This window comes from Pseudomonas imperatae, assembly GCF_057128625.1.
Map to the genome: position 1 here is coordinate 1 of NZ_JBSKHP010000010.1, position 109,614 is coordinate 109,614.

The 109,614-nt window shown below is 62.4% G+C and carries 117 protein-coding genes and 2 pseudogenes; 71 read left to right on the forward strand and 48 right to left on the reverse strand.

All coding sequences use genetic code 11. The annotated features are described in order from the left end of the window. Positions 1-243 precede the first annotated feature (243 nt). The 11 genes from fdxA to ACWKWX_RS14170 all read right to left on the reverse strand — a co-directional run bounded on the left by fdxA (position 244) and on the right by ACWKWX_RS14170 (position 7,958). Positions 244-567: a ferredoxin FdxA gene (fdxA, locus tag ACWKWX_RS14120; protein WP_012270863.1), complete on the reverse strand. Its 324-nt coding sequence runs from the start codon at positions 565-567 to the stop codon at positions 244-246. A gap of 139 nt (positions 568-706) precedes the next feature. Beyond that, the gene (gene mutS / locus ACWKWX_RS14125) at positions 707-3,274 is read right to left on the reverse strand and encodes a DNA mismatch repair protein MutS (RefSeq protein ID WP_483828096.1); all 2,568 of its coding nucleotides are present in this window, start codon (positions 3,272-3,274) and stop codon (positions 707-709) included. A gap of 50 nt (positions 3,275-3,324) precedes the next feature. Further along, entirely contained in the window at positions 3,325-4,302 is a 978-nt protein-coding gene (locus tag ACWKWX_RS14130; protein WP_483828097.1) for a tyrosine-type recombinase/integrase, read from the reverse strand. A gap of 3 nt (positions 4,303-4,305) precedes the next feature. Further along, a complete protein-coding gene (locus tag ACWKWX_RS14135; protein ID WP_483828098.1) occupies positions 4,306-4,509 on the reverse strand; it encodes a DUF4224 domain-containing protein in 204 nt (67 codons plus the stop codon). Positions 4,510-4,576: 67 nt separating this feature from the next. Continuing rightward, positions 4,577-4,867, reverse strand: coding sequence for a hypothetical protein (locus ACWKWX_RS14140; protein WP_483828099.1), 291 nt, complete (start codon positions 4,865-4,867; stop codon positions 4,577-4,579). 38 nt (positions 4,868-4,905) lie between these two features. Then, positions 4,906-5,052, reverse strand: coding sequence for a hypothetical protein (locus ACWKWX_RS14145; RefSeq protein ID WP_483828100.1), 147 nt, complete (start codon positions 5,050-5,052; stop codon positions 4,906-4,908). 328 nt (positions 5,053-5,380) lie between these two features. Next, positions 5,381-6,109 (reverse strand): hypothetical protein, encoded by a 729-nt coding sequence (locus tag ACWKWX_RS14150; protein ID WP_483828101.1) that lies wholly within the window; start codon positions 6,107-6,109, stop codon positions 5,381-5,383. Next, positions 6,106-6,522, reverse strand: coding sequence for a hypothetical protein (locus ACWKWX_RS14155; RefSeq protein ID WP_483828102.1), 417 nt, complete (start codon positions 6,520-6,522; stop codon positions 6,106-6,108). Before ACWKWX_RS14155 ends, ACWKWX_RS14150 begins: the two co-directional genes overlap by 4 nt. A gap of 14 nt (positions 6,523-6,536) precedes the next feature. Beyond that, on the reverse strand, positions 6,537-6,695 hold the full coding sequence (locus tag ACWKWX_RS14160; RefSeq protein ID WP_483828103.1) for a hypothetical protein: 159 nt from the start codon (positions 6,693-6,695) through the stop codon (positions 6,537-6,539). A 114-nt stretch (positions 6,696-6,809) separates the two neighbouring features. Further along, positions 6,810-7,121: a response regulator transcription factor gene (locus tag ACWKWX_RS14165; protein WP_483828104.1), complete on the reverse strand. Its 312-nt coding sequence runs from the start codon at positions 7,119-7,121 to the stop codon at positions 6,810-6,812. Positions 7,122-7,202: 81 nt separating this feature from the next. Beyond that, positions 7,203-7,958, reverse strand: a complete 756-nt coding sequence (locus tag ACWKWX_RS14170) for a LexA family transcriptional regulator (RefSeq protein ID WP_483828105.1) — start codon at positions 7,956-7,958, stop codon at positions 7,203-7,205. Positions 7,959-8,065: 107 nt separating this feature from the next. Here ACWKWX_RS14170 and ACWKWX_RS14175 point away from each other — a divergent pair, with 107 nt between their 5' ends. The 43 genes from ACWKWX_RS14175 (at position 8,066) to recX (ending at position 41,709) form a co-directional block, all read left to right on the forward strand. Then, on the forward strand, positions 8,066-8,287 hold the full coding sequence (locus tag ACWKWX_RS14175) for a Cro/CI family transcriptional regulator (protein ID WP_483828106.1): 222 nt from the start codon (positions 8,066-8,068) through the stop codon (positions 8,285-8,287). Between the two features lie 246 nt (positions 8,288-8,533). Continuing rightward, positions 8,534-8,857: a hypothetical protein gene (locus ACWKWX_RS14180; RefSeq protein ID WP_483828107.1), complete on the forward strand. Its 324-nt coding sequence runs from the start codon at positions 8,534-8,536 to the stop codon at positions 8,855-8,857. Continuing rightward, positions 8,854-9,153 carry a hypothetical protein gene (locus ACWKWX_RS14185; protein WP_483828108.1) on the forward strand — a complete coding sequence of 100 codons (300 nt, stop codon included), beginning with the start codon at positions 8,854-8,856 and terminating at the stop codon, positions 9,151-9,153. Before ACWKWX_RS14180 ends, ACWKWX_RS14185 begins: the two co-directional genes overlap by 4 nt. Next, positions 9,150-9,905 (forward strand): Rha family transcriptional regulator, encoded by a 756-nt coding sequence (locus ACWKWX_RS14190; protein ID WP_483828109.1) that lies wholly within the window; start codon positions 9,150-9,152, stop codon positions 9,903-9,905. The genes ACWKWX_RS14185 and ACWKWX_RS14190 overlap by 4 nt, the downstream gene beginning before the upstream one ends. Further along, positions 9,902-10,498, forward strand: a complete 597-nt coding sequence (locus ACWKWX_RS14195; RefSeq protein ID WP_483828110.1) for a hypothetical protein — start codon at positions 9,902-9,904, stop codon at positions 10,496-10,498. The genes ACWKWX_RS14190 and ACWKWX_RS14195 overlap by 4 nt, the downstream gene beginning before the upstream one ends. Further along, the gene (locus ACWKWX_RS14200; protein ID WP_483828111.1) at positions 10,495-11,226 is read left to right on the forward strand and encodes a helix-turn-helix domain-containing protein; all 732 of its coding nucleotides are present in this window, start codon (positions 10,495-10,497) and stop codon (positions 11,224-11,226) included. The genes ACWKWX_RS14195 and ACWKWX_RS14200 overlap by 4 nt, the downstream gene beginning before the upstream one ends. Further along, positions 11,207-12,025, forward strand: a complete 819-nt coding sequence (locus ACWKWX_RS14205; RefSeq protein WP_483828112.1) for an ATP-binding protein — start codon at positions 11,207-11,209, stop codon at positions 12,023-12,025. Before ACWKWX_RS14200 ends, ACWKWX_RS14205 begins: the two co-directional genes overlap by 20 nt. Then, entirely contained in the window at positions 12,022-13,419 is a 1,398-nt protein-coding gene (locus ACWKWX_RS14210; RefSeq protein ID WP_483828113.1) for a replicative DNA helicase, read from the forward strand. The genes ACWKWX_RS14205 and ACWKWX_RS14210 overlap by 4 nt, the downstream gene beginning before the upstream one ends. Continuing rightward, the gene (locus ACWKWX_RS14215; RefSeq protein ID WP_483828114.1) at positions 13,412-13,702 is read left to right on the forward strand and encodes a hypothetical protein; all 291 of its coding nucleotides are present in this window, start codon (positions 13,412-13,414) and stop codon (positions 13,700-13,702) included. Before ACWKWX_RS14210 ends, ACWKWX_RS14215 begins: the two co-directional genes overlap by 8 nt. A gap of 85 nt (positions 13,703-13,787) precedes the next feature. Then, positions 13,788-14,048 (forward strand): hypothetical protein, encoded by a 261-nt coding sequence (locus ACWKWX_RS14220; RefSeq protein ID WP_483828115.1) that lies wholly within the window; start codon positions 13,788-13,790, stop codon positions 14,046-14,048. Positions 14,049-14,406: 358 nt separating this feature from the next. Beyond that, positions 14,407-14,814, forward strand: a complete 408-nt coding sequence (locus ACWKWX_RS14225; protein WP_483828116.1) for a hypothetical protein — start codon at positions 14,407-14,409, stop codon at positions 14,812-14,814. Between the two features lie 3 nt (positions 14,815-14,817). Next, complete coding sequence (locus tag ACWKWX_RS14230) at positions 14,818-15,048, forward strand: hypothetical protein (protein ID WP_483828117.1); 231 nt, start codon at positions 14,818-14,820, stop codon at positions 15,046-15,048. Next, a complete protein-coding gene (locus ACWKWX_RS14235) occupies positions 15,045-16,652 on the forward strand; it encodes a portal protein (protein ID WP_483828118.1) in 1,608 nt (535 codons plus the stop codon). Before ACWKWX_RS14230 ends, ACWKWX_RS14235 begins: the two co-directional genes overlap by 4 nt. Continuing rightward, a complete protein-coding gene (locus ACWKWX_RS14240; RefSeq protein ID WP_483828119.1) occupies positions 16,649-16,888 on the forward strand; it encodes a Bbp19 family protein in 240 nt (79 codons plus the stop codon). The genes ACWKWX_RS14235 and ACWKWX_RS14240 overlap by 4 nt, the downstream gene beginning before the upstream one ends. A gap of 2 nt (positions 16,889-16,890) precedes the next feature. Further along, positions 16,891-17,337 carry a crAss001_48 related protein gene (locus tag ACWKWX_RS14245; protein ID WP_483828120.1) on the forward strand — a complete coding sequence of 149 codons (447 nt, stop codon included), beginning with the start codon at positions 16,891-16,893 and terminating at the stop codon, positions 17,335-17,337. Further along, complete coding sequence (locus tag ACWKWX_RS14250) at positions 17,334-18,191, forward strand: hypothetical protein (protein WP_483828121.1); 858 nt, start codon at positions 17,334-17,336, stop codon at positions 18,189-18,191. The genes ACWKWX_RS14245 and ACWKWX_RS14250 overlap by 4 nt, the downstream gene beginning before the upstream one ends. Before the next feature lie 193 nt (positions 18,192-18,384). Then, complete coding sequence (locus tag ACWKWX_RS14255) at positions 18,385-19,248, forward strand: phage capsid protein (protein ID WP_483828122.1); 864 nt, start codon at positions 18,385-18,387, stop codon at positions 19,246-19,248. 41 nt (positions 19,249-19,289) lie between these two features. After that, positions 19,290-19,751 carry a hypothetical protein gene (locus ACWKWX_RS14260; RefSeq protein WP_483828123.1) on the forward strand — a complete coding sequence of 154 codons (462 nt, stop codon included), beginning with the start codon at positions 19,290-19,292 and terminating at the stop codon, positions 19,749-19,751. A 69-nt stretch (positions 19,752-19,820) separates the two neighbouring features. Continuing rightward, positions 19,821-20,402: a phage connector family protein gene (locus ACWKWX_RS14265; RefSeq protein WP_483828124.1), complete on the forward strand. Its 582-nt coding sequence runs from the start codon at positions 19,821-19,823 to the stop codon at positions 20,400-20,402. Beyond that, entirely contained in the window at positions 20,402-22,582 is a 2,181-nt protein-coding gene (locus ACWKWX_RS14270) for a phage tail protein (RefSeq protein ID WP_483828125.1), read from the forward strand. The genes ACWKWX_RS14265 and ACWKWX_RS14270 overlap by 1 nt, the downstream gene beginning before the upstream one ends. Further along, the gene (locus tag ACWKWX_RS14275; RefSeq protein ID WP_483828126.1) at positions 22,579-23,022 is read left to right on the forward strand and encodes an N-acetyltransferase family protein; all 444 of its coding nucleotides are present in this window, start codon (positions 22,579-22,581) and stop codon (positions 23,020-23,022) included. The genes ACWKWX_RS14270 and ACWKWX_RS14275 overlap by 4 nt, the downstream gene beginning before the upstream one ends. 2 nt (positions 23,023-23,024) lie before the next feature. Then, positions 23,025-23,480 carry a GNAT family N-acetyltransferase gene (locus tag ACWKWX_RS14280; RefSeq protein WP_483828127.1) on the forward strand — a complete coding sequence of 152 codons (456 nt, stop codon included), beginning with the start codon at positions 23,025-23,027 and terminating at the stop codon, positions 23,478-23,480. Next, the gene (locus ACWKWX_RS14285; RefSeq protein WP_483828128.1) at positions 23,477-23,935 is read left to right on the forward strand and encodes a hypothetical protein; all 459 of its coding nucleotides are present in this window, start codon (positions 23,477-23,479) and stop codon (positions 23,933-23,935) included. Before ACWKWX_RS14280 ends, ACWKWX_RS14285 begins: the two co-directional genes overlap by 4 nt. Before the next feature lie 2 nt (positions 23,936-23,937). After that, on the forward strand, positions 23,938-24,420 hold the full coding sequence (locus ACWKWX_RS14290) for a hypothetical protein (RefSeq protein ID WP_483828129.1): 483 nt from the start codon (positions 23,938-23,940) through the stop codon (positions 24,418-24,420). A gap of 3 nt (positions 24,421-24,423) precedes the next feature. Continuing rightward, positions 24,424-26,502, forward strand: a complete 2,079-nt coding sequence (locus ACWKWX_RS14295; protein WP_483828130.1) for a hypothetical protein — start codon at positions 24,424-24,426, stop codon at positions 26,500-26,502. Beyond that, positions 26,502-28,331 (forward strand): hypothetical protein, encoded by a 1,830-nt coding sequence (locus ACWKWX_RS14300; protein ID WP_483828131.1) that lies wholly within the window; start codon positions 26,502-26,504, stop codon positions 28,329-28,331. The genes ACWKWX_RS14295 and ACWKWX_RS14300 overlap by 1 nt, the downstream gene beginning before the upstream one ends. Before the next feature lie 46 nt (positions 28,332-28,377). Continuing rightward, positions 28,378-28,749, forward strand: a complete 372-nt coding sequence (locus ACWKWX_RS14305) for a hypothetical protein (protein WP_483828132.1) — start codon at positions 28,378-28,380, stop codon at positions 28,747-28,749. Positions 28,750-28,808: 59 nt separating this feature from the next. Further along, entirely contained in the window at positions 28,809-31,352 is a 2,544-nt protein-coding gene (locus tag ACWKWX_RS14310) for a hypothetical protein (protein WP_483828133.1), read from the forward strand. Between the two features lies 1 nt (position 31,353). Then, positions 31,354-31,686, forward strand: coding sequence for a hypothetical protein (locus ACWKWX_RS14315; RefSeq protein WP_483828134.1), 333 nt, complete (start codon positions 31,354-31,356; stop codon positions 31,684-31,686). Continuing rightward, complete coding sequence (gene terL, locus ACWKWX_RS14320; RefSeq protein WP_483828135.1) at positions 31,676-33,298, forward strand: phage terminase large subunit; 1,623 nt, start codon at positions 31,676-31,678, stop codon at positions 33,296-33,298. The genes ACWKWX_RS14315 and terL overlap by 11 nt, the downstream gene beginning before the upstream one ends. A 22-nt stretch (positions 33,299-33,320) precedes the next feature. After that, positions 33,321-35,471, forward strand: a complete 2,151-nt coding sequence (locus ACWKWX_RS14325) for a glycosyl hydrolase family 28-related protein (protein ID WP_483828136.1) — start codon at positions 33,321-33,323, stop codon at positions 35,469-35,471. Continuing rightward, a complete protein-coding gene (locus tag ACWKWX_RS14330) occupies positions 35,468-35,677 on the forward strand; it encodes a hypothetical protein (protein WP_483828137.1) in 210 nt (69 codons plus the stop codon). The genes ACWKWX_RS14325 and ACWKWX_RS14330 overlap by 4 nt, the downstream gene beginning before the upstream one ends. A 26-nt stretch (positions 35,678-35,703) precedes the next feature. Then, a complete protein-coding gene (locus tag ACWKWX_RS14335) occupies positions 35,704-36,024 on the forward strand; it encodes a hypothetical protein (protein ID WP_483828138.1) in 321 nt (106 codons plus the stop codon). Then, entirely contained in the window at positions 36,021-36,251 is a 231-nt protein-coding gene (locus ACWKWX_RS14340) for a DUF7940 domain-containing protein (RefSeq protein WP_483828139.1), read from the forward strand. The genes ACWKWX_RS14335 and ACWKWX_RS14340 overlap by 4 nt, the downstream gene beginning before the upstream one ends. After that, a complete protein-coding gene (locus ACWKWX_RS14345; RefSeq protein WP_483828140.1) occupies positions 36,232-36,747 on the forward strand; it encodes a lysozyme in 516 nt (171 codons plus the stop codon). The genes ACWKWX_RS14340 and ACWKWX_RS14345 overlap by 20 nt, the downstream gene beginning before the upstream one ends. Beyond that, entirely contained in the window at positions 36,744-37,193 is a 450-nt protein-coding gene (locus ACWKWX_RS14350; protein ID WP_483828141.1) for a lysis system i-spanin subunit Rz, read from the forward strand. Before ACWKWX_RS14345 ends, ACWKWX_RS14350 begins: the two co-directional genes overlap by 4 nt. 10 nt (positions 37,194-37,203) lie before the next feature. Beyond that, positions 37,204-37,464 carry a hypothetical protein gene (locus ACWKWX_RS14355; RefSeq protein WP_483828142.1) on the forward strand — a complete coding sequence of 87 codons (261 nt, stop codon included), beginning with the start codon at positions 37,204-37,206 and terminating at the stop codon, positions 37,462-37,464. A 2-nt stretch (positions 37,465-37,466) separates the two neighbouring features. Next, positions 37,467-37,964 carry a hypothetical protein gene (locus ACWKWX_RS14360; protein ID WP_483828143.1) on the forward strand — a complete coding sequence of 166 codons (498 nt, stop codon included), beginning with the start codon at positions 37,467-37,469 and terminating at the stop codon, positions 37,962-37,964. A gap of 384 nt (positions 37,965-38,348) precedes the next feature. Further along, a complete protein-coding gene (locus tag ACWKWX_RS14365; RefSeq protein ID WP_483828144.1) occupies positions 38,349-39,068 on the forward strand; it encodes a LexA family transcriptional regulator in 720 nt (239 codons plus the stop codon). A gap of 110 nt (positions 39,069-39,178) precedes the next feature. Then, on the forward strand, positions 39,179-39,517 hold the full coding sequence (locus ACWKWX_RS14370; RefSeq protein WP_416422871.1) for a phage holin family protein: 339 nt from the start codon (positions 39,179-39,181) through the stop codon (positions 39,515-39,517). Between the two features lie 65 nt (positions 39,518-39,582). Further along, the gene (locus ACWKWX_RS14375; RefSeq protein WP_483828145.1) at positions 39,583-40,083 is read left to right on the forward strand and encodes a CinA family protein; all 501 of its coding nucleotides are present in this window, start codon (positions 39,583-39,585) and stop codon (positions 40,081-40,083) included. 86 nt (positions 40,084-40,169) lie between these two features. After that, positions 40,170-41,234 carry a recombinase RecA gene (gene recA / locus ACWKWX_RS14380; RefSeq protein ID WP_416422873.1) on the forward strand — a complete coding sequence of 355 codons (1,065 nt, stop codon included), beginning with the start codon at positions 40,170-40,172 and terminating at the stop codon, positions 41,232-41,234. A 7-nt stretch (positions 41,235-41,241) separates the two neighbouring features. After that, positions 41,242-41,709, forward strand: coding sequence for a recombination regulator RecX (recX, locus tag ACWKWX_RS14385; protein ID WP_416422874.1), 468 nt, complete (start codon positions 41,242-41,244; stop codon positions 41,707-41,709). Here the strand turns inward: recX and ACWKWX_RS14390 are convergent, their stop codons facing one another. Continuing rightward, positions 41,710-42,840 (reverse strand): LOG family protein, encoded by a 1,131-nt coding sequence (locus ACWKWX_RS14390; RefSeq protein WP_483828146.1) that lies wholly within the window; start codon positions 42,838-42,840, stop codon positions 41,710-41,712. It abuts the gene before it with no gap. A gap of 281 nt (positions 42,841-43,121) precedes the next feature. Here ACWKWX_RS14390 and ACWKWX_RS14395 point away from each other — a divergent pair, with 281 nt between their 5' ends. Continuing rightward, the gene (locus ACWKWX_RS14395; RefSeq protein WP_416422876.1) at positions 43,122-43,316 is read left to right on the forward strand and encodes a hypothetical protein; all 195 of its coding nucleotides are present in this window, start codon (positions 43,122-43,124) and stop codon (positions 43,314-43,316) included. On the opposite strand, the gene ACWKWX_RS14400 is transcribed toward ACWKWX_RS14395, so the two are convergent. Beyond that, on the reverse strand, positions 43,317-43,745 hold the full coding sequence (locus ACWKWX_RS14400) for a PA3611 family quorum-sensing-regulated virulence factor (RefSeq protein ID WP_416422877.1): 429 nt from the start codon (positions 43,743-43,745) through the stop codon (positions 43,317-43,319). Positions 43,746-43,917: 172 nt separating this feature from the next. On the opposite strand from ACWKWX_RS14400, the gene ACWKWX_RS14405 reads away from it, so the two are divergent. Then, on the forward strand, positions 43,918-44,631 hold the full coding sequence (locus ACWKWX_RS14405; RefSeq protein WP_416422878.1) for a tRNA-uridine aminocarboxypropyltransferase: 714 nt from the start codon (positions 43,918-43,920) through the stop codon (positions 44,629-44,631). A 64-nt stretch (positions 44,632-44,695) separates the two neighbouring features. Here ACWKWX_RS14405 and ACWKWX_RS14410 read toward each other — a convergent pair whose 3' ends face one another. Continuing rightward, the gene (locus tag ACWKWX_RS14410; protein ID WP_483828147.1) at positions 44,696-45,625 is read right to left on the reverse strand and encodes a DMT family transporter; all 930 of its coding nucleotides are present in this window, start codon (positions 45,623-45,625) and stop codon (positions 44,696-44,698) included. Positions 45,626-45,851: 226 nt separating this feature from the next. On the opposite strand from ACWKWX_RS14410, the gene erdR reads away from it, so the two are divergent. Next, positions 45,852-46,502: a response regulator transcription factor ErdR gene (gene erdR, locus ACWKWX_RS14415; RefSeq protein ID WP_416422880.1), complete on the forward strand. Its 651-nt coding sequence runs from the start codon at positions 45,852-45,854 to the stop codon at positions 46,500-46,502. Between the two features lie 73 nt (positions 46,503-46,575). After that, positions 46,576-46,938, forward strand: a complete 363-nt coding sequence (locus tag ACWKWX_RS14420; RefSeq protein WP_416422881.1) for a diacylglycerol kinase — start codon at positions 46,576-46,578, stop codon at positions 46,936-46,938. Between the two features lie 11 nt (positions 46,939-46,949). Here ACWKWX_RS14420 and ACWKWX_RS14425 read toward each other — a convergent pair whose 3' ends face one another. Beyond that, positions 46,950-47,876: a LysR family transcriptional regulator gene (locus ACWKWX_RS14425; protein ID WP_416422882.1), complete on the reverse strand. Its 927-nt coding sequence runs from the start codon at positions 47,874-47,876 to the stop codon at positions 46,950-46,952. 120 nt (positions 47,877-47,996) lie between these two features. Between ACWKWX_RS14425 and fpr the strand changes: the two genes are divergently transcribed. Then, complete coding sequence (fpr, locus tag ACWKWX_RS14430; RefSeq protein ID WP_416422883.1) at positions 47,997-48,776, forward strand: ferredoxin-NADP reductase; 780 nt, start codon at positions 47,997-47,999, stop codon at positions 48,774-48,776. Between the two features lie 160 nt (positions 48,777-48,936). Here fpr and tsaA read toward each other — a convergent pair whose 3' ends face one another. From tsaA to rimO, 6 genes are all read right to left on the reverse strand, one after another. Next, positions 48,937-49,629 (reverse strand): tRNA (N6-threonylcarbamoyladenosine(37)-N6)-methyltransferase TrmO, encoded by a 693-nt coding sequence (gene tsaA / locus ACWKWX_RS14435; RefSeq protein WP_483828148.1) that lies wholly within the window; start codon positions 49,627-49,629, stop codon positions 48,937-48,939. 9 nt (positions 49,630-49,638) lie between these two features. Next, positions 49,639-49,821: a hypothetical protein gene (locus ACWKWX_RS14440; protein ID WP_416422885.1), complete on the reverse strand. Its 183-nt coding sequence runs from the start codon at positions 49,819-49,821 to the stop codon at positions 49,639-49,641. A gap of 108 nt (positions 49,822-49,929) precedes the next feature. Next, positions 49,930-50,391 (reverse strand): YehS family protein, encoded by a 462-nt coding sequence (locus tag ACWKWX_RS14445; RefSeq protein ID WP_416422886.1) that lies wholly within the window; start codon positions 50,389-50,391, stop codon positions 49,930-49,932. Positions 50,392-50,425: 34 nt separating this feature from the next. Beyond that, entirely contained in the window at positions 50,426-51,136 is a 711-nt protein-coding gene (locus tag ACWKWX_RS14450; protein WP_416422887.1) for an rRNA pseudouridine synthase, read from the reverse strand. A gap of 50 nt (positions 51,137-51,186) precedes the next feature. After that, positions 51,187-51,654 (reverse strand): GNAT family N-acetyltransferase, encoded by a 468-nt coding sequence (locus ACWKWX_RS14455; RefSeq protein WP_416422888.1) that lies wholly within the window; start codon positions 51,652-51,654, stop codon positions 51,187-51,189. A 188-nt stretch (positions 51,655-51,842) separates the two neighbouring features. After that, positions 51,843-53,180: a 30S ribosomal protein S12 methylthiotransferase RimO gene (gene rimO, locus ACWKWX_RS14460; RefSeq protein WP_416422889.1), complete on the reverse strand. Its 1,338-nt coding sequence runs from the start codon at positions 53,178-53,180 to the stop codon at positions 51,843-51,845. Between the two features lie 266 nt (positions 53,181-53,446). Here rimO and ACWKWX_RS14465 point away from each other — a divergent pair, with 266 nt between their 5' ends. Beyond that, a complete protein-coding gene (locus tag ACWKWX_RS14465; protein ID WP_416427549.1) occupies positions 53,447-55,288 on the forward strand; it encodes a potassium transporter Kup in 1,842 nt (613 codons plus the stop codon). 115 nt (positions 55,289-55,403) lie between these two features. Here ACWKWX_RS14465 and ACWKWX_RS14470 read toward each other — a convergent pair whose 3' ends face one another. The 5 genes from ACWKWX_RS14470 to ACWKWX_RS14490 all read right to left on the reverse strand — a co-directional run bounded on the left by ACWKWX_RS14470 (position 55,404) and on the right by ACWKWX_RS14490 (position 60,388). Then, positions 55,404-56,105 (reverse strand): ABC transporter ATP-binding protein, encoded by a 702-nt coding sequence (locus tag ACWKWX_RS14470; RefSeq protein WP_416422890.1) that lies wholly within the window; start codon positions 56,103-56,105, stop codon positions 55,404-55,406. Beyond that, positions 56,106-56,873, reverse strand: a complete 768-nt coding sequence (gene livG, locus ACWKWX_RS14475; protein ID WP_416422891.1) for a high-affinity branched-chain amino acid ABC transporter ATP-binding protein LivG — start codon at positions 56,871-56,873, stop codon at positions 56,106-56,108. Beyond that, a complete protein-coding gene (locus tag ACWKWX_RS14480) occupies positions 56,870-58,126 on the reverse strand; it encodes a high-affinity branched-chain amino acid ABC transporter permease LivM (protein WP_416422892.1) in 1,257 nt (418 codons plus the stop codon). Before ACWKWX_RS14480 ends, livG begins: the two co-directional genes overlap by 4 nt. Further along, positions 58,123-59,046, reverse strand: coding sequence for a high-affinity branched-chain amino acid ABC transporter permease LivH (gene livH, locus ACWKWX_RS14485; protein ID WP_416422893.1), 924 nt, complete (start codon positions 59,044-59,046; stop codon positions 58,123-58,125). Before livH ends, ACWKWX_RS14480 begins: the two co-directional genes overlap by 4 nt. 223 nt (positions 59,047-59,269) lie before the next feature. Further along, positions 59,270-60,388, reverse strand: coding sequence for a branched-chain amino acid ABC transporter substrate-binding protein (locus ACWKWX_RS14490; RefSeq protein ID WP_416422894.1), 1,119 nt, complete (start codon positions 60,386-60,388; stop codon positions 59,270-59,272). Between the two features lie 373 nt (positions 60,389-60,761). Here ACWKWX_RS14490 and ACWKWX_RS14495 point away from each other — a divergent pair, with 373 nt between their 5' ends. After that, positions 60,762-61,067 (forward strand): DUF2288 domain-containing protein, encoded by a 306-nt coding sequence (locus ACWKWX_RS14495; protein WP_416422895.1) that lies wholly within the window; start codon positions 60,762-60,764, stop codon positions 61,065-61,067. 109 nt (positions 61,068-61,176) lie between these two features. Here the strand turns inward: ACWKWX_RS14495 and ACWKWX_RS14500 are convergent, their stop codons facing one another. Beyond that, positions 61,177-63,447, reverse strand: coding sequence for a putative bifunctional diguanylate cyclase/phosphodiesterase (locus ACWKWX_RS14500; RefSeq protein WP_483828149.1), 2,271 nt, complete (start codon positions 63,445-63,447; stop codon positions 61,177-61,179). Between the two features lie 244 nt (positions 63,448-63,691). On the opposite strand from ACWKWX_RS14500, the gene ACWKWX_RS14505 reads away from it, so the two are divergent. After that, positions 63,692-65,041, forward strand: coding sequence for a spinster family MFS transporter (locus ACWKWX_RS14505; protein ID WP_483828150.1), 1,350 nt, complete (start codon positions 63,692-63,694; stop codon positions 65,039-65,041). Positions 65,042-65,053: 12 nt separating this feature from the next. Here the strand turns inward: ACWKWX_RS14505 and ACWKWX_RS14510 are convergent, their stop codons facing one another. Continuing rightward, a complete protein-coding gene (locus ACWKWX_RS14510) occupies positions 65,054-66,256 on the reverse strand; it encodes an MFS transporter (RefSeq protein ID WP_483828151.1) in 1,203 nt (400 codons plus the stop codon). Between the two features lie 668 nt (positions 66,257-66,924). Here ACWKWX_RS14510 and ACWKWX_RS14515 point away from each other — a divergent pair. Genes ACWKWX_RS14515 through ACWKWX_RS14525 form a run of 3 tightly spaced genes read left to right on the forward strand, consistent with a single transcriptional unit; the run spans position 66,925 to position 69,451 of the window. After that, positions 66,925-67,866 carry an ABC transporter ATP-binding protein gene (locus ACWKWX_RS14515; RefSeq protein ID WP_483828152.1) on the forward strand — a complete coding sequence of 314 codons (942 nt, stop codon included), beginning with the start codon at positions 66,925-66,927 and terminating at the stop codon, positions 67,864-67,866. Continuing rightward, positions 67,866-68,666, forward strand: a complete 801-nt coding sequence (locus tag ACWKWX_RS14520) for an ABC transporter permease (protein WP_416422900.1) — start codon at positions 67,866-67,868, stop codon at positions 68,664-68,666. The genes ACWKWX_RS14515 and ACWKWX_RS14520 overlap by 1 nt, the downstream gene beginning before the upstream one ends. After that, positions 68,663-69,451, forward strand: a complete 789-nt coding sequence (locus ACWKWX_RS14525) for an ABC transporter permease (RefSeq protein ID WP_416422901.1) — start codon at positions 68,663-68,665, stop codon at positions 69,449-69,451. Before ACWKWX_RS14520 ends, ACWKWX_RS14525 begins: the two co-directional genes overlap by 4 nt. Before the next feature lie 91 nt (positions 69,452-69,542). Here ACWKWX_RS14525 and rapA read toward each other — a convergent pair whose 3' ends face one another. Continuing rightward, entirely contained in the window at positions 69,543-72,389 is a 2,847-nt protein-coding gene (gene rapA, locus ACWKWX_RS14530; RefSeq protein WP_416422902.1) for an RNA polymerase-associated protein RapA, read from the reverse strand. Between the two features lie 190 nt (positions 72,390-72,579). On the opposite strand from rapA, the gene ACWKWX_RS14535 reads away from it, so the two are divergent. Both ACWKWX_RS14535 and ACWKWX_RS14540 read left to right on the forward strand, forming a co-directional pair. Then, positions 72,580-72,924 carry an aspartate-semialdehyde dehydrogenase gene (locus ACWKWX_RS14535; protein WP_416422903.1) on the forward strand — a complete coding sequence of 115 codons (345 nt, stop codon included), beginning with the start codon at positions 72,580-72,582 and terminating at the stop codon, positions 72,922-72,924. Positions 72,925-72,983: 59 nt separating this feature from the next. Beyond that, a complete protein-coding gene (locus ACWKWX_RS14540; protein ID WP_416422904.1) occupies positions 72,984-73,145 on the forward strand; it encodes a hypothetical protein in 162 nt (53 codons plus the stop codon). A gap of 401 nt (positions 73,146-73,546) precedes the next feature. Here the strand turns inward: ACWKWX_RS14540 and ACWKWX_RS14545 are convergent, their stop codons facing one another. The 4 genes from ACWKWX_RS14545 to ACWKWX_RS14560 all read right to left on the reverse strand — a co-directional run bounded on the left by ACWKWX_RS14545 (position 73,547) and on the right by ACWKWX_RS14560 (position 77,219). Further along, the gene (locus tag ACWKWX_RS14545) at positions 73,547-74,182 is read right to left on the reverse strand and encodes a hypothetical protein (protein WP_483828153.1); all 636 of its coding nucleotides are present in this window, start codon (positions 74,180-74,182) and stop codon (positions 73,547-73,549) included. Further along, positions 74,179-75,627: a PAAR domain-containing protein gene (locus tag ACWKWX_RS14550; RefSeq protein ID WP_483828154.1), complete on the reverse strand. Its 1,449-nt coding sequence runs from the start codon at positions 75,625-75,627 to the stop codon at positions 74,179-74,181. The genes ACWKWX_RS14545 and ACWKWX_RS14550 overlap by 4 nt, the downstream gene beginning before the upstream one ends. A gap of 145 nt (positions 75,628-75,772) precedes the next feature. Further along, a complete protein-coding gene (locus ACWKWX_RS14555) occupies positions 75,773-76,243 on the reverse strand; it encodes a MaoC family dehydratase (protein ID WP_416422909.1) in 471 nt (156 codons plus the stop codon). 31 nt (positions 76,244-76,274) lie between these two features. Continuing rightward, the gene (locus tag ACWKWX_RS14560) at positions 76,275-77,219 is read right to left on the reverse strand and encodes a lysophospholipase (RefSeq protein WP_483828155.1); all 945 of its coding nucleotides are present in this window, start codon (positions 77,217-77,219) and stop codon (positions 76,275-76,277) included. Between the two features lie 207 nt (positions 77,220-77,426). Between ACWKWX_RS14560 and fadD2 the strand changes: the two genes are divergently transcribed. Both fadD2 and fadD1 read left to right on the forward strand, forming a co-directional pair. After that, a complete protein-coding gene (gene fadD2 / locus ACWKWX_RS14565) occupies positions 77,427-79,115 on the forward strand; it encodes a long-chain-fatty-acid--CoA ligase FadD2 (protein ID WP_416422911.1) in 1,689 nt (562 codons plus the stop codon). Between the two features lie 279 nt (positions 79,116-79,394). After that, on the forward strand, positions 79,395-81,092 hold the full coding sequence (gene fadD1 / locus ACWKWX_RS14570) for a long-chain-fatty-acid--CoA ligase FadD1 (RefSeq protein ID WP_476298911.1): 1,698 nt from the start codon (positions 79,395-79,397) through the stop codon (positions 81,090-81,092). Between the two features lie 104 nt (positions 81,093-81,196). Here the strand turns inward: fadD1 and ACWKWX_RS14575 are convergent, their stop codons facing one another. The 3 genes from ACWKWX_RS14575 to ACWKWX_RS14585 form a co-directional block, all read right to left on the reverse strand. After that, the gene (locus ACWKWX_RS14575; protein WP_483828156.1) at positions 81,197-82,480 is read right to left on the reverse strand and encodes an NAD(P)/FAD-dependent oxidoreductase; all 1,284 of its coding nucleotides are present in this window, start codon (positions 82,478-82,480) and stop codon (positions 81,197-81,199) included. Positions 82,481-82,580: 100 nt separating this feature from the next. Then, the gene (locus tag ACWKWX_RS14580; RefSeq protein WP_483828157.1) at positions 82,581-83,945 is read right to left on the reverse strand and encodes a glutamine synthetase family protein; all 1,365 of its coding nucleotides are present in this window, start codon (positions 83,943-83,945) and stop codon (positions 82,581-82,583) included. 62 nt (positions 83,946-84,007) lie between these two features. Continuing rightward, on the reverse strand, positions 84,008-84,172 hold the full coding sequence (locus ACWKWX_RS14585; RefSeq protein WP_416422915.1) for a hypothetical protein: 165 nt from the start codon (positions 84,170-84,172) through the stop codon (positions 84,008-84,010). Between the two features lie 171 nt (positions 84,173-84,343). Here ACWKWX_RS14585 and hrpA point away from each other — a divergent pair, with 171 nt between their 5' ends. From hrpA to ACWKWX_RS14605, 4 genes are all read left to right on the forward strand, one after another. Next, a complete protein-coding gene (hrpA, locus tag ACWKWX_RS14590; RefSeq protein WP_483828158.1) occupies positions 84,344-88,255 on the forward strand; it encodes an ATP-dependent RNA helicase HrpA in 3,912 nt (1,303 codons plus the stop codon). A 205-nt stretch (positions 88,256-88,460) separates the two neighbouring features. Continuing rightward, positions 88,461-89,582 (forward strand): beta-ketoacyl-ACP synthase III, encoded by a 1,122-nt coding sequence (locus ACWKWX_RS14595; RefSeq protein ID WP_416422917.1) that lies wholly within the window; start codon positions 88,461-88,463, stop codon positions 89,580-89,582. A 362-nt stretch (positions 89,583-89,944) separates the two neighbouring features. Continuing rightward, positions 89,945-91,303 carry an OprD family porin gene (locus tag ACWKWX_RS14600; protein ID WP_416422918.1) on the forward strand — a complete coding sequence of 453 codons (1,359 nt, stop codon included), beginning with the start codon at positions 89,945-89,947 and terminating at the stop codon, positions 91,301-91,303. A 196-nt stretch (positions 91,304-91,499) separates the two neighbouring features. Further along, a complete protein-coding gene (locus tag ACWKWX_RS14605) occupies positions 91,500-92,621 on the forward strand; it encodes a GNAT family N-acetyltransferase (RefSeq protein ID WP_483828159.1) in 1,122 nt (373 codons plus the stop codon). 25 nt (positions 92,622-92,646) lie between these two features. Here the strand turns inward: ACWKWX_RS14605 and ACWKWX_RS14610 are convergent, their stop codons facing one another. The 4 genes from ACWKWX_RS14610 to ACWKWX_RS14625 are packed head-to-tail and all read right to left on the reverse strand — an operon-like array spanning position 92,647 to position 96,832. Continuing rightward, on the reverse strand, positions 92,647-94,479 hold the full coding sequence (locus tag ACWKWX_RS14610) for an ABC transporter ATP-binding protein (RefSeq protein ID WP_473005629.1): 1,833 nt from the start codon (positions 94,477-94,479) through the stop codon (positions 92,647-92,649). Positions 94,480-94,523: 44 nt separating this feature from the next. Next, positions 94,524-95,087, reverse strand: coding sequence for a peptidylprolyl isomerase (locus tag ACWKWX_RS14615; protein WP_416422921.1), 564 nt, complete (start codon positions 95,085-95,087; stop codon positions 94,524-94,526). Beyond that, complete coding sequence (locus tag ACWKWX_RS14620; RefSeq protein ID WP_483828160.1) at positions 95,081-95,896, reverse strand: alpha/beta fold hydrolase; 816 nt, start codon at positions 95,894-95,896, stop codon at positions 95,081-95,083. Before ACWKWX_RS14620 ends, ACWKWX_RS14615 begins: the two co-directional genes overlap by 7 nt. A gap of 12 nt (positions 95,897-95,908) precedes the next feature. Further along, entirely contained in the window at positions 95,909-96,832 is a 924-nt protein-coding gene (locus ACWKWX_RS14625) for a LysR family transcriptional regulator (RefSeq protein WP_416422923.1), read from the reverse strand. A 50-nt stretch (positions 96,833-96,882) separates the two neighbouring features. On the opposite strand from ACWKWX_RS14625, the gene ACWKWX_RS14630 reads away from it, so the two are divergent. The 4 genes from ACWKWX_RS14630 to ACWKWX_RS14645 all read left to right on the forward strand — a co-directional run bounded on the left by ACWKWX_RS14630 (position 96,883) and on the right by ACWKWX_RS14645 (position 99,501). After that, positions 96,883-97,197 (forward strand): 3-phosphoglycerate kinase, encoded by a 315-nt coding sequence (locus ACWKWX_RS14630; RefSeq protein ID WP_416422924.1) that lies wholly within the window; start codon positions 96,883-96,885, stop codon positions 97,195-97,197. 143 nt (positions 97,198-97,340) lie between these two features. Next, positions 97,341-97,940, forward strand: coding sequence for an FMN-dependent NADH-azoreductase (locus tag ACWKWX_RS14635; RefSeq protein WP_416422925.1), 600 nt, complete (start codon positions 97,341-97,343; stop codon positions 97,938-97,940). Positions 97,941-98,218: 278 nt separating this feature from the next. Further along, positions 98,219-99,082 (forward strand): carboxylate/amino acid/amine transporter, encoded by an 864-nt coding sequence (locus ACWKWX_RS14640; protein WP_483828161.1) that lies wholly within the window; start codon positions 98,219-98,221, stop codon positions 99,080-99,082. Between the two features lie 2 nt (positions 99,083-99,084). Further along, entirely contained in the window at positions 99,085-99,501 is a 417-nt protein-coding gene (locus ACWKWX_RS14645; RefSeq protein ID WP_416422927.1) for an Lrp/AsnC family transcriptional regulator, read from the forward strand. A gap of 4 nt (positions 99,502-99,505) precedes the next feature. On the opposite strand, the gene ACWKWX_RS14650 is transcribed toward ACWKWX_RS14645, so the two are convergent. The 4 genes and pseudogenes from ACWKWX_RS14650 to ACWKWX_RS14665 all read right to left on the reverse strand — a co-directional run bounded on the left by ACWKWX_RS14650 (position 99,506) and on the right by ACWKWX_RS14665 (position 103,523). Further along, positions 99,506-100,723 carry an ATP-grasp domain-containing protein gene (locus ACWKWX_RS14650; protein WP_483828162.1) on the reverse strand — a complete coding sequence of 406 codons (1,218 nt, stop codon included), beginning with the start codon at positions 100,721-100,723 and terminating at the stop codon, positions 99,506-99,508. 12 nt (positions 100,724-100,735) lie between these two features. Further along, positions 100,736-101,920, reverse strand: coding sequence for an MFS transporter (locus tag ACWKWX_RS14655; RefSeq protein WP_483828163.1), 1,185 nt, complete (start codon positions 101,918-101,920; stop codon positions 100,736-100,738). A 256-nt stretch (positions 101,921-102,176) separates the two neighbouring features. Further along, positions 102,177-102,767 (reverse strand): annotated as a pseudogene (locus ACWKWX_RS14660) (mechanosensitive ion channel family protein); the annotation flags it as partial. Positions 102,768-103,061: 294 nt separating this feature from the next. Further along, positions 103,062-103,523: a helix-turn-helix domain-containing protein gene (locus ACWKWX_RS14665; RefSeq protein WP_483828164.1), complete on the reverse strand. Its 462-nt coding sequence runs from the start codon at positions 103,521-103,523 to the stop codon at positions 103,062-103,064. 129 nt (positions 103,524-103,652) lie between these two features. On the opposite strand from ACWKWX_RS14665, the gene ACWKWX_RS14670 reads away from it, so the two are divergent. From ACWKWX_RS14670 to ACWKWX_RS14685, 4 genes are all read left to right on the forward strand, one after another. Then, a complete protein-coding gene (locus ACWKWX_RS14670) occupies positions 103,653-104,048 on the forward strand; it encodes a DUF6957 family protein (protein ID WP_483828165.1) in 396 nt (131 codons plus the stop codon). A 108-nt stretch (positions 104,049-104,156) separates the two neighbouring features. Then, positions 104,157-104,636 (forward strand): hypothetical protein, encoded by a 480-nt coding sequence (locus ACWKWX_RS14675; RefSeq protein ID WP_483828166.1) that lies wholly within the window; start codon positions 104,157-104,159, stop codon positions 104,634-104,636. After that, a complete protein-coding gene (locus tag ACWKWX_RS14680; RefSeq protein ID WP_483828167.1) occupies positions 104,629-105,018 on the forward strand; it encodes a hypothetical protein in 390 nt (129 codons plus the stop codon). The genes ACWKWX_RS14675 and ACWKWX_RS14680 overlap by 8 nt, the downstream gene beginning before the upstream one ends. A 701-nt stretch (positions 105,019-105,719) precedes the next feature. Beyond that, positions 105,720-105,968: a CsbD family protein gene (locus tag ACWKWX_RS14685; RefSeq protein WP_483828168.1), complete on the forward strand. Its 249-nt coding sequence runs from the start codon at positions 105,720-105,722 to the stop codon at positions 105,966-105,968. A gap of 162 nt (positions 105,969-106,130) precedes the next feature. Here ACWKWX_RS14685 and ACWKWX_RS14690 read toward each other — a convergent pair whose 3' ends face one another. The 3 genes and pseudogenes from ACWKWX_RS14690 to ACWKWX_RS14700 all read right to left on the reverse strand — a co-directional run bounded on the left by ACWKWX_RS14690 (position 106,131) and on the right by ACWKWX_RS14700 (position 108,082). Further along, positions 106,131-106,760, reverse strand: coding sequence for a hypothetical protein (locus ACWKWX_RS14690; RefSeq protein WP_483828169.1), 630 nt, complete (start codon positions 106,758-106,760; stop codon positions 106,131-106,133). Between the two features lie 68 nt (positions 106,761-106,828). Next, a pseudogene (locus ACWKWX_RS14695) lies at positions 106,829-106,963 on the reverse strand (site-specific integrase); the annotation flags it as partial. Positions 106,964-107,095: 132 nt separating this feature from the next. Continuing rightward, a complete protein-coding gene (locus ACWKWX_RS14700; RefSeq protein ID WP_483828170.1) occupies positions 107,096-108,082 on the reverse strand; it encodes a hypothetical protein in 987 nt (328 codons plus the stop codon). A 195-nt stretch (positions 108,083-108,277) separates the two neighbouring features. Between ACWKWX_RS14700 and ACWKWX_RS14705 the strand changes: the two genes are divergently transcribed. Next, on the forward strand, positions 108,278-108,802 hold the full coding sequence (locus ACWKWX_RS14705) for an oxidoreductase (protein ID WP_483828222.1): 525 nt from the start codon (positions 108,278-108,280) through the stop codon (positions 108,800-108,802). Between the two features lie 41 nt (positions 108,803-108,843). Here the strand turns inward: ACWKWX_RS14705 and ACWKWX_RS14710 are convergent, their stop codons facing one another. Next, positions 108,844-109,605: a hypothetical protein gene (locus ACWKWX_RS14710; RefSeq protein ID WP_483828171.1), complete on the reverse strand. Its 762-nt coding sequence runs from the start codon at positions 109,603-109,605 to the stop codon at positions 108,844-108,846. Between the last annotated feature and the right edge of the window lie 9 nt (positions 109,606-109,614).

Below are 109,614 nucleotides of genomic sequence, written 5' to 3' on the forward strand. Positions count from 1 at the left end.
CCCGTTGATCGACGCCTCCAGTCGGCCCGGGCGCTTTACGGGGCATACAATCAAGATCAAGAGCCAGATCAAAAGCAGATCAAGATCAACAGCCAGATCAAAATCAGAAGCCAGATCAAAATCAGAAGCCAGATCATGCGTTCGATCAGCCGTGGGCTACAACTTGGATGGCTGGTGCCGGGCGTGCGCAGCACGCAAAAAAAAAGCCCCTTCACGGGGCCTTTTTCTGCAACCTCGAACGCCTTAGCGCTCCAGGTCAGCGATCTTGCCGGTCTTGCCGTCCCACTCTTCAGCGTCAGGCAGGGCATCCTTGCGCTCGGTGATGTTGGGCCAGACCTCTGCCAGCTCGGCGTTCAACTCGATGAAGTTCTCCATCCCGGCCGGGATTTCGTCTTCAGAGAAAATGGCTTGGGCAGGGCACTCAGGCTCGCACAGTGCGCAATCGATGCACTCATCCGGGTGAATTACCAGGAAGTTCGGGCCTTCGTAGAAGCAGTCCACCGGACAGACTTCGACGCAGTCGGTGTATTTGCACTTGATGCAGTTGTCGGTGACGACGAAGGTCATTTCAAAATATCTCCTCAAGGCGGCAGCGAAGCCCCTGATCCAGGGCCGCTTGGTTTGGGCTGGTCAGCCGGCGGACCAGGCTAAGAGCCCGTGGCATTCCCAAACCGCGCGGGATTCTATCAGCTTGTGCGCTGCTGCGTTAGATCCGAGTCTTCAGTGTATAGAGCAATTCGATTGCTTGACGTGGCGTCAGGCCATCAATGTCGGTCTTGCTGAGTTGCTCCAGCACCGGGTGCGGCAAGCTGGCGAACAGGTCACTCTGGTGCGGTACCTGGGGTTGGCCCGGGGCGCTGGCGACTGGTTCGTGTGGCAGGCTCGCTGTTTCCAGGCGGCCCAGGTGTTCCTTGGCGCGGGCGATCACTGGGTTCGGCACGCCGGCCAACTGCGCCACGGCCAGGCCGTAGCTCTGGCTGGCAGGGCCGGGCAGCACGTGGTGCAGGAACACGATGCGCTCCTTGTGCTCGGTGGCGCTCAGGTGCACGTTGGCGACCAGCGGTTCGTTTTCCGGCAGTACCGTCAATTCGAAATAGTGCGTGGCAAACAGCGTGTAGGCGCGCAGTTGCGCCAGGCGCTCGGCGGCGGCCCAGGCCAGCGACAGGCCGTCGAAGGTGCTGGTGCCGCGGCCCACTTCGTCCATCAGCACCAGGCTCTTGTCTGTGGCGTTGTGGAGGATGTTGGCAGTTTCGCTCATTTCCACCATGAAGGTCGAGCGCCCGCCGGCCAGGTCGTCGCTGGAGCCGATACGGGTGAAGATACGGTCCACCAGCGACAGCTCGCAGCCGGCGGCCGGCACGAAGCTGCCGATGTGGGCCATCAGCACGATCAGCGCGGTCTGGCGCATGTAGGTGGATTTACCGCCCATGTTCGGGCCGGTGATCACCAGCATGCGGGTGTCGTTGTCCAGGCTCAGGTCGTTGGCCACGAACGGCGTGGTCAGCACCTGTTCCACCACCGGGTGGCGGCCCTGGTTGATGCGCAGGCAGGGCTCGTCGACGAATACCGGGCAGTTGAGGTCCAGGTTCAGCGCGCGCTCGGCCAGGTTGCTCAACACGTCCAGCTCGGCCAGGGCCGCGGCGGTGTCCTGCAGCGGTGGCAGGTGGCCGATGAGGTTTTCAAGCAGCGCGTCGTAGAGCATCTTCTCGCGGGCCAGGGCGCGGCTTTTCGCCGACAGCGCCTTGTCCTCGAACTCTTTCAGCTCCGGGGTGATGAAGCGCTCGGCGCCTTTCAGGGTCTGGCGGCGGATGTAGTCCGCTGGCGCCTGCTCGGCCTGCTTGCTGGGCAGCTCGATGAAGTAGCCGTGCACGCGGTTGTAGCCGACCTTCAGGTTGGCCAGGCCAGTGCGGGCTTTCTCGCGTGCCTCCAGGTCGATCAGGAACTGGCCGGCGTTCTCGCTCAGGGCCAGCAGCTCGTCCAGCTCGCTGTCGTAGCCGGTCTTGAGCACGCCGCCGTCACGGATGACCGCCGGCGGGTTGTCGATGATGGCCTTGGCCAGCAGGTCGGCCAGCTCCGGGTAGGTGCCAGCGATGGTCGCCAGCAGCGCCAGGTGCGGCGCTTCCAGGTCGGACATCGCCACTTGCAGGTCCGGCAGCGCCGCCAGCGCGTCGCGCAGGCGCGCCAGGTCGCGCGGGCGGGCGTTGCGCAGGCCGATGCGGGCGAGAATGCGCTCGATGTCGCCGATTTCTTTCAGCTGTGGCTGCAGGCTTTCGAAACGGTAGCCCTCCAGCAGGCAGCGGATCGAGCTCTGGCGCGCCTGCAGCACCTTCAGGTCGCGCAGCGGGCGGTTCAGCCAGCGGGTCAGCAGGCGGCTGCCCATGGCAGTCTGGCAACGGTCGATCACCGATTGCAGGGTGTTGTCGCGCCCGCCCGCCAGGTTGGTGTCCAGCTCCAGGTTGCGACGGCTGGCTCCATCCAGCACCACGGTGTCATCCAGGCGCTCGTGGCGCAGGCTGCGCAGGTGGGGCAGGGCGGTGCGCTGGGTTTCCTTGGCGTAGCCCAGCAGGCAGCCGGCGGCGCCGATGGCCAGGGTCAGGTTCTCGCAGCCAAAACCCTTGAGGTCCTGGGTGGAGAACTGCTGGCACAGGCTCTTGTGCGCGGTGTCACGCTCGAAGTCCCACGGCGCGCGGCGGCGCGAACCACGGCGCTTTTCCGCCGGCAGGCCCTGGGGCCAGTCATCGGGGATCAGCAGCTCAACCGGATTGATGCGCTCAAGCTCGGCCAACAGGCTTTCCCAGCCCTTGATCTCCAGCACCGAGAAATTGCCGCTGGTGATGTCCAGCACCGCCAGGCCGAACAGACGCTCATCGCCCAGCACCGCGGCAATCAGATTATCGCGGCGCTCGTCCAGCAAGGCCTCGTCGCTGACCGTGCCGGGGGTGATGATGCGCACCACCTGGCGTTCCACCGGGCCCTTGCTGGTGGCCGGGTCGCCCACCTGTTCGCAGATGACCACCGACTCGCCCAGCTTCACCAGCTTGGCCAGGTAGCCCTCGGCAGCGTGGTACGGAATGCCACACATGGGAATCGACTGCCCCGCCGACTGGCCGCGGGCCGTGAGGGTGATATCCAGCAACTTGGCCGCTTTCTTCGCGTCTTCGTAGAAGATCTCGTAGAAATCGCCCATGCGGTAGAACATCAACTGATCCGGATGCTGGTTCTTCAGCTTCCAGTACTGCTGCATCATTGGTGTGTGTTCGGAAAGACTGGACATTCAAGGCCTTGGAGCTGTGTGTCTATTAGACAATTGCGAATTGTCTAATACTACAGGCTTTCTTTCGGCATTGCTGGAGGCTGTGCCACGTCGATTTCGCGTAGGCGCAGATAACGCTTGGTCATCTTCGCATCGGTATGGCCACCAAGCTTCTGGGCGTCGTTGCCTTGCTTGTCGGTGTCGGTAAGTGACTTCGCCCTCAGGTCGTGAATCGTGACGTTCTCCACGCCAGCCTTCCTGCGGTGAGTGGCGAAGGCGTCTTTAACCGTCTCATAGCTGATGGGCTTTCCATGGCTCCGCGCGGTGAACAGCGTCAGTCCTCGAACCCTGCGCGGCAGGGCCTTGATGCGCTTTATAAGGGCCTCAAGATCAGGGGTCATGCGCACGACCAGTCTGGCGCCGGTCTTCTGCTGAGAAAAGGCGATGCCCTCATCGCTGATATCCGCCAGTCGAATGGCCAGTACGTCGCCGATCCGCTGCCCGGTCAGGTAGCACATTTCGTAAATCACCCGCATGTTCTCCGACGCGGCCGCACAGATGGCTTGGAACTCGCCGTGGGTCACGTACCTGTCGCGCTTCCTTTCTTCATGTCGGCGGATTCCGGTACATGGGTTTGAATCGACCAACTGCTGCTCAAGGGCGTAAGCAAACACCATGCGCAAGAAGGAAATCACGCGATTTGCCATGTTCGGCGTGTCTTCCATGTGCATCTTCAGGGCCGCCACGTGACGCGGAAGCACTTCGCGCGGCTCAAACTCAGCAAGGTACTCCTTCAACCTAGCGGCGGCAGCTTCGTACTGTTTGATGGTGTTAGGCTTCAGCTTCTTGGTCATGTGCTTCAGGGCCGTGTCTATCAACTCGGCCATTCCGCCACCTGCTGGCGCGCCAACCCGCTTCGCATACGCGATAAGCGCGAGCTGATAATCAGAGTCCAGTCTTTCCCACTTTCCCTTGCGCACCAGGTAATAAGCGCCATGCTTTTGATACATGCACGCGGGTAGGTGACGATTAGTTTTACGCGGCCGCATTTTTTACTTCCCTCGTCCAAGCCGAAGTTCCGGCCCTTTGCGCTGTTGAACTCCGCCGAGGCGCCCCAGGACAACCTCCCTAAGAACTTTCGGCCGACCATCGCCGCCAATTGCAAACCCGTACTTTTCCGCTTCCAGCCATTTGATCTGGGCTGACACCTTCACGTAGCCGGTCAACTCGGCAACTTCTTCTGCTGTTAAAAACATAGCTATCTCCATCCCGCGCCGTAACTTTTCACCTGGGCACGGCAGGCGGCTGCATTGGGGCGGCGCATCAGGCACCGGATCGCCTTACGGGGAATGCTTCACCCTCCCATGGCCCAGGCGCGCCACGGATTTTCCCGTGCTGCGCATAGGGGCGCGGCTTCTTGCTCTCGAAAGCAGCGACACAGGCATCGAACTGCTCGGCCTCGGATGCGATGGCGATCAGGGCCTGCCCGGCAATTGAGCCGACCTGCACCCATCCGGCTTTGTTGCGACCAAAGTCAGTCGTCTTGAACAGCCGGTATCGGTTCCTGTGGCCCGTTGCGGGCGAGGATGACTCGGTGTTTAGGTAATACGACACGCCGTCTCGTCGTGCGCGAAGAACTGTTCTGCCCACGGCTATGCCTCCAGGCTGCTGACGGTTACCGCAGGCGCTGCAAAGTGGTCGGCCAGCACCTGGCGGCCGTCGATGCCGCAGGCGGCTGACAGGGTCAGCACTTCGCCAAACGTGGTGGTGGGCTGCTGGAGCAATTGCCACAACAGCATGAGGCGGTGTCCGAGTGCTCCGTTTGGTTGGCGGTTCATAGCTGGATCCTCTCGTTCTGTGGGAGCGGGGCGGCCTGCTGTGGCAGGTTTTCAGCCTCGTCGCTGGCCTGGGAGGCCCGGCCAGCCTTGCTTGAGGTGGCGGCCTGCTGCGAGAGCGAACTATCTGGCAGGCAGCTGATACCAACCCCGTTCAGCACCCAGCAAGTGACCTGGCGCTGCTTGTCGTGCTGGACGCTGATAACGTTCAGCTCCTCCGTGACTGGGGCGTCTCGGCTGGCACTGGCCCCCGTTGCCACAAGCAATAGGAGGGTGATGGCCCAAGTTTTCATCATGGCCGTGCCCCTCCCGCAATCTTGGCCAGCTCGGTCACCAGGTCATCGGCGCGGCCGTAGAACCGCCCAGCATCCTCGTTCACAAAGCGGCCCAGCACCTCAGCAACCAATGGCGAATCAGCCAATCCAGTCAGATCTGGCGCCACGATTTCAGGGTCGTTCAAATGTGGCGCGTGAACGAAGGGCGTATCCTTGATCTTCAACACCTTCGCGGGCCGCACCCCATTGCATCCTGACACCCAGTTAGTGTCAGGGATGGCCCACGGGTACATGCCCATCAGCCAGGCGGTCGCGGCATTCTCCTTTTGGGTGCTGGACCAGTACTGATGACTGCTGAAGGCCTGCGGCGCGTGGTTGCACATGCGATGATCCCAGTCGGGTAGCTGGAGCAGGTTTGAGCGAATTACCTGCAACTCCTCGATCGACGGGATGTGCCAGCCCCAGGTGCCGCGCACGTTCAAGGCAAGGACTTTCGTGGCGATTGCACTGCCTTCCTCGGCCATGGCCTTGGTATTGGCCAGCCCGTCGAATCGGGATGTGGCGCCACGAATGCGCGGCCGCGGGCCGGATCGGTCCCACCAATGGGCCTCGCATTCGTATTCCCGTCCAGCGTCGATCAGGGCGTATTCGGCACCATCGAAGAAGATCCGCCCGGCATAAAATCCGCCGGCGAGGGGCTGGCCAATGGCTGGCAGGGTCGCTTGGTTGATCTCGCGGCGCTTCATGATTGCACCTCCTGGTGCTGGGCTAGGAATAAGTCCATGAGTTCATCCAAGGCATCGCCCCTGAACGGGGCGCCGATGCCGCTGCGCACCATGGGCACGTTGGCATTGCCGGTCTGCAAGGCGTGGTCGCGCAGGAACTCGTAGCGGCGGGCATTGGCTACGGTGGCGATCCAGTCGTCGATGCGCAGGCCGCGACCCTGGCGAACCCCGCGCTTGATTGCGGCCTCTGCGAGAACCAGCTGATTTTCCAGCAGGTGCGCCTGCTCGATCTGGTCGCTGTCGGAGGCCGCGCAGATAACGGCCCCCTTTCTTCCGACAACGACTGTCGACCCCAGGCGCAGGAATGGAAGCAGGTCAGCGAGATCCTCGCCTTGGCGGGCCTTGAGAACGATGGTGACTCGATTGGTAATCATGGGACGCTCCATTTTTAATAGCCCAGCCACGCCAAAACATCAGCCGACTTGTACTCGTCGCGAATGCCGAGATCTTCGAAAAACTCGTCTACATCAACGTCATGCTTAGCCAGCTCTCGCAGCACTTCGGCGCGGCTCGCAGTCTCTGGCCAGCTCTCCTCATAGGTTTCCATGGTTTTCTCCAGGCAAGCCGATCCCCGGCCGCGTTGTTGGCATTCGCAAAAAATGTTGGGAGGTGTGTTGGCTACATCACCGGACTGCGCCCGCGACCAGGCGCACGCCGCTACTTACGCCAGCAGCACGCCTTCGTTGTTTGGCTTTTCTTGGTGCTGATGGTCTGGATTTGGCACCAATGCCGAGCTCGATATGATGAGCCCGCGGCGGAACGCTTCGGCGACGAGAGCCGAACGCTTGAACACGCCGAGTTTGTGCATCACAGATTCGATGCGGCCCTTGATAGAGCGCGGGGATAGGCCGTTACGCTGAGCTATTTGCTTGTCAGTTTGACCGCCAGCTACGGCAAGGAGGCATTCGAGTTCGCGCGGCGCAAGACCTTTTCCGACAGGTGCGCACAGGTGTCCGAAGGTGATGATCTGCATGATTGAAGGCCCATAATCCGTGGAAGATGGGCGAATAGTGCTCGCGGCACTAGGTTAAGTCAATCCCTGCGGCACTATTTTCTACAGACCGGGGATTTTTGCGTCGACGACTCGGCCGATAATTGCCCAGTTTTCGTCCATCTCGATGGCCTTGAACGATGAATTCAGTGGCACCAGGTACTGAGCGCCCACATCGTACAGATACTGCTTGAACGTCATTTCCCCATCCCGGTGACGGGCGACGTAGTATTTGCCACTGACCAGATCGAAACCCTCTGGCCTGATCAAAATGCGGGTACCTTCAGGAAAGCTGGGCGATCCAGACCCGGTCATGGATGGCCCGCGCACGACCAGCCAGTAGCCGTGCTCGCCTGCGTTTTCAGTCGTCTCCAAATACTCGACGCTGTTCAGAGAACCCAGGCTATCTGGGGATTCAGCCCTTTCCCCTGCGGCTATCCAGCTAATCAGTGGGTATCTCCTTGGGGCTTTCCATGGCTGTCTGACCGGGGCTACGTTCTCGATCTCCTCCCGCTCACCTCGATGCATGTCTGCCAGACTTTCGCCAGAAACGGCCTTGGTCATTTGCTCAATGAGCCTGGCGAGGCGCGGGCTGAAGCTCTCCACAGGAACTTGCAGCATCTGCGCAACCTGCACGGCAAAAGGTGTGTTCAGGGCGTTCCGGCCATTTAGGTAATGACTGAACGAGCCCTGATTCATCCCGAGGATCGCGGCGGCTTTTTCCTGGGTCAGGCCGAGCTCTTTGCGTCGGCTCATGAAAATTTCCTTGAGCGCCGCGCATTCCTGTAATGCAACTGGAGAGAGGTCTTTTTTCTTCATTCGCGCACCATATGTCTGGCGGGATTTAAATACAAATCCCGCGAGCATTGACATTAAAAAATCCCGCGAGCACTATTTGCATAGATTAAAAATCTGGAGATAGCCAGGTGCAACGTATTCCACTTGCCGAGTATGCGGCCAAGCGTCATGCGCAAACCGCCAGCCGACTCAACATGAGTCAAGGCTCGCTGAGCAAAGCCATTCGAGAGGGGCGCTTGATCTTTGTGATTGAGCAGCCTGATGGCGGAATTTCCGCCATTGAGGAAAAACCCTTCCCTGGGCAGCGCCGCACGATCAGTCGTGCAACTGGGAAGAATGATAATCCCTGAGGGGCTAAAAGCATCAGCGCTCAAAGTACCTGTTTTTTTATACAGGAAAGGCTGTTGGGAGGGGATTTTGGACTGCGAATCGAAAGCACATCGTGGTTGCGCAATGCGGTTTTAAGTCATTGCCAGCACAAACAAATCTGACTTTCTGAATCCCAGAAAGCAGAAAACCCGCTTGCCGGCGGGTTTCTTTAAACCGGTCCCTTGCCGGGGACCTTTGGTACTTCTTCGTCCTTAGGAGACGACTTCATGCACCTCGAAAATACCATTGACGAACCAGCAGCGCAACTCCCCAAGCTCTCTGCCTTCGCGTTTGGCGGGCAGAACAGTGATTTGCTGGGTATCCGGGAAGGCCAGGATCTGATTGAGGGCCTCAAGCTGGCGCATGACCTGGCGGAAGGCATCAGTCAGCTCTGTGGCCGGTTGGACGATTGCATCAACAACGGCGAGATCGCCTACTGCGCGGAGGTCCGCGCCTTGGGTTTTCTCGCTGACGTGGTGTCCACACTGAACAGGTCCGCTCGGCAGAGCCTTGAAGATCAGCGCGATGGCGCGCAAGGCGGTGCCCAATGACTAGCCCCAATAATTCCCTGGTAGACCTTGCGGCAGAGGCTGAATTTCAGTTGCTGGCGGCCAAGGATCAACTGGTTTGGCTTGCGGCCCTGGCTGGAGCAATTCAATTGAGCTACGCACATGACGGCGGGCGTCACGCTGCCGCTCTCGCGGGGCTTGCAAAGTTCCTGGATGACACGGGGTTTGCAGGCGTGGATAGCGCAATCGATCACTTCAAGGTAATCGCTGAAGGCCCGTGCGCGCCACAAAACGGCACCTCATCAAATCGTGGCGCGCGCGGGGTGGCCGGCAAATGAATGTGGTCGCCAGTAACGCCCCCACCATGTCCTCCCAAGAGATCGCCGATCTGGTCGGTTCTCGTCACGACAGCGTCAAACGCACCATCGAGCGGCTGGTGGAAAAGCGAGTGATTGTCCAACCACCAATGGTGGACGAACCATCAACCGACTCAATTGGCCGTCCACGCACCGAGTCTGTCTACCACGTGAACAAGCGTGACAGCTTCGTCGTAGTCGCCCAGCTCAGCCCCGAGTTCACTGCCAGGCTGGTTGATCGCTGGCAGGAGCTTGAGGAAAAGGCCGCCCGCCCGATGACCCAGGCCGAGATCACCGCGGCTAATGCCAACCACCTGGTGGAGATGGAGCGCCAGCAGCGCGAGCAGCAGGCCGCCCTGGAGCGGGTGGAGGTTCGCCTAGATGAGCATGAGCGAAAGGTGGACAACCTTGGTCGCTTCCACGTCTGGGACTACTGCCCACAGAACTGCCTTTCTCTGACCGGCGTGAAGGCTGTGATGAACGAGCGGTATGGGCTATCGGGGCCGCTGGTCGATTACGTGCTGAAGTCCTGGCCGCACCAGCCAAACCCCGCTGGCATGGTCCGCAACGGCCATGAGGATGCCAAGGGCAGCCAGTACATGGTCTGGACTAAAACCCTCGTCACTGCTGCGTTCAAGCGCTTTGTCAGCGAGTGCCAGATGGAATCTGCCACCCAGGCAACCCACCCATATTTTGAAGGCCGGTTCCGCCTGGTCCAGAAGGTCAAGCCATGAGCAAAGTGATCGATTTTCCAAAGACGCCCGTTGCTGAAGTCATCAACGAGACTTTCTTCGAAAAGTTCGAAGACGCCGCGCTCATGCTGACGGCCTTCGAGAATTTGGCGAACGCGGTGGAAGTGCTCGAAGAGGGTGGCGAGATCCATCTACGCGACGAAACCCACGTTGGCCTGGTGGAAGCGTGCATGGCTTTGGCGGTGATGTTCAGGCGCAGGACGGGGCATGACGTGCAGACCGTTTCCGCCGACCACCTCGCGCATCAGCGGCAGTGCCTGATGGGTGGGGTTGAGCTCAAAACCCTGCCTATTCCAGTGAGGCCTCCTGCGATCAGACCACTCCCACCCGAGGCGTTTAAGGGGGTTCCGACTGCGGATTTGGCCCAGGTCGGGTTCAACTACGTCAGTCGGTCGCACGAGCACATCAAGGGGAACTGTCCGCAGCTGATTGAGCTGGATCTTGCCCGCGCTCACTCGCTTGATGCCTTGGGCGCGCTCACGGTCCTGATCGAAAGGCTGTCTGGCGGTGTTGCGTTGACTCACGCCCGCGAAACCCCGATAGCCAACGCCCCTGGCTCGGAGACCCTGCAATGAGCATGGATCTGATGGTCAAGGCCATGAAGACAAAAGTCGGAAACCCTCTGCGCAAGCTGGTGTTGGTCAAGCTGGCCGACAACGCCAGCGACCAGGGCGAGTGCTGGCCGTCCTACCAGCATATCGCTGACCAATGTGAGATTGATCGCAGCACTGTCCGTAAGCATATCAAGCAGTTGGAGGCTCAAGGGCTTCTCCGAATCGAGAACCGTGACGGCCCCAAAGGCAACTCGACAAACCTGTATCACCTGAACCTTCGGGGTATAGGCCAAAACAGCCCCCCTGTAGGCCCAGAAAGCACAGGTGTAGGCCCAGAAAGCACAGGGGGTGTAGGCCCAGAAAGCACCAGAACCAGTCACTCTTTTGAACCAGTCAATGAACCTAAACCTATGGCGAAAGGTGAACAGGCATTGGTGGAGTTCGAAGTGTTCTGGAAGCTGTACCCCCGCAAAGCGAATAAGGCCGCCGCCGAGAAGGCTTGGAACAAACTCAAGGTCACCACAGACCTGTTCGCTGTGATCGCCAAGGCCCTGGCCAAACAGTGCACCAGCATCGATTGGCTCAAGAGCGGCGGCCTGTACATCCCGCACCCGGCCACCTGGCTGAACGGCAAGCGCTGGGAGGATGAGTTGACGCCAGGCTCTGCCAAAACCAGCGCCTACAACAACCTGCCCCAGCACACCGCCGACATGTATCAGGAGACGCCAGATGGCCAAGCAAACTTCTAACTTCAGCCCGGCGCCTCGCACTGATGATCGCGAGACCTTGCGGGAAAACTGCCCCCACGCTGGGCACGCGCCATTCATCAACGTGCACGTAGAGCAGTTCGATGGCACCTGGCTGGCCACTGGTTGCCCGAGCTGCAACTGGGAGGCACTGAACGCTGCGCCAGTCGACAGCCTGGCCCACAAGGCCGAGAAATCGCGCAGGGGCGCCGAACGCCTGAACGCCCTGCTGGTGGCCTCTGGTATCACGCCGCGCTTCCGTGACTGCACGCTGGAGACGTTCGTGACCGGTGGCGAACCGCAGAAGGTGAAGGCCCTGGAGACGTGCCGGGCCTACGTTGACCGCTTCGAAGAGAACTTCCTGGCCGGTCGCTCGCTGATCCTCGCGGGTGGTGTGGGCACCGGCAAGACGCACCTCGCATCGGGTATGGCCCAAGCCGTGATCCGGCAGCACGGCGTCAAGGCCCGGGTGGTGCCCGTCGCTGAGATCGTCCGGGTGGCAAAGGGCACGATGGCCAAGGGCGCGACCTACAACGAGCGCGACGTGATCAACGAGCTGGCGGACGCTGATCTGCTAGTCATTGATGAGGTCGGCGCCCAGCGCGGTAGCGAATACGAACTGGGCCTGGTCCATGAGGTGATCGACCGTCGCTATCAACTGATCCTGCCCACGGTGGTGGTGTCGAACCTGCTGGTGGAGGACTTGAAGGCCTACATTGGCGAGCGCGCCATTGACCGGCTGCGCCAGGGAGGCGGCAAGGCCGTTGGCTTCACCTGGGCATCTGCGAGGGCGAGCGTATGAGCCAAGTGCGGGAGCTGTACCTGCCCGAGGCCGAACACGGCGTGCTGGGGGCCATCATGCTTGCATCGCTGGATGGTAACCGGGGGCTGATGGACGACATCGTTGGCCAACTGACCTCGGCGGACTTCTACCACCTGGACAACGCCGCGCTCTTCGACACGATCAGCGATTGCCTGGCGCAAGGAATGCCCGTCGACCCGGTCACCGTGTCCGCCGTCCAGCGCTCGCTGCCCAGCGGGGAGCAAACCCTAGTCTATGCGGCCACCATCAGTAACAACGTGCCCTCTACGGCCAACGCCTTGGTCTACGCGCGGCATGTGCGGGAGTGGGCGGTGCTGCGCCGGATCATCGAGATCGGTCAGATGGCTGCGCACCAGGTCAAGGAGGGCACGCCGGCCCCGCAGATCATTACCGAGGCCCAGCAGGCCATGGCTGACCTGCGCGACCTGCAGTCGGCTGGCAAGGCCGGTTATAAGCGCATGGCCGATGTGATCCCCAAGGTCCTCGACAACATGGATGACGTACTGAACGACAAGGCCCCGCCGAAGCTTTCCACGGGGCTGGTCGACCTGGACAAGCTGATCGGCTTCCTGCGCCCCAAGAGCATGGTCGTGATCGCCGGCCGGCCTGCCAGCGGCAAGACGATGCTCGGGCTGCAGATCGTCAACCATGTGGCGATCCGCGGGCGCGGGGTCGGCCTGGTCATCTCCTTGGAGATGGGCGAGGAGGAGCTGACCGTCCGCACCATCGCCTCTCAGGGCGGCATCGACCTGCGCCGCATGGAGGAGGTGAAGTGCCTGGACGGCGAGGAGTGGGGGCGTATCACCGTCGCCGCCGGCAAGATCAACGAGGCGGAGCTCTATCTGAACGACACCCCGGGCCTGACCATGGGCGCCATCCGCATGGAGGCGCGCCGCCTAAAGCGGGAGAAGGGGCTCGATATCTTGATGGTCGACTACCTGGGGCTGGTGGGCACTGATGCGAAGGCGCAGAACCGCGCCGACGCGGTGGCCAAGGTGTCGATCGCCATGAAGAACCTTGCCAAAGAACTGGATGTTCCGCTGCTGGTGCTGGCGCAGCTAAACCGCAACCCGGCCGGTCGGCCCGACAAGAAGCCGAAGTCCAGCGACTTGCGCGACTCTGGCCAGATCGAGCAGGACGCCGACGCGGTGATCCTTGTGCACCATGATCCTGAGTCGGAGGCCGGGCAGCAGGGCGTCACCGAGCTGATTCTCGACAAGGGCCGCCAGGCGCCGACAGGGTCGTGTCTTGTGCAGCGCCAGGGCCAGTACGCCCGATTCGTCAATTTCGCCGGCCGAGAGCCGAACTGGGAGGAGGTGGAGCAGGGCCGCTCCTTCGCCGACCGCGCCAAGGGGAGAAAGAACCATGGGTAACGTAACTGCGGCGCTGCCGCGAAAGAACCTCACCGCCATCGAGTGCAAGTTTCTCAAGGCTGGCAATCGGATGCTGCTGGAGGAGACCCACGGGCGACTTGCCGCTGCCGCCCTGATGGACATCGTCGTGGAATGGCATGAGTCAAGGGCCAACGTTGGTTTCGAGGCGTATGCCAAGGCATGGATTGTTGAGGGCAACGCCAAGAGCAAGCAGGCCGATAAGCTCCTGCGCGAGCTGTTCGGTCTTGACCGCGACCCAACCCCGCCACGGAGGGCTGCATGAAGATAGCGATCATCTGCACGGCATGCGCCGCAGCCTTCTGGGCCGTCCTGGCGGCCAGCGCTTACCTCGGACAGGGAGAGCTCGCATGCCAATTCTGAAATGGTACGTGTACCCGCTGGTCGATGGCTGGGTCCTGATTTGCGCCGATGCGAGCCTTGAGCAGCCGGGAGAGCCAGAGTCGCTACTGGGTTGCCGACGCGCCGTCTATCCGCCGCAGTTCGATGAATCGAAAAAGCCGATGATTTCGTTTGCCGATGTCATTGCCGAGATGAGCAACACGATCAGGATGGGGATTGATGGACGAAAATCGCTGCCTGCCTCGCGTGCGCGCGCGTTTGGGGGCTGAGCATGGGGTCCGCCGCCGAGCTTCGAGTGGACTGGTTCCAGATCATCACCAGCCTGTCCCGTGCTGGTTACTCGCCTCAATCGGTAGCTGATTCAATCCGGGTGGCAAGAACCACCCTTCTGGGATGGAAGCAAGGGGCCGAGCCCAGGTATACGGAGGGCGAGCGTCTTGTCGCTTTCTGGTGCCGGGTGCTTGGCCGAGAACGCACAGCACTGCCCATGGTCGCGGTAAGCGACTGGTGGGCATATCACTCAAAAGCATAAGGAATTGCCAGCCCAGACCGCGCAATAGTCGGGAAACCGACACCTTCAACCCTTGATGCTTGGCCTCGTTCATCCCCCATGACGAGGCCCGAGCCATGCCCCCAGCACCAGACCTGAACATTCAAACCCCCGGCGATCCCAACGCCAACACTTCCACCGCCAACACCACCGCCAACACCACCGCCAGCCAGGCGGTCACCGCGTATGCCATTGAGCACCGTGGTGGCGGCCGTTATGTCGTCATCGACAACAACGCCGACCTGGTGGACAGCAAGACCGTGAAGATCGGTGACTTCATCGGCACCAAGGATGAAGCACTGGCCGAGGTGGAGCGCCTGAACGCCGGTGGCGAGCCGTTCGTAAGTGCCGATGGTAATGGCGACGGCGATGCGGACCTGGCACAGGAGCAGGCCGCCAACACCACCGCCAGCCAGGAAATCGACCCCACCACTCTCAAAGCCCCGAAGCTCACCGAGCACGGCTGGCTGTGCCCGGAGAAGTGAAACATGGGAAGCAAGTCCACCCCGAAGGTCGTAACGACCGACCCCGTTGCCGAGGCAGATGCAGCCGCCAACGAGGCGGCCGCAAAGGCAAACGCCGAGACCGCGACCAGAAAGCGCCGAAAGGCTGATAGCTCGCTGCTGTCGTCCGCCGGCGCCCAGGGCGTGGCCACCACCGCCACCACTGGTGGCAGCCTGCTGTCCACCGCCGCCACCAAGGACACACTGGGATCATGAACGAAACCCCCGCTGCCCAGATCTGCAAGCGCCTCACCTCGCTCAAAGGGCTGCGCCAGCCACATGAGCCTGTGTGGCGGGATTGCTTCGACCACACGTACCCCATTCGCGGTGACGGCCTGGACACCACCCTCAATGACGCCACGGACGTGCAGGCACGAATTGCCCGCCTGGCCGACTCGACGCTCACTGACGCCACGCGCCTGCAGGCCTCGGCAATCATGGCTGGCATGACGCCGGCCAACTCCCGATGGTTCAACCTGGACGTCGGGCAGGAAAGCGACGACGAGCGCCGGTGGTTGGACGACAGCGCCCAACTGCTATGGGAAAACATCCACTCCGCGAACTTCGACGCCGCCGGGTACGAAGGGATGATCGACCTGGTGTGCGCCGGCTGGTTCGCCATGTACATCGACGAGGACCGCGAGCGCGGGGGCTTCACCTTCGCGCTCTGGCCCATCTCCAGCGTGTACTGCGCCACCTCCAAGCCTGACGGCAAGATCGACATCGTGTACCGCTGCTACAAGCTGACCGCCGAGCAGGCGTCCAACGAGTTCGGCCTGGAGAACCTGAGCCAGGCCGCGCAGAAGCTGGCCAAGGATAAGCCCGACGAGCAGCTGGAGTTCGTGCACGCCATCCAGCCGCGCAGCACCTACATGGTCGGCGCCCGCCTGGCGAAGAACATGCCGGTGGCGTCGTACCACATCGAGGTCGGGCAGAAGAAGCTGGTGCGCGAGAGCGGCTACCACGAAATGCCCGTGGTGGTGCCGCGTTGGATGCAGATCCCGAACAGCGTCTACGCCATCGGCCCGGTCAGCGAGGCGCTGCCGGACGCCCGCACGCTGAACAGTCTGGTGCGCATGGAGCTCGCCAACTGTGACCTGGCCATCGCCGGCATGTGGATCGCTGAGGACGACGGTGTCTTGAACCCGCGCACCGTGAAGGTGGGCCCGCGCAAGATCATCGTGGCCAACAGCGTCGACAGCATGAAGCCGTTGCAGACCGGCGCCGACTTCAACGTGGCGTTCACCAAGGCCGACCAGCTCCGCGCCTCGATCCGCAAGGTGATGATGGCCGACCAGCTGCAGCCTCAGGACGGCCCGGCCATGACGGCCACCGAAGTGAACGTGCGTGTGGCGCTGATCCGCCAGCTGCTGGGCCCGGTGTACGGTCGCCTGCAGGCTGAGTACCTGCAATCCCTGATTGAACGCTGCTTCGGCCTGGCCTTCCGTGCCGGCGTGTTCGCCGCCGCCCCGCAGTCGCTGGGCAACCGCGAGTTCACCGTCAAGTACATCAGCCCGCTGGCCCGAGCCCAGAAACTGGAGGAGGTCGGCGCCATCGACCAGTTCGTTGCCGGTGCCATCCAGGTGGCTGGCGGCACTCAGGACACCAGCGTGCTGGACAACATCGACTTCGACGAGGCTGCCAGATTCCGTGGTGAAGCCTTGGGCGTGCCGTCCTCGATCATCCGCAGCAAGGCCGCAGTTCAGGCCAAGCGTGATCAACGGCAGCAAGCTCAGGAGCAGCAGCAACAGCAGGCGGTGCAGCAACAACTGCAGATGTCCGCAGGCCAGGAAGCCATCAAGCAGGTAGCCAACCAATGACCCCTGAGCAGATCGACGCGATGTTCAAGCGGGTGTTCGAGGATCACCACGAAGGGCGCCTGTGCCTGGACCTGCTGATCCAGCGCTTCGCCCGCAACGCCGTCACCAGCGGCGGCATCGACGCCATCCTGAAAACCTACATGCAGGCCGGGCACCGCGAGGTGCTCGACCACATCATGCTCCGCATCAACCGTGCAAACGGCGTGCTCGAGCACCAAGACCACAACGAGGAATGACCATGAAGACCTTCATCGGCAGCAAGCTCATCATGGCGCTGGCAATGTCCCGCGCCGAATTCGTCGCGTACCGCTACCCAAACCAGTCACCGAATCCTGACGCCGGGGATCCTACCGATCCTGGCTACCTGGTCGAATACACCGATGTCGGTGCGCCGAACCACCCAGATCATGCTGGATACATCAGCTGGTCGCCCAAGGAACAGTTCGACAACGCCTACTTGGAAGTTGGCGACGTAGCAGGCTTGGCTCCGCATCAGTTGCGCGTGGTTGCTGAGAAGGCCCAGCTGGACGACCGTATCAACAAGCTGACCGCTTTTCAGTCCACCGATCTGCACGCCAGGCTGCCAAGCGACGAGCAGCACCGGCTTTCGATTCAGTGGAACGCGATGAAAACCTATTCGCGCATCCTCGGCGAGCGTGTTGCGGCGTTTGGGGGTGAAGCATGAACTGGTTTGTCCACCGCATGCTGGGCCACTACCTGCAAGACGAAGCCAACGAAGGCGGCGGCGAAGGTGGCGGCGCGGCACTGACTACCGCTGCGCCTGCGGCCACTGGCAGCCTGATGGACCAGGGTGCTGGCAACGACTACATCCCGGAGAAGTTCCGCGTCACCGGCGCCGACGGCAATGTGGACGTGGCCCAGTCCAGCCGCAAGATGGCTGAGGCCTACGGTAGCCTGGAGAAGCGCCTGGGTACCGGCGACGTGGCGCCCAAGACCGTCGACGAGTACGCCCCCAAGGTCGAGGGCGTCGAGGGTTTCAACTGGGACGAGTTCAAGGCCGACCCTGACACCCAGACGTTCATCAAGGGCGCGCACGCCAAGGGCATCACCAACGACCAGCTGTCGTTCGTCCTGGGCGAATACTTGAACCGTGCCCCAGCGCTGGTGCAGGGCGCTGCCGCTCTTGACCAGAACTCAGCCACCGAAGCCCTGAAGGGCGAGTGGAAGACCGACGCCGAGTTCAAGCAGAACCTCCAGGCCTCCTACCGCGCGGCCCAAGCGTTCGGCGCCGAGGGTGACGGCCTGGGCAGCATGAGCAAGCTGATGGCCAAGTACGGCAACGACCCTGACTTCATCGCGTTCACCGCGCGCATCGGCCGGGAGATCCAGGAAGACAGCCCAGCCAGCCCCAACGCCATGACCGGCCAGGACTTCGACGCCCAGGTGGCCGAGCTGCGCGCCCAGCTCGAGCAGATCCCAACCCACGATGCACGCCGTGCACCGATCCGCGCCAAGCTCGACGCAATGTACGAGCAGCGCTACACCCCCAAGAAGTCCGCGCTTTCCCCTCGCAGCTGATCCCCAAATGTCGGGAAACCGACAGTCCCCCTGTCCGACCATCGCTGGCAATCCCGTAAGGGGCGGCCCGCGATGGCTCGCGGATACCCGCCAAACGCCCGTAGGTGCGGCACGACGCCGACGCACCCCGTACATCAGGCCCGGCCACCGGACACCCTGCACAAGGCGGCAATAATTTTTTGGAGCGAGCGCCATGTCGCAGCAGATCACCGAAGCCTTCGTCCAGCAGTTTGCGGACAACTTCATGCACGTCGCACAGCAGCAGATCAGCCGCTTTGAGCCGTGCGTCACCATTGAGCCCAACATCGTGGGCATGTCGAAGTCCATCAACCGCCTGGGCCAGCGTACTGCCCAGCGCCGCACCTCCCGCCACGGCGACACCCCGATCAACGATCAGCCGCACTCCACCCGCTTTGTCGACCTGTTCGACTGGGAAGACGGCGACATGATCGATGACCAGGACAAGATCCGCATGCTGGTTGACCCGCAGTCGGACTACGTCAAGGCCATGGTGTCCAGCCTGAACCGCGCCAAGGATGACGTGGTGATTGCGAGCCTGGGCGGCAACTCCCGCAGCTCGACCGGCAACATCATCCTGCCGAGCACCCAGAAGATCGCCGTGGGCGGTGTCGGCCTGACCAAGGCCAAGATCATCCAGGCCAAGAAGATCTTCCGCGCCAACGAGGCGGACGAGGAGAACGGCGAAGAGCTGTACATCGCCTACAGCTCGCAAGCGCTGGCCGACATCCTGGCCGACACCACGTTGACTTCGGCTGACTTCCTGGCCGGCCGGATGCTTCAAGAGGGCACGCTCAAGGGCAAGTGGATGGGCTTCAACTGGATTCCTTCGGAGCGTCTGCCGAAGACCAGCACCACCCGCTTCCTGTACGCCTGGTCGAAGTCTGGCGTCACCCTGGGCAAGGGCAAGGACATCACCACCAAGGTTGGCGAGGATCCGGGCAAAGGCTTCAACGTCCGCATCTACGCCAAAATGTCCATCGGCTCCGTCCGCGTGGAAGAAGAAAAGGTCGTGGAGATCGCAGCGAACGAGGCGTAAGCCTCGTTTTCTCCGTCTTCCTCAGCAATCAGGAGCCCATCATGGCAACCGTACTCGGATCCCTGGCAGCGGCCCGCGCCGCACTGCCGCAGCAAAACGTCAAGATGAACCTGCAGAACGGCGACCTGCAGTGTTTCGTTTCCACCTACACCGTCCCGGCCGGCGGCCAGGCCATCGGCGACATCATCTCGTGGGGCTACCTGCCCTTCGGCGCCCGGGTAATGCCGGGCTCCAAGGTGTTCTTCGCCGTGGGCGCTGCCAGCTCCACCATCACCCTGGGTGACCCAGTGGTCCCAGCTCGCTACCTGGCAGCCACTTCGGTGGCCACCGCTGGCAGCGCACTGGCTGAGGCCCAGTACACCAACGGCGCGCTGTTCGAAGTCACCGTGGTGAAGCCTGGCGATGCCACCGACCTCAGCGAGCTGCGCTCCGTGGTTGCTGGTGCTGCCCTCCAGGCTGGCCAGGTCATCACCGTGGTTGTGCTCTTCGCCGGGCCCAACTGATCGCAGGTCGTCCGCAATGGGCGGTTAAACACCGGGGCCGCGTGCCCCGGTTTTTGTTTGAGGTGAACCATGGCAACTGCCGTTTCGATCTGCTCCAACGCGCTGCTCATGCTTGGCGCACAGACCATCAACGACCTGGACGAGGACCTGCCGCGGGCGCAGCTGGCCGCCAACCTCTACGAGTCGGCCCGGGACGATATGCTCCGTGCCCACCCATGGAACTGCGCCATCAAGCGCGTGTTGTTGGCGCCCAACGTGGTGGCCCCGGCCTTCGGGTACCAGTTCCAGTTCAACCTCCCGGGCGATTACCTGCGCGTCCTGAGCGTGACATCCGGCCGTGCAGTCGTTGACTACCTGGTGGAGGGGCAGATGATCCTGTCCGATTGCGCCTCGCTCGAGCTGCGCTACGTGTTCCGCAACGATGTGGAAGCCACGTGGGACAGCGCCCTAGTGGACATCATGACGCTGGCCATGGTGGCGCGCATGGCCTACGCCATCACCTCGTCCACCAGCGAGGCGCAGGCACGGCAGCAGGCGCTGGAGTACGCCCTGCGCAAGGCTCGGGCCGTCGATGGGCAGGAAGACCCACCGCAGACCCTGGGCGACTTCCCGCTGCTGAACGCTCGTTACAGCGCGGGGGTAGGGCGGTAATGGCTAAGGTCTCGCTGATTCAAACCAACTTCACCGCCGGCGAGCTGTCGGCGCGGATGATGGGCCGGGTGGACATTGCCCGCTATGGCAACGGCGCCAAGGTGATCGAGAACGGCCTGGTCATGATCCATGGCGGCGTGATCCGTACCTGGGGCACCAGGATGGTGGCCGCCACCAAGTACGCCGACCGCAAGACCATCCTCATTCCGTACGTGTTCAACCGCGACCAGTCGTACATGGTGGAGTTCGGCGACCTGTACCTGCGGGTTTACAGCCGCGATGGCGCGTTGCTGACAGAGCTGGTTTCGCCCTACGACCAGACTATGCTGGACGACCTGTCGTACGTGCAGGGGGCGGACACCATGTTCCTGGCGCACCCGGACCTGCCGATCCATCGCCTGCGCCGCTCGAGCAACACCGTGTGGGTTATCGCGCCTGCGCCGTTCGTTACTGAGCCCTTCGACGAGATAGGCATTGTTCCCGCGGCCACGCTGACGCTCAGCAGCGGCGCCGTGGGTACCGGCATCACCGCGACGGCCAGCACCGCTGTGTTCATGGCTGCAGATGTTGGGCGCGAGATCTGGGCCGGTACCGGCGTTGCGGTCATCACCGCCTACACCAGCACCACCACAGTGACCGTCCAGAACAAGATCGCCTTCGACCAAACCGCCTGGGCATCGGGCGAGTGGTCGCTCAAGGGCAGCCCGCAGGCCACGTTGACGCCATCGGCCAAGGAGAACGTAGGCGACACCATCAACCTGACCCTTTCGCTTGCTGGGTGGCGTACTGAGGACGTTGGCAAATGGGTGCGCATCAACAGCGGCCTGGTGCTGATCACCAGCCTGGGTGGATCTGATGGTTCGGGCGGAACGTTCGACCCAACCCTGGTGGCCAAGGGCAAGATCCAGGTGGCTCTGTCCGCTACGGTTGGCGCCCAGGCGAACGCCTGGACCCTGGAGTCCACCGTGTGGAACGCCGACAACGGCTACCCCTCGTCCATCACCCTGCATGAGCAGCGCCTGGTCTGCGCGGGTTCGCCTGGCTTCCCCCAAACAGTCTGGATGTCCCGCACCAGTGAATACCTGAACTTCGAGATCGGTACCGACGATGACGACGCTATGTCGTTCACGGTCTCGTCCAACCAGATCAACCCCATCGTGCACATGGGGCAGATCCAGACTCTGATCGCGCTGACCTACGGCGGCGAGTTCACGCTCACTGGTGGCGTCGAGAAGCCCATCACCCCCACCAACATCCAGGTCAAGAACCAGTCGGTCTATGGCTGCAATGGTGTGCGCCCGCTGCGGATTGGCAACGAGCTGTACTTCATGCAGCGCGCCAACCGCAAGCTGCGGGCCATGGCCTACAAGTACGAGACCGATGCCTACGGCTCGCCGGATATGTCCGTGCTGTCGGAGCAGGCCACCGCGTCTGGCATCGTGGATATGGCCTACCAGCAAGAGCCTGAGTCGATCCTGTGGCAGGTCCGGGCCGACGGTGTCATGGCCACGATGACCGTTGACCGCGACCAGGACGTCATCGGCTGGGCCCGACAGCTCACCGACGGCCAGTACCGTGCCGTGGGCAGCATCCCCGTGGATGACGGCGAAACGGTGTGGGTGATTGTCGACCGGGTCATCAACGGCGCCGCGGTGAAGTACCTGGAGCGCTTCGACGTTGATGCCTACACCCACGCATCCATCACCGGTACCAGCGTGGGCGGCAGCGACACCTGGGGAGGGCTGGCACACCTGGAGGGCAAGACCGTCGATTGCGTTGCTGATGGGGTGGTCATGCCGCAGCAGGTGGTATCCGGCGGCCAGATCACTCTGCCGCGCGCCGCCAATGCCGTGGAGATCGGGCTGCCGTTTACCACCAAGATCCAGACCCTGACGCCCGAGCTGGCCAGCCAGACGGGTACAGCCCAAGGCAACAACATGCGAATCAGCGAAGTCACCCTGCGCTTCCTGGACACGATCGGCTGCAAGGTGAACGGCAAAGTTGTGTCGTTCCGCCAGTTCGGCCCGGCCATCCTCGACAGCCCGCTGCAGCCGTTCACCGGTGACCATCGGATCGAGAACCTGGGGTGGGAACGTGGGGAGGCAACCCTGGAGATCACCCAGGACCAGCCGCTCCCGTTTCACCTTCTTGCCGTTATCAAGGGGTTCCAGCAGTCATGATCCGGCCAGCCACCCATAGCGACATCCCGCGCATCCTCGAGCTCGGGACAATCATGCATGCCACTACCAACTACTCCGGCCTGCGCTACGACCAGGAGCGCGCCGGCCAGTTCATCGCAGGGCTGATCAGCGGCGGTGGTGTGGTCTTCCTCGCCGAAATTGATGGTGTGGTGGTTGGCGGGATCGCTGGCGCGCTGGGCCAGCAGTGGTTCAACGACGACCTCTACGCCTTCGAGATCGCCCTATTCGTGGAGCCATCCCGCCGCCATGGGCTCACCGCCATCAAGTTGCTGCGGGCCTTCATCAAGTGGGGGCAGCTTCGAGGCGCCAAACACATCGAGGCCGGCGTCACCACCGGCCAGGGCGTCGAGGGCATCACCCGCCTGTATCAGTCGCTCGGGTTCAAGTCCGAGCACCCCATGTTCAAGATGGAGATCTAACCGTGCCTATCGAGATCCGAAGCACCACCGTTGCCGAGGTCGAGCAGTCCGGCGCCATGGCCAAGCTGCTGGAGCAATACGCCAGCGAGTCCAGCAGCCCCGAGTTCGGCAAGGTGCAGGCCTGCTTCCCCATGTACAACGCCATGGAAGCCAGCGGCGCCCTGCACATCATCGGTGCCTTCGCACCCGATCTGGTGGGGCTGGCGGTACTGATCGTCTATGGCTTGCCCCACTACGGCGGGTACCGGGTCTGCGCCATGGAATCGTTCTTCGTACTGCCTGAGGCCCGCGAGACCGGCGCCGGGCTCAAGCTGTTGCGTGCCGCCGAGGCCAAGGCATGCGACCTGGACGCCCGCGCCCTGATGGTCAGCGCCCCGGCCGGCGGCCGCTTGCAGGAGGTGCTGCCGCGCCAGGGCTATCGCGAGAGCAGCAGCGTGTTTGTGAGGGCGCTCCCGTGAACGATCTATTGCTAGCCCAGCCAGGCCTGCCGTCGATGTCCAGCGATGACGTGGAGCGCGTGCAGCGCCTGGAAAGGACCTTGATGCAGGCCGAGCAAGTGCCCATCAAGACCACGCACCACTTCCATGCAGGCCTGTACGTCCGAACCATCCGTATCCCAGCTGGCGTGATGATCACCGGCGCCCTGATCAAGATCCCCACCTTGCTGGTGGTCTCGGGCCACGTGACGGTTTTCATCGGTGGCGAGTGCCTGGAGCTGGTCGGTTACCACGTGCTGCCGGCGCAGGCCGGGCGCAAGCAGGCGTTTCTGGCTCATGCCGATACGGACCTGACCATGACCTTCGCGACCGCGGCCACCACCGTCGAGGATGCCGAAGCCGAGTTCACCAATGAAGTCGACCTGCTGGCCTCGCGCAATCAGGCCGGAAACACCACCATCAGCACAGGGGAATAACCATGTCGGGATACACCACCGCTGCGGTAGCCGCAGCCGCTGTACTTTCTGCCGGCGTGGCCTACCAGTCTGGCCAGCAACAGAAGGCCATGGGCGAGTACCAAGCCGACCAGGCCCAGGCCGACGCCGACGCACAGGTCAGCGCCGCGCAGGTACAGGCCCAGAAAATCCGCAAGCTGGCGGCCTCGCAGGCAGGCCAGGCGAATGCCTCGCTGGCCGCATCGGGCGTAGAGGTGGGCGAGGGGACAGCCATGCGCATCGATGAAGGCATCTACCGCGACGCAGAAGAAGACGCCTCGATGACGATCATGAACGCCAACACCAGCGCGGCGAAGACCGTACAGCAGGGTGTTGCCGCGAAGATCCAAGGCAACCAGGCCGCCACTGCTGGCACCTTGAACGCCGCGTCATCGCTCATTGGCGGTGGTGCTGCCGCATACACCGGCTGGAAAAAGAGCCAAACCACCACAACCACGAAGGCCTGACGCATGCGCATCCCTACCGGCAACTTCGGCCAGGTCGTACCAGAGGTGCGCCCGGGCTCAGCAGCATTCGATAACACCCAGGTCAGCCACGCCGCAGATCGCCTGGCCCGCACAGTCCAGGGTGCTGCCCTGACGGTCATGGACCAGCAGAACCAGGAAGACAAGGCCCTGGCCCGCGTGCGCGCCAGCAACCAGATACTGGATCGCGAGGCCCAGCTCAAGACCATCACTGCAGACCTGGGCGAGAAGGCTCGCACCGGGCAGCTGACCCATGACCAGCTGGGAGATGCCTACGAGAAGGCGGTCAGCAGCCTTGACCCCGTCATGCCCAAGGGCTTGGACCAGGCAGAAATGGAGGGCTTCAACCTGTCCCTCAAGCGACTGCAAACCAATGGAAGCCTGGGCATCCAGCAGCTGGCCAGCACCACCAGGATTGCTGAGGCGCGAAGCGACCTGGCATCGCGTATGGATATGCTGGGCAAGGACGCAGGTATGCCCGGTAGCGATCCTGACGCCCTGGTACGCCGCATGGATGCTGAGGACATCGACACCGCAGGCCGCATGGCCTACGGCCAAGACTGGGATCGCCAGAAACAGAACTTCAAGGACAACGTCTACGCCACGAACGCTAGCCAGCGCATCAATGCTGCGCGGGACAGCATGGGGGAGCTGAGCAAGCTCGAGCATGAACTCACCGCCGAGGACGGCTACTACTCGTCCAAGCTTGACGCCAACAAGCGCACCTCGGCCCTCAACAGCATCATGGGCTTCAAGACGCGGCTGGAGAACCGTGCCATGGCACAGGAAGCAAAGCGTGAGGCTTCGGCCCAGCGCACCATGTTCCAGGCCCAGCAGCAAATCGCCAGCGGCATCCCGGCGCCGGCGGGCTACTGGGACAAGGTCGGGCAGGCTGTCAGCGGTACCAGCTTCGAGGGCGACTACAAGGACATCGTCAAGTCCGAGGGCGAAATCCAGAACGTGCTGAGGCTGCCTGTCACCCAGCAGATGGACTACGTCCAGAAGAAACAGGCCTCCCTGATGGAGGGCGGTGGCACCGTGAAGGACGGCGCCACCCTGGCCAGGCTCTCAACCGCGGTCAACAACAACATCAAGCAATTGCAGGACCAGCCGCTGCTGTACGCCCAGGCACGCACTGGCGTGGAGGTTCAGCCCTTGGACGTCACCCAGCTGGTGACCGGCGCTGACCCATCGAAGCTGGGCATGCAGCTGGCAGACCGCGCGTCGACCATCACCGGCCTGCAAAACATGTTCGGCAGTGGGGTGAAGATGCGGCCGTTCCTGCCTCAAGAGGCCACCGCGCTTGCCGGCGCGCTCCAGCAAGCCACGCCGCGCCAGCAGGCCCAGCTGTTCGGGATGCTGAAGGATGCCTTCCAGGATGACAAAACCTTCCAGGGGGCCATGCAGCAGATCGCCCCAGACGCGCCGGTGAAGGCGCTGGCAGGGATGATCTATTCGAAACAGAAGGACATCACCCTGCAGCACAACTGGGTGCGCGACGACGTGAAGGCCAGCAGCGGTGATGTCGCTGAGACAATGCTCACCGGCGAGAACATCCTCAACAAGACCAAGGGCGACAAGGCTACCGACGGCAAGGCTGTCAGCTTCCCCCTGCCCAAGGAAAGCGACTTCCGCACGGAGTTCGCTAGCCTGGCGGGCAACGTGTTCGCCGGCCGGCCTGAAGCATTCAACGTTGCCATGCAGGCGGTGCGCTCCTACTACACCGGCAAGTCGGCGCAGGATGGCGATGTGTCCGGTGAGATCAACCCTCAGCGCATGAAGCAGGCGGTGTCCTCGGTGATTGGCACGCCCACCAAGGTCAACGGTGGCCCTGCCGTGCTGACCCCGTGGGGGATGGACGAAGACAGCTTCTACGACCAGGCCAAGAGCTCGTTCCAATCCGAAATGACCAAGCACGGCATGCCTGAGGCCCTGACCAACAACTTCGGCATCTTCGGCCTGGAGAACGCCAGCGGCGACACCTATCGCGTTGTGCAGGGTGGCGACTACCTGCGGGACAAGAAGGGCCAGCCGATCATCATTAAAGTGGGCGGGGGTAACTGATGAGCTCTGTATTCGATCTCGACCTTGATGGCCAACGTGTCCAGGCAGAGCGCGCAGCGCTGAACCCGCTGGACGCAGATGCTGTGGCCATGCCCACCTTCTACCGCGCAGGCCAGGCGGTGGGTAGTTCCGCCATGGCCGGCTTCGCCCGGTCAGCCCGCGCAGGCATGCTGGCGCTGTCCACGGTCCCCATCGCCTATGACGCGGTAGCCGGCGGTACCGAGGCTCAGGATTCGTGGTTTGAGTCGATGGACGACCTGACCACGGACGCCATCAAGTATTGGACGCCCAGCGCGCAGGAGACAGGCTCAGCGGGCCGGCTGCTGGGCGGGGTGTCCCAGATGCTCACCGAGTTAACCGCCGGCGGTATCGCTGGGCTGTCGATCACCGAGGGCCTGAACACCGGCGCCGACCTGGTCAATCAGGGGGTGGGCGCCGGTACCGCCATTGGTGCTTCCGTGATTCAGGGTGCCACCATCGGCCTGGGCGGCATGATCCCTGGTAGCGGCGTGGTGGCGGGGAAATTGGCGGACCTGGCTGTCACCGCTGGCGGCAACGTTGCTCTTGGGGTAGCCAACCGTGGAGGCCTCAGCGCGCTGCTCAGCGCCAACGGCTACGAGGCCCAGGCTCAGCAGTACAAGGCCTTTGATGCAGCGTCTATCGCCGCTGACCTGGTAATGGGCAGCGCGTTCTGGGGATTGTCCCGAGGCATGAGCCGAACGACCGTTGATTCAGCGCTCACCCAGCGCAATGCCCAGAACGCCCAGGTGGACACCGCGCCTGGCGTGCCGGTCGATGCGGTTTCGTCGGTCAGCCACCAGGAGGCGCTGCGCACTGCAATTGACCAGATCACCCGCGGCGAACCCGTCAACCTGCCATCGCGCATCATGGACGCCACTTTCCTGCGCACAGGTGACGAGGGTGCTCCCGTGGCGCCAGGGCGTGAAGTGGCGGTCACTGCTGCGCGCCAGGACGTTGAGCCGGCCTACAGGGAGGAGCTGCAGCAGGCCGCACAGCGGCAGGGGAACGTGGCCGACCTGCGCCGCGAGCTGGCCGGTGTGCAGCGTTCGCTGGCTGGCCTGGATGATTCATTCCGTGACCGGGCGAAAGAGTTCCAGCAGCAGGGCCAGGGCCGCAAGGCGGCGGAGTCCTCAGCCCGCGCCGCCATCGAACAGGACCGCCAGGCACTCAACGCGCGTCAGGACGAGATCAACAGTTCGCTGGACCTCAACCGTTCCGCTGAGCAGGCCAAGGCAGAGCTGGGTCGCCTGGATCGTAACGAGCCATCGCAGGTGCTCGAGCAGCGTGTCAACCAGCGGGCCGACGAGATCGAGCGTGGGTTTCAAAAGACCCCGCTGGCGAGCAGCATCCAATCAGGCAATCGCATGTCCTTCCGGCAAATCGCCCAGCAGGAGATTGGCCGGGCACTGGACGAGATCGACCGGGAGCAGATCCAGCCCACGGCACCAGCCGATACCCTGGCTGGCATGCCTGCGGCAGCCAGGGAAGTGCTGAATGAGCCAGCGCCTTCTGTGCATGAAAAGGGGCAGGAAGCGCAACAAAAAGGCCAGGAAGTGCAACAGGAATCGCAAAATGTGCATCAAAATCCGGCCGATGCGGATCCTGAGGTGCAACTGGCGCAGGGCATTGTTGACCACATGGAAGACCTGCGGCTGCCAACTGGCGCCCTCGATGCTGAGGGAAACCCCGTCACCGTGTCTGCCCGGGAAATGCTGGCCGAAGCGGACACGCAGTTGCAGCAGGCCCACAATGACACCAAGGGCTTTCTGGCGGCTGCAGCTTGCTTTTTGCAACGGGGAATTGATTGAATGCCCGAAATAATGGCCAGTGGCCGCAAAGGAGACCTAGGAAATCATGAAGGGATTATTTCTTCTACTGGCCGCAATAGCTCTGGCCGGATGCGCGACTGAGGCAAAATACAAGGCTGCCCTGGATACTTGGATTGGCTCGGACGCCCTCGACCTTGTTAGGGCATGGGGGCCTCCACAGCAGAGCTATGACGTTGGTGACCACAAGTTTCTTGTCTACTCCAGCAATCGCGAAGTCTTCATACCAGGGCAATCCCCGACTTATCAGACAACGGTGATCGGCAATACCGCTTACACCAACAGCTATGGTGGATCGCCGAACATGAATTTAAGCATGACTTGCATGACCACCTTTGAGCTTGCCGGCGGAAAAATCACTCGTTGGTCCTATCGCGGCAATGACTGTACCTCCAAATAGTCGGGAAACCGTCTGTCTGCGCCAAATAGGCTTGCCTCCATCCCAACAGGAGGCAAGCCATGCGCCCCGAATGCATCAAGGCCGTCACCCAGGCGATAGGCCGAACCCTCACCCAGCCCGAAGTCCAGGGCATCGAAAACCGCATCCGCATGAACATGCGCCAGCTGGCGCAGCGCGATCCGACTTGGCAGTCGAAATCCGCCGCCGACCGCCTGACCGAAGCCGCGACCGCTGCGGCCCGTGAGCTGGTTGCTGAGCAGGCGCTCAAGAAACGCCGTGTTGCGCTGACCATCCTGGCCCATGATCGTGTTGCCAACTACGTCGCTCGTTTCCCCACCGCGCCGCTGGAAGGGCTGGACCGCATGATGGCGTTCAGCTCCGATGGGAAGAGCGGCATCCAGTCCATCGAGTCTGCTGGCCGGGCGATCCGCGACGAGGCGGTGTCCCGGATGCTCGATGTGATTGATCTCACCAAGGGCAAATTCCTGGGGTTGATGCAGGACCAGGTGGGCAATCTCGCCCTGGTGCGTGAGCTCCACGGTACCGATTCTGGGGTGCCGGAAGCCAAAGTTGCGGCCAAGCAGTTCCGGGATGTGGCCGAGTCCCTACGGCAGCGCTTCAACCGCGCGGGTGGTGACGTCGGGTATCTCGATGACTGGGCCATGCCGCGTGACCACTCCCAGATCCGCGTTGCCAAGAGCAAGGATGCTTGGGTGAACGACCATGTACGGTGGGCCAACCGCGCCAAGTACATCAAGGAAGATGGCGCAGCCATGAACGACACCGAGCTGCGGGAGTTTCTCGGGAAGGCCTGGTTGACGCTGGCCACCGGCGGCACCAGTAAGCTCGAGCCAGGCCGGGCTGGCGGTGACGGCATGCGTGCCAATCGCGGCAGCGAGTCGCGGCAGATCCACTACAAGGATGCAGAATCATTCATCGCCGCCCAGGAGAGCTATGGCGAGAAGAACCTGCTGGAACTGCTGCTGGGCCACCTGCACAAGGCCGCCACCGATATTGCGCTGGTGGAGGGCTTCGGCCCGAACCCAGACCACCAGCTGCGCTACTGGCTTGATACCCAGCAGAAGGCAGCGGACGTCATGGCGCCAACCGGCGCGCCAAAGAACCAGCGCCAGCGCCGCAAGATCGAGCGGCTTTACGAGGAGATAGCCGGGGCTGGTGATCCGCCGGCCAGCCCCAGCATTGCCAATGGCTTCGACACCTACCGCGCCTTGAACGTGGCTTCCCGCCTGGGCTCGGCGGTGCTCACCTCGGTCACCGACCAAGGCACGCTTGGCCTCACCGCCCACATGAACAACATGCCGGTGATGCAGGTTTATGCCAATGAGTTGCGGATGCTCAATCCAGCAAACGCTGCCGATCGTCGCCTTGCCATGCGCGCTGGCTTGGGCCTGAACCAACTGATCGGCAGCTTAAACCGTTGGGGGGCCGATGGGCTGGGCAGTACTGCTGAGATCTCGGGGAGGGTCGCGAAGTTCTCCCAGACGGCCGCGAGCAAGGTGCTGCAGGCGTCAGGCATTAACGCCCTCACTGCAGGCACCCAACGTGCATTCGGCGCCACCATGCTGGATACGCTAGGGGAAATGAGCCGCAAGCACCGCTCGCTGTCCATGATGGACGAGGCGGACCGGGTTCGTCTGAAAGGGCAGGGCGTTACCGAAACCGATTGGCAGGTGTGGCGCCTGGCCCAGCCTGAGGACTGGCGCGGCACTGGGGACACCGTGCTTACGCCCGCGAGCATCTACCGCATCAGCGATGCAAACCTGCAGAGCCTTGCTGAATCGGTGGGCACCAGCGCTACGCGCTTGCGGGACCAGGCCGCTACCAAGCTGCTGGGCACGGTGCTGGACGAGACCAACCTCGCAATAATCGAGCCTGGTACCCGCGAGAAGGTCATGATGCATGGCGGGTTTGAGCGCGGTACCGTCAAGGGTGAAATTGCCCGCTCGTTCTGGCAGTTCAAGAGCTTTTCCGTGGCCATGATCATGCGCCACTTCCGGCGCGCCATGGCGCAGCAGACCGGCTGGGGCAAGGCCGGGTACCTGGCTGCGCTTACCGCCAGCACCACGGTACTTGGCGCCATGGCAATCCAGCTGGGCGAGGTGGTGGCCGGCCGCGATCCCAAGAACATGACAGATGACAAGGCACTGGGTGTGCCGGGCCTGCGCTTTGGCCTTGCCTCATTCCTCAAGGGCGGCGCTCTGGGCCTGTACGGCGACTTCCTGTTCAGTGACCAGACCCAGGGTGGGAACTCCGCTCTGGCTTCGCTGGGCGGCCCCATCGCCGGCGACATCGAATCACTGTTCAAGATCAAGGGCGATGCAGCCCAGGGCCAGGGTGATCAGCTGGGCGGCAACTTGGTGCGCTTCGCCAAGGGGCACATCCCAGGCGCGAATCTCTGGTACACCAAGGCGGCGACCGATCACTTGATTTTCCACCAACTGCAGGAATTCTTCTCGCCTGGGTACCTGAGCAGAATGACGCGGCGGGCACAGAAGGACTTCGGACAGCGCTACTGGTGGGAGCCAGGCCAACCCATTCCGGATCGCGGCCCAGACCTTGGCGCTGCAGTGGGGGGGAACTGACATGCGCGAAGATCAAATCACACGGTTACAGCAACTCAGCGAAAGCCTGGCGGACGTCGTCATTTCGGAAGCCGACCCACAAGGCTGGCCCGGCGCCGGCAAGCCGCCCGACGAAATGACCAAGGAGGAACGTGGCGACAGGTATTGGAGCAAGAAGAACGCAGCAGCATCAATGACGCTGCTGCTCAAGGTCGTGAACATTGCCGGCATCATGGGCCGTGGGAAGACCGGCGAAACCAATCCAGACGACGAACTGGATAGCGAACTGGCCGCTGCAGAGCGCCAGGCCCAGGCCATGCTGGAGCGTGTACAGCAGGGTGGCAATGTCCACTGACAAACCGAAAGTATCGCTGCTGGTCTTCTTCACCCTGTGGGCCAGGCGCATGCGTTGGCAGGTGCCCGACATCCACGTCAGGGCCTGCTATTGGTTGGAACACCGCGGCAACCTCGCGGTGCTTCGCTGTTTCCGTGGGTTCGGCAAGTCGACGCTGCTGGCTGTCTACAACGCCTGGCGTTTCTACAAGGACCCGACCTACCGAATCTTGCACCAGTCGGAATCTGACCCCACGGCCTACAAGACCAGCCGCGACACGCAAAACGTGATCCGCAACCACCCGCTGACCCGCCACCTGCTGCCGGCCAATCAGGGCACGGTTGAGCAATGGTGGGTGGAAGGGGCCACGGACTTCCGTAACGCCAGCATGTTCTCCAAGGGCATTCTGTCCAACGTCACGTCGGCGCGGGCTGATGAGTGCCAGAACGATGACGTGGAGGTGCCGCGCAACATTCAGACCCCTGAGGCGCGGGAGAAGATGCGGTACCGCCTGGGCGAGCAGATCCACATCATGGTGCCCGGGGCGCGCCAGCTGTACATCGGCACCCCGCATACCCACGACAGCCTCTATGATGAGGTCGAGGGCCTGGGCGCCGACTGCCTGACTATCCGCATGTTCGCCCAGGAACACCGCATAGAAGAGGCGAAGCTCAATGCCTACGATGTGCCCTTCGTGCCGGATGTGGTGTTCTCGGGGATCGGCAAGCACGCCAAGCTGCTGGTGCGGGGCCAGGACTACCAGCTAACCAAGACGGGTATTGCCTTCTTTACGCCGCCCGGCACCTTGGTGGACTGCTACGCCGGCAGCGCCTGGCCTGAACGATTCAATGCCGAGGAACTTGCAGACCGTCGCAAGAAGACCCGGACCATCAACGAATGGGACTCGCAGTACCAGCTCCACTCCAAACCCGTTGCGGAGGTGCGCTTGGACCCGGCACGCATCATTCCATACGACGTTCACCCGACGATCCGAACCGCCAACGGCGGGGTGGGCATGTTCCTTGGCACCACCCAGATCGTGGGCGCGGTAGCCTATTGGGACGTGTCCCTGGGCAAGATCAAGTCGGATGCATCGGCCTTCTCGCTGCTGCTCACCGACGCCAGGGGACAGCTGTACTGGCACGTTTGTGAGGGGCTCACCGGCGAACTGGCCGAGTTCGACGATAAAGACCGGATCATAGGCGGCCAGGTCTGGCAGGTCCGCGCCTTCGTGCTCAAGTACCAGATTCCCTGCGTGGTGGTGGAGACCAACGGCCCGGGCGGCTTCGTGCCGAACATCCTGAAGCAGGCGCTCAAGGGCACGGGGTGTGGTGTGCGCGAGGAACACTCCAGCACCAACAAGCAAAAACGCATCCTGGATGCCTTCGAATCGCCGCTGTCGGCGCGCTTCCTGTGGGCCCATGTGGATGTTCTGCGCGGCCCGCTGTGGGACCAGATGCGCGACTTCAACCCGGCCATCAGCGACCAGCCAGACGATTACCTGGACTCCGGCGCCGGCGCTGTCAGCCAAACCCCCGTGCGAATTGGGCGAATAGTCGGGAAACCGACAGAGGCCCAGCGGGACGATTGGCGCCCAGATGCGGGCGTGCACGAGGTGCAAGTCGATTATTGAGCCCGCCAAAGCGAGGGCTCCCATGGCTGTATCCAACCAACAACCCTATGTCGAATACGCCGCCAACGGCGTGGCCACGGTCTTCGCCATCCCATTCCGGCTGATCCAGGCTACCGATCTGGGGGTGTACCTCAACGGGGTAGAGCTGGTCGCCGGCTACGCCATCACCGGGGTAGGGGCCAATACCGGGCAGATTACCTTCGCCGTGGCACCTGCGGCCGGCACTCTGTCGCTGATCCGTGAGGTACCGCTGGAGCGGCTTACCGACTACCAGACCAATGGCGATCTGCTCGCCAAGACAATCAACTTGGACTTCGACCGGATCTGGTGCGTGCTGCAGGATGTGGGCCGCACCCTTGGGCGTGCGCTTGTCCGGCCGTTCTTCAAGAACTACTTCGACGCCCAGGGCTACAAGATCTCGAATCTGGGCGATGCCGTAGCGGACCAGGACGCAACCAACATCCGAACCATGCGCAGCTACATCGAAGCTGCAGTGGCCGGTGTGGTCGGGGGGTACGGCTGGTTTTTGCAGGCCGGTACCGGCGCGATTCAGCGAACCTTCCAAGCCAAGATGCGCGACACCGTATCGGTAAAGGACTTCGGCGCGGTGGGTGACGGGGTAACGGACGACTCGGACGCCATTCAGGCCGCCTTCCTGTCCACCAGCAAGCCGGTGTTCTTTCCTGCTGGCACATACAAAATCACGCGCACCCTCTATCGAGTGGAGGGCCTAATTCTAGGGGAGGGACACCAAAGCAAGTTGGTATTCACAGGCCTGGCAGGCGCCAACGGCATCGTCTTCGCTCCGGTGACCTATCAGACCACTAGCGGCGCTGAATCGCTTGCCATGCTGGCCAACGGCAGCAATGGCGGCAAGGCGTTCTCCACCCCCTATGACGCCACCCAATACAGCACGCTGTATTCCAATTGGCGCTGGAAGAACCTGCTGATTGCTGGGGCCAACAGCCCAGTGGCCGGGACCAACAACGCCTTCGAAACCGTAGAGACCTGGTTGTGCGGCATCGAACAGGGCGACGGTTTCAGTTGCCATATCTCCAACATTTATTTCCGTGGCAACTACCGGTCTGACACCGATCCTGCTGCCCAGGCTCAGTCCTGCTTCTTGCGCCTCACCGCCGCCAGCGCGCTGCTTACGGCGTACGCGGGCGAGTTCACAGCCACGAACGTTTACCGCGGCGTGGAGATCGGGGACCGGGTGTTCTTCCAGATTCTCCGCTTCGACATTGCGCACTCCTACGACGGGATTTTCCAGATCAGTGCGGCGGGCAATGCCTACGGCGAAAGTAAGGTGTTGCACGGCAACATCAACGCGCAACACGTCGGCGTGTATTTCAACGCAATTGCTACCAGGGAGCTATCCGGGGTGGTTGTGCGTCGGCATCGTTTCGGCTGGAAGGGGGCAACATACGACTGGAAAGGTATTGTTTGTGATAGTTGCAACTATGTATGGATGCGCGATTGCCAGATTGCCCCCGATGAATCGGGCGGTGCATTTACTGGCAGCATGTACGGCGTGCAACTAAATACCTGCGGCGGCGTGGATGTTGATGGTTTGACTGTGAACCCTGGTATCGACTTCGGCCTGTATATGAGCAACTGCACAATGGTCTATGTCGATGGAACCAGGACGTTCCAGAACGTTGCTACCGATGTTTTGTTCCGCGCTGTCTCCAACACCCGTTCAAGTCGGATTGGCGCGTATACGCAGGTCTCAACATTCACAGGTACGCCTTACACCGATGACGGCACTATCACGGCCGGCGCAATTCAGCAGAACCAGCGCAACGTGATCCCTGAGGGCGGCACGCCCCAGTACCTCTGGCGGCGCATCAGTAGCGCGGTCGATGAAAAGATCTGGAAAGCCTCGACCAGTGCGACAACGTGGGCGCTGCAAATGACCAACGACGCAGAGACCACCAATGCCAACGCGCTGATTCTAACTCGATCAGCCACAACGCTAACCCAGGCAGACCTGCGCACCGCGAAGCTGATCCTTGCAAACGGCCCAAGCATCAACGTAGGCGGAAGTAGCCCGGAGGGCTCCGTAACTGCCTCCGTTGGCTCCATCTACATGCGCACTAGCGGGGGTGCTGCAACTTCGTTTTACGTTAAAGAATCAGGAACCGGCAATACCGGTTGGGTGGCGAAATGAAAGTTATCCGAAATAAGGATGGTGTCGTTATCAATATTGGCGATTGGGATTATCTGACTTCAATCGAAGTTGATATTGCTGGTGATGAAGTAACCATTATCGGCAACCCAATGCCAGATGGTGCGGTTGAATCTGATGAGGAAGTTGTAACCGGTTGGGACGGCGGGCTGTATGTCGTCGGTGACCCCAGAGCAGAGAGCCATTAATGGTCAGGCGACAAAGGGAAGAGCATATGCACTCCGCAGAACGGGAAAGTAATCGAAATATTGGCGAGCGCGTAGGCGCCCTGGAACAGGACATGAAGGTGGTAGCGCACCGGCTCAATGAGTGGGACCGAAGGCACCAGCACTCGCCCGAGCGCCTGGCAAAGCTCGAACAGCAGTTCGCTCACCAGTCCGAGAAGCTGGACGATATGGAAGCTGGCATCAGCAAGATCAACGCCGCAGTCGAAAAAATGGGGATGAAGATCACCTGGGGCCTGGGTGCAGCCGCGGCCTTCATGGTGATGTTCGACAAGGTCTGGCCGCTGCTGGCCAAGGGGATGGGGTCTTGAAGTTGATTCCCGAATGGAAGAAGGCCTGGAGGATGTACAGCGTCTGGTCCATCGCCCTGCTGGGCCTGCTCGGCTCGCTGGGCGATCTGCTGTCCCTGGCCTGGGACTACCTGGACTGGCCGCTCTGGACCAAGGCCATCGTGTACGTGCTGGCCGCTATCGCCGGCATCGTGTTCCGCCTACTGACTCAGACGAAGGTGCGCATCAATGGCGAAGATCGGACGTAAATCTGGTGTCGCCCTGGGCGGCGCCGCGCTGGTTACCGCCATGGGGTTGGTGGTGCCCTGGGAGGGGCGCGACTCCACCGCCATCATGACCTCGGAAGGAAAGCGCTACGTTGCCTACCAGGACATCGTTGGGGTGTGGACTGCCTGCGACGGCATTACCCGTGGTGTAAAGCCTGGGGCGAAGTACTCGGGAGCCGAGTGCGATGCCAGCCTGGCGGTGGAGCTGCAGCGTGCCAACGGGTACATCGAGGATTGCATCACCACCAAGATCAGCGCCAAGGAGCGGGGCGCCTACGTTTCGGCGGGTTACAACCTGGGCCCCATCCTGATGTGCGGGAACACCCAGTTGCAGCGCAAGCTCAACGCCGGAGACCGGCGCGGCGCCTGCCTGGAGCTGACCAAGTGGGTGAATGCCGGCGGCAAGTTCGTCCAGGGCCTGTTCAATCGCCGCAAGGCTGAGCAGAAGGTTTGCCTAGCGGGGGTGGACGGCGCATGAAGATCCTCGCCTGCGTTGCCGCCGTCCTGGTCATGGTGGTGCTGGGCCTGCTCTGGCACAGCGACACCCTCTCGACGCGCGCTAGCGCAGCCGAGGACAAGGTCACCGAGCTTTCCAACGCCATCGAATCCCGCAAAAAGACCCAGGCCCTGCTGGCCGATCTCGACACCCAACACACCAAGGAGCTGGCAGATGCCCAGAAAAACAATGCTGATCTGCGCCGCGATGTGCGCGATGGCAAGCGCCGGCTGTCAATCGCGGCCAGCTGCCCCGTCGTGCGAACCGCCCCCGGCGCCGCCGGCGTGGCTAATGCAGAAACGCGAGCCGACATTGACCCCGCGGCTGGTGAACGAATTATCGCCATCGTCAACGACGGTGACGACGCCATCAGGCAACTGAGCGCCTTGCAGGATTGGGTGCAGACGGGCTGCCTGAAACCACAGTAGGAGACCCACCATGCTCGACGTAAACAATGCTTCAACGCTTTGGCTGGACGTCTATGCCCTGTCCGGGATCACCCCGGGGAAGGGCATGATCATCCAGAACAAGAAGAACAACGAGCTGCTGGTGCTGGAAGGCGCCACCAACCCGGGGGAGAACGTTTACGACGGGCGGGTCATCACCTACCTGAAAGAGATCGAAATCACCGAGGGCTCACCTGGTGTCTGGGTCAGGGCCACCATCAACGGTCCCAAGTTCTTCGTGCAGGAGACCTGACCATGACGATGCGCGATCCCAACACCGGCCTGCGGCTGATCAAGCAGCTGCTGGGGCTGACCCAGAATATCCAAACCCAGGTCCAGCAAATCCAGACCGATATGGGTAACGTCTTCGCCGCGCCATCGGCAATGACGCCGGTGATGGGCACGGCCTACCAGGCAGCTGACCCGACGCGGGCCACGCTGCTCACCGTAAACGTGCTGATCAGCCAGACCATCACCGTGGCCGGTACCCAGACCGACACTCTTGAACTGCGGATTGGCCCTGACAAGGCCGGGGTGGAGGCGGGCACCTCGGGCGTGGCGCTGGATGAGGCGGGCCAGTCGTTGACCGGCATCGCCCTGACCATCGGCATGGCAAACACCCTGCGCCTGCCTATGAAGGCTTTCTTGCCGGTGGGCTGGTGGTACGCAGTTCGCCGCCAGGTCGCCACGCCAGCGGCCGGCGCGGCGGCCAGGTCCTCGATCATCTCCGCATTCCAGCAGGCCGTCACCTGACGCGATGTGCGCGGGGGTGTGCTGTCTATGCATCCCCGCGTCCATGCATAAGCACCAAAAAATCTCGTCTAAAACAACCACATCAAATAGCGTATTTGTTGGCCCTAGATACTCCTAAATACCCTATGCATTTTAGACAGCGTGAATGCATAGGCCACGGGTGACGTGGCCTGTAGCCGAGTTTCAATGATACTGCTGCATCATGGGGGTGTGGCTGGAAAGATCACTCATGCAGAAACTTGGCTCGCAGTGGCGGGTGTGTCAAAAGGCAAGCGGCGAATACTACAGGGATTTTTCGCGGCTTGCCGCCTGTGCGTTGCTTCTATATGTGGGAAATGCCCGCCAGCATTGCAAAATGCACAAGGGGGTAGCACTATGCATTGCATGCACACACGTACCGTAGCCACCGTCCTCAAGGAACTGCTCACCCGCGAAGGTCTCTCCGCCACGGAGCTGCACCGGCGTACCGGCGTGCCACAGTCCACCCTGTCGCGCATCCTGGGCGGCAAGATCGTCGACCCCGCCGACAAGCACATCGCCAAGCTGGCGGACTATTTCCGCGTCAGCACCGACCAGCTGCGGGGGCGCGCCAGCCTGCCGGCGGCAGGGGGCGGCCATGCCGAGCTGCGCGACATCAGCCTGTGGGACGACGACACGCCCGTGGAGGACGACGAGGTGTCCATTCCCTTCCTGCGCGAGGTGGAACTGGCCGCCGGCTCGGGCCGCTTTGTCATCGAGGAAAGCGAACGCGCCAGCCTGCGCTTCGGCAAGCGCAGCCTGCGCCACAATGGCGTGCAGTTCGACCAGGCCAAGTGCGTGACCGTGCGTGGCAACAGCATGCTGCCGGTGTTGCGCGACGGCGCCACGGTGGGGGTGAACTCGGGCAAGCGTGGCATCGGCGATATCGTCGATGGCGACCTCTACGCCATCAACCACAACGGCCAGTTGCGGGTGAAGCAGCTGTACCGCTTGCCTACCGGCATCCGTCTGCGCAGCTTCAACCGTGAAGAGCATCCCGACGAAGACTATAGCTTCGCGCAGATGCAGGACGAACAGATCACCATCCTCGGCCACGTGTTCTGGTGGGGCATGTACGCCCGCTGACCCTCGATGCCCGTGCTTTTCACGTCGGTCATAAAAATGCATTTATGCATTGATTTAATATGCATCAGTGCATAGTCTTCTGTTGAAGGTCTTCACCAGGAGGGGCGGATATGCAAATGGATCAAGCGTTGTTGCACCAGGTGCCACTCTGGCTGGTGATGCTGCTGGCCCTGCTCGGCGGCGTCACTGGCGAGCTGTGGCGCGCCGACAAGGAAGGCACTCATGGTTGGCGCCTGCTGCGCCGGGTACTGATGCGTTCCGGCGCCTGCATGGTCTGCGGGCTTACGGGCACCATGCTGCTGTACGGGGCAGGGTTGTCGCTGTGGTCGGCCACCGCGGTTGGCTGCATGACGGCAATGGCGGGTGCCGATGTGGCGGTCAGCTTCTATGAGCGCTGGCTGGTGAAGCGCCTGGGGTTGGGCGCGGTTTCGCGGCGCAAGCGGTTGTGAGGCTGTCGAGCCTTGCGCCGCTTGGTGTACGGTAGCGGGCAATTTCCCTTGCCATGGAGCACCCGATGGACCTGATCACTCAACTGTCGCAGTCGCTGGGCGAAGGGCTGAAGGCCCTGGGGGCCCAGGCCACCACCGCCGAATCCTGCACCGGCGGCGGCATCGGCGAGGCCATCACTCGCGTCCCCGGCAGCTCGGCGTGGTTCGAGGCTGGCTACATCACCTATTCCAACGCCCAGAAGACCGCTCAGCTGGGCGTGCCCGAGCCCTTGTTCGCCACTGTCGGCGCGGTCAGCCGCGAGGTGGTCGAGGCCATGGCCCTGGGCGCCCAGGCCCGCAGCGGGGCGCGGTTCGCCGTGGCGGTCAGTGGCATTGCGGGGCCGGACGGCGGCACGCCGGGCAAGCCGGTGGGCACCGTGTGGCTGGCCTGGGCGGTGGATGGGCGGGTGCTTGCCGAGCGCCAGTTGTTCGCCGGCGACCGCGATGAGGTCCGCCGACAAACGGTAAAGGCCGCGCTAGAGGGGCTGATACGTCTTGTAGCAGGAGAAATCTCAACACGGGGGTAGGCGTGCCCGGCTCCCTGTGGAATAATACTGGCTACTTATACAGTTATCCGGCCTTCCGGCCTTATTGATTTTTAGAGAGGACTTTAATGGACGACAACAAGAAGAAAGCCTTGGCTGCGGCCCTGGGTCAGATCGAACGTCAATTCGGCAAGGGGGCCGTAATGCGTATGGGCGACCACGACCGCCAGGCCATCCCGGCTATCTCCACCGGCTCCCTGGGCCTGGACATCGCCCTGGGCATTGGCGGCCTGCCAAAAGGCCGTATCGTCGAGATCTACGGTCCTGAGTCGTCGGGTAAGACCACCCTGACCCTGTCCGTGATCGCCCAGGCACAAAAGATGGGCGCCACCTGCGCCTTCGTCGACGCCGAGCACGCGCTGGACCCTGAGTACGCCGGCAAGCTGGGCGTGAACGTCGACGACCTGCTGGTCTCGCAGCCGGACACCGGCGAGCAGGCCCTGGAAATTACCGACATGCTGGTGCGTTCCAACGCCGTTGACGTGATCATCGTCGACTCCGTGGCCGCCCTGGTACCCAAGGCCGAGATCGAAGGCGAGATGGGCGACATGCACGTGGGCCTGCAGGCTCGCCTGATGTCCCAGGCGCTGCGCAAGATCACCGGTAACATCAAGAACGCCAACTGCCTGGTCATCTTCATCAACCAGATCCGCATGAAGATCGGCGTTATGTTCGGCAGCCCGGAGACCACCACCGGTGGTAACGCGCTGAAGTTCTACGCCTCGGTGCGCCTGGACATCCGCCGTACCGGCGCGGTGAAGGAAGGCGACGAAGTGGTCGGCAGCGAAACCCGCGTCAAGATCGTCAAGAACAAGGTGGCTCCGCCGTTCCGTCAGGCCGAGTTCCAGATTCTCTACGGCAAGGGTATCTACCTCAACGGCGAGATCATCGACCTGGGCGTGGCCAATGGCCTGCTGGAAAAAGCCGGCGCCTGGTACAGCTACCAGGGCAGCAAGATCGGTCAGGGCAAGGCCAACTCGGCCAAGTTCCTGGCGGATAACCCGGAAATCGGTGCGGCCCTCGAGAAGCAGATCCGCGACAAGCTGCTGACCGGCGGTGTCGATGCCAAGAAAGCACCCGTGGTAGAAGCGGATGCCGAAGACGAAATGGTAGACGCCGACGTCGATTTCTAATCACGTCATGGCTGTCATCCTGGATACCCCCGTCGCGGTGCGACGGGCTGCAATGGACCTGCTCGCGCGACGCGAGCACGGTCGGGTCGAGCTGACGCGCAAGCTGCGTCAGCGTGGCGCTCCTCCCGAATTGATCGAACAGGAACTCGACCGTCTGACGGAAGAGGGCCTGCTGTCCGAGTCCCGTTACCTCGAAGCCTTCATCAACTACCGGGCCCGCTCCGGCTACGGGCCTGCGCGCATTCGCGAAGAGCTGGGCCAGCGTGGCCTGCAACGCGCGGACGTCGAGCAGGCGCTGCGTGAAAGCGGGTTCGATTGGGCAGCGCAGTTGACCGAGGTCTGGCAGCGCAAGTTCGCCGGGCAACTGCCTGTCGACCCGCGCAGCCGCGCCCAGCAAACGCGCTTCCTGGCCTACCGGGGCTACCCCATGGACCTCATCGGCCGCCTGCTCAGCGGCCGTGGCCTGGACGACTGATCAGGTTACCTTGGCGTTTTTCCGCGGGCGGGCGCCGGCGCTCGCTGGCGGGCTGGCGGCTTCCGCGGCCCAGTTCTCCGGCAGGTTGAGATAGTCCACCAGCTCTCGCAGGCGGCCGTTGTCGCGGCCGTTGAAGGTGAACGCCAGGCGCGTCAGGTGGCTGAACTGCGGCTCTTCGAAGGTCTCGCCGTCATAGCCATGCTGGTGGAAGGTGTCGCTCAGGCACAGGTCGGCGAACCGCTGCCGCACCTGGGCCAGCGCGTCGTCGCTCAAGGCATGGCGCAGGCGAATCACGAACAGGTGCTTCAGCCAGCGGCTGGAGTGGAAGTTGGCGTAGAACTGGTTGATCTCCGCCACGGCTTCTTCGGTGTTGTACACCAGGCGCATCAGCTTGAGGTCGGTGGGCAGGATGTAGTGGTTGTCGCGCAGCTGCTTGGCGATGAAGTCCAGGCAGTCCTGCCAGAAGCTGCCGCCCGGGGCGTCGATCAGCACCACCGGCACCAGTGGGCTCTTGCCGGTCTGGATCAGGGTCAGCACCTCCAAGGCCTCGTCCAGCGTGCCGAAGCCGCCTGGGCAGAGCACCAGTGCGTCAGCCTCCTTGACGAAGAACAGCTTGCGGATGAAGAAGAAGTGGAAGGGCAGCAGTTGCTCGCTGCCTTCCATGGTGGCGTTGGCATGTTGCTCGAAGGGCAGGGTGATATTGAAACCCAGGCTGTGGGCCAGGCCCGCGCCCTCGTGGGCAGCGGCCATGATGCCGCCGCCGGCGCCGGTGATCACCATCAGGTCGTTTTGCGCCAGCGCTGCACCCAGCTCACGGGCCAGGCCGTACAGGGGGTGTTCCTGCGGCGTGCGCGCCGAGCCGAAGACGGTGACCTTGCGGCGGCCCTTGAATTGTTCCAGCACCCGGAAGGCATGTTCCAGCTCGCGCAGGGCCTGCAGGGTGATCTTGGCGTTCCAGCGGTTGCGGTCGTCCTGGGCCATGCGCAGCACGGTCAGCATCATGTCGCGGTACAGGGCCAGGTTCGGGCTGTTGGGGGCTATCAGGCTGAGCTGGGCTTCCACCTGGCGGGTGAGGTCCAGGCCATTGCTGTTGAAGTGGCTGGACAGGAAATCATTCGGTTCGTAAGGCATTCAACCATCTCCTTCTGCATATGAACCTTTGGCCCGCGCCGAGCAGTTCGGCCGGGCCGCGACACGGCTTGTGTCGCTGGCCGTCCAGGCTACGCCATGGACATTGCAGTCAGCCCACGAGGGGCATTGATGTAAATCTAGCTGCTGGCGGGCAGATGCGCCTTATGCGCCGGCGATGACCGCTCGTCTGGACGGATCCAATAGGCCGAAAGCTCTGATTTACTGGTTAAACAGAGATGGCAAAATAATGTCGTCGAAGGACAATGGCGCACGGAGGCAGGATGAAGCGAATCAGCCTGGAAGTGGACAACGAGTTATTGGTGCTGCTGAACCGGGCGGCCCAGGCCAATAACGTCACGCTTGAGGAGGAATGCCTGCGGCGGCTGGACGGCGCCCAGCGGCGCTCGCGCTACATGCAGGCACTGGTGGCGGAGCTGCGCGCCGATGACGCGCAACGCCGCGAACGCATCGGCTGATTACTTCTTCTTGCCGCCCTTGTTATCCAGCATCGCGCAGTGCTCCGCGGTGTAGCGCTGGGTGGTAACGGCCAGGTTGGTGTGGTTCTCGGTGAACTCGTAGCGCAGGGCGGCGCCCTTGTTCATCAGGTTGCGAAAGCCTTTGTTGCTGCACACGCTACGGCCCAGTTGCACGCGCACCGCTTCAGGGTTGGCGCGCATGTTGGCGGCCTCGCCCTGCTGGACGCTCAGGTGGTCGACCAGCTCGCTGCCTTCAACCGTGTAACCCTGGTCCAGGATGTTCTCGTTGATTTCGCGCGGGGTGCCGGCGTTGCTCTGCTCGGCGACCTGCTGAAGCAGCTTGCCCAGCTCGAACTCCTGCAACGATGCGGCCTGGGACGCCAGGGGCAGGGCCAGCAAGAGGGTAAGGGGGGCGATAAAGCGCAGCATGAAACTCTCCTGATTCGGTGACTGGCCGTTGGACCAGCAACCGGACTGTGCGTTCATAAAGCCGCCGATTATAGGGGCAAACCCGACGGTCCGGCAGTCAAAGCTCTGATAAACTCACGCTCGTTCAGGCTGGCGGCCGTTGCCAGTCGTTGCCCGCGAGTGCTGTAGCCCCATGTCCCACGCCGTTTCCCGCCTGCGTTCCGAACGCCTGGCCCGTTGCCTCCAGCCGTTCACCGCCCGTGGTTCGCGCGCGCCGCGTTGCCCAGGCTGCCGGGTAATCTTCGATTACTGCTTGTGCAAATTCCGCCCGACGGTCGAGGCCCATGGCGCGGTGTGCCTGCTGATGCACGACGTCGAGCCGCTGAAGCCGTCGAACACCGGCTGGCTGATCGCCGATATCCTGCCTGATACCCAGGCCTTCACCTGGTCGCGTACCGACGTGGACGAACAGCTGCTGGCGCTGCTGGACGATCCGCAGTGGCAGCCCTATATCGTCTTCCCGGGCGAGTTCGTGGCCCCGGAGCGGGTGGTGACACAGGTGGCCGCCACCCCAGGCAAGCGCCCGCTGTTTATCCTGCTGGACGCAACCTGGACCGAAGCCCGCAAGATGTTCCGCAAGAGCCCGTACCTGGAACGTTTCCCGGTGCTGAGCCTGGCCAGCGACCAGCTGTCACGCTACAAGCTGCGGCGCTCCAAGCGCGACGATCATTTCTGCACTGCGGAAGTGGCGGCGCTGTGCCTGGAACTGGCCGGCGACCAGCAGGCGGCCAGTGTGCTCGACGCCTGGCTGGACGTGTTCACCGGTCACTACCTGGCGGCCAAGTTCCAGTTGCCGCTGGACGAACAGGACGAGGTCCATGTTCGCCTGCAGGCCCTGGTTTCCTGAAACGATGCATTCTGCGTAGCCGCTGCCGCCAGGCTGCGCTGGCCTGACGGTACGCTGTAAATCTTCAGCGTGGCTCGGGGCCAGCGCAGCCTGCGGCAGCGGCTACGGGGGTAGAGTGCTTTTGCGGCCACAGCTGCGCAATCAACATCCCCGCCAGCATCAGCCCGCAGCCCAGGTAGCCGCGCATCTGCAGCGACTCACCCAGCAGCCACGCCCCGGCGATGGCGGCGAACACCGCTTCCAGCGACAGGATGATCGCCGCGTGGGAAGCGATGGCGTCCTTCTGCGCCACCACCTGCAGGGTGTAGCCGATGCCCACGGCGACGATGCCGCCGTACAGCAAGGCCGGGCCGGCGGCGATGATCGCGTCCAGGGCGATCGGCTCCATCACCAACGCCAGCACCAGGCTCACCACCGAGCAGGTGGCAAATTGCAGGAACGCCAGGCGAATCGGGTCATGCCGGCTGGCGAACACGCCCACCAGCACCACGTGGCCACCCCACACGAAGGCGCCGGCCAGCTGCAGCCAGTCGCCGGACGACACGTGGAAGTTGTCGCCCACGCTCAGCAGGAACATCCCCAGCACTGCCAGGCCCGCGCCCAGCCAGGTGCCCATGCCGGTCTTGTGGCCCATCAGCATGCCCAGCACAGGCACTACAATGACGTAGAGGCCGGTGATGAAGCCGGAGTTGGTGACGCTGGTGAACAGCAGGCCCACCTGCTGCAGGTTGATGCCCAGCGCCAGCGCCAGGCCCATCAGCACGCCACCCAGCCACAGGCCGCGGGTCATGAACGGTTCACGCGGCGGCTGGCTGGAGTTGCCGCGGCCCAGCACCAGGGGCAGCAGGCACAGCGAACCCAGGGCGAAGCGCAGCCCGGAATAAAGGAAGGGCCCGATGTGCTGCATGCCGGCGGTCTGGGCGACGAAGCCGCTGCCCCAGATCATGGCGGTCAATAACATCAGCAGGTCAGCACGCAAGGCTTGGCGACGCATGGGTATTCTCTTGTTGTGAAGGGTGGCGAAAAACGGGCTGCGACTTTAGCCGCAAACCACCGAACTTGACCACCCTGTCAGGCGTCGGCATCCTTGGCGCCGACCCGGGCGCCTGAACTGCCGCAATCGCCAACCCTGACCGTGAGTTGGCGTTAAAATAAAGCTCGAGTCGCCTCGGCAGGCACCGACTCCTTGCGTGCCTGCACAGAACAGGATCATTAGATCGATGGCCACATACGACATCCTGATAGCCGATGACCACCCCCTTTTTCGTGGCGCCTTGCGCCAGGCCGTGACCCTGGGGCTGGGGCCTGACACCCGCCTGGTGGAAGTGGCAAGCATTGCCGAGCTGGAAGCGCAGCTCACCGCCAAGGCCGACTGGGACCTGGTGCTGCTGGATTTGAACATGCCGGGGGCCTATGGCTTCTCGGGCCTGGTGCTGCTGCGCGGGCAATACCCGCAGGTGCCGGTGGTGATGGTGTCCGCCCAGGAAGAGGCGGCGGTGGTGGTGCGCGCGCGCGAATTCGGCGCCAGCGGCTTCATCCCCAAGTCCAGCCCCCTGGAAGTGATCCAGGAAGCGGTGCGCAACGTGCTGGATGGCGACGTCTGGTGGCCGCCCCAGGCGTTCGAGGCGGTCAGCGTCTCGGCCGAGGCCAAGGCCGCCAGCGAAGGCCTTGCCAGCCTGACGCCGCAGCAGTTCCGCGTGCTGACCATGGTCTGCGAGGGCTTGCTGAACAAGCAGATCGCTTATGAACTGAGCGTGTCGGAGGCCACCATCAAGGCCCACGTCACGGCAATCTTCCGTAAACTGGGGGTACGCACCCGCACCCAGGCCGCGCTGCTGCTGCAACAACTTGAGTCAATTTCGTCGTCGTAAGGCACTTTGCCTTCACACTTTTTTGACAAATGCTGCATTAGCTTCCCTTTTTCTTTGTAACAGTTGACCCTTCATGTCTCCATATAAAGGCCAGACCGGCCTGAAACGCATCTTCAACGCCACCGGCTATTCCCTGGACGGCCTGCGCGCCGCTTTCGTCGGCGAAGCCGCCTTCCGCCAGCTGGTGCTGCTCAACGTGGTGCTGATTCCGCTGGCCTTCCTGCTGCACGTGAGCCGCGTGGAGCGGGCCGTGCTGATCGCCGTGTGCCTGCTGGCGCTGATCGTGGAGCTGTTCAACTCGGCCGTCGAGGCCGCTATCGACCGCATTTCCCTGGACCGCCACCCGCTGTCCAAGAACGCCAAGGACATGGGCAGCGCCGCGCAATTCGTGGTGTTGTGCATGATCGCCCTGGTGTGGGGCGTGATCCTGCTCTGACCCGGCGCTGCTCAGGGGATGGCCGGCAGCACGATCTCGTCGCTGCGCGCCACCCCGGCGGTGAAGGCCCGGCACAGTTCGAGGAACTCGCGCATGGCCTGGGTCTGGTACTTCTGTTTGTGCCAGATGAAGAAGAATTCCCGGGTCAGGTCCAGGTCCGGGGTTTCCACCGGCACCAGGCTGCCCCGGCGAAACGCGTCGCGCAGGGCCAGGCGCGAGATGCAGCCGATGCCCAGCCCCGACTCCACCGCGCGCTTGATGGCCTCGGTGTGTTCCAGCTCCAGGCGCACGTTGAGCATGGAGCGGTGATGGCGCATGGCCTGGTCGAAGGTCAGGCGCGTGCCTGAGCCTTGTTCGCGCAGAATCCACGCCTCGCGGGTCAGCTCGTCCAGGGTTGCCTTGCCCACCGCCGCCAGCGGGTGGCGCGGGGCGCAGAACACCACCAGTTCGTCGGCCACCCAGGGCTGCACTTCGATATCCGGGTGGTTGCAGTCGCCTTCGATCAGCCCCAGGTCAATTTCATAGTGCGCCACCTGGTGCACGATGTTGGCGGTGTTCTGCACGTGCAGCTTCACCTGGCTTTCCGGATGCACCTGCATGAAGCTGCCGATCAACAGGGTGGCCAGGTAGTTGCCGATGGTCAGGGTGGCGCCCACGGCCAGGGAGCCGAAGCCGGACTTGCCGTTGAGCAGGTCTTCGATTTCCTTGGCCTGGTCGAGCAGGGCCACCGCCTGGGGCAGCAGCTGATGGCCCAGGGCATTGAGGCTCAGGCGCTTGCCGGCGCGGTCGAACAGCTGGCAGCTGGACTGGCGCTCCAGTTCGGTGATGGAGGTGCTGGCGGCCGATTGCGACAACGCCAGCAGGCTGGCGGCGCGGGAAACACTTTCCTGCTGGGCCACAGCGACGAAAACCTGGAGCTGGCGTAGAGTAAATCGCATATCTATATAACCGATAACCCATATCTTGATAATTCAATTAACAGATATTGTCGCTGCCGTTAGAATATCGCGCAATCGCGCTCTCGTTCGGCGCACGCGTTTTCTGAGGAGCCCCCGTACATGAGCAACATGAACCACGAACGTGTACTCAGTGTCCATCACTGGAATGACACCCTGTTCAGCTTCAAGTGCACCCGCGACCCGGGCCTGCGCTTTGAGAACGGTCAGTTCGTGATGATCGGCCTGCAGCAGCCCAACGGCCGCCCGCTGATGCGCGCGTACTCCATCGCCAGCCCGAACTGGGAAGAGCACCTGGAATTCTTCAGCATCAAGGTGCCGGACGGCCCGCTGACTTCCCAGCTGCAGCACCTGAAGGAAGGCGACGAGATCATCATCAGCAAGAAGCCCACCGGCACGCTGGTACTCGATGACCTCAAGCCCGGCAAGCACCTGTACCTGCTGAGCACCGGCACTGGCCTGGCGCCGTTCATGAGCGTGATCCAGGACCCGGAAACCTACGAGCGTTTCGACAAGGTCATCCTGTGCCACGGCGTGCGCTACGTGAACGAAGTCGCCTACCGCGAGTTCATCACCGAGCACCTGCCACAGAACGAGTTCTTCGGCGAAGCCCTGCGCGAGAAGCTGATCTACTACCCAACCGTGACGCGCGAGCCGTTCGAGAACGAAGGCCGCCTGACCGACCTGATGCGCAGCGGCAAGCTGTTCCGCGACATCGGCCTGCCGCCGATCAACCCGCAGGACGACCGCGCCATGCTGTGCGGCAGCCCGAGCATGCTCGACGAGACCAGCGAAGTGTTGAACAGCTTCGGCCTGACCGTATCGCCGCGCATGCGCGAGCCGGGTGACTACCTGATCGAGCGCGCCTTCGTCGAGAAGTAAGCCCTCGCTCAATAAAAAAACCGCCCCGAGGGGCGGTTTTTTTATGCCCGTCATTTCAACGCGCCATGCACCCGTAGCCGCTGCCGCAGGCTGCGCTGGCCCTGTGCCTCACCGAAGATCTCCAGCGGCCATCAAGGCCAGCGCAGCCTGGCGGCAGCGGCTACGCGGTTACCACTTCCAGAACTCGGATGGTATCCAGCGCCGGATAGTGCCAGCGCACCTCCACGTCCCAGAACCGCACCCCGTATTCACGTTCGGGCGCCGGCACCTGGTACGCCGGGCGCGGGTCCTGGGCCAGGCATTGCTCGATCAGCGCCACCAGGGGCTCTGCAAGGCGCGTGGCGTGCGCGTGCGCCTGAACCAGGGCACTATCCGCCCAGGTCACGGCAATCGCCGCTGGCGCTTCGCCAGCCATGTCGTTGCGGGCGTGGGGCAGGCTGTCGGCGTAGGGCACGTAGGGCTTGATGTCCAGCACCGGGGTGCCGTCCAGCAGATCGATGCCCGACAACCACAGCTTGCCGGCCTCCACCTTGTCCAGGCGCACCACCGACTGGCCGATGCCGTTGGGCCGGTGGGTGGCGCGGGTGGCGAACACGCCCATGGACTTGTTGCCGCCCAGGCGCGGCGGCCGCACCTTCAGGCGTGGCTTGTCTTCCAGCGCCTGGTGAAACAGGAACAGCAGCCACACGTGGCTCACCTGTTCCAGGCCCTGCACCGCCTCACCCTGGTCAAACGGCGCGACCAGCTCCAGCACCCCCCGGGCGGCGGGTGCCAGTTGCGGCTGGCGGGGGATGGCAAATTTTTCCTTGAAGCACGAACGGACGAAGCCGATCGGCGAAACGCTATAGGTCATGGGCAGGGTTCAACGGCAACCGGCGTTGTCGTAGGGGCCGGACATGCGCTGCCAGCCAGCACCGGGGTTGGTTTGCGAGCAGACCATGGCGCCGTTCTGGGTGATGCTCTGCCATTTGTACCAGGGGGCCTGGCCGGCAGAAGCAAGCAACGGAAACGCCACTGCAGCGATAAGCAATAGACGCGTGAACATGTCGAACTCCTGGAAATGTGGGAGCTGGCTTGCCAGCGAGCTTTTGAGGCCCAACAACTCGCTGGCAAGCCAGCTCCCACAGCGACAATCAATAGAGGGGTTGATGACTCAGCCGCGCACTTTCAGGGTCAGGCCCTTGAGGAAGTTGCGCAGCAGCTGGTCACCGCACGGGCGGTAGTTGTTATGGCCGACCTTGCGGAACAGCGCGCTCAGTTCAGGCTTGGACACCGGGAAATCGGCGGCCTTGAGCACGGCGTGCATGTCGTCCTCTTTGAGTTCGAAAGCCACGCGAAGTTTCTTCAGGATGATGTTGTTGGTCACCGGCGTCTCGATCGGCTGGGCCGGGCGGCTGTCGTCCTTGCCGCGCTTGAAGAACACCAGGCCGTCGAGGAAATGGGCCATGACCAGGTCGGGGCAGTGCACGAAGCCCTCTTCCTCGTCCTTCTTCAGGTAGCTGATGACATCGGCCTTGGCCACGTCCATGCCGGACAGCTTGATGATGTCGACCACTTTCGCGTCGCTGATGTCGAGCATGTAGCGCACGCTGCGCAGTACGTCATTGTGAATCATGGTGTGAATCCCGAGTGTTGCGAAAAAAGAAGAATCAGAACTTTTCGTTGCCGGCCAGGTAGCGCCATTGCCCCGCGGGCACCTTGCCCAGCGACACGCCGCCCACGCGGATGCGGCGCATGCCCACCACGGTGAGGCCGACGCTGGCGCACAGCTGGGCGATGATGCCCGGCTGCGGGTTCTTCATGGCGATGCGCAGGCGGGTCTCGTTCTGCCAGCTGGCTTTCACGGCCGGCAGCGGCTTGCCCTTGTAGGTGGCGCCGTGGGTGAGGCGGTTGAGGCCGTGCTCGGACATCTGCCCGCTGACCTCCACCACGTATTCCTGCTCGATCTTGGCCGCGTCGGCGGTCAGCTTGCGCAGGATTTTCCAATCCTGGGTGAAGACCTGCAGGCCGCTGGCGTTGGGCTGCAGCTCGGCGCCGCAGGTCAGGCGCAGGAAGTGGCCCTTGAGCGGGCGCTTGCTGAAGCTGTGGTCGGCCGACAGGCTGGCGGCGCCGAGGCTGGCCTGGGCGTCGTCCAGGGACTGGCCGGCTTCCTGGTGCAGCAGCAGGGTCACCGGCTCGGGCTGTTCGGCCTTGGCGTCGGCGCTCAGGGCCACGACCTGGTCGGCCACCTTGAACTGCGGCTCGTCGACGACTTCGCCGTCTACCGTCACCCAGCCCCCTTCGATAAACAGTTCGGCCTCGCGGCGGGAGCACCCGACCAGTTCGATGAGGCGTTTGGAGAGGCGAATGGGATCAGACATGACAAGAGCCGTAACAAGAGAAGGCCGCTAGTGTACTCGCCCCGGCCCGGTTAAGCCCGCGCAGATTGTCGCTGCACCCGGCGCAGGTGCAGCAACGGGTAGGGTTGGCCCATGCCGTCGACCTCGGAGCGGCCCACCACTTCGAAGCCTTGCTTCATGTAGAAACCGAACGCTTGCTCGTTCTGTTCGTTGACGTCCAGCTGGTCGGCGTTGAGGTGGTCGATGGCAAAGTGCAGCAGGCGCTTGCCGATGCCCTGGCCGCGGTGGTCGGGGTGGATGAACAGCATCTCCACCTTGCCCGCTGCCACCCCGGCGAAACCGGTGATGCGCTGGCGTTCGTCGCGGCAGCAGATCAGCATCACCGCGTCCAGGTAGTGCTTGTACACCAGTTCGCCCAGCAGGGTGATGTAGCTGTCCGGCAGGAAGTGATGCGTGGCGCGCACCGAGGCTTCCCAGACCCGGGTCAGCTCGGCGTAGTCGTTGGCCTTGGGGGTATGCACCAGCAGATGTTTGCCCATATCGGTCTCTCCTTGAACCTTTACTGTAGCCGCTGCCGCCAGGCTGCGCTGGGCCTTGAGTGCGCTGGAGATCTTCAGTGTGGCTCAGGGCCAGCGCAGCCTGGCGGCAGCGGCTACAGGTTGCTGGCATTAAATAAAGCATAAAAAAACCTGCCGCTGGGGCAGGTTTTTTCAGGGGAGCAGGGCGCTTAGATGCGCTCGGCCCACAGGTCGTACTCGTCGGCATCCACCACGCGGCACATGACCTTGTCGCCCGGGCTCAGGCCTTCGGCGCCTTCGATGAACACGCTGCCGTCGATTTCCGGCGCGTCGAAGAAGCAGCGGCCCACGGCGCCCTGTTCGTCCACTTCGTCGATCAGCACTTCGATGTCCTTGCCGATCTTCATCTGCAGGCGCGCGGCGCTGATGGCCTGCTGGTGGGCCATGAAGCGGTCCCAGCGGTCCTGCTTGACGTCGTCAGGCACAATCTCGGCGTCCAGGTCGTTGGCCGGGGCGCCTTCGACCGGCGAGTACTGGAAGCAGCCAACGCGGTCCAGTTGCGCTTCGGTCAGCCAGTCCAGCAGGTACTGGAAGTCTTCCTCGGTCTCGCCAGGGAAGCCGACGATGAAGGTGGAGCGGATGATCAGGTCCGGGCACTGCTCGCGCCATTTCTTGATGCGCGCCAGGGTCTTGTCTTCGAAGGCCGGGCGCTTCATCAGCTTCAGCACTTTGGGGCTGGCGTGCTGGAACGGGATGTCCAGGTACGGCAGCAGCTTGCCGGCGGCCATCAGCGGGATCACGTCGTCGACGTTCGGGTACGGGTACACGTAGTGCAGGCGCACCCACACGCCCAGGCTGCTCAGTGCCTCGCACAGCTCCAGCATGCGCGTCTTCACCGGGCGGCCGTTCCAGAAGTCGGTCTTGTACTTCACGTCGACGCCGTAGGCGCTGGTGTCCTGGGAAATCACCAGCAGTTCCTTGACGCCGGCCTTGACCAGGCGCTCGGCCTCGCTCAGCACGTCACCCACCGGGCGGCTGACCAGCTTGCCGCGCATGGACGGGATGATGCAGAAGCTGCAGCTGTGGTTGCAGCCTTCGGAAATCTTCAGGTAGGCGTAGTGGCGCGGGGTCAGCTTGATGCCTTGCGGCGGCACCAGGTCGATCAGCGGGTTGTGGTCCTGGCGCGGTGGCACCACTTCGTGGACCGCGTTCACCACCTGTTCGTACTGCTGAGGGCCGGTGACCGACAGCACGCTGGGGTGCACGTTGCGGATGGCGCCTTCTTCCACGCCCATGCAGCCGGTGACGATGACCTTGCCGTTTTCGGCCAGGGCTTCGCCGATCACTTCCAGGGACTCGGCCTTGGCGCTGTCGATGAAGCCACAGGTGTTGACGACCACGACGTCGGCGTCCTGGTAGGTCGGTACGACTTCATAACCTTCCATGCGCAGCTGGGTCAGGATGCGTTCGGAGTCGACCAGGGCTTTTGGGCAGCCCAGGGAGACGAAGCCAACCTTGGGGGCGGACGGCGCGGGAGTGGTGGACATGACTAACCTCGGTGTTAATTAGAGCTGCCATAGGCAACCCTGACGGGCACTTTACGCGCCTCTGATCAAAAAGTGCGCAATTCTAGCGACGAGAAAGCCACTTGACCAGCTTTATGCAGGGAAATACGACGAGTGCTGCGCTATGCTTCGCCGCGTTGAGTCTCGAAGTATTTTGAAACACCCAAAGTCCAAGGTTGTAGGAGTGGTTGATGGTTCAGGCAAGTAGTCAGGCGCAAGCCGGTCATTCGGCGGCAAAGCCGCTCGCGATGCTGGTGGCCGCCGTCGGGGTAGTCTACGGCGATATCGGTACCAGCCCGTTGTATACCCTCAAGGAGGTGTTCTCCGGTGGCTATGGTATTCCCAGCAACCATGATGGCGTTTTGGGCATTCTGTCGCTGATCTTCTGGTCGTTGATCTGGGTCGTGTCCATCAAGTACATGCTGTTCGTGCTGCGTGCCGACAACCAGGGCGAGGGCGGCATCATGGCCCTGACTGCCCTGGCACGGCGCGCCTCCGCCGGTTACCCACGCTTGAGCGCCATGCTGGTGGTGTGCGGGTTGATCGGCGCGGCGTTGTTCTACGGCGACAGCATGATCACCCCGGCAGTCTCGGTACTGTCGGCGGTGGAGGGCCTGGAACTGGCGTTCGATGGCATCAGCCACTGGGTCGTGCCACTGGCGCTGATCGTGCTGGTGGGGCTGTTCCTGATCCAGCGCCACGGCACCGCGCGCATCGGCAAGCTGTTCGGGCCGGTGATGGTGACCTGGTTCCTGGTGCTGGGCGTGCTCGGCATCTACGGCATCTCCCAGCAGCCCGAGGTACTGGAAGCCATCAACCCCATGTGGGGGGTGCGCTTCTTCATCAGTCATTTCGGTATTTCGGTAGCGGTGCTGGGCGCCGTGGTGCTGGCGCTGACCGGTGCCGAGGCGCTGTACGCCGACATGGGCCACTTCGGCCGCAAGCCGATCGCCCGCGCCTGGTTCATCCTGGTGCTGCCGGCGCTGGTGCTGAACTACTTCGGCCAGGGCGCGCTGATCCTTGCCGACCCCGAGGCGGCGCGCAACCCGTTCTACCTGCTGGCGCCGAACTGGGCGCTGCTGCCGCTGATCGGCCTGTCCACCGTGGCCACGGTCATCGCCTCCCAGGCGGTGATTTCCGGTGCGTTCTCGCTGACCCAGCAGGCTATCCAACTGGGCTACATCCCACGCATGCACATCCAGCACACTTCCAGCGACGAGCAGGGCCAGATCTACATTGGCGCAGTGAACTGGACGCTGATGTGCGGGGTGATCCTGCTGGTGCTGGGCTTCGAGTCGTCCGGTGCGCTGGCTTCGGCCTACGGCGTGGCCGTGACCGGCACCATGCTGATGACCACGCTGCTGGTGTCGGCGGTGATGCTATTGATGTGGAAGTGGCCGCCGTTCTTCGCGGTGCCGGTAATGAGCATCTGCCTGCTGGTGGACGGCATGTTCTTCGCCGCCAACGTGCCGAAAATCGTCCAGGGCGGTGCCTTCCCGGTGCTGGCCGGTAGCGCGCTGTTCATCCTGATGACCACCTGGAAGCGCGGCAAGCAGCTGCTGGTGGACCGCATCGACGAGGGCGCGCTGCCATTGCCGATCTTCATCAGCAGCATTCGCGTGCAACCGCCGCACCGCGTGCAGGGCACCGCAGTGTTCCTCACCGCGCGCTCCGACGCCGTGCCCCATGCGCTGTTGCACAACATGCTGCACAACCAGGTGCTGCACGAGCAGGTAGTGTTGCTGACGGTGGTCAACGAAGATGACCCGCGGGTGCCGGCCAACCGCCGTTTCGAGGTGGAATCCTACGGCGAAGGCTTCTTCCGGGTGATCCTGCATTACGGCTTCATGGACGAGCCAGATGTGCCGGGCGCGCTGAAGCTGTGCCACCTGGAAGACCTGGATTTCAGCCCGATGCGCACCACCTACTTCCTCAGCCGCGAGACGGTGATCCCGTCCAAGCTGGTGGGCATGGCGCGTTGGCGCGAGGGGTTGTTCGCGTTCATGTTGAAGAACGCCAACGGCAACCTGCGTTTCTTCAAGCTGCCGGTGAATCGCGTGATCGAACTGGGAACCCAGGTCGAGATGTAACCAAAACCTTGTAGCAGCGCTGTCTTTGTGGGAGCTGGCTTGCCAGCGAGCTTTTCAGGGCCTCAACAGCTCGCTGGCAAGCCAGCTCCCACAGGTCTGTGGTCAAAAAGGGCGGTTAACCGCCCAGGTACGCCTCGCGTACCTTCGGGTCGGTCAGCAGGGCTTCACCCGTGCCCTGCATCACCACCCGGCCGTTCTCCAGCACGTAGGCACGGTCGGCGATCTTCAGCGCCTGGTTGGCGTTCTGCTCCACCAGGAACACCGTCACGCCATCCTTGCGCAGCTGTTCGATGATGTCGAAGATCTGCTGGATGATGATCGGCGCCAACCCCAGCGACGGCTCGTCGAGCAGCAGCAGCTTGGGCTTGCTCATCAGCGCCCGGCCGATGGCCAGCATCTGCTGCTCGCCGCCCGACATGGTGCCGCCGCGCTGGTTGAAACGCTCCTTGAGCCGCGGGAACAGCTCCAGCACCTTGTCCATCTGTGCCTGGTAGTCGCCCTTGTCGGTGAAGAAACCGCCCATGGCCAGGTTCTCCTCCACGGTCAGGCGGGCGAACACCCGGCGGCCCTCGGGCACCACGGCAATGCTCTTGCGCATGATGTCCGAGGACTCCTGGCCCACCAGTTCCTCGCCCAGGTAGCGGATGCTGCCGGAGTGGGCGCGGGGCGAGCCGCACAGGGTCATCAGCAGGGTCGACTTGCCGGCGCCGTTGGCGCCGATCAGGGTGACGATCTCACCCTGTTTTACCTCGACGTTGACGCTGTGCAGCGCCTGGATCTTGCCGTAGAACGTGGAAACGTTTTCGAACAGCAGCATTTACGCTTCCCCCAGATAGGCTTTGATCACTTCAGGATTGTCGCGGATCTGCTCCGGCGTGCCGTCGGCCAGGGGCGTGCCCTGGTTGATCACCACGATGTGGTCGGAAATGCTCATGACCAGCTTCATGTCGTGCTCGATCAGTAGCACCGTGGCGTTGTGCTCCTGGCGCAGGGTGGCGATCAGCGCCTTGAGGTCGTCGGTCTCGCGCGGGTTGAGGCCGGCGGCCGGCTCGTCGAGCATGAGGATGCGCGGGCGCGTCATCATGCAGCGGGCGATCTCCAGGCGCCGTTGCTGGCCGTAGGCGAGGGTGCCGGCGGGGCGGTTGGCGAATTCCTTGAGGTTGACCTTCTCCAGCCAGAACTCGGCGTACTCCATGGCCTCGCGCTCGCTGCGGCGGAACGCGGGGGTCTTGAACAGGCCCGAGAGGAAGTTGGTGTTCAGGTGCCGGTGCTGGGCGATCAGCAGGTTTTCCACGGCGGTCATGTCCTTGAACAGCCGCACGTTCTGGAACGTCCGCACCACGCCCTTGCGGGCGATCTGGTGGCCGGGCATGCCCTGGATGGGCGCGCCGTCCAGCAGGATGGTGCCGCCGGTGGGCGTGTAGAAGCCGGTCAGGCAGTTGAACACGGTGGTCTTGCCGGCGCCGTTGGGGCCGATCAGGGCAACCACCTGCTTTTCCTTCACGCTCAGGCCCACGCCGTTGACGGCCAGCAGGCCGCCGAAACGCATGCTCAGGCCACTTACTTCAAGAATGTTCTGCGTCATTTTCGCAGCTCCATGTGGGGGCGCTGCATCGGCAACAGTCCTTGGGGACGCCAGATCATCATCAGCACCATCATGGCGCCGAACATCAACATGCGGTAGTCAGCGAACTCGCGCGTCACTTCCGGCAACAGGATCACCACGATCGCCGCCAGGATCACGCCCAGCTGCGAGCCCATGCCGCCCAGTACCACGATGGCCAGGATCATGGCCGACTCGATGAAGGTGAACGACTCGGGGGTCACCAGGCCTTGGCGCGCGGCAAAGAAGCTGCCGGCGAAACCGGCGAAGCAGGCGCCCAGGGTGAAGGCCGAGAGCTTGATGATGGTGGGGTTCAGGCCCAGCGCGCGGCAGGCGATCTCGTCTTCGCGCAGCGCTTCCCAGGCACGGCCGATGGGCATGCGCAGCAGGCGGTTGATGATGAACAGCGCGGCCAGGGCCAGCATCAATGCCACCAGGTACAGGAAGATCACCTTGCCCACCGGGTTGTAGGCGAGGCCGAAGTAGTCGTAGAACGTCTGCGCGCCTTCAGCGGCGGTGCGGTCGAACGACAGGCCGAACAGGGTCGGCTTGGGAATGTTGCTGATGCCGTTGGGGCCGCCGGTGAGGTCGGTCAGGTTGCGCAGGAACAGGCGGATGATTTCACCGAAGCCCAGGGTCACGATGGCCAGGTAGTCGCCGCGCAGGCGCAGCACCGGGAAGCCCAGCAGGAAGCCGAACACGGCCGCCGCCAGGCCCGCCAGCGGCAGGCACACCCAGAAGCTGAAGCCATAGTAGTGCGACAGCATGGCGTAGGTGTAGGCACCCACCGCGTAGAAACCCACGTAGCCCAGGTCCAGCAGGCCGGCAAGGCCCACCACGATGTTCAGGCCCAGGCCCAGCATCACGTAGATCAGCACCAGGGTGGCCAGGTCGACCGCGCCGCGCGAACCGTAGAACGGCCAGATGAAGGCCACCACGATCAGGCCCAGCAGGATCCAGCGCTGGGTCTTGGGCTGGGTCAGGAAGTCGCTGGCACCGGCTGGCATCGACGGCACTTTTGGCGACGCGCGCCAGGCGGCGCTGATCTGCGCGTTGAACAGCACCCGCAGGAACATCAGCACCGAGCAGGCGGCGATGATCAGCAGGGTGGTGGTGCTGGCACCTTCCACGATCAGCTTGATGCCGTCGATGGACAGCTTCAGCCCCAGCACCGGGTAGGCCACGGCCCACACCAGCAGGGCGCTGAAGAACGCCGAGTTAAGAGTCTTGTTCATACTTTTTCAACCTCCGGGCGGCCCAGAATGCCGGTCGGCCGGAACAACAGCACCAGAACCAAAAGGCCGAACGCCACCACGTCCTTGTACTGGTCGCCGAACACGTCGGCGCCAAAGGCTTCGGCCACACCCAATACCAGCCCGCCGAGCATGGCGCCCGGAATGCTGCCGATACCGCCCAGCACGGCCGCGGTGAAGGCCTTCAGGCCCACCAGGAAACCGGCGTTGGGGTTGATCACCCCGTATTGCATGCTCAACAGCACCGCGGCGATGGCCGCCAGGGCCGCGCCGATGACAAAGGTCAGGGCGATGATGTTGTTGGTGTTGATGCCCAGCAGGTTGGCCATCTTCATGTCCTCGGCGCAGGCGCGGCAGGCGCGGCCCAGGCGGGAACGGGAGATGAACAGGGTCAGCCCGAGCATGGCGACCAGGGTCACCACGAACACCACGATCTGCATGTACGAGACCAGCACTTCCTGTGCCCCCCCTGGCCCGAAGCTGATGTTGCCCGGGATCAGGTTGGGTATCGATTTGTCCTTGGAGTCTTGCGAGAGCAGAACCGTGTTCTGCAGGAACAGCGACATGCCGATGGCCGAGATCAGCGGGATCAGACGGTTGCTGCCGCGCAGGGGGCGGTAGGCAATGCGTTCGATGCTGTAGCCATAGGCACTGGTGACGACGATGCTGGCGCAGAACGCCGCGGTCATCAGCAATGGCACGTTGTCCAGGCCCAGCATGGCCAGGCCGGCGATGGCGATGAACGCCACGTACGAGCCGATCATGTAGACCTCGCCGTGGGCGAAGTTGATCATTCCAATGATGCCGTAGACCATCGTGTAGCCGATGGCGATGAGGGCATAGGTGCTGCCAACGGTCATGCCGTTAACCAGCTGCTGGAAGAAGTGATAGATGTCAGGCATTACCGCGCTCCTAAAAACCTGATACGCATTTCACTGGTGGAGTCATTTTCCCGCTCGCGCACAGGGCCGGGCACGGATGCGAAGCTTTATGCCAGCGAACCGCTGGTGACGGTTTTGAGATTTTCAGGTGGGCCGCCTTCCGGATCACGGAACGGCGGCCCGATACCTCGTAAAACAAAGCCCACTGCTCGCGCAGTGGGCTTTGTGGCGTGTCAGGCAGCGTTTACTGAGGGCTGACTTCGGTCTTCGGCTTGCCGAAGTGCCATTGGTAGACCACGAACTTGAAGTCCTTCAGGTCGCCCTTGGCGTCGAAGCTCAGGTCGCCAGTAGGCGTCTTGAAGGTGCCGGCGTGGATGGCCGCGGCCACCTTGGCGGTGTCTTCGCTACCGGCAGCCTTGATGCCGTCGGCGATGACTTCAACCGCCGAGTAGGCCGGGAACACGAACGGGCCGCTCGGGTCCTTCTTGGCTGCCTTGAAGGCATCGGCCAGTTCCTTGTTGGCCGGGTCCTGGTCGAAGGATTTCGGCAGGGTCACGTACAGGCCTTCGGAAGCGTCCTGGGCGATTTGCGAGATGGAGTCGTTGCCCACGCCTTCAGGGCCCATGAACTTGGCGTTCAGGCCTTTTTCCTTGGCTTGGCGCAGGATCAGGCCCAGCTCGGGGTGGTAGCCGCCGTAGTAGACGAAGTCGACGTTGGCTTGCTTGAGCTTGGCAATCAGCGACGAGAAGTCCTTGTCGCCGGCGTTGATGCCTTCGAACACCGGCACCTTGATGCCGTCCTTCTCCAGGGTGGCCTTCACGGCGGTGGCGATGCCTTCGCCGTATTGCTGCTTGTCGTGGATGACGGCAACCAGCTTGGGCTTCACGAACTTGGCAATGTAGTTGCCGGCCGCAGGGCCCTGGGCGCTGTCCAGGCCGATGGTACGGAAGACCATCTTGTAGCCGCGCGCGGTGATTTCCGGGCTGGTGGCCGCCGGGGTGATCATGATCACGCCTTCGTCTTCGTAGATGTCCGAAGCAGGCTGGGTAGAGCTGGAGCACAGGTGGCCGACGACGAACTTGACGCCATCGTTGACCACTTTGTTGGCCACTGCCACGGCTTGTTTCGGGTCGCAGGCGTCATCGTATTCGACGGCCTCGAGCTTCTTGCCATCGACGCCGCCCTTGGCGTTGATCTGCTCGATGGCCATCTTGGCGCCCATGAACTGCATGTCGCCGTATTGGGTAACCGGGCCGGTTTTAGGACCGGCGATGCCGATCTTGATGGTGTCGGCAGCGAACGAATGGCTGGCAACCCCCGCCAGGACCATGGCGGCGAACAGCTTGGAAATCTGCTTAGTCATAATGCTCCACTCTAACTGTTGTATTTTTTATAGTCTTGCGGCGAAAGCTGCAGGACCGGGTCATGTCGAGACGGGTGTCGTGTGTTTCCACGACTGCCCGAGCGAACGGCAGACACCCCGATCAGCCCCCGGTAACTGTACCGGTACAGTGTAGAGCGCCGCTTGTTCCATTGAAAAGCTGGCGCCTGGGGGCAAATGGCCAGGGTGTCGCTTTATCGACAGGAAGTTACAGAATTACGGCGGCGCAACCGGTGCAGCAGGTCGTCATCCTTGGCTTTTCCGAACTTGCCAATCAATCACTTATTTGAAACCGGGTTTTTCCAAGGCAATCCGGGCGTTATCATTGCGCCAGATTTTATTTTTGGTGAAACCCATGACTGAACAACCTAGCACCCTCTATGCCAAGCTGCTCGGCGAGACCGCCGTTATCGGATGGCAGGAGCTGCAACCGTTTTTTGCCCGCGGTGCCCTGTTGTGGGTCGAGCCTGCGCTGGATTTGGTCGCTGCCGCCGAGGCCGTGGCCACGGATGATGGCGCGAAAGTGGCGCAGTGGATGAGCGAAGGTTTGCTCGACAAGGTGTCTGAATCGCAGGCGCTGGACTGTGTTGAACGAAATCCAACCTTGTGGGCGGTGGTGGTGTCGCCCTGGGTGCTGATCCAGGAAAGGGCAGCGCAGTAATTCCTGCACCACAACGGTGCCCCGTAGCAGCTGCCGCAGGCTGCGTCCGATCACCCATTGGCGGTGTGGCCGGACGCCGCCTGCGGCAGCTGCTACGGGGCAGTCGGGTTTACCTGGCCGGGCGGGCCAGGGGTTGGGTGGCGGGCGCCTCGGCGAACAGGTCGCGCACCACGCGTTCGTCGTTGGCGCGGGTGGGCACCGGGTAGCTGTTGCTGTTGCCAGAGTACTGGTTGAGCTGGTCCAGGATCGGCCGCAGCTCCGACAGTGGCACCGGCCGGCTCAGCAGGTAGCCCTGCACGTAGTCGCAGCCGTAGCGGCTGAGGAATTCGTACTGCTGCACGGTTTCCACGCCTTCGGTCACCACCTGCAGGTGCAGGGTGTGGGCCATGACGATAATGGCCTGGACAATCTCCATGTCGGCGGCCGAACGGGGGATGTCCTGGATGAACGAGCGGTCGATCTTCAGGGTGTCCAGCGGCAGGCGCTTGAGGTAGGCCAGCGACGAATAGCCGGTGCCGAAGTCATCAATGGACAGCGACACGCCCAGCGCGCGGATCTGCGACAGCAGGCTGATGGTGGTGGTGATGTTGCCCATCAGCGCGTTCTCGGTCACCTCCAGCTCCAGGCGCTGGGGCGCCACGCCCGCTTCGGCCAGGGCCTCGCGTATCTCGCCCACCAGCTCTTCGCGGGCCAGGTTCAGGGCCGAGCAGTTCACCGTGATCTTCAGTTGCTCGCAGCCGTTGTGGCCCAGGTGCGCCAGGTCGCGGCAGGCTCGTTGCAGCACCCAGTTGTCCAGTTCGGCGATCAGGCCGTTGGTCTCGGCAATGGCGATGAAGCGGTCGGGGCTGAGCAAGCCGTGCTGCGGGTGGCGCCAGCGGATCAGCGCCTCCAGCTTGGACACCTGGCCGCTGTGCAGGTCGAAGATGGGCTGGTAGAACAGCTCCAGCTCGTCACCCGAGCGCAGGGCATTGCGCAGTTCTTCCTCCAGTTGCAGCTCAAGCGTTGCCTTGGTGCGCAGGTTGGCGCTGAAAAAATGCAACGCGTTGCGGCCCGCACCCTTGGACTGGTACAGCGCCAGGTCGGCGTGCTTGAGCAGCTCTTCGCAGGTGTCGCCATCATCGGGGAACACGCTGATGCCGATGCTGGTGGTCATCACCATGCGCCGGCCGGCCAGGTCGATGGGTTCCTTCATCTTCAGCATGATGCGCTGGGCCATGTGCCGGGCTTCGTCGCGGTTGTTCATGGCAATCAGGATGCAGAACTCGTCGCCGCCAAACCGCGCCACCACGTCGGCGTGGCTGCGGGTGGCGGCCTTGATATGGCCGGCGATGACCTTGAGCAGCTCGTCGCCGGCGTCGTGGCCCAGGCTGTCGTTGATGCGTTTGAAGTGGTCGATGTCGAGGAACATCACCGCCAGCATGCCGCCGTTGAGCTTCTGCTCGATCAGTTTTTCGCCGAACAGCTGGTTGAAGCCGCGGCGGTTGATGAGGTTGGTCAGTGCATCGTAGTGGGCTACCTGTTGCAGCGACACCCGCGCCTGGTCCAGCTGGCTGAGCAGGGCGTTGACCCGGCGCAGGTCGTGCTCCTTGCTCTGCAGCTTCTTGTCGGCCAGCGCCGCGCTGAGGCTGCTGGCAATGATCAGCAGGGTGATGAACGCCACGGTCAGCCCCAGTTCCAGGCTGTTGTCGACCATGGGCGCATGCAGCGCGCTGCCCTGGGGCACGGCCATCACCAGCGACCACATGCCCAGGAAGTGCGTGGCGACGATGCCGGCGCCCATCAGCAGGCTGGCGCTGTACTTGAGCAACTGGTGGAAGGTGCCGCTGCCGTTGCGGAAGTGCCGCGCCAGCATCAGCGCGGCGAAGCTGGCGCCTATGGCCACGAGGATGGACAGCACGAACAGCTTGGGCTCGAAATACTGGGTGGCATTGGAGCGCATGGCAACCATGCCCACGTAGTGCATGCCGGCGATGCTCAGGCCGATGCCGATGGACGACTTGATGTAGTCGGGCAGGGTGATGACTTCGCGGCTCAGGGTGCTCATGGCCAACAAGCCGGCCACCAGGGCGATCAGCAGCGAGACCACGGTGATCGGCAGGTCGAAGTGCATCTCGATGGGCGTTTCGAAGGCCAGCATGCTGATGAAGTGCATGGCCCAGATGCCGCCGGCCAGGCACAGCGCACCAATCCAGCGCCACTGGTGGCGGGCGCCGGGGCGCTCGACGTGGCTGATGCGCTCGGCCATGTCGAGGGTGGCGAAACTGCCGGCGCAGGCCACGACATAGGCCAGCAGTACCAGGAACGGGTTATGGCTGCAGTTGAGCAGGATCTGCCCTGATTCGGGCAAGTCGCCGATGAAATGTAAGCCGAGCCAATCCATAGCATGCCTCTGGACAAACGCCCCCACACCACCCAGAGGTGGCTATTCAGGAACAGTATAGAAGGTGGCCCTTGCCTGCTGGCAAAGTGCTTCCAATCATTTCGTAATCAATACAATAGCCATCCGCGATAACCAGCGCCCCGTCTGTCAATGCCTCACCATCACGCTAGCTGATGCAACGGACATGCGCGAATTCACCTTCTAGATTTCATCAGGCCCAATAACAAGAATAGCGAGCCCACTCATGCCGACATCCGCCCAGGCGCCCCACGCGTGGCGCATCCTGTTCCTGCTGTTCCTGGCCAACCTGTTCAACTTCTTCGACCGCACCATCCCGGCCATCATCATCGAGCCGCTGCGCATGGAGTGGCACCTCAGTGACTTCGAACTGGGCATCGCCGGCACCGCCTTCACCCTGGTGTACGCCGTGGCCGGCATCCCCCTGGGGCGCATGGCTGACACTGGCTCGCGTCGCAAGATGATGGGCTGGGGCCTGGCGGTGTGGAGCGCGCTGACCGCGGTGAACGGTTTCGTCGGTGGCTTCTGGACCTTCCTGCTGGTGCGCATGGGCATCGGCATCGGCGAGGCCAGCTACGCGCCGGCGGCCAACTCGCTGATCGGCGACCTGTTCCCGCCTCAGCGCCGCGGCCGGGCCATGGGCATCTTCATGCTCGGCCTGCCCTTGGGCCTGCTGCTGGCGTTCTTCACCATTGGCGCCATGGTCGAGTTCTTCGGCAACTGGCGCGCGCCGTTCTTCGTGGCGGCGGTGCCGGGGCTGCTGCTGGCGCTGTTCATGTTCACCATCCGCGAACCGGCGCGCGGCGCCGCCGAGGCCGAGCCGGTGTCCCAGCAGCCGCTGGACAAGCCCCTGCGCCGGCTGCTGGCCATCCCCACCTTCTGCTGGCTGGTGCTGGCGGGCCTGGCGTTCAACTTCGCCACCTACGCCTGCAACAGCTTCATGGTGCCGCTGCTGCAACGCTACTTCCACCTGCCGCTGCACCAGGCCGCGGTGTCCACCGGCGTCATCGTCGGCGTCACTGGCCTGGTAGGCCTGACCCTGGGCGGCTGGGTGGCCGACAAAGTCCAGCAACGCCTGGCCAACGGCCGCCTGGTGCTGGCCGCCAGCTGCATGGTAGTCGCCGCCAGCGCCACTGCCTGGGCGTTGATGGCCGGGCGCATCGACATCGGCCTGTTCGTCACCGTGTTCGGCCTGGGCTGGTTCTTCAGCTACGCCTTCTATACCTGCGCCTACACCGCCATCCTGGAAGTGGTGCACCCACGCATGCGCGCCACCGCCATGGCGCTGTTCTTTGCTGGCCTGTACCTGCTGGGCGGCTCCATGGGACCCGTGGTGGCCGGGCTGCTCAGCGACCGCTTCGCCCACCAGGCCATGGCTGCGGCCGGGGCCAGTGAAATGAGCGAAGTGTTCAAGGCCGAAGGGCTGCATGACGCCATGCTGTCGATACCGGTGGCGTTGGTGATGACGTTGGTGTTCCTGGGGTTGGCGGCCAGGAGCTTCAAGCAGGATGCGCAGCGGATGCGGGAGGGGATGGTGGTGGTTCGGGCGGAGGGTGGGGTGGTGGTGGGTGCGTAGCGGCGGAGATTGCTAACTGGATGAAGCGCTGCTTTTCCTGCCGCTTATTGTTTTTGTGGTTGCGATCAGCGTGGTCGCTCCTGCGAGGGGGAAAATCGAAACGGCGAGTAGCGAGATGCTGCTGGAGTGCGATTCGGCCATGAAACCATAGGTCATGAACCCAGCTGAAATGAATAGCATGTCAACAAACGCTGCCGCCGATAAGGTTGTTGTTCTGAGATGGTCCGCTTTGATGGTCGAGTTTATGGTGTGGCTGGTGAGTATGGTTGCCCAGAGAGTCAAGGTGTTGGCAATGAGGAAAGCGGTGATTGCCACGTATGGGGAATACACCGGGTTCGCTGCAATGACAACTGACGTCAGTAGCATGAGGGTCGGTATGCTGTGTTTCGACGTGGCTGGCAGGAAGCGTGTCAGGCACAGGACCGTGATTGCGCTGAGTATCTCCGCGATGCCTACAGCGGCGCTGGCCACGCCTTTGCTCAAGCCTGCCTCATGGAATGAAGAACTGGCGTAGAGAAAATAGGGTGTCATTGCGGCATGTATCATCGCAAAGGGAATCGCGATGGGCGCGATGGCGACCAACTCCTTGATGAAGATGGTGAGCTTTATGGAGTGTGTGCTTGCCGTCAAGGCTGACGCTTCCTGACGAGCAAGCGGGAATATCACGATCACGCTGAGTCCGGTCACGAAGACGGAAGTCACGTAGATTGCGGTCCATCCCCCCAGGCTTAGGATCGGGGCTGCGGTGATCATCGCCAGTCCCAATGAAAGGCTGCCTGCGAACTGGAGGGTTGCGTAGTGGCTCGAGTACCGGTGCAAGACATCGAGCGTGGTGAGATGTTGGTGCAGTGCGCTGCTTAAAGACCCGGAGATTAAAGAGAAAGACAGCGCGTGAGTGATGAAGAAGACTGTCGTCAGTGGCAGGCAGGCTACAAAAATAAATTGTCCGGACAAGCTCGTTGTCGCTAATAACCCTCCTGTTGCAAGCGCGGCTACCCGCCCAAATTTGTCGGCTAAATAGCCGCTGGGTAACTCAAATAAAAACAGTGAAACTGAAAAGGCTGTTTGGAGTAGCCCGATTTCAATAAGCGTATATCCATTTTCCTTCAGGAAGAATACGAAAAGCCCGCGTTCTACTGAGAATGAAACAAGGAAATAAAATAACGTAAGGCGTTGGGTGGTGATGTCGACCGGAAATGTTTGAGTGGACCGCATGGTGGCTCCTGGTGTCGGGTTGCTTTTGTTTTTTGGTCGCTGGAGTTGGCGCCGTGCCGCGTAGGCTGAATCTTGGTCGGCATTCGTGTGGATGGCAATTCAAGGAGTTGTAACGGGATGTTGGGTTTGCCCCCACGCCGCATTGGTGAAATAGCAAGCTTTGTGCTGTGGTTTTCTGAGAGTGCATGCTGAGTGAAATTATTTCCGGGTATTGCTGGGCTTGTGGCTGTGTCGCGTCTTTCTGGAAAAGATTTTTCAAGGTGTTGCAGTTGTAATGGGTGGGAGGCGCGATAGTGGGTTTACGGGCCAAGATCGTCTTCGCTTGGCGGTGGCAGTTGCGTTTTACAACTTGTTGATGGGGTTGTGGTTTATTCTGCTAGCAGCGCTATGGTTGTGCTCTCGGTTTATTTGGCTTGCTAATGGCTAGCAACTAAGCATGGGCGAGGCGGATCTTTTCAAAGCTGGCCGAGACCCGAAATCAGATTTTGCCCTTGACGACTTCCTTGGTGTAATCAAACCTATAGGCACGGCATCGCGGTAGTGACATGATGTTGAAGCATCAAGCTGATAAGGGCGAGGTTCGAAAATAACTTCTACAGTGAGCGGGGTGGGTGCGGAAGAGTATGTCAAAGGTAATTGAGTTGTCTGCTGTAAGTAAAGTGTACCGAGTGCACAAGACTGACCACGCCTCACGCAATTTGTTTCGATACTTTCGTAGAGAGCAGATTAGCATTTCAGCCGTCAAGGATGTTTCCTTTTCCATTGATGAGGGGGAGGTGGTTGGGTTTCTGGGTAGTAACGGCGCAGGAAAGACCACCACGCTGAAAATGCTCTCGGGAATAATAAGGCCCAGTGCCGGGAGCTTGTGCGTGCTCGGGCAAGAGCCGTTCAAGAGGCAGCGCGACTTTCTCAAGTCGATTGCGTTGGTCATGGGGCAGAAGCAACAACTGGCCTGGGACTTGCCGGCGCTTGAGTCATTCCATCTTCAAGCCGCGCTTTACGATATCCCCCCTACGGAGCGCCGTCAGCGCATCAAAGAATTATGTGAATTACTATCGGCCGATGACATCATTCATCGTCCGGTGAGGAAGCTATCACTGGGTGAGAGGATGAAATGCGAGTTGATACTTTCGTTGTTGCACCGTCCAAATATCCTGTTTCTCGATGAGCCCACAATTGGTCTTGATCTTGCGATGCAGGCGGCTATTCGCAAATTCCTATTTGATTACAATAAAGAAACGGGGGCGACCATCATATTGACGTCACACTACATGGCAGATATAGAAGCCTTGGCTGACCGGGTAATCGTCTTGAATGAAGGGGGAATCGTATTTGACGGTGATCGCCAAGCACTGGTGAAAGCCCAAGTGTCCGAGCGACAGGTTTCCCTCCGGTTCTCACTGCCTGTGTGTCGAGAGTCACTTCTGGCTTACGGTACGCTTATTAGTCTGACACCTGATGGCGCGGAAATTTTGGTGCCTGACGGCCAAGTAACCGATGCTGTCGCTTGGCTGCTTGCGAACCTGCCTGTAACGGATATTTCGATCCAGCGGCCTTCGCTTGACCAGGCATTCCCTCGATTGCTGCTGGCGAAGGAACCTGTTTGCTAATGACCAAATTTTCAATGCTCGCCGTCGCTGGTCAGCTACTCCGAATCAGCGTGCAGATGACGATCATCTACAGGGCTCAGCTAGTTGTGTGGTTGCTCAGTGGCGTCGCGCCTTTATTCATGATGATGATCTGGTGGGAGATTTCACGAGATAAAGTAATCAATGGCTATACGGCGAAGGACTTTGCAGGATATTTCTTGGGGGTCTATTTGGTCCGACAGCTCACGGCGGCCTGGGTTATCTTCGTTCTTAACGATGAAATACGCAAAGGCACACTCTCGGGGAGGCTGCTTAAGCCAATTCCACCTTTCTGGTTTCATGTCGCCGAGCCAGTGGGGAAGATGCTAGTGCGTGCGCCGATAGTAGTCACTGTGTTCTGTATTGGTGGGTTGATTTTTTCAATCGATCTGCAAGTGGTGATTAAGCAGCTGCCACTGTTTCTGGTGGCGCTTGTGTTGGCATGGGTTATAGTTTTTCATATTTATTACTGTGTTGGTTTGCTCGCATTCTGGACGGCCAACTCTGTCGCATTTGACGCTGCTGTCTGGTCGTTGTACACCGTTCTTGGTAGCACGCTCATTCCTATTGATCTGTTGCCTGAGGCGACTCGCTCGATCGTTTTGTTGTTGCCGTTCGCGGCAGCGCTAGACTTTCCCGTCAAGGTTCTGCTCGGGAAGGCGTCAGGGGTAGAGTATTTGCAGGGTTTCTCTGTTCAGCTTTTCTGGGTTTTCACGCTCGTTGCCCTCCGCCGTAAACTCTGGACGCAAGGGTTGAAACGGTTTTCGGGGGCGGGTATATGACCTTGAGGAATCTGAAAATTCTGGCAGCGCTGGTCAGGCATTCGGCTATTGAGGAAATGGAGTTCAGGACGAACGCCGTCGCCAATATGATCACTACATTGGTTGGGTTGATCTTGGCGCTTTATTTTCTAGATGCCATGTTCGCTGAAGTGGGCAGCCTTGGAGGGTGGAATATTTACCAAGTGCTTGCTTTGTTTGGCGTGGCCCTGACTCTCGAGGGGCTGCTTGAAATGTGGCTGTTTCCAAGCCTGCATGCGTTGTCAGAAAAAGTTCGTACCGGAGACCTGGATTGCCTTTTGCTCCGCCCGGTTGACTGTCAGTTTTCGGTGTCATTCTCAAAGGTTAATATCTGGGAGCTCCCGCGAGCGATCATTGGTGTTGCCGTCGTCGTCTATTCGATGCACGCCCAAGGCACGTTAGGGGGCAGCAACCTACTGGTTTTTGCTGGCCTGCTGATGGGAGGCGTTGCAATTTTTTATTCGTTATTCCTTATCACCTGCACGCTGTCCATATGGTTCGTAAAGATCGGAGATATCTGGATTGTCAGTTACACCATCATGGAGGTCGGCCGTTTTCCAGTTTCGGCTTTTCCACAGTCCGTTCGGGTACTGCTGACGTTTTTTGTTCCTATATACTTTATTTCGAACGTACCTGTAGACGGCGCTATGGGAATGGCAAGTCAAGCATCTGTGGTAGGTGCAACTCTGGCTTGCCTGATCTCACTCTGCATTTCAAGAATGTTCTGGGTCTTTGCTTTGCGTTCGTACGAAAGCGCTAGTAGTTGATGTGCGATGGGGGGGGCAAGCGTGGCCGCGCGAAACAACCATAAAAAAAGCCCGCATCGCGCGGGCTTCTTTTCCGGATCAAGCTAAGCGGTCAACCCGCCACCAGCACCCGAATCGCTTCCAACCGCAACGCCGCCTTCTCGAACATCGCCAGCCCCTGTTCACGCTGCTTGCGCAGTGCATCCAGTTCGCTGGTGCGCACGGTGGGGTTGACGGCCTGCAGGGCGGTCAGGCGGGCCAGTTCTTCTTCGGTTTCGGCGGCCAGGCGGCGCTTGGCTTCGGCCACGCGTTCCAGGTGGCGCGGCAGGACCTTGGTCTCGCCGGCGTTGATGCGCGGGGTGAGGACGTCGCGCTGGGCCTGGATGAATTTGTTGGCGCTGGCCTTGGGCACGCTTTCCAGCTGGTCGTTGAGGGTGGCGAACGAGACGCGCGACGACAGGTCGTTGCCGTTGGCGTCCAGCAGGCAGCGCAGCGCCTGGGGCGGCAGGTAGCGGCCCAGTTGCAGGGCGCGCGGGGCCACCACTTCGCTGACGTACAGCAGTTCCAGCAGCACGGTGCCGGGCTTGAGCGCCTTGTTCTTGATCAACGCCACGGCGGTGTTGCCCATGGAGCCGGACAGCACCAGGTCCATGCCGCCCTGCACCATGGGGTGTTCCCAGGTGATGAACTGCATGTCTTCACGCGACAGCGCCTGGTGGCGGTCGTAGGTAATGGTCACGCCTTCGTCGTCGCCCAGCGGGAAGCTGGCATCGAGCATTTTCTCGCTCGGCTTGAGGATCAGGGCGTTGTCGGAATGGTCTTCGCTGTCGATGCCGAAGGCGTCGAACAGGGTTTCCATGTAGATCGGCAAGGCGAACTGGTCGTCCTGTTCCTCGATGGCGGCGACCAGCGCCTTGCCTTCGCCGCCACCGCCGGAGTTCAGTTCCAGCAGGCGGTCACGGCCGGTGTGCAGCTCGCTTTCCAGGCGCTCGCGCTCGCCGCGGGCCTCGGCCACCAGGGTGTCCCAGTTGTCTTCGTCGCCGCCTTCGAGCAGCGGCAGCAGGCGCGGGCCGAACTGGTGCTGCAGGGCGTTGCCGGTAGGGCAGGTGTTGAGGAAGGCGTTCAGCGCCTCGTGGTACCACTGGAACAGGCGCTCTTGCGGGCTGTCCTGCAGGTACGGCACGTGCAGTTCGATGACGTGCTTCTGGCCGATACGGTCCAGGCGGCCGATACGTTGCTCCAGCAGGTCCGGGTGGGCCGGCAGGTCGAACATCACCAGGTGGTGGGCGAACTGGAAGTTGCGGCCTTCACTGCCGATTTCCGAACAGATCAACACCTGGGCGCCAAACTCTTCGTCGGCGAAGTAGGCGGCGGCGCGGTCACGCTCGAGGATGTTCATGCCCTCGTGGAACACCGTGGCCGGGATGCCGGAGCGCACGCGCAGGGCGTCTTCCAGGTCCATGGCGGTCTCGGCGTGGGCACAGATCACCAGCACCTTGGTGCGCTTGAGCATTTTCAGCTGGTCGATCAGCCATTCGACGCGTGGGTCGAAGCGCCACCAGCGGTTTTCCTCGTCAGTCTCGGCCTGGGCCTGGAAGGCCACTTCCGGGTACAGCTCGGCGTGCTCGCCCAGCGGCAGCTCCATGTACTCGTCCGGGTTGGCCAGCGGGTACGGGTGCAGCTTGCGCTCGGGGAAGCCCTGCACGGCGGCGCGGGTGTTGCGGAACAGCACGCGGCCGGTGCCGTGGCGGTCCAGCAGTTCGCGGATCAGGCGCGCGCTGGCCTCGGCATCGCCGTCGTTGACGGCGGTCAGCAGGGCCTCGCCCTCGGCACCGAGGAAGTTATGGATGGTTTCGTGGGCCTTGGGCGACAGGCGCCCCTTGTCCAGCAGTTCCTGCACGGCTTCGGCCACCGGGCGATAGTGCTCGCTCTCGGCGCGGAAGGCGGCCAGGTCATGGAAACGGTTCGGGTCCAGCAGGCGCAGGCGCGCGAAGTGGCTGTCCTGGCCCAACTGTTCCGGGGTGGCGGTGAGCAGCAGCACGCCGGGGATGACCTCGGCCAGTTGCTCCACCAGCGCGTACTGCGGGCTGGCCTTGGTCTCGTGCCACACCAGGTGGTGGGCTTCGTCGACGACCATCAGGTCCCATTCGGCGGCGAACAGCGCGTCCTGGGCTTTTTCGTCCTCGGTCAGCCACTCCAGCGAGACCAGCGCCAGTTGCGCGTCCTCGAAGGGGTTGGTGGCGTCGCTTTCGATGAAGCGCTCGCGGTCGAACAGCGCGACTTCCAGGTTGAAGCGGCGGCGCATTTCCACCAGCCACTGGTGCTGCAGGTTCTCCGGCACCAGGATCAGCACGCGGGCGGCACGGCCCGACAGCAGTTGGCGGTGGATGATCAGGCCGGCCTCGATGGTCTTGCCCAGGCCCACTTCGTCGGCCAGCAGCACGCGCGGGGCGATGCGGTCGGCCACTTCGCGGGCGATGTGCAGCTGGTGAGCGATGGGTTGTGCGCGCACGCCGCCCAGGCCCCACAGCGAGGAGGTCAGCTGCTTGCTGGTGTGCTCCAGGGTGTTGTAGCGCAGCGAGAACCAGGCCAGCGGGTCGATCTGGCCGGCGAACAGGCGGTCGCTGGCCAGGCGGAACTGGATGAAGTTCGACAGCTGGGTTTCGGGCAGGGTGCAGGGTTGGTTCTGCGCGTCCAGGCCGTGGTACACCAGCAGGCCGTCGACGTCCTCGACTTCCTGGACGGTCAGCTTCCAGCCTTCGAAATGGGTGATCTGGTCACCTGGAGAGAACCGCACCCGGGTCAGCGGCGCGTTGCGCAGGGCGTATTGGCGAGTGTCGCCAGTGGCCGGGTAGAGCACGGTCAACAAGCGACCGTCCTGTGCCAGAACGGTGCCAAGACCTAGCTCTGCTTCGCTGTCGCTAATCCAGCGTTGCCCCGGTTGATACTGCTGCGCCATGCTGCCTGACTCCCGCCATGAAAAAGCCGACTATGGTACCGGATGATGGGGCTCAGGGCCAAAGAGTCTCGTCGGGAAGCTGCTCACGCCGATTGCACTAAACTGTTTGTGACGGAGTCGATACTTCAAGGAGAAACCTTTCAAGCCGAACCACCTGCCGCCGTTACCCCGGCAACAGGAGAACTCGAACATGTTGCCACCCATCCTTCCACTCAGCGTAGTCCCGGTGACGTCGCAGTTGGACCCGGTCAGACCAGCGCCCACGGTGATCGCGCCGGTGGCGCCCACGCAGCCGACGTCGGACGAGAGCGAGATCGACCTGCGCCAGCGTGACCAGGAAACCGCCGCCCTGCTGCTGCGCGAGGAAGCCGAGCGCCAGCGCCGCCGCCAGCGCCAGCGCGAAGAGGCCGAGAACGACCCCGAGGCGCATTTGCCGGTGCCGGGCCACGAACTCAACGCCGACAACACCGTGCCGGTGGCACCGTTGATCGACGACGAACCGCGCCAGGGCCTGTGGGTGGACATCGAGGTTTGATCCGGCGGGCGTCTGCCGCCATTATGAAGGCCTATTTCGCCCCACCTGACGTAGTGACCATGAGCCAGGACGACAAGCTGATCGACTTCTCCGCGGAGCGCGCCAAGCGCGTCCACGACCTCAACGACAAGCGCCTGAACGACATGCGCCAGCAGTTCGAGCAGGCCATGCCCCTGGGCGCGGCGAAGAAAAAGCCGAAGAAAAAGCCCAAGAAGCGTTGAAACCTTGACCTGGGTCAGTTTCCCCTGGCCAGGGCTTCGCTAATCTTTGCTCCATCGAACGCAAACGCGGTTTGCGCTTCAACAGAGCACGCAAGGCATTTAGGGCGACTTCGGTCGCCCATTTTTTTTGCCCTTCAAGAAGTGCTTCGAAATCCCCCCACAAACTGTCCGTGGCACGTTGCAAGCGATGTAGCAGCTGCCAAAGGCTGCGTCACGGCGCACGCGCAAAACCACGGCATGCACACCCGAGCCCTCACGCGGGCTCGCCACAGGCATACCGAGATTTCCTCGAGGTTCCGCTTGGCGCTCGCGTCACGGCTAACAGGCGCCAGCCGAGTCTGGTTTGCCGCTCTTGAGACCGGGCACCGCCCGCGCGGCGCGACGCAGCCTGGCGGCAGCTGCTACGGCACGACCGGCGTCGAATACGCTTCCCAAGGTTTCACGAAAGGCTTTGATACCGCCAACGAGATGAGATAGCGCTCTTCTTTCGGGCGCTTGCGGTCGGTAAATCTGCCGATATCCATGACCACTTGGTATCGATCTTCTGCCTGCCAATACGTAGTGATGCCTGTGCGTCTTTGTCGAAGGCGCTCTCGCCAGGCAGGCGTGTCCGTGATGGCTGGAAAATCGCTCGGCCGGGTGAGTATCCACCCGGTTCGACGCCACTGATCCTGTAAATCCAAAGCAATTTTGAGGGTTTCGTCGAGTAGGAGTGGCTCTGTTTGAGGAGAGATTCGCACACTGCTGATCAGCCCCTCGTCGTACATGACAACAAAGAAGCGGGCCAATGGCGTCACAAACCCATAGTGGGCATCCATGAAGTTCAAGCGGGCGTCGGACTTGGGAATGCTGAACCAGCTATGGCCCGTAAACGCGGGTGCAATGGATGCGCTGGAACGTCGGCGCATATCCTCAAAAGGCTCGCCAATGACCAACGCTATTTCCGGGTCATCCGAAAGTACTTCTACCGTGATCAGAAAAGGCACTGCCAAAGCAATCAATGCATGCCGCCAGCCCAACCGGGTTATGCGGGTCATGGCTCCATTCCTGCCGAAGCGATATTGCGCAGGGATTGTTCTATGAGAGTGCGGCTGCTGCTATTGAGCAGGTGATCGAACCTCGTAGCAGCGTTAAGCACGAACGGCATACGCTGGTTGATATCCGACAGGTCGGCAAACGGGTTGTTGCCGAAACCTATGGTGCGCTCATCATCGATTCGTCGGCACTGGTTGGCTAGCGTTAGCTCAATCGCTTGCGCGGCGCCGGACGGGAATCCAATCACGAACGAGAGATGGTTGCCTCTTAACAGGCGCACAAACTGTGAATTGCCATACATGACGGGTTGCAGGATATTGACCTGTTCATGCTTGGCGAGAGATTCGACGCTGTTCGCAATTTTCCCTGACTCAATTGCACGAAACGTTTCCAGAACCTCAGTACGAACTCGGCCAAACGCCAACGTCTCCCGCTGAACAAGCCACAGCACCGGATGCTTCTTGTACAGTTCAGCACGTACCGGCAAACACGACTCCAACGCCCCCAACCCCCGCTCCCGATAAAAAAGATGCAGCGGATAAACATCCAGGAACAGCGTGGTATTCCCCATCGCCAGCATGTTGTACACATGCTGCAACTGCTGCTGCACCAGCGATAACGGCTCGCCCGTGCGCCGCAGGTCAATGTTTGGCACCGGGTTGTTGTCACGGGCGGCTTGATGTTCGTGCCGGCTCTGCTTGAACGCGTCGACTTTCTCCTGCCGCTCCCGCTCGTTGCGGCTGCTGAACAGCCCGAAGAAGCCGCGCCGGGCGCTTTGCCCCAGGTGCAGGCGGGTGTCATGTTCGGCCTGGACCTTTTCGATGGACTCCGACGCGTGCAGCAGGCCGCAGCCCACCTGCTTGGAGGCGAATGCCGCCAGCCCGGCCCACTGGAAGCGTGGGTCTTCCAGCCATAGGCGTGCGTAGGCGGCGTTGATGGCGCGGTTGCGGGCCTTGGCGTCCGCTATCAAGGTGCCGCCCGGTGCGACGATGGCTTCGGCCTGAAGTTGATACTCGCGCCACAGGTCTTCGCAGGCCGAGCCTTGCGCGAAAGCGATGTTCGGGGTGCCGACGCTGACAGCACGCGCCGGGCTTGTGGGGCGTGAGGGAGCGGCAGCGGTGGGTTGTGAGGCCGCTCTGGCCGTGGGTGGGATGGCACTATCGGCAATGGTCTGGGAACGCAGGGTCTGGTTGGCGATCAGCCGCGGCGGGGGGCTGCACAGGCATCGGCACACGTCGCCATCTAGGGCCACCTCGCGCCCTTCAATGGTTTCCGAAAGATGCAGGCCGTCGCAGACAATCCGCCCGGTGCTGGCGCAGGCTGGGCATTGCACCTCGTCGCCTTCGCGGGCCATTGGCTGGTCATTGATGGTGCTGCGGCTGGAGCCCGAAGTCACGGTGCCGCCAGCGGTAGTACGGGCACCAACGGTGATGTGGTAGCGCTGCATGGCTGACGCGTCCTTGTTTGTGTGCAGGGACGGTCACGCTAGGGCAGCAGTCGGGAGGGAAAAATCAGATGTTTCGCGATGAGGCGTAGGAAAGGTCTTGAAGTAAGGTTGTAGCCGCTGCCAGCAGGCAGCGGCTACCTCGTCATCAGCCGATGGTAATGGCCGGCGGGCTTACCAGGTTCACGGTCTGCTCCTTGCGCGGCGCCAGGATCTCGGCTTCGCCGTCCACCACCATCTCGTCACGCTGGTTGTACACCTGGGTGGCGATGCGCACGCGGAATTTCGGCAGCTTTTCCAGGATTTCCAGGCGCACGGTCAGGGTGTCGCCAATTTTCACCGGCTTCTGGAAGCTCATTTTCTGGCCCAGGTAGATGGTGCCCGGCCCAGGCAGCTCGCAGGCCACGGCGGCGCTGATCAGCGCACCGCTGAACATGCCGTGGGCGATACGCTCCTTGAACATGGTGGCGGCGGCGAACTCGGCGTCCAGGTGCACCGGGTTGTGGTCGCCGGACATGGCGGCGAACAGCTGGATGTCACGCTCTTCGACGGTCTTGCTGAAGGTGGCTTTCTGGCCCACTTCGAGGGCTTCGTACGGGGTGTTGGTGACCTGGGTCATGGGTGACTGTTCCTTTTCGTCAGTAGTGCGGTTATTCGCTGCGTGCCGGGCGCTGGATGGTCAGGGCCCGCTGCAGCCAGGCGAGCAGGTCGGCGGTGACCTGCTCGCGGTTGAGTTCGTTGAGCACTTCATGGCGGGCGTCAGGGTAGAGCACAAGCTCCACCTGGCGGTTGCCGGTGCGCCCCAGTGCACGGGCCAGATCAGTGAGACGCTTGCCCTGGCTGACCGGATCACATGAACCGCCGATGATCAGCAGCGGCAGGCCGCGATCGATCTGCGCAAGACTGCCCGGCTGGCTGATTTGCGCCAGGCCTGCCAGCAGGTCGAGCCATAATTGATTGGTGCAGCGGAAGCCGCACAGCGGGTCGGCGATGTAGCGGTCCACCTCGGCCGGGTCGCGGCTCAGCCAGTCGAACGCGGTGCGGCTGGGCTTGAACGCATTGTTGAACGAACCGAACGACAGCCATTCGATCAGCGCGCTGCGCCCGCGCGGGCCCTGGCGCAGGCGTTCCAGGCGGGCCACCAGGCGCGCGGCACGGTAGAACAGCGCCGGCTGGTAGTTGGAGCCGCTGAGAATGGCGCCCTGCACGCTGGCGCTGTGGTGCAGCAGGTAGCCCTGCACCAGGTAGCTGCCCATGCTGTGGCCCAGCAGGAACAGCGGCGCGCCCGGGTGGGCCTGGCGAGCGTGGCGGGCCAGCAGGGCCAGGTCGTCGAGCACGCGGTTCCAGCCGTTGGCGTCGGCGTAGTGGCCCAGCACGCCGCCTTCGGCGGTGTGGCCGTGGCCGCGCAGGTCCGGGGCGTACAGCGCCAGCCCGGCCGCTACCAGCGCCTGGCCCAGGCGCTGGTAGCGGCCGCCATGGTCGGCCATGCCGTGCACCAGCAGCACCACGGCCCTGGGCGGCGCCTCGGGCCGCCAGGCATGGACGTACAAACGGCAATCATCACTGGCTTCAAGCCAGAACGCCTCGGCGGGCATGGCGGTTCCTTGCGCGGTGCGGTGGGGACGAGCTCATTGTATAGCCCATGGCGCGAATCCAGCGCGGCGCAGCATTTAGATTCACGATGTTAATGACGGCACCTGGCGTGTTTGCCAGTGCTTGCTTAACTGCTAACGTCGGCAAAGCACCGGCCGCTGCGTACGGAATGGGCGGCCTGAATCGGCTCAGGCAAGAGGACAATAATAATGCAAGCTGAATTCTGGAACGATAAACGCCCCGCCGGGGTGCCCACCACGCTGGACCTGGGGGCCTACAAGTCGGTGGTCGAGGTGTTCGAGCGTTCCTGCCGCAAATTCGCCGACCGCCCGGCCTTCAGCAACCTGGGCGTGACCCTCACCTACGCGGAGCTTGAGCGCCATAGCGCAGAATTCGCCGCCTACCTGCAGCACGAGACGGACCTGGTGCCCGGCGACCGCATCGCCGTGCAGCTGCCCAACGTGCTGCAATACCCCATCGTGGTGTTCGGCGCCTTGCGCGCGGGCCTGATCGTGGTCAACACCAACCCGCTGTACACCGCCCGGGAAATGCGCCACCAGTTCAAGGACTCCGGCGCCCGCGCGCTGGTGTACCTGAACATGTTCGGCAAGCTGGTGCAGGAAGTGCTGCCCGACACCGGCATCAGCTACCTGATCGAGGCGCGCATGGGCGACCTGATGCCCGCCGCCAAGGGCTGGCTGGTGAACACCCTGGTGGACAAGGTGAAGAAGAAGGTGCCGGCGTTCGACCTGCCCCAGGCCATCTCGCTCAAGCGCGCCCTCGGCCTGGGCCGCGGGCACACGCCGACGCCGGTGCCGCTGACCCTCGACAACATCGCCGTGCTGCAATACACCGGTGGCACCACCGGCCTGTCCAAGGGCGCGATGCTCACCCACGGCAACCTGGTGGCCAACATGCAGCAGGTGCTGTGCTGTTTCGAGCAGACCGACGAGCACGGCGTGAAGATCCTGCGCGAAGGCCAGGAGGTCATGATCGCGCCGCTGCCGCTGTACCATATCTATGCGTTCACGGCGAACTGCATGGGCATGATGGTCACCGGCAACCACAACGTGCTGATCAGCAACCCGCGCGACATCCCCGCGTTCATCAAGGAGCTCAAGCAGTGGCAGTTCACCGCGCTGCTGGGCCTCAACACGCTGTTCGTGGCGCTGATGGAACACCCCGGTTTCAAGGACCTGGACTTCTCCCACCTCAAGGTCACCAACTCCGGCGGCACGGCGCTGGTGAAGGCCACCGCCGACCGCTGGGAAAAGCTCACCGGCTGCCGCATCGTCGAGGGCTACGGCCTGACCGAGACCTCGCCGGTGGTCAGCACCAACCCCTATGGCGCTGCCGCGCGCCTGGGCACCGTGGGCCTGCCGGTGGTGGGCACGCAGTTGAAGATCATCGATGACCAGGGCAACGAGCTGCCCGGCGGCGAGCGTGGCGAGCTGTGCGTGAAGGGCCCGCAGGTGATGAAGGGCTACTGGCAGCGCCCCGACGCCACCGCCGAGGCGCTGGACGCCGAGGGCTGGCTGCGCACCGGTGACATCGGTGTGATCGACCCCGACGGCTTCGTGCGTATCGTCGACCGCAAGAAGGACATGATCATCGTCTCCGGCTTCAACGTGTACCCCAACGAAATCGAAGACGTGGTGATGGCCCACCCCAAGGTGGCCAACTGCGCGTGCATCGGCATACCGGACGAGCGCTCGGGGGAGGCGGTGAAGCTGTTTGTGGTGCCGCGCGAGAGCGGCGTGAGCCTCGAGGAGCTGAAGGCCTACTGCAAGGCCAACTTCACCGGCTACAAGGTGCCCAAGCACATCGTGCTGCGCGAGTCGCTGCCGATGACGGCGGTGGGCAAGATTCTGCGGCGGGAGTTGCGGGATATTGCGTGAGGCATGACGCGGCCTGCGGCCGCTGCTACAGGGTTTTGTAGCAGCGGCCGCAGGCCGCGTCCCAGCACAATAGTATTTTTACTCTAAAAATGACTACTGGAATTCATAGAGTCATTTCCGTGACCGGTCGGGCCAATTCGGCCTCTATGCGACCTTTTCCAAAGCTGCTACTCTCGGCGCGCTTTCGATCGATCGGTGCTTCACGTACCGTGATCACCTATCAATAATAATCGCATACGAAGCGGTGATGAATTCGCTGTGCTGGAGGAGTGGGCTTCCATGATCGAAAATTTCTGGAAGGATAAGTACCCAGCAGGTATTGCTGCGGACATCAATCCTGATGAGTACCCGAACATTCAGGCTGTATTGAAGCAGTCCTGCCAGCGCTTCGCCGACAAGCCGGCGTTCAGCAACCTGGGCAGGACGCTCACCTACGGTCAATTGTACGAACTGTCTGGCGCCTTCGCGGCGTACCTGCAACAGCATACCGACTTGCAGCCCGGTGATCGAATCGCCGTGCAGCTGCCCAACGTGCTGCAATACCCGGTGGTGGTGTTCGGTGCGATTCGCGCCGGCCTGATCGTGGTCAACACCAACCCGCTGTACACCGCACGGGAAATGGAACACCAGTTCAACGACTCCGGCGCCAAGGCCCTGGTGTGCCTGGCCAACATGGCCCACCTGGCGCAGAACGTGGTGCCCAAGACGTCGGTCAAGCACGTGATCGTCACCCAGGTCGGCGACCTGCTGCCGCCGGTCAAGCGCCTGCTGGTCAACAGTGTGATCAAGTACGTGAAGAAGATGGTGCCGGCCTATCACCTGCCCACCGCCGTCAAATTCAACGACGTGCTCGCCAAGGGCCACGGCCAGCCCGTGCGCGAAGCCAACCCCAACGCCGAAGACGTGGCCGTGCTGCAGTACACCGGTGGCACCACCGGCGTGGCCAAGGGCGCGATGCTCACCCACCGCAACCTGATCGCCAACATGATGCAGTGCAAGGCGCTGATGGCCTCCAACCTCAACGAAGGGTGCGAGATCCTCATCACGCCGTTGCCGCTGTACCACATCTACGCCTTCACCTTCCATTGCATGGCGATGATGCTGATCGGCAACCACAACATCCTGATCAGCAACCCGCGCGACCTGCCGGCCATGGTCAAGGAACTGTCGAAGTGGAAGTTCAGCGGCTTCGTCGGCCTGAACACCCTGTTCGTGGCGCTGTGCAACAACGCCGACTTCCGCAACCTCGACTTCTCGGCCTTGAAGGTCACCCTGTCGGGCGGCATGGCCCTGCAACTGGCCGCTGCCGATCGCTGGAAAAGCGTGACCGGCTGCGCCATCTGCGAAGGCTACGGCATGACCGAGACTAGCCCGGTGGCGTCGGTGAACCCGATCCAGAACATCCAGGTGGGCACTATCGGCATTCCGGTGCCGTCCACCCGCTGCAAGGTCACCGATGACAGCGGCCGCGAACTGGCCCTGGGCGAAGTGGGCGAGCTGTGCGTCAAGGGCCCGCAGGTGATGAAGGGCTACTGGCAGCGCCAGGACGCCACCGACGAGATCCTCGACGCCGACGGCTGGCTGAAGACTGGCGACATCGCGGTGATCCAGGACGACGGCTACATGCGCATCGTCGACCGCAAGAAGGACATGATTCTGGTGTCCGGCTTCAACGTCTACCCCAACGAGCTGGAAGACGTGCTGGTGACCCTGCCGGGCGTGCTGCAGTGCGCGGCCATCGGCGTGCCGGACGAGAAATCCGGCGAGGCCATCAAGATGTTCATTGTCGCCAAGCCGGGCGTGACGCTGACCAAGGACCAGGTGATGGAGCACATGCGCGCCAACGTCACCGGCTACAAGGTGCCGCGCTCGGTGGAGTTCCGCGACGGCCTGCCGACCACCAACGTCGGCAAGATCCTGCGCCGTGAACTGCGTGACGAGGAACTGAAGAAGCTGGGCCTGAAGAAGATAGCCTAACCCTGTAGCCGCTGCCGCAGGCTGCGCTGGCCCTTACGTACGCTGGAGATTTCCGGCGAGGCATAGGGCCAGCGCAGCCTGGCGGCAGCGGCTACAGGCGTTTTTCAGCGCAGTTTTTCCAGCATGCCGTAGTACCACATCCCCACCGCCAGCAACGGGTTGCCCAGCACATCGCCCATGGGCACCTTGATGTGCTGGCAGCCGGCAAAGGTGTCGAACTGCCCCAGGGTGCCGGTCATGGCGTTGGCCATGATCTCGCCCATGATGTGGCTGGTGGCGATGCCATGCCCCGAATAGCCCTGGCAGTACCAGACGTTGTCCGACAGCTTGCCCAGTTGCGGGATGCGGTTGACCACGATGCCCATGGCGCAACTCCACTCGAATTCGATGTCCACGCCCTGCAGGCGCGGGAAGGTGCGCTCGATGCATGGGCGCAGCTCGGCGGCGATGTCGCGCGAGTCCTTGCCGGAATAGTTGGCGCCGCCACCGAACAGCAGGCGGCCGTCGGCGGTCATGCGGTAGTAGTCCAGCACGAAGCGGCAGTCGTACACCGCCAGGTCCTGGGGGTTGAGCTGGCGCGCCAGTTCACCCAGCGGCCGGGTGGTGACGATGCCGCCCATGGCCGGGAAGATCTTGCCCTTGAGCTTGCCCGGTTCCAGCTTGTGGTAGACGTCGCCGGCCAGCAGCACTTGCCTGGCTTCTATGCGGCCGTTGGCGGTGACCACGGCGGGGCGCGGGCCATGGACAATGTCCAGCACCTCACTGTGCTCGAACAGCAGCGCCCCCAGCGACTGCGCCGCGCGGGCCTCGCCCAGGCACAGGTTGAGCGGGTGCAGGTGCATGTTGCGGGTGTTCTTCAGGGCGCCCAGGTACAGCGGGCTGTCCAGGTGCTGGCGCACGCCGGCCTGGTCCAGCAGCGTCACCTGGTCGCCCATGCCCCGGGCCTGGGCTTCCTCCAGCGAGGCGAGCAGTTCGGTCAGGTGCGACGGCTTCATGGCCGCGTGCAGGTGGCCGTGCTTGAGGTCGCATTGAATACCGTATTTCGCCACCCGCTGCTCGATGATCTGGTGCCCGCGCCAGCGCAGGTGCCAGATGAAATCATCCACCTCGGCGCCCAGCTTGCCGCGCATCTGCTTGCGCATGGCCTCGTCGCCGGAAAGGCTGCCGGTGACCTGGCCACCGTTGCGCCCGCTGGCGCCCCAGCCGATCTTGTGGGTGTCGAGCAGGGCGACCTTCAGGCCTTTTTCCGCCAGCTCCACGGCGGTGGCCACGCCGGTGAAGCCGCCGCCGATGATGGCGACGTCGACGCTGTGGGTGCCCTGCAGCACCGGGAAGTCGGTTTCCTGGTTGAGGGTGGCGGTGTAGTAGGAGTTGATGCGTTGAGTCATGGGTAAGCGCTCTTTATGTGGGAGCTGGCTTGCCAGCGAGCTTTTGGTCCGCAAAAGCTCGCTGGCAAGCCAGCTCCCACATTTGATTTTTGATGAGGGGTCACGCGTTGGTCAGGTACCAGCGCCAATCCTGTTCGCCTACCTCGGCCATGAACTGCCGGTACTCGGCGCGCTTGACCGCCAGGTACACCTTGAGGAACGCATCGCCCAAGGCCTCGCGGGCCCATTCGGAACGTTCCAGGGCAGTCAGCGAGGTCAGCCAGTCAGTGGGCAGGAAGTGCGTAGCCTGGGCATAGCCGTTGCCCTGCACCGGCGCGCCAGGGTCGCGCTGCTGGCGAATGCCGTCGTGAATGGCCGCCAGGATGGCCGCCGCGGCCAGGTACGGGTTGGCGTCGGCGCCGCAGATGCGGTGCTCGATGTGCCGGGTGTTGGCCGGCCCGCCCGGCACGCGCAGGCTGACGGTGCGGTTGTCGACGCCCCAGGTGGGCGCCAGGGGCGCGTAGCTGTTGGCCTGGAAGCGCCGGTAGGAATTGGCGTTGGGGCAGAACAGCAGCAGGCTGTCGAGCAGGTGGGCAAGCATGCCGCCCACCGACTGGCGCAGCAGCGGCGTGCCGGCCTTGTCTTCGCTGGCGTAGAGGTTGTGGCCGTCGGCGTCGGCCAGGCTGACGTGCATGTGCATGCCGGTGCCGGCCAGGTCATCGAAGGGCTTGGCCATGAAACAGGCCTGCATGCCGTGCTGGTGCGCCACGCCCTTGACGATGCGTTTGTAGCGCACCGCCTGGTCCATGGCCAACAGCGCGTCGCCGTGCTCCAGGGTGATCTCCACCTGGCCGGGGGCGTATTCGGAAATCGCCGTGCGTGCCGGGATGCCCTGCTGCTTGCAGGCGGCGTACAGGTCGGCGAGGAACGGCTCGATCTGCTCCAGCTCGCGCAGGCCGTACACCTGGGTGCTGCGCGGGCGGGCGCCGTCGGCGTCCAGCGCCGGTTGCGGGCGGCCGTTGGCGTCGCGCTTGGCATCGAGCAGGTAGAACTCCAGTTCGCAGGCCATCACCGGGTGCAAGCCGTCGGCCTTCAGGGCATCGATCACCTTGACCAGCACATGGCGCGGGTCGGCCACGGTGGCGGGAAGGCCCTCGGTGGGGTGCATGCTGACCTGCACCGCCGCGGTCGGAATCTTGCGCCACGGCAGCGGCACCAGGCTGCCTTCCAGCGGGTAGGCGCGGCAGTCGATGTCGCCCACGTCCCACACCAGGCCGGAGTTTTCCACGTCGTCGCCGTTCAGGGTCAGGCCCAGGATGGTGCTGGGCAGCGGCCGGCCGCTCTGGTACACGGCCAGCAGTTCATCGCGGTGCAGCAGCTTGCCGCGCGGCACGCCGTTGGCGTCGAGGATGAACAGTTCGAACATTTCAATAAGCGGGTATTGGTCCAGGAACGCCTGGGCCTGTTGCAGGGGGGCAAAATGCATGGGTGGGCTCTCGCTTGCGCACACGTGAACGGCCCGTCGCGGTGACGGGAGTACAAGGTTGGTCAGGCAGCGAGGGCGGCGTCCGGCGGGCGTGCGTGGCGGCAGTGCCACAGGGCCCAGAAGGCCAGGATCACGTTGAACAGCGGGTTCTCCCCGGGGCGCAGGCAGACGCTACGGCGCGGGGTGCGCGGTTCGGTGCTGGCGGGGGGAAGCGGGGTGGCGTTCATGGTGCCTGGATGGTTGCATGGTGGTCCCGGGCGGTTAAATCGGGATTGTCGTACCTTCAGTTAGGGTTCTGTTAAACATACCGGCCCCTGCACATGGCCAATATGATAACCCCCCGCAAATCTGCGACAATCCCGCCCATTCTTTTTGCCGCGTAGCCATTTGCGTACCTGATGACCGACCACAATCCCGTTATCGACACACTGTTCAAGAACCTCGACCAGGCCATGATCGGCGATCGCCATCGCCTGCGTCGGCAATTGCACGAGCTGCGCAAGAAGCCCGACGAGGTCAAGCTGGGGCAGTGGGTCGAGCGGGCGCAGGCGTCCATGGCCCAGGTCACCGCGCGCCGGCAGAGCGTGCCGACCATTCGCTACGACGACAGCCTGCCGATTGCCGCCAAGCGCGACGAGATCAAGAAGATCCTCGCCGAGCACCAGGTGCTGATCATCGCCGGCGAGACCGGCTCGGGCAAAACCACCCAGCTGCCCAAGATCTGCCTGGAGCTGGGCCGCGGCCAGCACGGCCTGATCGCCCATACCCAGCCCCGGCGGATCGCCGCCCGTAGCGTGGCCACCCGCGTGGCCGAGGAACTGGCCACGCCGCTGGGCGCGCTGGTGGGCTACCAGGTGCGCTTCGAGGACCAGAGCGACGCCAATACCCTGGTCAAGCTGATGACCGACGGCATCCTGCTGGCCGAGACCCAGCACGACCGCTTCCTGGAACGCTACGACACCATCATCGTCGACGAAGCCCACGAACGCAGCCTGAACATCGACTTCCTGCTGGGCTACCTGAAGACCCTGCTGCCGCGCCGCCCGGACCTGAAGGTGATCATCACCTCGGCGACCATCGACCTGGAGCGTTTCTCCAAGCATTTCGACGACGCGCCGATCATCGAAGTGTCGGGCCGCACCTACCCGGTGGACACCTGGTACCGGCCGCTGACCAGCGAGCAGGACGAGGAGGGCAACAGCGTCGAGGACGACCTCACCGTCGACCAGGCGATCATCGCCACCCTGGATGAGATCGCCGCGTTCGAGCGCAGCGAAGGCAAGCGCCCGGGCGACGTGCTGGTGTTCCTGCCCGGCGAGCGCGAGATTCGCGACGCCGCGGAAATGCTGCGCAAGGCCCAGCTCAAGCACACCGAGATTTTGCCGCTGTACGCGCGCCTGTCGCCGGCCGAGCAGCAGAAAATCTTCCAGAGCCACCCGGGCCGCCGCGTGGTGCTGGCGACCAACGTCGCCGAGACCTCGCTGACCGTGCCGGGCATTCGCTACGTGATCGACAGCGGCACCGCGCGCATCAGCCGCTACAGCTACCGCGCCAAGGTGCAGCGCCTGCCCATCGAGGCGGTGTCCCAGGCCAGCGCCAACCAGCGCAAGGGCCGCTGCGGGCGGGTGGAGCCGGGCATCTGCATTCGCTTGTACAGCGAAGAGGATTTCATCGCCCGCCCCGAATTCACCGACCCCGAGATCCTGCGCACCAACCTTGCCGCGGTGATTTTGCAGATGCTGCACCTGCGCCTGGGCGAGATCGACCAGTTCCCGTTCATCGAGCCGCCGGATGGCAAGGCCATCACCGACGGCTTCAACCTGCTGCAGGAGCTGTCGGCGGTCAACCGCGAGAACCAGCTCACGCCGATTGGCCGCCAGCTGGCGCGCCTGCCGGTGGACCCGCGCATGGGCCGCATGCTGCTGGAAGCCGCCAAGCAGGGCAGCCTGCAGGAAGTGCTGATCATCGCCAGTGCGCTCTCGGTGCAGGACGTGCGCGAGCGCCCGCCCGAGCGCCAGCAGGCCGCCGACCAGGCGCACGCGCAGTGGAAGGACGCCGATTCCGACTTCGCCGCCCTGGTCAACCTGTGGCGCGGCTTCGAAGAGCAGCGCCAGGCCCTGACCGCCAGCCCGCTGCGCAACTGGTGCCGCAAGAACTTCCTCAACTACCTGCGCCTGCGCGAGTGGCGCGATGCGCACCGGCAGTTGAGCCTGATCTGCCGCGACCTGCAGTTGACCATCAACAAGGAACCGGCCGACTACCCGAAATTCCACAAGGCGATTCTCTCCGGCCTGCTCAGCCAGATCGGCCAGAAGACCGAGGAAGGCGACTACCTGGGCGCCCGCCAGCGGCGTTTCTGGATTCACCCCTCGTCGGGCATCGGCAAGAAGCGCCCGCAGTGGCTGATGACTGCCGAGCTGATGGAAACCACCAAGCTGTACGCGCGCATGGTGGCCAAGATCGACGCCGACTGGATCGAGCCGCTGGCCGGCCACCTGATCAAGAAGAACCACTTCGAGCCCCATTGGGAGAAGAAGCGCGGCCAGGTGGTGGCGTACGAGCAGATCACCCTGTTCGGCCTCATCGTGGTCGGCCGCCGCCCCGTGCACTACGGGCCGGTGGACCCGGTGGTGTCGCGCGAGCTGTTTATCCGCGAAGGCCTGGTGCGTGGCGAGATCCAGTCGCGGGCCAAGTGCCTGGTGGCCAACCGCGAGCTGCTCGAGCAGCTGGACGCCCTGGAAGCCAAGGCGCGGCGCCGCGATATCCTCGCCGACGAGGAAACCCTGTACGCTTTCTATGACGCGCGGGTGCCGGCCGAGATCCACCAGACGGCGACCTTCGACCACTGGTACAAGACCGAGAGCCAGAAGAACCCGAAGCTGCTGATCATGCGCGAGGAAGACGTTCTGGCCCGCGAGGCCAGCGAAGTCACTGCCGGGCAGTACCCGGACACCCTGCGCCTGGGCGACCTGACCCTGGCCCTGAGCTACCACTTCGAGCCCAACCACCCCCGCGACGGTGTCACCGTGAGCGTGCCGGCGCCGTTGCTGCCGGCGCTGCCCAACGAGCGCCTGGAGTGGCTGGTGCCCGGCCTGCTGGAAGCCAAGTGCATCGCTCTGGTGCGCAACTTGCCCAAGGCCATCCGCAAGAACTTCGTGCCGGTGCCGGACTTTGTCCGCGCGGCGCTGGCGCGCATCACCTTCGGCGACGGCTCGCTGCCCCAGGCCCTGGGCCGCGAGCTGCTGCGCATGACCGGCGCGCGGGTCAGCGACGAGGCCTGGGCCGAGGCCGAGCAGCAGGTGGACAGCCACCTGCGCATGAACATCGAAGTGCTGGACGGCCAGGGCAAGTTCCTTGGCGAAGGCCGCGACCTGGCCGAGTTGACCGCGCGCTTCGTGCAGGCCAGCCAGGCCGCCCTGGCGGCGCCGCAGTCGGCCAAGAGCCAGCAGCCCGTGGAGGCCAAGGCCTTCGCGGCCGTGGCCGAGACCACCCAGCAGAAGATCGCCGGGCTGTCGATGACCGTGTACCCGGCGCTGGTGGAAGAGAATGGCACCGTCAAGGAAGGCCGCTTCTCCACCGCCGCCGAAGCCGAATTCCAGCACCGCCGCGCGCTGCAGCGCCTGCTGTTGCAGCAATTGGCCGAGCCGGCCAAGTTCCTGCGTGGCAAGCTGCCGGGCCAGACCGAGCTGGGCCTGCTCTATCGCGAGCTGGGGCGCATCGAGGCGCTGGTGGAAGACATCCTGCTGGCCAGTCTCGAAACCTGCATCCTTGAAGGCGAAGCCAGCCTGCCGCGCGACGGCGCTGGCCTGGCGGCGCTGGCGGAGCGCAAGCGCGGTGCCTGGGCCGAGCACGCCGAACGCCTGGCGCGCCAGACCCTGGACATCCTCAAGCTGTGGCATGGCCTGCAGAAGCGCTTCAAGGGCAAGATCGACCTGGCCCAGGCCGTGGCGCTCAACGACATCAAGGCGCAAATGAGCCAGCTGGTGTACCCCGGCTTCGTCCGGCAGACGCCGTCGGCCTGGCTCAAGGAGCTGCCGCGCTACCTCAAGGCCGTGGAAATGCGCCTGGAGAAGCTGGGCAGCCAGGTGCAGAAGGACCGCGTGTGGAGCATCGAGCTGGGCAACGTCTGGGCCCAGTACCAGGCGCGCCAGGCCAAGCACGCCCAGGAAGGCAAGCGCGACCCGGAGCTGGAGCTGTACCGCTGGCTGATCGAGGAATACCGCGTGTCGCTGTTCGCCCAGCAGCTTGGCACCAAAGTGCCGATCTCCGACAAGCGCCTGAGCAAACAGTGGAGCCAGGTAGAGGCCTGAAGCCAGGAGTGCCCTTTATCGTGAAAAGGGCACTTTTTCGGCAAATCTGGCACAATTGCCCATCGATTCGCCCGCGAAGGCAGGGTTGCCTGACCCCCTTCGCGCCCGTGGCAATACTTTTTGTAAATTGGTACTACAGTGCCATATTGACTGCGACTCACTCTGCCGCTGCCCCGCACCGGCTACCAATAATAGAGGAACGAGCGTGCATAACGTCGTCATCAGCGGCACCGGCCTGTACACACCGGCCGACAGCATCTCCAACGAAGAGCTGGTGCAGTCCTTCAACACCTGGGCGCACCAGTTCAACGCCGACAACGCCGCCGCCATCGAGCGTGGCGAGCTGGCCGCGCAGACCGAGTCCAGCGCCGCCTTCATCGAGAAGGCCTCGGGCATCAAGAGTCGCTTCGTCATGGACAAGGCCGGCATCCTCGACCCGCAGCGCATGAAGCCACGCCTGCCGGAGCGTTCCAACGACGAGCAGTCGATCCTCTGCCAGATGGCCGTGGCCGCGGCCGAACAGGCGCTGCAACGCGCCGGCAAGACCGCCGCCGACATCGACGCGGTGATCGTCGCCTGCTCCAACCTGCAGCGCGCCTACCCGGCCGTGGCCATCGAAGTGCAGCAGGCGCTGGGCGTGCAGGGCTTCGGTTTCGACATGAACGTGGCCTGCTCCTCGGCGACCTTCGGCATCCAGACGGCCTACAACAGCGTGGCCCTGGGCCAGGCCCGCGCGGTGCTGGTGGTCAGCCCGGAGATCTGCACCGGCCACCTGAACTTCCGTGACCGCGACAGCCACTTCATCTTTGGCGACGCCGCCACCGCGGTGGTGGTCGAGCGTGCCGACCTGGCCACCTCGCCGCACCAGTTCGAGGTGGTCAGCACCAAGCTGCTGACCCAGTTCTCCAACAACATCCGCAACAACTTCGGCTTCCTCAACCGCGCGGCGGAGGAGGGCATCGGTGCCCCGGACAAGCTGTTCGTGCAGGAAGGCCGCAAGGTGTTCCGCGAGGTGTGCCCGATGGTGGCCGAGCTGATCGGCCAGCACCTGGGCGAGAACCGCATCGACGTCAACGACGTCAAGCGCTTCTGGCTGCACCAGGCCAACCTGAGCATGAACCACCTGATCGTCAAGAAGCTGCTGGGCCGCGAGGCCACTGAAGAAGAGGCGCCAGTGATCCTCGACACCTACGCCAACACCAGCTCGGCGGGCTCGGTGATCGCCTTCCACAAGCACCAGGACGACCTGGGCAAGGGCTCGCTGGCGGTACTCAGCTCGTTTGGCGCTGGCTATTCCATCGGCAGCGTGATCCTGCGCAAGCTGTAACCCCTGCCGCTCGACCAAAACGCCACCGCAACGGTGGCGTTTTCATTTCTGTGGGAGCTGGCTTGCCAGCGAGTTTTTCGGGCGTCCCAAAAACTCGCTGGCAAGCCAGCTCCCACCGATTATGAAGGTGTCTTCATCTTCTGGGACAAATAGGCCGCCTGGAACCCCCGGTTTTACGTTTCAACATTAACTAATCTTCATTTCAAAAAGTTCCGCTGTCATCAAATCTTAATAAACGAGCCACCTCGCTGAAATATCCGCTGGTCAAGATGCCCTCCCATAAAGCTTGCCGGACTTGCGCCCGCATACCAGGCAGCGCCGCTGAAAAAACTTAAAAAAGCAGTACTCAAAGGAGTAAATCAATGAACAAGTCCACCGTGGCCCTGACCATGGCTCTGGGTATCATGGCGCAGCAGGCTATGGCCGAAGGCTTTCTTGAAGACAGCAAGGCGACCCTGAAGCTGCGCAACTTCTACATCAACAACGACAACCGCGACTCGGGCACCGCCAAGAACGCCAACTACCAGTCCGAGTGGGGCCAAGGCTTCCAGCTGGACTTCCAGTCCGGCTACACCGCCGGCACCGTGGGCTTCGGCCTGGACGCCATCGGCCTGCTGGGCATCCGCCTGGACTCCGGCGCCGGTCGCCACGGCAACCCCACCGGTGCGCTGGACGGCGGCAACGTGTTCCCCAGCGACGGTGACCACGCCGTTGACGATTTCTCCAGCCTGGGCCTGACCGCCAAGGCCAAGATCTCCAAGACCGAGCTGAAACTGGGTACCCTGCTGCCCAAGCTGCCTGTCATCCAGTACAACGACAGCCGCCTGGTGCCACAAACCTTCCAGGGTGGCCAGATCACCTCCGGCGACATCAAGGACCTGACCCTGGTGGCCGGTCAGATCGAGAAGGTCAAGGACCGTAACTCCAGCAACAACGAAGACCTGTCCATCGGCGGCGCCAATGGCAGCGGCAACAGCAACACCGGCGGTCGCAGCAACAAGTTCATCTACGCCGGTGGCGACTACAAGATCACCAAGGACCTGCTGTTCCAGTACTACTACGGCAACCTGGATGACTTCTACAAGCAGCACTTCCTGGGCCTGGTACACAACTGGTCGATCGGCCCGGGCGTGTTGAAGTCGGACTTCCGCTACTTCAACAGCCGCGACGACGGCAAGGACGCCAACGACCCAACCTACTACAGCTCGGGCAACTACCTGGGCCAGGCCAGCGGCAAGGGCAAGGTCGACAATAACCTGTACAGCGCGCTGTTCCTCTATACCGTGGCCGGCCATACCTTTGGCGGCGGCTACCAGGTCAGCAACGGCGACAGCGACTTCCCGTGGCTGAACCAGGGCAACGGTTCGTCCAACTACACCATCACCGACGCCCAGATCCAGAAGTTCGGCCGTGCCGGCGAGCGCACCTGGCAGGCGCGCTACTCGTATGACTTCGCCGCGATCGGCTTCCCGGGCGCGACCGCTGGCGTGACCTACCTGCGTGGCAGCGACATCGACACCGTGACGGCGACTGGCGGCGTTGCAGGCAACAACCGCACCGAGTGGGAACGCGACATCACCCTGGCCTACGTGGTACCCGAAGGCACCTTCAAGGGCCTGGGCTTCACCTGGAAAAACGGCATGTGGCGCAACGACATCCCGGGCCAGCGCGACCAGGACGAGAACCGCGTGATCCTGAGCTACTCGATCCCGCTGTTGTAATTCGCTGAATGTGTAACCGCTTTTTCCTCATCCGTTAAAGCTCTCTCTTGCCCCGCCCAGTGCGGGGCTTTTTTTGCCCGTAGCAGCGGCCGCAGGCCGCGTCCCAGGCACCGGGGTCATCGACGCGGCCTGCGGCCGCTGCTACAGGTCAGGGCGCAACTATGGCATTCTTCCCCCTTCCAACGAGGGGATTGCCATGCCATTGCACGTCGCGCACAGCCTGGGTGAAGTCGCCGCCAGCGACTGGGACGCCTTGCTGCCCATCGACCAGCCATTCCTGCGCCACGCTTTCCTCAGCGCCCTGGAAGACAGCGGCAGCCTGGGCAAGCAGTCCGGCTGGCGTCCCGAACACCTGCTGCACATCGAGGACGGCACGCTGGTCGCGGCCATGCCCGCCTACCGCAAATGGCACTCCTACGGTGAATACGTGTTCGACCACGGCTGGGCCGACGCCTGCCGCCGCGCCGGCATCGACTATTACCCCAAGCTGCTGTGCGCCGTGCCCTTCAGCCCGGTGGCCGGGCCGCGCCTGCTGGGCAGCGGCCAGGCGTTGCTCCAGGCGTTGCCGGGGTATGTGGAGGTGGAAGCGCTGTCTGGCGCCCACATCAACTTCACCGACCCGGCGCTGGATGCGCTGATCGCCGACCAGCCCGGCTGGCTGGAGCGCCTGGGCTGCCAGTACCACTGGCACAACCGCGGCTACCGCGACTTCCAGGACTTCCTCGACGGCCTGGCCTCGCGCAAGCGCAAGCAGATGCGCAAGGAACGCGAGCAGGTGGCCGGGCAGGGATTCGAGTTCGACTGGCGCGAGGGCAATGGCCTCACCGAAGCCGAGTGGGACTTCGTCTACGCCTGCTACGCCAACACTTACGCAGTGCGGCGCCAGGCCCCTTACCTGACGCGCACCTTCTTCAGCCTGCTGGCCGAACGCATGCCCGAGGCCATCCGCGTGGTCTTCGCCCGCCAGGCCGGCAGGGCGGTGGCCATGGCCTTCAGCCTGGTGGGCGGCGACACCTTGTACGGCCGCTACTGGGGCTGCCTGGCCGAGTTCGACCGCCTGCACTTCGAGACCTGCTTCTACCAAGGCATGGACTACGCCATCGCCCAGGGTTTCCAGCGTTTTGATGCTGGGGCGCAAGGGGAACACAAGCTGATTCGCGGGTTCGAGCCGGTGATTACCCGCTCGTGGCATTACCTCAGCCATCCTGGGCTAAAGAACGCCGTGGCGGAATTCCTCCACGAGGAGCGTGCGGGGGTGCGGGCCTATGCCGAGGAGGCGAGGGCGGCGCTGCCTTATCGCCAGCCAGACACCCCGTAGCAGCCGCCGAAGGCGGCGTCCCACCTCAATCGATCCCTACGAACCCACCCGTCTGGTGGTGCCACAACCGCGCATACAACCCCTGGTGCGCCAACAGCTCCTTGTGGCTGCCTAGCTCGACGATGCGGCCTTTCTCCAGCACCACCAGCCGGTCCATCTTGGCGATGGTGGACAGGCGGTGGGCGATGGCGATCACGGTCTTGCCCTGCATCAGGGTTTCCAGGCTTTCCTGGATCGCCGCTTCCACTTCCGAGTCCAGCGCCGAGGTGGCTTCGTCCATGATCAGGATGGGCGCGTTTTTCAGCAGCACCCGGGCGATGGCGATGCGCTGGCGCTGGCCGCCGGACAGTTTCACGCCGCGCTCGCCCACGTGGGCGTCCAGGCCGGTGCGGCCCTGGGCGTCGGACAGGTGCGGGATGAACTCGTCGGCGCGGGCTTTCACCACCGCGTCCCACAGCTGCGCCTCGCTGGCGCCGGGGCGGCCGTACAGCAGGTTGTCGCGGATGGAACGGTGCAGCAGCGAGGTGTCCTGGGTGATCATGCCGATCTGCGCGCGCAGGCTTTCCTGGCTGACGTGGGCGATGTCCTGGCCGTCGATGAGGATGCGCCCGCCCGGCAGGTCGTACAGGCGCAGCAGCAGGTTGACCAGGGTGGACTTGCCCGCGCCGGAGGGGCCGATCAGGCCGATCTTCTCGCCGGGGCGGATGTCCAGGGTCAGGCTCTCGATGATCTTGCTACCCTTGCCGTAGTGGAAGTCGACGTTGTCGAAACGCACGGCGCCGCGGTCCACCTTCAGCTTGGGCGCGTTCTTGGCGTCGGTGACGCTGACCGGCTGGGCGATGGTCTGCAGGCCGTCCTGGACCATGCCGATGTTCTCGAAGATGCCGTTGACCACCCACATGATCCAGCCGGACATGTTGACGATGCGAATCACCAGGCCGGTGGCCAGGGCGATAGCGCCGACCGAGATCAGCGACTGGGTCCACAACCACAGGGCCAGGCCCGTGGTGCCGACGATCAGCAGGCCGTTGAGGGTGGTGATGGCCACGTCCATGCTGGTGATGACGCGGCTGGCCAGTTGGGATTTTTCCGTTTGCTCGCTGATGGCTTCGCGGGCGTAGCGCTGTTCCATGTTGGTGTGGGCGAACAGCTTCAGGGTGGCGATGTTGGTGTAGCCGTCGACGATGCGGCCCATCAGCTTGGAGCCGGCATCGGAGGAGATCACCGAGCGCTCCTTCACCCGTGGTACGAAGTAGTAGAGGGCGACGATGTAGGCGAGGATCCAGCTGATCAGCGGGATCATCAGGCGCCAGTCCGCCTCGGCGAACAGGATCAACGAACTGATGGCGTAGATCAGCACGTGCCAGAGCGCGTCCACCGCCTGCACCGCCGAGTCACGCAGGGCGTTGCCGGTCTGCATGATGCGCTGGGCGATGCGCCCGGCGAAGTCGTTCTGGAAGAAATTCAGGCTCTGCTTGAGCACGTAGTTGTGGTTCTGCCAGCGGATCATGCTGGTCATGCCGGGGCTGATGGTCTGGTGCACCAGCAGGTCGTGCAGGCCGACGAAGATTGGCCGCAGCACCAGGGCCACCACCGCCATCCACGTCAGTTCCAGGCCGTGGTCAGTGAAGAAGTGCACGTTGGGCGTGCCCTGGGCCAGGTCGATGATGCGGCTGAGGTAGCTGAACAACGCCACCTCGATCAGCGCGCCCACCAGCCCCACCACCAGCAGGGCGGCGAAGCTGGGCCAGACCTGGCGCAGGTAGTACACGTAGAAGGCCAGCACCCGGGTGGGTGGCGACTCGGTGGGCGCCTCACGGAAGATATCGATCCATTTTTCGAAACGGCGGTAAAGCATGGGGCGAAAACTCCTGTGCTGGGCCTGGCCTTCGGGCCGGGCCGTCAGTCGACGCGCTTGGCCGACTTGATCAGAATGGGGTCGGCAGGCACGTCTTGCATGCCACCTTTGCTGGTGGTCTGCACGTGGACGATCTGGTCGACCACGTCCATGCCGCTGACCACCTTGCCGAACACGGCGTAGCCGAAGTCGCGGTTGCCGTGGTCGAGCATGGCGTTGTCGTTGACGTTGATGAAGAACTGGCTGGTGGCCGAGTCAACCACGCTGGTGCGCGCCATCGACAGGGTGCCACGCACGTTCTTCAGGCCGTTCTCGGCTTCGTTCTTGATCGGGTCGCGGGTTTCCTTCTCGGTCATCTGCGGGGTGAAGCCGCCGCCCTGCACCATGAAGCCGGGGATCACGCGGTGGAAGATGGTGTTGTTGTAGAAGCCGCTGTCCACGTAGGCCAGGAAGTTCTTGCTGCTGATGGGGGCCTTGACCATGTCCAGTTCGATTTCCACCTTGCCGAAGCTGGTGTCCATCAGCACGTGGGGGTGCTGGGCGTCGGCGGCCATCAGCTGGCTGGCGAACATCAGGGAGCAGGCGGCGAGGGCGATTTTTTTCAGCATGGGACTCGTTGATCCTTGGGGGTGGAGGACACTGTGGCGAGGAAGTCCTTGAGTGTCCGGTTGAATAATTCGGGTTGGTCCAGGGGCGTAGCGTGCCGCGAATTGGCGATGACCGCCAGTTTTGCGTTGGGCATCAGCTTGATGTACTGCTCCTTGAGCGCCACCGGGGTGTAGTCGCGGTCGGCGCTGATGATCAAGGTGGGACAGCGGATCTGCCCGATGCGTTCCTGCACGCCCCAGCCAACGATGGCGTTGAAGCTGGCGATGTAGGCGCGCTTGTCGTTGTGGGCCCAGCGCTCGCTGATTTTGCGCCGCAGCTCGGCCTGTTCGGGCAGCGGGAAGAGTTTCCCGCCCAGGCCCTTGCCGATGGCGCCCATGCTCACCAGGTGCATCAGGCCCCAGCGCTTGAACCACTGCCAGTAGTCGTCGGGCTTGCGCAGCTTGACCTCGGGCGCGGCGTTGACGATGGTCAGGCTCTTGAGCAGGGCGGGGTAGTCGACGGCCATCTGGAAGCCGGTCATGCCGCCCATGGACAGGCCCACGTAGTGCACCGGGCCGGTGCCCAGGCGCTCCAGCAGCGCCGCCAGGTCGGCGGCGAAACCTTCGATGCTGTAGCGTTCATGGGGCTTGTCGGAGCGGCCGTGGCCGCGCAGGTCCACCACGATGACGCGGTAGTGGGGCGCCAGCTCGGGTATCTGGTATTCCCAGTCCGGGGCGCTGGAACCCAGGCCGTGGACCAGCAGCAGGGGTTCGCCCTGGCCGTATTCTTCGTAGTGCAGTGCGCAACCGTCGTGTTCGAAAAAGGCCATGGGCGACTCCTGTCAGGCTTGTTGAGGGGCGGCGAAGGGCGCATCCAGGGGCGCGGTGTCGAACTGGCGCAACAGTTCGACGAGGATCTGCGTGGCCGGGCCCAGGGGTTTGTCCTTATTGGAGTAAAGGTAGAAGGTGGGGTGGCGGCTGCCACCCTGTTCCAGTTTCAGTGGCTTGAGCAGGCCTTCGCGCAGCTCGCGCTCGATCAGGTGCCGTGGCAGCCAGGCAAAGCCCAGGCCGCTGCCGACGAAGGTGGCGGCGGTGCCCAGGCTGCCCACGGTCCAGCGCTGCTCGGCGCCCAGCCAGCCGACGTCGCGGGGCTGGTGGCGGCCGCTGTCGCGGATCACCACCTGCAGCTGGCTTTCCAGGTCCTGGAAACTCAGTTCGCGGTTGAGGCGGTGCAGGGCATGGTCCGGGCTGGCGACGGCGACGAATTCCACGGCGCTCATTTCCGTGCCCAGGTAGCCAGGGATGCTGTAGCTGCTGATGGCCAGGTCAGCCACGCCCTCGGTCAGCACCTCGTCGACGCCCGACAACACCTCCTCGCGCAGGCGCACCCGGCAGCCGCGGCTCTGCGGCATGAACGCGGTCAGCGCGCGCACCAGGCGGGCGCTGGGGTAGGCGGCGTCGACCACCAGGCGCACCTCGGCCTCCCAGCCCTGTTCCATGTGGTGGGCCAGGTCTTCCAGCTGGCTGGCGTTCTTCACCAGCTGCCGCGAGCGGCGCAGCAGCACGCCGCCGGCCTCGGTGAGCACGGCCTTGCGCCCGTCGATGCGCAAAAGCGGCACGCCCAGTTGGTCCTGCATGCGCGCCACGGTGTAGCTGACCGACGACTGGGAACGGTGCAGGGCTTCGGCGGCCTGGGCGAAACCGCCATGGTCGACCACTGCCTGCAAGGTTCGCCACTGATCCAGGGTAACGCGGGGCGCTTTCATCATCGGCTCCTGATGTCCTAAGCTGGCAATTCCCTATTGGAGACTGCCGAATGAAAAGTTGCTGTGCGCTCTTGCTGACGCTGTTGCCCGTGGCTGCCTTCGCCTACCCCATCGAGGTGGAAAAACACCTGGCGGGTACCGAAATCTCCTACACCACTTATGACACCGCCGGTGACATGGGTTCGATCGACCTGCGCAACGACGGGCCGGAAGCCGCGGAGTGCACCGTGGTCTTCCGCAACGGCCCCGAATCCCCGCGCACCCGCAAGGTGCGGGTGGAGCCTGGGCAGACCGCAAGCGCCTTGCAGCGCTTCAACCGCGATATTCTCAAGTTGCGCCTGACGATCACCTGCAAGCCAGCCTGAACGCATGGGAAATAGAGTAGAGGAACGGCTTGGTAAATCAACTTAATTGATAGGTTGAAGCGGTTTTTTGCGCTTTTTTATCAATTATTCCCGCTCTAACATGGCCTCCATCAACTCAGCGCACCTGATTGGAGGCCAAGCCCATGTCCCGCGTACAGATCATCGAAAGCAGCGCCCGCAAAGACGGTTCCATCTCGCGCCAGCTCACTGCGCAGTTCATTGACCAGTGGCAGTCGGCCCACCCGGCGGACGTCATCAGCGTGCGCGACCTGGCCACTGACCCGGTGCCGCACCTGGACGCCGACCTGCTGGGTGGCTGGATGAAGCCCGAGGCCCAGCGCAGCGCCGAGGAACTGCAGGCCCTGGCCCGCTCCAACGCGCTGACCGAGGAAGTGCTGGCTGCCGACGTGCTGGTGCTGGCCGCGCCCATGTACAACTTCGCCATCCCCAGCACCCTCAAGGCCTGGCTCGACCACGTGCTGCGCGCCGGGGTGACCTTCAAGTACACCGAGACCGGCCCCCAGGGCCTGCTCACCGGCAAGCGCGCCATCGTGCTGACCGCCCGCGGCGGCATCTACGCCGGCAGCAGCGCTGACCACCAGGAACCCTACCTGCGCCAGGTGCTGGCCTTCATCGGCATCCATGACGTGCAGTTCATTCATGCCGAGGGCATGAACCTGGGTGGCGATTTCAGTGAGAAAGGCCTGAACCAGGCCAAGGCGCTGGTGGCCCAGGTGGCTTGATTCATCGATTGATTGCTCCTTTTTTTGCACTTCCCGCTCCTTGGTGCTTCAACCCGGCCGCGTCCCCCACGCGTGCCGGGTTTTTTATTGCCCGCATTCCACGCAGGCCTGTAGCCGCTGCCGCCAGGCTGCGCTGGCCTGCATGAACCCTGCCGATGTGCAGCGAGGCACAGGGCCAGCGCAGCCTGCGGCAGCGGCTACGGGGCGCCACCGCGACCCCGTGGGTTGCCCCGTGCCGGGCAATTGATTAAGGTCGCCGCCTCACGCAAGGGGCACCCATGGGCTATCTACTTCTCGTCACACTGATTCAGGCATATTCCTTCAACCTCATCGGCGTCTACCTGGCTGGCCACGTGGACAGCTATTTCGCCGTGCTGGCGCGCGTCATCATTGCCGGCCTGGTGTTCATTCCGCTGAGCCGCTGGCGCGGCATGGCGCCGGGGTTCGTGCGCTCGATGCTGCTGATCGGCGCGCTGCAGTTCGGTGTCACCTACGTGTGCCTGTACCTGAGCTTCCGCGTGCTGACCGTGCCCGAGGTGCTGCTGTTCACCATCCTCACGCCGTTGCACGTGACCCTGATCGAAGACGCCCTCAACCGCCGCTTCAACCCCTGGGCGCTTTTGGCGGCGCTGGTGGCAGTGGCGGGCGCGGCGATCATCCGCTTCGACCGCATCGCCCCGGACTTCTTCATGGGCTTCCTGCTGCTGCAACTGGCCAACTTCACCTACGCCGCCGGCCAGGTGCTGTACAAGCGGCTGGTGGCGCGCTACCCCAGCGACGAGCCGCAGTACCGCCGCTTCGGCTACTTCTTCGTCGGCGCGTTGCTGGTGGCCTTGCCGGCGTTCCTGGCGTTCGGCAACCCCCAGCACCTGCCGCAGGACCCGACCCAGTGGGGCGTGCTGGTGTTCCTCGGCCTGGTGGCCACGGCGCTGGGCATGTACGCCTGGAACAAGGGCGCCAGCCAGGTCAGCGGCGGCACCCTGGCGGTGATGAACAACCTGCACATTCCTACCGGGCTGCTGATGAACCTGTTGTTCTGGAACCACAGCGAGCCCCTGGGGCGCCTGGCGCTGGGCGGCGCGGTGATACTGGCGTCGCTGTGGATCAGCCGCCGCGGCGCGGGTGAGCCAGCAGGAACGTGACCATGGACAAGGTCGACAAGCAGATCATCGCTGCGTTGAAGGAAGACGCCAGGGTCAGCCTGGCGCAGCTGGCGCGCCAGGTGCACAAGTCGCGCACGGCGGTGGAGGCACGGGTGCAGAAGCTGGTCGACAGCGGCGTCATCCTCGGCTTCACCATCAACGTCGCCGAAGACGACAAGGGTGACCAGAGCGCTTTCCTGATGCTGCAACTGGAGGGCAACAGCTGCCACCTGGTGTTCCCGCAGCTCCAGGCGCACGCGCAGATCATCCATGCCTACTCGCTGTTCGGCGATACCGACATGCTGTTGCAGGTCAGCTATCGCAGCTTCGAAGAGCTGATGGCGCTCAAGGGCCAGATCCTGGCCCTGGAGCAGGTGCGGGACGTGGTCATCAACCCGGTGCTCACCGCCTGGCGCTGAGGCCTCAGTGGCCCCATAGGAAGGCGCGCAGCTGTTCAGCGCTGCGGTCCAGTTGGTCCGGGTCGTCGTGGCTCAGCCAGAACAGCCCCGGGCAGGTGGCGAAGTCGAGGGTGGCGGGCAGCGCGCTGCCTGGGCTGACGAAGTAGCGGTGGCCGCCGTAGCCGGGCACCGTGGCCGCGGCGCGTTCGTTGCCGGGGCCTTGGAAGGTGCCCGGCCGGTCGGTCCAGAAGAAGCCGATGCGGCCGTGCCGGGCCTGCCGCGAGTAGCCCGGTCCCGCGGGCGCGGGGCGGCCCAGGTAGCTGTCCACGGCCAGCGACAACAGGTCGGGCTGGTACACCTGCTGGAACAGCTGTGGGGCAATGCCGCCGTGCAGGCGCGCGCCGGCCTCGATCATCACCGGGCCGTCTTTCGCCCAGATGATCTCCATGTGCAGCGGCCCAACCGCCACGTCCAGCGCGGCGGCGGCCTGGCGGGCGTAGGCCAGCAGCGGCGCCAGCGCCTCGTCCGCCGGGTCCAGGGTGTCGAGGCTATCGTAGACGAAGGGGCTGCCGTTGCGCCGGATCTTGGTGTACCGGCACACCGAGGCGATATGGTACTGGCCACTGAAGGCGACCATGTCGACCACGTATTCCGGGCCGCTGATGAACGGCTGGAGCACAAATCCCAGGTTGGTTTCCCCCAGGTCGTTCTTCTGCTCCCACCCGGCGCTGCCCAGGGCCTGGGCCACCGCCCCGCGGCCCGTGGCGAACACCACCCCCTGGGAGGCGGCGGAATTGATGGGCTTGACCACGTACTGGCGCCCGTCAGCCACGGCCTCCAGCGCCTGCGCGATCTGCCGTGGGCGGGTTACCAGGCGGGTCGGGATGTGGGTCACACCGCGCTGTTCCAGCGCCTGCTGCATGATGTATTTGTTGCGCCGCGCGCCACTGGTGACGGGGCTGTTGCCCCGCAGGCCAAGTTGCTTGGCGAGGCGGTCGGTAAGGTGGATGGCAGTCTCGCAGCCGGCGATCACCGCCTGCACACCCAAGGCGTCGAGGAAGTGTGCGGCCTCGGGGCTCCAGTCCAGCACATGGATGAAATGCCCGGGCACCAGGTCCTGGGTAAAGTGCGCTGGCAGGTTGGGGCGGGAAATGATGGCGATGCAGCTTAGGCCAAGGGTATTGAGCAGCGGTGCGTAGAGCTTGCCGGTGGAAAACGGGTCGACGATCACAACATAACTCATGGGCGCAGGTTCCTACTTGGCCGCGACGGCGGCGCGCGGTGCGGGCCAGCGCGTGCGCAGCAGCACGGCGCTGCCCAGCAGCAGGGCAGCGGCGACCATCAGCGCCCGCGCCCCTTCGAAGCCCAGCATGGCGTGGGTGGTGAACAGGGTCAGCAGCATGGGCGCGGCGCCGCTGACCAGCAGGTAATACAGCGAACTCCTGGCCGCGATCAGGTCGGCGGCATGGGCGTCGGGCGCAGCCTCGATCAGCTGGCGGCGCAACTGGATACGCAGGCTGTTGATGCAGAAGCCCAGCACGCAGGCTGCGGTCAGCACCGCCCACGGGTTGGCGAAGTAGACAATTGCCACGTCGGCGACGACGATCAGCGCCACCGCGGCGTAGCTGCCCAGCCGCACCCGCGGCAACACCGCCGCGCAGAAAGCGCCCAGGCCGGCCAGGCCGCTGGCGGTGCCGAACAGCGTGGCGTGCCAGCCGTTGAGCTTCTGGAACACAATGGGCACCAGGCTGTTGAACGCGCCGATGTGGAAACCGATCAGGCTCAGCACCACGATCAGCAGGTACAGCTGGCTGCCCAGGCTGACGGCGGTCGCCGGCGAACTGCCCGGCTGGGGCACCGCGCAGACCTCGGCCGGGATGCCCCCGACCAGGGCGATTGCGCCCAGCGCGGCAATGGCGGCGACGGCGATGATCTGCAGGGTCTGGTTGAGCGGGAACACGTCGACGATCACGCCGCCCAGCATCGCCCCGCCAAAGGCGCCGATCTGGATAGAGGTCTGCATCAGGCGCGCCGAGGTGTCGCTGTTGGTCCGCCCGGCCAGCACCAGCTTGGTGTTCTGCGATTCCAGGGTGCTGATGGTGAAGTAATCGGTCACCCCCACCAGGAACGCGATGCCCAGGAAACCGACCGGCATCAGCGCCGCCTGGGTCAACGACAACCCCAGGATGGCGAGGAACACCGCGAGACGGATGTACACCAGCCGTTTCATGCTCAGCCCGACCGTGAAATAGCGGCCCAGGTACTGCTCCAGGGCGTAGGGCACCACCGTGGCAATACACAGCGTGGCGCCCACCAGGAAGGTGGAACCGGTGGCTTGCAGGCCGAACCACACCATGGCGATGACAATGGCCATGTCCAGGCCGGTGAACAGCGTGACGATGGTATAGAACGCCGGCAGCGCTACCTTGTTGTTATTCATGGGGCCCCGTGGCGAAGGATGCGTGGCAGGGCATCAATGCTATAAGCCGGAGCAGGGCGGGGGCAGTTTGAAAAGAACGGTTGGCGTAGTGAAATTTACTAAAGCGTGTGGCAGCTAGGCTCTGCATGAAATGTGTGGAGCGCGCGTGGAACACTGTGGGAGCTGGCTTGCCAGCGAGCTTTTGAGGCCCGAAAAGCTCGCTGGCAAGCCAGCTCCCACACCAGAACCCACCCTCACATGCTTTTTCATACGTCCCCTAGGGACGCACCAGGCGCACCCGCATATCCGCCCCACTTGGCTGCTGATACAAGCTCAAGCCAAACTCCGGCAGCACTGCCAGCAGGTAGTCGAACACATCCCCCTGGATACGCTCGTACTCGGCCCACACCGTGGTGCGGGTGAAGCAGTAGATCTCCAGCGGCACGCCTTGGGCGTCGGTCTGCATCTGGCGGACCATGCAGGTCATGTTCGGCTGGATGTCGGGGTGGCTTTTCAGGTAGGCCAGGGCGAAGGCGCGGAAGGTGCCCAGGTTGGTCAGGCGCCGGCGGTTGGCGGGCAGGTCGGCGACTTCGCCCTGGGCCTGGTTCCAGCTGGCGACTTCGGCTTGCTTGCGGCCCACGTAGTCGGTCAGCAGGTGCACGCGGGCCAGGTGTTGCTGTTCCTCGTCGCTGAGGAAGCGCACGCCGCTGGCGTCGATGTTGAGGCTGCGCTTGATGCGCCGGCCGCCGGACTGCTGCATGCCGCGCCAGTTCTTGAACGACTCGGACATCAGCCGCCAGGTGGGGATGCTGACGATGGTCTTGTCGAACCCATGTAATAGTGAGCTTTCTAGAATGTTGACAACATTCCAGCCAGTAAAACTGGGCGATAGGCAAAAATGGAGCTGTCTGGATTTTTTGAGGTGAAATAGGACAGCTGCTGAAGCTACCGAGGCGCAGGATGTCCTTCACTGGCCTCACCTCACAACGACTTCTGCCGTCATGGCTCGATAGATCCAGCTAACCACTGAGGCGAGGCACGCCTTTGTAACTCATCCAGGCTTACTCCCACCAATAGTATTTCACCGATGAGCGGTACCCACAGCCTTGCATATCGTGGCAGACGCTGTGGACTGTATATCGTGTAACGCGATGCTGGGGATTCAGTCCTTTGATGCCTGATGCCAGAACCGACGCAACGTCGACTCAGGCATTCCAAGCTGCTTCGCAGCTTCACCTTGAGTTAACCCTTTTTCTTTCAATTGTTGAACGGCCTGCCATTTCTCCCTAGCTGATAAAACGTTCGCCGCATCCTTGCTACTTGGCACCTTGGGCAGAGTCGTATCTGCCAATTCGAGAGCTTCGATCTCTGCCAGTGATGCGAGAAGAATCTCACGAGGTGTGCGCTGATCGTAGGACGCAGCCGTCAGAGCAACCAGAGTCGTCGCTTCAACTCCTAGTGCTGCCGCCAGCTTGTAGCTTACATCCAGCGTTACAGAGCGAGTGGCCGTCTCTAATCTGCTCACGGTAGTTTGATCCAAACGGATGGCTACGGAGTGCTGGGAGAGCCCTTTACGCATGCGCAACATCTGGAGCACTGCCGCAAAGGAAATACGGAGCGACATTACAGTTCCTCAAAAACCAAGAGGTATGCCGCGTTTGCCTACCGCCAAACAAAGGACTATAGTCATAGTTTTGGCGGTCTAGCCCTCAAGCTAACAATTTATGGGTAATGAAATGCGGGGATGTGCTTGATGGATAGCCCACTCAGCGACGGGCTACTGGGGGAGGGAGGCGTTGATCTGGTCGGCTCTGAACTGCCCCTTGAGGATGTGCTCTTCGCTGCTCGAGAACATTACAAACACCTCCCCCTCTGCGTCGTCGAAGAGTGGGTAATCCTTGACGCCATAGTCACCGACGTCGAGCGAGCCAAAGTAATCGCTGCTGGCTGTCAGCCAATGTTCCTGTTTGCTCACAAGGTGGTGCATGACGATCAGAGAAGATTTGAGCCCGGCCACTGGGTGCGTTCAAGCATGGGCACCGCCTTCAAGGAAGGTTTTCTGTTTGCCACACGGAACTCGGTTTACGTATTGCTTGGCCCGGGCCGCCGAAAGTCGTCTTCCATCCAGGCGATATTTTCCATTTTCTGATTAGCACCTGGTTTGTTCCGGTCGGCTTTGGCGCTCGGGAGCTTCAGGAAATACGTTCAGAACCGTAATCACAGGTGCCGCACGTCGGGCCTTTACAAGAGATACACGATGTTCCGGATTCACATGCAAGACCAGGCTGGCCCGGTGGGAATGTTTGGCGACAAACTAGCTCACTTTCACGCAGTTTCACGATCCCTCGCAACGCATTGGTATCACGTCAGTCTCAAGCGCCGGCATGAAGGGCGATTTGTGGCCTTTGAGGAGATGGTCAGCGATGAGCCCCGTCTTGTGGAGCTACTCATTGCTCAGGATGAGAACTTGGTTGTCCAGGAAATCCAGGTTGTGACGCCAGGCTGGATGAACAAGGACTCAGGCTGGAAGATGGAAAAGTTGACTTCGTTGTCCATGGGCTTCAATCAGGTTGAGGTGCCGATCTGCGTGATCAAGGTCGAGGGCGGTCAGGTGTACGTGAATACGCATCAGCGTGACCTCGATGTTAACTCCCTGACTGACGTGAAGGAGTTCTACCGGCGCAATGCTGCGACCACTGATATGGCTTCACCGGCGGGGCTGTGTAGCCATGGCTGATATCAATACGGTCGCAGTCGATTTACACGTGAAGCGCTATTCGGACTTCGACCTGCTTCGCATCGCCAGGGCTGTCAGCCAAGATTACGAAGGTTTGATCACTGCGTACCTCGTGAATGTGCATATCCATGCGTGCAGCGCCGTTGGCGTTGTTTTTGGCCATATCCTTGCCTTGGCGGATCCGCGATTCTCGGATGGCCGGTTGATTAGGACATCGGACATTCAGTGTGTGAGAAAGGAGGGCCGGTTCTGGGTGATCACCACTGTTAACTCCAAGTACGTCATTGCGACCTTTCGTCGTGATGTAGGGCGACGAAGCTTGCGTGAATTCCTGCGCATTGCAGGGGATCGGTACATCCCAACGCCCAGGCGGCTTCAGTAGCCTCACCATAATTGTTGGGTGGGCTTGCCCCTTCGGGGACGGCTGTCGTAAACCAAGCTCCGCTGCGGCGGATCTTGGCCCTGACGGGCGTCCATCCTCAAGCCTCCGGCCCTCCTGGCCTGCGCGCTCCGCTTGCCAGCAGTGCGGCGAGCTTGATGCCTTGGCTTTTACGTCCCTGCGAACCTGGATACCATGAATCCGAACACTGAAGCTCTGCCTGAGATTGACATCAATGAGTTCCGCGAACGCTTCCCTCAGATGTTCTCAGACCCTGCTGTCGACGAGATCTACTGTGACCCCGGGTGGAAGAATCTTCTGATTGCGGTTTGTGAAGTTCTTCAGGACTACTTGAGGCGACATCCTGAGGTCGCTCCAGTCACTGTCGCGCAGATCAAATCCAAATTCGGGGAGTTGCACTTTTTCTACGACGGCGGGGATGCCTACTGTCGTGGAGCTGTCGATGTCGCCGTACAGGTCTCATTGAAGACCTGCTCACACTGCGGAGCTCCTGGAAAGCGGGTTGGCGGTGCATGGATCAGCACACTGTGCTCAAGACACGACGGTAGCGATGGGATTCGATAGCCCCATCAACTTTGAACTAATTCTGACCCCCATCCACCTAAAGCCTTGCTGATAGCCTACTAGCTCAGGCTCACCCTGAGTTGTCCATTCAAGCAGTGCACACAAAGGTCTGGTGAATCATGAAGAGCGAACAAGTTGAAGGTGCTGTAGAAAAGGTGGCTGGCAAAGCGCAGAGCGCGGTTGGGAAATTGTTGGGGGATTCGAAGGTTGAGGCTGAAGGTGCTGGGCGTCAGGCATCCGGTCAACTGACTCAAACCTATGGTGATGCACTGGACAGTGTATCTACGTTCGTTAAAGAGAAACCAGTTGCAGCGATTGCGATTGGTGCTGTGGCGCTGCTGGTGCTAAACCGTCTCCTTCGCCGCTGATCCGAAGGGGCCTGAAAGCCTCGCCATACTCGGACGTGGCAGAACCTGGACGTTGAATGACACCAGGAACTGCCACAGCTAAATCAAAGCTTCTTCTCGTCATGCGAAACGATTTTTTACTTCGATACTCAGGCAGAAATATCTAGACGGCTTCGTATTTGACTATTTTGGCGGTATTACACTATTGACCAGGCTATCTATCTGTGGGCCTCTAGGGCAAACATTCACATAGTCAGAACTTTTTGCACGTCGCCCCCCTTTCATCGCTCGATAAACTGGCCCCCCAAAAAAATACAAAGTTTTTATAAGGGCAATGATCTTCCCACTTTCAACCTCAGCGACCCTCGTCTCGGAGGCTGACAACTCATCATTTATTGTGTAATAAATCAGGCTGTATTTATACTTGCTAAGTACCTTTCCCTCACTGTATGAGACATCCTTTTTTTCGGCACTGAGCGTTGCTACGGAACCAGGCGGAAAGAATTTTCCGGAATCAAATTCAATATATTTGTATCCTCTTTTCAAATAAGCAGTTGCATCTTCAATCCCCCCGCCTTGAAAATAAAATCCATCCACTGCATGCGTCTCATATACTCTCAAACCACCGTCAGTCCTGCAAAGCTCGTCCCACCGCCCCATAGCTATCTGATCAGGTACAAAAATAACTACTATTCCGATCACAAATAATAGAAAGACAACTAGAAATCTTCTCAAAAACCAATACAAAACGAGAAGCAGCAAAAGCAACAGAATCGTTAAAAAAAACTTAGACAGTAAATAGTCAACAAACATAACAAGGCCTCGAGCCATTTTTTCTTTAAATGCATGGAGAAATATTTTTATCCCGCGCGTGCGAGTACGGAAGCCCGGATCTCGCTGAGCACGTAAACGGAAGGCTCGAATTGGCGAGCTCCCGTGGCCGATGCAACCAGAACCGGCGGGCGCTCACCGGAACTGATCACCACAGTCTTTACCGCATAGGGAATGAGGGCCATTTTTCTAAACCTTGAAAATGTACATGTTTAACAAATGTAGCTCTTACCCCGCGTAAAACTGTGAACAATAAAAAAGCGAAGCTAAATCAATGGCTTCGCTTTTTATGGTTACAGTTTCTAAAAAGCTACGGGCTAGAACGGTATCGGCTCATCGAAGCGAGTAGATGGCTTTCTCGGCACCAGGGGCACGGTCAAGGGCGACACCACAAAAAGGTTCACGATGTCCTCCCTGTCCATGAATAGGATCTGACTGCGCTTAGACTGGTCGAGCTTGCCACCAAGCCAGTTGCGTGCGGCCTTGGTGATTTCTCCGCCAGCTACGATAAAAGCGTGGTCGACAAGAACTCGTCTATTGAGCTCTGAATCGAAAATCTCGTGCCCCAACATCATTAGCACCTGGTTGTGAATTTCTGCGACGTTGGCTTGCCCAGTCTTCGTAATCCCAGAGGAGTCCAGTTTCCCTTTCTTCACTTGGATGCCGAAGTAGATGACGTGCTGGGTAGGAAGCGTGAACTTCATCCAGATATCTTTCCCGTACTCTAAGGCTTTGTCTTTGTGCCCGGCAGAGGTGATCCGAGCAAAACCCAATTGCCGGAACAGTGGAAGCAAAACCTGCTCGATCAGCTCATCTTCCGAGCACTGATCAAGGTAGGCAAGCAGCTGGTTCTTCTTTTCAATTTCTACGGCAGAGAGAGGACGGTGAGGGTTCGTTGGTTCGTTCCCGACTGTGCCGGTGCTGCAGTGACGCAGATAGCACTGATCGTCCTCTCCATAGAACGCTTCGAAGCCCTCTCGTTTGATAGCCGAGTTCAGTGCCTTGAGCGCGTTCAAGCGAGGTGGCTTTTCATTGAAGGCATCCTCACTATCCATGAGAAGGCGGATCACTCGGAGCATGGCGTCAGGCGGCATCAGCGGATTTGAGCTTGGTAGATCCAGGATTTTCTGCAGAACATCCGCGACCCAGAAACGGCGCGTTGAGCCGTCATGGACAAACTCGGTATCTGCATCCCGGAAAAAGCGAGTCAGGTTTGGGCCAGTGAGGTAGTGGAAATATCCCTCTGTGTTGTCCCCGCAGATGAGTTCCCCGACTTGCTCCGTCGTGCGTGCCTTCCATTTCATACGTCGCCCCCACCCGTTAGCTCAGTCCAGTTTGTAGATCCGTGCTTCTGATCAGGATAACCCGTTCCTGCGGGACACTGGCGAGAACATGCCGGCGATAATCCTGACATCGAGTAATGCGTGATGAGGCAGCTCTTCACTCTCGCTGGTCGGCACAAGCGTTGTTGCGTTGGCAGATAAATTACGAACGATTACCTGGTTCAGCAGTTCTTCGTTCCGAGCTCGAATGCGCGCACCGACGAGTACGGCGGCTCTATTGAAAATCGTGCTCGGTTTGCCATCGAAGTGGCCAAGGCTGTGGTGGAAGAGATTGGCGCAGATCGCACTGCGATCCGCCTCTCTCTAGGCACAAATCTCTGGGGTATCGAAGAGGGGAAAGAAGGGCCGGCGTTGTACCGCCACCTCGTCTCCCAGCTGAATGACCTGGGGCTGAATTACCTGCACGTGATGCATCAGGGTGATGAGGAGCTGCTGGCTGACATCCGTGCACTGTGGTCGCGGACGATCATCCTGAATCGTCCAGGTCGTCCTCGCGAGGCTGTCGGGAGTGATGTCGAAGCTGGGCTTGCTGATCTCGAAGCCTATGCGCAAATGGTACTGGCCAACCCTGACTTCGTGGCACGACTGAACGCTGACGCGCCTCTCAATGAAGCTGGCCGCATTATCTTCTTCGACGGTGACGACAAGGTTTACACCGAATACCCAACGCTGCAGTCGTAACTCGGATGGGGGAGGGAGTGGCGGCTATCGCCATCCCCTCACTATTTTGAAAAGGCCAAGATCAGTTCCCGATCTGGCCGGTTCTGCATGAACAGCAGGATGTCGAAAACCCTGCCTGGTACATCTCGCAGATCCTCGTGATCGCTGCCCAAAATTCCTTCCATGAACACCTCCTGGTTCAAGCTCCAGCAGTGCCCCAGGTAGAACGGGAGCTCGCAGATCCGACGGCCTGCGGCTTGCTGCGTGTTTGCAGGGAGTAGCTGTTGTCCGGTGAAACCCGCTTTTCCTGCACGGGTTAGACCACCTCTTACCTGGCTATCCAGTGCCGGCATCAGCCCAGTGATCAGAAGCAGCGCCTTCATGGGGTAAGTGATGCTGGTGTTGTTGATAAACAACACGTGCGCCAGCGTGTTCAGGATCCTCAGAATCTCCTTGTCGAAGGCTCCAACTTCATTGAGTGGCGCGTTGGTGGCCAGAAGGCGACGCCCCTGCTGATCGAGACTGAATGCCGCAAGGCTTTGCTGGCTCAGTTTGAGCAGGCGGCCATGTAGCCGTCTGTCCTTCAGGGCGCTTTCGATTTGAGGGAGGGGGCGAAGGGTTGGGCTTCTGCGTTTGCATGCGCCCCAGTTGCGCAGCGCTGTGAATAGCGCCTGGGCGAGTAGTGCTGCATTGGCGCCGCCCGGTGGTGCGTTGAGGTATCGACGTGCAATGGGCTGCACGTTGGCGAAGTCCTGGTGGTAGGCCTGGCTGAAACCGTTAATGGCCATTTTGATGTCGAGGGCGCTGCCAACCAGTCGAAGCATGTTGTCCAT

Excerpts from the sequence above, each read along its gene's own strand:
- fdxA (WP_012270863.1), bottom strand. The coding sequence starts at position 567 with ATGACCTTCGTCGTCACCGACAACTGCATCAAGTGCAAATACACCGAC.
- mutS (WP_483828096.1), bottom strand. The coding sequence starts at position 3,274 with ATGTCCAGTCTTTCCGAACACACACCAATGATGCAGCAGTACTGGAAG.
- ACWKWX_RS14130 (WP_483828097.1), bottom strand. The coding sequence starts at position 4,302 with ATGCGGCCGCGTAAAACTAATCGTCACCTACCCGCGTGCATGTATCAA.
- ACWKWX_RS14135 (WP_483828098.1), bottom strand. The coding sequence starts at position 4,509 with ATGTTTTTAACAGCAGAAGAAGTTGCCGAGTTGACCGGCTACGTGAAG.
- ACWKWX_RS14145 (WP_483828100.1), bottom strand. The coding sequence starts at position 5,052 with ATGCTGTTGTGGCAATTGCTCCAGCAGCCCACCACCACGTTTGGCGAA.
- ACWKWX_RS14150 (WP_483828101.1), bottom strand. The coding sequence starts at position 6,109 with ATGAAGCGCCGCGAGATCAACCAAGCGACCCTGCCAGCCATTGGCCAG.
- ACWKWX_RS14155 (WP_483828102.1), bottom strand. The coding sequence starts at position 6,522 with ATGATTACCAATCGAGTCACCATCGTTCTCAAGGCCCGCCAAGGCGAG.
- ACWKWX_RS14160 (WP_483828103.1), bottom strand. The coding sequence starts at position 6,695 with ATGGAAACCTATGAGGAGAGCTGGCCAGAGACTGCGAGCCGCGCCGAA.
- ACWKWX_RS14165 (WP_483828104.1), bottom strand. The coding sequence starts at position 7,121 with ATGCAGATCATCACCTTCGGACACCTGTGCGCACCTGTCGGAAAAGGT.
- ACWKWX_RS14170 (WP_483828105.1), bottom strand. The coding sequence starts at position 7,958 with ATGAAGAAAAAAGACCTCTCTCCAGTTGCATTACAGGAATGCGCGGCG.
- ACWKWX_RS14180 (WP_483828107.1), top strand. The coding sequence starts at position 8,534 with ATGCACCTCGAAAATACCATTGACGAACCAGCAGCGCAACTCCCCAAG.
- ACWKWX_RS14185 (WP_483828108.1), top strand. The coding sequence starts at position 8,854 with ATGACTAGCCCCAATAATTCCCTGGTAGACCTTGCGGCAGAGGCTGAA.
- ACWKWX_RS14190 (WP_483828109.1), top strand. The coding sequence starts at position 9,150 with ATGAATGTGGTCGCCAGTAACGCCCCCACCATGTCCTCCCAAGAGATC.
- ACWKWX_RS14195 (WP_483828110.1), top strand. The coding sequence starts at position 9,902 with ATGAGCAAAGTGATCGATTTTCCAAAGACGCCCGTTGCTGAAGTCATC.
- ACWKWX_RS14200 (WP_483828111.1), top strand. The coding sequence starts at position 10,495 with ATGAGCATGGATCTGATGGTCAAGGCCATGAAGACAAAAGTCGGAAAC.
- ACWKWX_RS14205 (WP_483828112.1), top strand. The coding sequence starts at position 11,207 with ATGGCCAAGCAAACTTCTAACTTCAGCCCGGCGCCTCGCACTGATGAT.
- ACWKWX_RS14210 (WP_483828113.1), top strand. The coding sequence starts at position 12,022 with ATGAGCCAAGTGCGGGAGCTGTACCTGCCCGAGGCCGAACACGGCGTG.
- ACWKWX_RS14215 (WP_483828114.1), top strand. The coding sequence starts at position 13,412 with ATGGGTAACGTAACTGCGGCGCTGCCGCGAAAGAACCTCACCGCCATC.
- ACWKWX_RS14220 (WP_483828115.1), top strand. The coding sequence starts at position 13,788 with ATGCCAATTCTGAAATGGTACGTGTACCCGCTGGTCGATGGCTGGGTC.
- ACWKWX_RS14225 (WP_483828116.1), top strand. The coding sequence starts at position 14,407 with ATGCCCCCAGCACCAGACCTGAACATTCAAACCCCCGGCGATCCCAAC.
- ACWKWX_RS14230 (WP_483828117.1), top strand. The coding sequence starts at position 14,818 with ATGGGAAGCAAGTCCACCCCGAAGGTCGTAACGACCGACCCCGTTGCC.
- ACWKWX_RS14235 (WP_483828118.1), top strand. The coding sequence starts at position 15,045 with ATGAACGAAACCCCCGCTGCCCAGATCTGCAAGCGCCTCACCTCGCTC.
- ACWKWX_RS14240 (WP_483828119.1), top strand. The coding sequence starts at position 16,649 with ATGACCCCTGAGCAGATCGACGCGATGTTCAAGCGGGTGTTCGAGGAT.
- ACWKWX_RS14245 (WP_483828120.1), top strand. The coding sequence starts at position 16,891 with ATGAAGACCTTCATCGGCAGCAAGCTCATCATGGCGCTGGCAATGTCC.
- ACWKWX_RS14250 (WP_483828121.1), top strand. The coding sequence starts at position 17,334 with ATGAACTGGTTTGTCCACCGCATGCTGGGCCACTACCTGCAAGACGAA.
- ACWKWX_RS14255 (WP_483828122.1), top strand. The coding sequence starts at position 18,385 with ATGTCGCAGCAGATCACCGAAGCCTTCGTCCAGCAGTTTGCGGACAAC.
- ACWKWX_RS14260 (WP_483828123.1), top strand. The coding sequence starts at position 19,290 with ATGGCAACCGTACTCGGATCCCTGGCAGCGGCCCGCGCCGCACTGCCG.
- ACWKWX_RS14265 (WP_483828124.1), top strand. The coding sequence starts at position 19,821 with ATGGCAACTGCCGTTTCGATCTGCTCCAACGCGCTGCTCATGCTTGGC.
- ACWKWX_RS14270 (WP_483828125.1), top strand. The coding sequence starts at position 20,402 with ATGGCTAAGGTCTCGCTGATTCAAACCAACTTCACCGCCGGCGAGCTG.
- ACWKWX_RS14275 (WP_483828126.1), top strand. The coding sequence starts at position 22,579 with ATGATCCGGCCAGCCACCCATAGCGACATCCCGCGCATCCTCGAGCTC.
- ACWKWX_RS14290 (WP_483828129.1), top strand. The coding sequence starts at position 23,938 with ATGTCGGGATACACCACCGCTGCGGTAGCCGCAGCCGCTGTACTTTCT.
- ACWKWX_RS14295 (WP_483828130.1), top strand. The coding sequence starts at position 24,424 with ATGCGCATCCCTACCGGCAACTTCGGCCAGGTCGTACCAGAGGTGCGC.
- ACWKWX_RS14300 (WP_483828131.1), top strand. The coding sequence starts at position 26,502 with ATGAGCTCTGTATTCGATCTCGACCTTGATGGCCAACGTGTCCAGGCA.
- ACWKWX_RS14305 (WP_483828132.1), top strand. The coding sequence starts at position 28,378 with ATGAAGGGATTATTTCTTCTACTGGCCGCAATAGCTCTGGCCGGATGC.
- ACWKWX_RS14310 (WP_483828133.1), top strand. The coding sequence starts at position 28,809 with ATGCGCCCCGAATGCATCAAGGCCGTCACCCAGGCGATAGGCCGAACC.
- ACWKWX_RS14315 (WP_483828134.1), top strand. The coding sequence starts at position 31,354 with ATGCGCGAAGATCAAATCACACGGTTACAGCAACTCAGCGAAAGCCTG.
- terL (WP_483828135.1), top strand. The coding sequence starts at position 31,676 with ATGTCCACTGACAAACCGAAAGTATCGCTGCTGGTCTTCTTCACCCTG.
- ACWKWX_RS14325 (WP_483828136.1), top strand. The coding sequence starts at position 33,321 with ATGGCTGTATCCAACCAACAACCCTATGTCGAATACGCCGCCAACGGC.
- ACWKWX_RS14330 (WP_483828137.1), top strand. The coding sequence starts at position 35,468 with ATGAAAGTTATCCGAAATAAGGATGGTGTCGTTATCAATATTGGCGAT.
- ACWKWX_RS14335 (WP_483828138.1), top strand. The coding sequence starts at position 35,704 with ATGCACTCCGCAGAACGGGAAAGTAATCGAAATATTGGCGAGCGCGTA.
- ACWKWX_RS14345 (WP_483828140.1), top strand. The coding sequence starts at position 36,232 with ATGGCGAAGATCGGACGTAAATCTGGTGTCGCCCTGGGCGGCGCCGCG.
- ACWKWX_RS14350 (WP_483828141.1), top strand. The coding sequence starts at position 36,744 with ATGAAGATCCTCGCCTGCGTTGCCGCCGTCCTGGTCATGGTGGTGCTG.
- ACWKWX_RS14355 (WP_483828142.1), top strand. The coding sequence starts at position 37,204 with ATGCTCGACGTAAACAATGCTTCAACGCTTTGGCTGGACGTCTATGCC.
- ACWKWX_RS14360 (WP_483828143.1), top strand. The coding sequence starts at position 37,467 with ATGACGATGCGCGATCCCAACACCGGCCTGCGGCTGATCAAGCAGCTG.
- ACWKWX_RS14365 (WP_483828144.1), top strand. The coding sequence starts at position 38,349 with ATGCACACACGTACCGTAGCCACCGTCCTCAAGGAACTGCTCACCCGC.
- ACWKWX_RS14370 (WP_416422871.1), top strand. The coding sequence starts at position 39,179 with ATGCAAATGGATCAAGCGTTGTTGCACCAGGTGCCACTCTGGCTGGTG.
- ACWKWX_RS14375 (WP_483828145.1), top strand. The coding sequence starts at position 39,583 with ATGGACCTGATCACTCAACTGTCGCAGTCGCTGGGCGAAGGGCTGAAG.
- recA (WP_416422873.1), top strand. The coding sequence starts at position 40,170 with ATGGACGACAACAAGAAGAAAGCCTTGGCTGCGGCCCTGGGTCAGATC.
- recX (WP_416422874.1), top strand. The coding sequence starts at position 41,242 with ATGGCTGTCATCCTGGATACCCCCGTCGCGGTGCGACGGGCTGCAATG.
- ACWKWX_RS14390 (WP_483828146.1), bottom strand. The coding sequence starts at position 42,840 with ATGCCTTACGAACCGAATGATTTCCTGTCCAGCCACTTCAACAGCAAT.
- ACWKWX_RS14395 (WP_416422876.1), top strand. The coding sequence starts at position 43,122 with ATGAAGCGAATCAGCCTGGAAGTGGACAACGAGTTATTGGTGCTGCTG.
- ACWKWX_RS14400 (WP_416422877.1), bottom strand. The coding sequence starts at position 43,745 with ATGCTGCGCTTTATCGCCCCCCTTACCCTCTTGCTGGCCCTGCCCCTG.
- ACWKWX_RS14405 (WP_416422878.1), top strand. The coding sequence starts at position 43,918 with ATGTCCCACGCCGTTTCCCGCCTGCGTTCCGAACGCCTGGCCCGTTGC.
- ACWKWX_RS14410 (WP_483828147.1), bottom strand. The coding sequence starts at position 45,625 with ATGCGTCGCCAAGCCTTGCGTGCTGACCTGCTGATGTTATTGACCGCC.
- erdR (WP_416422880.1), top strand. The coding sequence starts at position 45,852 with ATGGCCACATACGACATCCTGATAGCCGATGACCACCCCCTTTTTCGT.
- ACWKWX_RS14420 (WP_416422881.1), top strand. The coding sequence starts at position 46,576 with ATGTCTCCATATAAAGGCCAGACCGGCCTGAAACGCATCTTCAACGCC.
- ACWKWX_RS14425 (WP_416422882.1), bottom strand. The coding sequence starts at position 47,876 with ATGCGATTTACTCTACGCCAGCTCCAGGTTTTCGTCGCTGTGGCCCAG.
- fpr (WP_416422883.1), top strand. The coding sequence starts at position 47,997 with ATGAGCAACATGAACCACGAACGTGTACTCAGTGTCCATCACTGGAAT.
- tsaA (WP_483828148.1), bottom strand. The coding sequence starts at position 49,629 with ATGACCTATAGCGTTTCGCCGATCGGCTTCGTCCGTTCGTGCTTCAAG.
- ACWKWX_RS14440 (WP_416422885.1), bottom strand. The coding sequence starts at position 49,821 with ATGTTCACGCGTCTATTGCTTATCGCTGCAGTGGCGTTTCCGTTGCTT.
- ACWKWX_RS14445 (WP_416422886.1), bottom strand. The coding sequence starts at position 50,391 with ATGATTCACAATGACGTACTGCGCAGCGTGCGCTACATGCTCGACATC.
- ACWKWX_RS14450 (WP_416422887.1), bottom strand. The coding sequence starts at position 51,136 with ATGTCTGATCCCATTCGCCTCTCCAAACGCCTCATCGAACTGGTCGGG.
- ACWKWX_RS14455 (WP_416422888.1), bottom strand. The coding sequence starts at position 51,654 with ATGGGCAAACATCTGCTGGTGCATACCCCCAAGGCCAACGACTACGCC.
- rimO (WP_416422889.1), bottom strand. The coding sequence starts at position 53,180 with ATGTCCACCACTCCCGCGCCGTCCGCCCCCAAGGTTGGCTTCGTCTCC.
- ACWKWX_RS14465 (WP_416427549.1), top strand. The coding sequence starts at position 53,447 with ATGCTGGTGGCCGCCGTCGGGGTAGTCTACGGCGATATCGGTACCAGC.
- ACWKWX_RS14470 (WP_416422890.1), bottom strand. The coding sequence starts at position 56,105 with ATGCTGCTGTTCGAAAACGTTTCCACGTTCTACGGCAAGATCCAGGCG.
- livG (WP_416422891.1), bottom strand. The coding sequence starts at position 56,873 with ATGACGCAGAACATTCTTGAAGTAAGTGGCCTGAGCATGCGTTTCGGC.
- ACWKWX_RS14480 (WP_416422892.1), bottom strand. The coding sequence starts at position 58,126 with ATGAACAAGACTCTTAACTCGGCGTTCTTCAGCGCCCTGCTGGTGTGG.
- livH (WP_416422893.1), bottom strand. The coding sequence starts at position 59,046 with ATGCCTGACATCTATCACTTCTTCCAGCAGCTGGTTAACGGCATGACC.
- ACWKWX_RS14490 (WP_416422894.1), bottom strand. The coding sequence starts at position 60,388 with ATGACTAAGCAGATTTCCAAGCTGTTCGCCGCCATGGTCCTGGCGGGG.
- ACWKWX_RS14495 (WP_416422895.1), top strand. The coding sequence starts at position 60,762 with ATGACTGAACAACCTAGCACCCTCTATGCCAAGCTGCTCGGCGAGACC.
- ACWKWX_RS14500 (WP_483828149.1), bottom strand. The coding sequence starts at position 63,447 with ATGGATTGGCTCGGCTTACATTTCATCGGCGACTTGCCCGAATCAGGG.
- ACWKWX_RS14505 (WP_483828150.1), top strand. The coding sequence starts at position 63,692 with ATGCCGACATCCGCCCAGGCGCCCCACGCGTGGCGCATCCTGTTCCTG.
- ACWKWX_RS14510 (WP_483828151.1), bottom strand. The coding sequence starts at position 66,256 with ATGCGGTCCACTCAAACATTTCCGGTCGACATCACCACCCAACGCCTT.
- ACWKWX_RS14520 (WP_416422900.1), top strand. The coding sequence starts at position 67,866 with ATGACCAAATTTTCAATGCTCGCCGTCGCTGGTCAGCTACTCCGAATC.
- ACWKWX_RS14525 (WP_416422901.1), top strand. The coding sequence starts at position 68,663 with ATGACCTTGAGGAATCTGAAAATTCTGGCAGCGCTGGTCAGGCATTCG.
- rapA (WP_416422902.1), bottom strand. The coding sequence starts at position 72,389 with ATGGCGCAGCAGTATCAACCGGGGCAACGCTGGATTAGCGACAGCGAA.
- ACWKWX_RS14535 (WP_416422903.1), top strand. The coding sequence starts at position 72,580 with ATGTTGCCACCCATCCTTCCACTCAGCGTAGTCCCGGTGACGTCGCAG.
- ACWKWX_RS14540 (WP_416422904.1), top strand. The coding sequence starts at position 72,984 with ATGAGCCAGGACGACAAGCTGATCGACTTCTCCGCGGAGCGCGCCAAG.
- ACWKWX_RS14545 (WP_483828153.1), bottom strand. The coding sequence starts at position 74,182 with ATGACCCGCATAACCCGGTTGGGCTGGCGGCATGCATTGATTGCTTTG.
- ACWKWX_RS14550 (WP_483828154.1), bottom strand. The coding sequence starts at position 75,627 with ATGCAGCGCTACCACATCACCGTTGGTGCCCGTACTACCGCTGGCGGC.
- ACWKWX_RS14555 (WP_416422909.1), bottom strand. The coding sequence starts at position 76,243 with ATGACCCAGGTCACCAACACCCCGTACGAAGCCCTCGAAGTGGGCCAG.
- ACWKWX_RS14560 (WP_483828155.1), bottom strand. The coding sequence starts at position 77,219 with ATGCCCGCCGAGGCGTTCTGGCTTGAAGCCAGTGATGATTGCCGTTTG.
- fadD2 (WP_416422911.1), top strand. The coding sequence starts at position 77,427 with ATGCAAGCTGAATTCTGGAACGATAAACGCCCCGCCGGGGTGCCCACC.
- fadD1 (WP_476298911.1), top strand. The coding sequence starts at position 79,395 with ATGATCGAAAATTTCTGGAAGGATAAGTACCCAGCAGGTATTGCTGCG.
- ACWKWX_RS14575 (WP_483828156.1), bottom strand. The coding sequence starts at position 82,480 with ATGACTCAACGCATCAACTCCTACTACACCGCCACCCTCAACCAGGAA.
- ACWKWX_RS14580 (WP_483828157.1), bottom strand. The coding sequence starts at position 83,945 with ATGCATTTTGCCCCCCTGCAACAGGCCCAGGCGTTCCTGGACCAATAC.
- ACWKWX_RS14585 (WP_416422915.1), bottom strand. The coding sequence starts at position 84,172 with ATGAACGCCACCCCGCTTCCCCCCGCCAGCACCGAACCGCGCACCCCG.
- hrpA (WP_483828158.1), top strand. The coding sequence starts at position 84,344 with ATGACCGACCACAATCCCGTTATCGACACACTGTTCAAGAACCTCGAC.
- ACWKWX_RS14600 (WP_416422918.1), top strand. The coding sequence starts at position 89,945 with ATGAACAAGTCCACCGTGGCCCTGACCATGGCTCTGGGTATCATGGCG.
- ACWKWX_RS14605 (WP_483828159.1), top strand. The coding sequence starts at position 91,500 with ATGCCATTGCACGTCGCGCACAGCCTGGGTGAAGTCGCCGCCAGCGAC.
- ACWKWX_RS14610 (WP_473005629.1), bottom strand. The coding sequence starts at position 94,479 with ATGCTTTACCGCCGTTTCGAAAAATGGATCGATATCTTCCGTGAGGCG.
- ACWKWX_RS14615 (WP_416422921.1), bottom strand. The coding sequence starts at position 95,087 with ATGCTGAAAAAAATCGCCCTCGCCGCCTGCTCCCTGATGTTCGCCAGC.
- ACWKWX_RS14620 (WP_483828160.1), bottom strand. The coding sequence starts at position 95,896 with ATGGCCTTTTTCGAACACGACGGTTGCGCACTGCACTACGAAGAATAC.
- ACWKWX_RS14625 (WP_416422923.1), bottom strand. The coding sequence starts at position 96,832 with ATGAAAGCGCCCCGCGTTACCCTGGATCAGTGGCGAACCTTGCAGGCA.
- ACWKWX_RS14630 (WP_416422924.1), top strand. The coding sequence starts at position 96,883 with ATGAAAAGTTGCTGTGCGCTCTTGCTGACGCTGTTGCCCGTGGCTGCC.
- ACWKWX_RS14635 (WP_416422925.1), top strand. The coding sequence starts at position 97,341 with ATGTCCCGCGTACAGATCATCGAAAGCAGCGCCCGCAAAGACGGTTCC.
- ACWKWX_RS14640 (WP_483828161.1), top strand. The coding sequence starts at position 98,219 with ATGGGCTATCTACTTCTCGTCACACTGATTCAGGCATATTCCTTCAAC.
- ACWKWX_RS14645 (WP_416422927.1), top strand. The coding sequence starts at position 99,085 with ATGGACAAGGTCGACAAGCAGATCATCGCTGCGTTGAAGGAAGACGCC.
- ACWKWX_RS14650 (WP_483828162.1), bottom strand. The coding sequence starts at position 100,723 with ATGAGTTATGTTGTGATCGTCGACCCGTTTTCCACCGGCAAGCTCTAC.
- ACWKWX_RS14655 (WP_483828163.1), bottom strand. The coding sequence starts at position 101,920 with ATGAATAACAACAAGGTAGCGCTGCCGGCGTTCTATACCATCGTCACG.
- ACWKWX_RS14665 (WP_483828164.1), bottom strand. The coding sequence starts at position 103,523 with ATGTCGCTCCGTATTTCCTTTGCGGCAGTGCTCCAGATGTTGCGCATG.
- ACWKWX_RS14670 (WP_483828165.1), top strand. The coding sequence starts at position 103,653 with ATGGATAGCCCACTCAGCGACGGGCTACTGGGGGAGGGAGGCGTTGAT.
- ACWKWX_RS14675 (WP_483828166.1), top strand. The coding sequence starts at position 104,157 with ATGTTCCGGATTCACATGCAAGACCAGGCTGGCCCGGTGGGAATGTTT.
- ACWKWX_RS14680 (WP_483828167.1), top strand. The coding sequence starts at position 104,629 with ATGGCTGATATCAATACGGTCGCAGTCGATTTACACGTGAAGCGCTAT.
- ACWKWX_RS14685 (WP_483828168.1), top strand. The coding sequence starts at position 105,720 with ATGAAGAGCGAACAAGTTGAAGGTGCTGTAGAAAAGGTGGCTGGCAAA.
- ACWKWX_RS14690 (WP_483828169.1), bottom strand. The coding sequence starts at position 106,760 with ATGTTTGTTGACTATTTACTGTCTAAGTTTTTTTTAACGATTCTGTTG.
- ACWKWX_RS14700 (WP_483828170.1), bottom strand. The coding sequence starts at position 108,082 with ATGAAATGGAAGGCACGCACGACGGAGCAAGTCGGGGAACTCATCTGC.
- ACWKWX_RS14710 (WP_483828171.1), bottom strand. The coding sequence starts at position 109,605 with ATGCTTCGACTGGTTGGCAGCGCCCTCGACATCAAAATGGCCATTAAC.